Consider the following 111,941-nt stretch of genomic DNA (forward strand, 5'->3'; position numbering starts at 1 on the left):
CTTCCACTCGATCAAGGAGATCATGGCCAAGTCGCGCGAACTGGGCATGTGCACCTTCGACCAAGCCTTGTTCGAACTCTATAATAAGGGCTACATTGCCTATGAAGAGGCGCTGCGCAATGCCGACTCGACCAACGGCCTGCGCTTGCAGATCAAGCTGAATAGCAGCCGTCCACCACCAGACGCCGCTGCGCCAGCCGCGGCGGCGCCGAAGTCGTCGGGCGGCCTGAGCATGCAGCTGGATGAAGAAGAGGAAGAAGAAGGCGAATGATCGAGTTTGAAAAGAAGATGTGCTCGCGCGAGGAACTGGCCGCGCGGGTGGCTGCGCTGCCGAAACCGGTGGTGATGACCAATGGCGTGTTCGATATCCTGCACCGTGGCCACGTCACCTACCTGGCGCAGGCGCGTTCGCTGGGCGCCTCGCTGGTGGTGGCGGCCAATACCGACGCTTCCGTCAAGCGCCTGGGCAAGGGCGATGACAGGCCCTTGAACAATTGCGAGGACCGGATGGCGCTGCTGGCGGCGCTGGAATCGGTGAGCCTGGTCGTGCCATTCGACGAAGATACCGCGCTGGAAGCGGTGCTGCAGGCCAGGCCCGAGATCTACGCCAAGGGCGGCGATTACGATATGACCGCGATCCCGGAAGGGCAGGCGGTGCTGGCATACGGCGGCAAGGCGGTGGCCATCGATTTCGAGCACGACCGCTCGACCACCAAGCTGCTGGCCAAGGTGCGCATGTTTGGACAATAGGAGGCCGTCATGGCTTTTGGTGTGCTGCTGACCGACGAAGGCGTGGCCGAACTGGGCGCTACGCTGAAGGATTACCTGACTGACGGACCGTCCGGCAAGTTCTTGCCCTGCAAGGAGGCCAGTCCCGACCGCAGTTTCTTCCACCTCATCTCCGAGACGCGCAATGCCGAAGGGGCGATGGTGGAGGTCGAGCTGTACATCCCCAACCGCTACATCAAGCTGGTGATGTCGGGGCTGGAGCGCAAGCACATCGGCTTCCTCTGATAGTTGTAGTCGTTCAGACTTGACATGACGTGAATGTCCAGTGTGTTGGAGTTCGTTTGAGCCGATCGGCTGCCAACCCCGGACGCTCAGGCGCCCGCCGATTAACGCAAGCTTGTTGACCCTATGAAGATAAATTGACTATGGCTAGCAAAATGAGTGCAGAACAACGATTCAAAGACCTGGATCTCGAGCTTCCTCACGTCAGCGCGCCAGCGGGTAATTACGCAACTGCAGTTCAGTCTGGAAATTTCTTGTTCATTTCTGGCAAAGCTCCACTACCGGTCAACGGTCGCCCCGCGAAAGGACGACTCGGGCAAGAGTATTCAACCGCTGAAGGATATGCCCTTGCTCGCTCTGCGTGCATGGACCTTATAGCCGCCATAAGGGAAAAGCTAGGTTCCCTAGACCGAGTCGTCCAGGTGGTTGAACTTCATGGCTCCATCAATGCTGTTCCTGAGTTCGAGGATCACGCAAAGGTCTTGGACGGTGCCTCAGACCTTCTCGCAGAAATTTTTGGTCCAGCCGGGGTCCATGCTCGTTCAGTCATAGGTGTGAGCTCACTTCGCAATGGGGTCCCCCTAACAGTTAAGGCAACCGTGGAAGTTAAGTCTGAATAGATGACGTCTCGTCAGCGAGCGATGAGGCGGCCGAGATCGGCCAGCAGCGGCCCTTGATGACCGAAAGCATTTATAACCTCAAGTGAAACTGCCCACGATGGCTCGAAATATTTCGTTCATGTTTTGCCTTGCGTGTTTCGCGGCGAATAGCTTAGCGAACGGATCGAAAAGCATCGAGAAGCCAAAACACCCAGATACGAAACAGGAGTGCGTCGCAAAAGGTGGAAAATGGATCCTCTATCCCATGGGGCAGTTCTACTTTTGTGCCGTCAAAACGACCGATGAAGGAAAGGCATGCTCTGATGATAGCGAATGCGAAGGGGATTGCATTCCAGCGGCGCGAAAGGATAAGTCACCGGGCATCTGCTCACCGACTTTACCTATGCCAGGAGGGTGTCCGAAGCATATGATTAACGGTAAGATAGTCTCCGAGCCGTGCATTTGAGGCTGCCTTGAATTTTATGAGGCTTGCCTGGAGACCGTATCCGGCCAATTGCAGACGGTGGAGCTGTTTCGGCGGGGACTCTATAGGTGACCCAATGATTTTTAAGCAGTATGACGCAGTACGAGTTATAAAAATCAACGTTCCGTCGGTTCAAATCGACGACGCGTTCAATTTGCGCGCCCCGAGGGTTGGCGACGTCGCGTACATCGTAGAGGCTTACTCGAACCCTAAGGGATACGAACTTGAATGCAGCGACTCTGACGGCATTACGCAGTGGTTAAGGGCGTTCGGACCGGACAAAATCGAGTTGGAGTTGGTGACGTAGCGCTACGAGCACGGCCACAAGCCGCCTCTTTTTTAAACGGACAAATAGTCTACGCCGATAAAATGAGAATATTTTGCCCAGAATCGTGGCCGCAAATCGCAGGAATTGACTATTCTGCTGAGATCAGTCTGAATCAGATTTTGCCTAAAGCAGGTCAACAGGCGCACGCATTCTTCTTCTCAGAGGATTTGCCTGTCGGTGAGGTCACACATCTTCTTTGGCAACCGCCATATACGGCTATAAACGGTTGGAGCGAGGCGCCGTCGGAGATTGCAAAGAGCTTTGTTTTGACCATACGAGCCGGCCCCCCGTTAAAGCTCCATGCCCATCAATATCGATACGAATTTGACGTAATCGCTTGTGAGCCACTGCTTTCGAAGCTAAGAGCTACTCCTGGAAATTGGACGCTGGAGGAATGCTTAGACACGACAAAAATCCCACCGAAGGCTTCTTTGATCTGGGAAGAAGTTTCCTGGTGCGGCGTCGCAAGTGTCGATGGCATCAAATACGTCTGCGCGAACACGTCCACAGAAGCTCATATGGAGCTATTAATGGAAGAAATCGATGGTGAGATTCATGGCCTCTTTTCCATCCATTACGATCCCGGTGGCGAGTATTGTTACCTCGGTTGGCGTAAGCTTTCAATGAATGAAAGCAGCGCTGTTAAAGGGGCCATGAGACAAGCTGTCCAACTCAATGACTCGTGCACGGATTACCTCCGTGCTTAGGTAAATCGATCACCAGCGGCGGATTGGATATTAAGTGCGAAGGTCCGCAACGGGGCGGAAGCTGCCAGCCGCCTGGCGCGTTTAGTCATCAAGTTTGAGCTGCGACAGATTAGTGCTGCAGGATAGTGATCTTGCCGTCTGCCTCAAGGAAGGCATATTTCATTTTTTCGCGCGGGCAGTCGGCCTCGCGCAGCGACTGCTCCAGGTCGCTTTCTGCCACGTGGTTGCGGCGTAGCGCTTCCTTGAAGATTTTGCCGTCACGTCCCAGGAGCACGGCGGTGCCCTCCACCAAGTCGGCAGCCTTCCTGTTGCGGGCGGTGATGAAGGCGATTACCACGTTCAGCGCCACCAGGGTGACGACCACGATCAAGCCGCCGGCAACTGAATCGTCGCCGCCCGTCAGCCCGGGCGATACCGATTCACTGAGCAGCATCACCACCAGCAGGTCGAATGGCGTGAACTGGCCGATGGTGCGCTTGCCGCTCAGGCGCATCATCACCAACAACGCGCCGTAAATCGCAACGCCGCGCATGACGTATTCCCACCAGGGCAATTCGAGATCGAACATTGCGGCCTCCTTCCTGGCCGGTTATACGACGAATCGCCTGAGCCCGGCCACACGCTTCGATCCGGCAACGGCCAGTTGACGGGCTCAAGTCAATATCCCAGAATGTTCGATCTTGATTTACGGAAACATGTTTGATGAAGAATGCGATTGCCGTATTGAGCCTGTGCAGCAGCCTGTTGCCAGTGCTGGCGCGGGCGGACGAAGTGGAATACATCACCGGCAAGCTGGTGGCAGAGGCACCGCTGAAGTGCCTTGATGAGGCGCTCACCATTTCGAACAATCATTTTCGCAGCATCCTGCCCGACCTGATGCTGGATGGCGCGCGCGACCTGGCGAAAATGGGGCCGGAATGGGGGCCGGGCAATGAAAACTATCGCCAGGCTCGCGACCTGCTGGAAATAGCTTTCCAGGATGATGAGATGAGCAATGGGCCGTTGCTTGACGCCGGTTTGCCCCCTTTGCTGCATACCATGGTGAGTGGCTGGGCGCCGGCCCAGCGCACGGAATTCCAGTCCTTTTTGAAGCAGAAGGGCGGCCGCCTTTACTGGGATACGATGATGGACGGCGCAATGTGCGAGGCCTTGATCGAGTTGAGTTCGAAGCCTCCGCATCCACTGCCGCCAGGCGCGGATAAGAATCGCCTGTATGCGCTTGCAACAGGGATTGGCATCCGCAAGATGACAATGGAGCTGGAGTTCAACCTGCTGCCAAAGGACCAAGCCGCCCAAGTGGAGAAGGCGGGGGCGGAGTTGAGCAAATCCGTGCAGCAGGCATTCGGCACTGTGTCCCAGGCCTACGCTGCGCGCGCGCAACAAGTTTTCCGTGCCGTGGAGCCGGATCTGAAGAAAATCCTGGCGGCCTACAAGCCGTAGAGTTGGCGATTACTCAGGCGCCGCCGGCGTAGCCATGCTGGCGCCAGGCTTCAAATACCACCACCGCCACGGTGTTGGAGAGATTGAGGCTGCGGTTACCGGGCATCATCGGCAGGCGAATGCGCTGTTCGGTCGGGAAGGATTCGCGGAACTCGGGTACCAGGCCGCGGGTTTCGCTGCCGAACACGAACACATCTCCGGGCTGGAAGGCCAGTTCGGCGAACGGGCGCGAGCCGTGGGTGGTCATGGCGAACATGCGGCTCGTATTCGGCTGGATATCCGCCAGAAAGGCGGCCCAGTCCTTGTGCACTTTCATCTGCGCGTACTCGTGGTAATCGAGGCCGGCGCGGCGCATCTTGGCGTCGTCCAGCGGGAAGCCGAGAGGCTCGATCAGGTGCAACTGAGCGCCGGTGTTGGCGCACAGGCGGATCACGTTGCCCGTGTTGGGCGGGATTTCCGGGTTGACCAGCACTACATGAAACAAATCGTTCTCCTAATTCCTAATGAGTCTGCGGCGGCGTGCGGGCGAACACATAGTTCGTCACGCGCGCGGCGCCGTGGCGCTTTAGCGTTGCGGCAAGTTCCTGCAGCGTTTCGCCGCTGCTCATGACATCGTCCACCAGGCCGATATGCCGGCCTTCGACCAGCGCCCGCTCGGGAATCGCAAAGGCATGTGCGATATTGGCATGGCGCGCGCCGTGGGGCGTGCTGCTCTGGGCCAGCGTGTCGCGCACGCGTACTGCGAGTCTGGCATGGACGGCGATGCCAAGGGCCTTGCCTAGCGGGCGGGCGATTTCCAACGCCTGGTTGAAACCGCGCTCCGACAGGCGCTGCAGGCCAAGCGGCACGGGGCACAGCAGGGCAGGGTGCGGGTAAAGCCTGGCGTCGGCGCGCTGCACCGCGTCTGCCAGCAGGCCGGCAAACAGGCGCGCCAGCGCGAGCTGGCGGGCGAATTTTAACTGAAGCACGAGGCGGTCCACAGGAAGGGCGTAGTCGGCAGCGGCCACCGTGGCGTCGAAGGTGGGACGCTGGGCCTGGCAGCGGCCGCAGGGCATTGGCTCCAGGTCCTCGGGCGCTGGCGGCAGTGGATTGGCGCAGATCGGGCAGCGGGGAGCCGTGGCGGCGAAGAACTGCTGGCGGCAGCCGGGGCAGAGCAAAGCTGGTCCGCAGGCGCCGCACAGCACGCAATTACAGGGCAACAGGGCGGCCAGCAGGCCGTTGGCAAATGCACTGCCCATCGCAAATCTCCGCGAACGAGTAAACTGCCCGGATTATCCCATTAAAGAACCGTATTAAATATGCAAGCCCCAGCAAAACCGCCGAAATTGAGCGCTCCTATTGACCTGGATCGAGTCCGCGCCCTGTTTGCCGACCCGGCCCGCGTGGCGGAAGCCGATTTCCTGCGGCGCGAGATCGCCAACCGCATGCACGAGCGCCTGCAACTGGTCAAAATCAACCCGCTACGCGTGATCGATGCGGGTTGCGGCACCGGCCCGGATTTGCCGGCCTTGCAAAAAAGCTATCCCGCCGCCCAGATCCTGGGCGTCGACACGGCGCCCGCCATGATTGCTGCCGCGCGCGGCCAGGCCGGCAAAACCGGCCTGAGCCAGCTGATTGGCAAATTGCTACCAGCAAAATCGGGCATTGACTACCTGTGCGCCGATATGGCCGACCTGCCGCTGGCGCGGAACAACGCGGACCTGGTGTGGTCTAACCTTGCGCTGCACTGGCATCCGCAGCCGGACCGCGTGTTTGCGGAGTGGCATCGCGTGCTGAAGGTAGGCGGCCTGCTGATGTTCTCCTGCTTCGGCCCGGATACGCTGCAGGAACTGCGGACCGCCTTCGCCGAAGTCGACCTGGCGCCGCATACGCTGCCCTTCGTCGACATGCACGATTTCGGCGACCAGCTGGTGGAAGCAGGCTTTGCCGAGCCGGTCATGGATATGGAAAAGATCACGGTGACCTACGACAGCGCCGACAAGCTGCTGGCCGATGCCCGCGCGCTGGGCGGCAATCCGCTGCAGACGCGGCGCAAGGGGCTGCTCGGAAAACTGGCATACCAGCGCATGCTGCAAGGCCTGGAAAAGCAGCGCCGTGCGGACGGCAAGCTGGCGCTGACCTTTGAAGTGATCTACGGCCATGCCTTCCGCCCGGCCCCAAAGGTCACCAGCAGCGGCGAAGCGATCATCCGTTTTGACTTGCCAAGGAAGCCTAAAAAATAGGCAGGGAAGGCCGGGGTTACTTGCGTATACCACAGTGAAGGGTGTGCTGCCCTTGATGTAGGACATGTTCACTGAGTATAATCTTTAGCTAATTTTGCCAAGACTTCGCCCAGCCGAACGCAACAAGGCGGTCCAGGCCAGGCAAATATGGCAGCAAAGCTATCGATGATGTGTGGTCATCGGGAGTGTTTTTCAAGGTTCCAGCACAGTCCGGTCGCGAATTATTTTGCGCTGGCTTGGCTCGGAGCCTTTAGGTGTTTAGCGTGCGGCGGGTCCGCGGTTAGGCGGGCCTGGCGCACAAAAATCTTCTTTATTTTTGGGTGGTTGGGGAAAACATGAAACTTGCGAAGCGACTTCAATCGTTGATGCTCGGCTTGGCCGTTACCGCCGCAGCAATGCCGGCGTGGGCAGAGCCTGCGGCGACAGCGGCCGGCGACTACACGGCAAAGACCGGTGGCACCGGCGGTCCGATGGTCCATCAGTTGAACCTGCAGGCTCCTGCAACAAAGATCGCTGAAAACATCTACGACCTGCACACCATGATGATGGTCATCATTATGGTCATCTTCGTCGCCGTGTTCGGCGTGATGTTCTACTCGATCTTCAAGCACCGCAAGTCGGTCGGCCACAAAGCCGCCACCTTCCACGAATCCACCGCCGTTGAAATCGCCTGGACCGTCGTTCCTTTCCTGATCGTTATCGGCATGGCACTGCCAGCAACCAAGACCGTGGTTGCCATGAAAGACACCTCCAACGCCGACATCACCATCAAAGCCACCGGCATGCAGTGGAAATGGGGCTATGACTACCTGAAGGGCGAAGGCGAAGGCATCTCCTTCATCTCCAACCTGTCGACCCCGCGCGCACAAGTGGGCAACCCTGGCGAAGAATTCACCGGCAAGCGCAACGAAAACTACCTGATGGAAGTGGACAACGAGGTCGTGGTCCCGGTCGGCAAGAAGGTCCGCATCGTCACCACCGCCAACGACGTGATCCACGCCTGGATGATCCCGGCATTCGGCGTCAAGCAGGATGCGATTCCTGGCTTCGTGCGCGACACCTGGTTCAAGGCTGAATACACCGGCACCTTCCGCGGCAACTGCGCCGAGCTGTGCGGTAAAGAGCACGCCTTCATGCCGATCGTGGTCAAGGTCGTGACCGCCGAAGAGTACACCGCCTGGGTCAACGGCAAGAAGAAGGAAATGGCTGCCCTGGCAGACGATCCGAACAAGACCTGGACCATCGACGAACTGAAGACCAAGGGCGAAAAAGTCTACACCGCTAATTGCGCAGTCTGCCACCAGGCAAACGGCAAGGGCGTGCCGGGCGCCTTCGCGCCGCTGGACGGCTCCGAAGTGGTGAACGGCCCGAAAGCCGAACAGATCAATGTGCTGCTGCACGGTAAGAAATCGGGCAAGTACCCATCCGAAATGCCGGCATGGAAGCAACTGTCGGATACCGATATCGCGGCTGTCATCACCTACACCCGCAACAACTGGTCGAATAAGCCAGCGGAAAACATCGTTCAGCCAGCCGAAGTTGTGGCTGCTCGCGCCAAGTAATTAGGAGCATTACATGAGCACTATCGATCACGCACACGATCACGCCCACGGCGACCACGATCACGCACACGATCACCCACACGGCCTGAGCCGTTGGCTGTTCGCGACCAACCACAAGGACATCGGTACCCTGTACATGTGGTTCTCGTTCATCATGCTGCTGTCCGGCGGCGTGCTGGCGCTGATGATCCGTACCGAACTGTTCAAGCCTGGCCTGCAGTTCTTCCAGCCTGAATTCTTCAACCAGCTGACCACCATGCACGGCCTGGTGATGGTGTTCGGCGCCATCATGCCGGCCTTCGTCGGCTTCGCCAACTGGATGATCCCGCTGCAGATCGGCGCATCCGACATGGCGTTCGCCCGCATGAACAACTTCTCGTTCTGGCTGCTGCCTCCAGCGGCGATCCTGCTGGCCGGCTCGTTCTTCGTGCCTGGCGGCGCGACCGCTGCCGGCTGGACCCTGTACGCTCCGCTGTCGACCCAGATGGGCATCGGCATGGACATGGGTATCTTCGCCATGCACATCATGGGCGCGTCGTCGATTATGGGTTCCATCAACATCATCGTCACCATCCTGAACATGCGCGCTCCCGGCATGACCCTGATGAAGATGCCGATGTTCTGCTGGACCTGGCTGATCACCGCCTACCTGCTGATCGCCGTGATGCCGGTCCTGGCAGGCGCCATCACCATGACCCTGACCGACCGTCACTTCGGCACCTCCTTCTTCAACGCCGCCGGCGGCGGTGACCCGGTCATGTACCAGCACATCTTCTGGTTCTTCGGTCACCCAGAGGTGTACATCATGATCCTGCCGGCCTTCGGCATCGTGTCGCAGATCATCCCGGCCTTCGCCCGCAAGCAGCTGTTCGGCTACGCTTCGATGGTGTACGCCACCGCGTCCATCGCGATCCTGTCGTTCATCGTCTGGGCCCACCACATGTTCACCACCGGCATGCCGGTGACCTCGCAGCTGTTCTTCATGTACGCCACCATGCTGATCTCCGTGCCTACCGGCGTGAAGGTCTTCAACTGGATCGCGACCATGTGGAAAGGCTCGATGACCTTTGAAACCCCGATGTTGTTCTCGGTCGGCTTCATTTTCGTGTTCACCATGGGCGGCTTCACCGGCCTGATGCTGGCAGTGACCCCGGTCGACATCCAGCTACAGGATACCTACTACGTGGTGGCGCACTTCCACTACGTGCTGGTGGCAGGTTCCCTGTTCGCGCTGTTCGCAGGCTTCTACTACTGGGTACCGAAGTGGACCGGCCACATGTACAACGAGACGATGGGCAAGGCCCACTTCTGGCTGTCGCTGATCACCTTCAACGTGACCTTCTTCCCGATGCACTTCCTGGGCCTGGCCGGCATGCCGCGCCGCTACGCCGACTACCAGGCGCAGTTCACCGACTTCAACTCGATCGCTTCGATCGGTGCTTTCGGTTTCGGCCTGAGCCAGGTGTTCTTCCTGTTCTTCGTGGTGCTGCCGACCATCCGTGGCGGCAAGCAGGCGGAAGCCAAGCCATGGGATGGCGCTGAAGGCCTGGAGTGGACCGTGCCGTCGCCGGCACCGTTCCACACCTTCGAAGTACCGCCGACTGTCAAGTAATAGCTTTTCGGGGACGGGCCAGCCCGTCCCCTATAGGAAGTACCATGTCTGACCCGAAGAAGCCGAATAGCAACCTGCGCCTGGCCCTGATTCTGTTGTCGGTCGCTGTAGTGTTCTTTGTTTCCGTCATCGGCAAGCAATGGATGCTGGGGCACCACTGAAATGAGCGGCGGCGAGAACAAGAAGCTGCTCGGCAAGTTGCTGGTCATTGCCGTCATGATGTTCGGCTTTGGCTATGCGCTGATCCCGGTGTACAAGCACCTGTGCGAGGTGCTGGGACTGAACCTGATCGATGGCAAGCCGCAGGAAGTTGCCAGGAACAGCCAGGTCGACATGAGCCGTGAAATCACGGTGGAGCTGGTCAGCAATGTGCAGGGCACCTTGCGTTTCCGCGCCACCCAGAACAGCGTGACCGTGCACCCTGGCGAAATGACGACGGTGGTGTACGAGGTAGTCAACAGCGTGGACCGCACGGTGAAGGCGCAAGCCGTCCCGAGCTACACGCCGATGGAAGTGACGCCGCACTTCAAGAAGGTGGAATGCTTCTGCTTCAAGGAGCAGACGCTGAAATCGAAGGAGGCGCGGCAGATGCCAGTGGTGTTCTTCATCGATCCGGCGGTGCCGAAGAGCGTGAAGACCGTCACCCTGTCGTACACCTTTATCGAGGCGGGCGGCCTGGGCAACCAGACCGCAGCCAATTAAGGAAGGCAGATGGGATCGTTTTTGTATTCGATGAAAGCAGTGATCTGGTCGTTCTTCGGCCTGCGCCGCAAAAGCGATTTTGAGCAGGACCAGGAGAAGATCAAGCCGGTCCACGTCATCGTCGCCGGATTGCTGGGCGCGGCCCTGTTCATCGGCTTGCTGGTTTCGATCGTAAAACTCGTGGTTTCAAAGTAAATTATTGCAGGATTTTAGGGAGAACAAGATGAGCTCTAATAACGCCGCGGCACCGTACTACTTCGTGCCTGGTCCTTCCAAGTGGCCGATGCTGGCAGGTATTTCCCTGCTGGTGACCATGATTGGCGCATCCGCATGGGTCAACGACGCACCATGGGGCATGATCGTCAATAACATCGGCATCGTCATGACCCTGGCCGTGCTGTACTTCTGGTTCGGCGACGCCATCTCCGAGTCCGAGAAGGGCCTGTACTCCAAGCGCATCGACGTGTCCTACCGCTGGTCGATGGGCTGGTTCATCTTCTCCGAAGTGATGTTCTTCGGCGCCTTCTTCGGCGCGCTGTACTACGCACGCCAGATCACCATGCCTTGGCTGGCCGACCTGGACCACAAGCTGATCTGGCCTGACTTCTCGGCCAACTGGAATGGCGGCGTGGGTCCTGCCGGTACCGTGGACAACTACACCCCGATGGGCCCGTTCCCGATCCCGACCATCAACACCGCGCTGCTGCTGGCTTCGGGCATGACCCTGACCATCTCGCACCACGCGCTGCAGGCTGCCAACCGCTCCAAGGCGATCTTCTGGCTGGCTGCCACCGTGCTGCTGGGCGCAACCTTCATGGGCTTCCAGGCTTATGAATACATGCACGCTTACAGCGAACTGAACCTGAAACTGACCTCGGGCATCTACGGCTCGACCTTCTTCATGCTGACCGGCTTCCACGGCTTCCACGTGACCATGGGCGCGATCATGCTGTCCGTCGTGCTGTACCGCCTGATCCGCGGCGACATGAGCGCTGAACACCACTTCGCCTTTGAAGGCGCGGCCTGGTACTGGCACTTTGTTGACGTTGTCTGGCTGGGCCTGTACGTCGTCGTGTACTGGATGTAAGACGCGGTTATAATCTAACCGCAAAAAAGCCGCATCGGCCAGAATGCGCCTCAGGGCGCGCTCTGTGCAGATGCGGCTTTTTGCATTTAGCGGATGCCGGTCGGTTTAATATAGCCGAGCTTTGCCAGCACCAGGATGGTGATGAACAACGCGATCGAGAAACCGACGCGCAGCGCAAAAGCGCGCACCATTTTCGGGTTGGCCGATTTGCTGCGCATCATGCTGATGAAGGCTGAAGCCAGGCTGCCAATGATCAGCACGAAGGCGACGGCGACAAAGTATTTCATGGTAATAGAGCGGTTTCTGAGGAACCTTATTGTATGGCATTCCGCTTTCGGTTGATCCCTTTCCTGGCCACGGTGGTCCTGGTGGCGATCGGCGTTTCCGCCGGGCGCTGGCAGGATGGCCGCGCCGCCCAGAAGCTTGCGCTCGAAGCGCGCCTGGCGGCCGGCAATGCCGCCGCGCCTTTGGACCTGGGCGCCGCTCCGGTGGCTGCCGCCGACGTGGAATTCCGCCGCGTGCGGCTGCAAGGCGAGTGGGTGAGCGGCTGGCCGGTCTACCTCGACAACCGCCCGCACGCAGGGCGTCCCGGCTTCTACCTGTTGATGCCGTTGCGGCTGGCCGGCAGCGATATGCACGTGCTGGTGGCGCGCGGCTGGCTGCCGCGCGATATGGCCGACCGCAGCAAGCTGCCTTCGTATGCAACGCCGGCGGGCCCGGTGGTGGTCGAAGGCATCGCCCGGCTGGCGCCAGGGCATGTGATGCAACTGGGCGAAGTGCCCAAACTTGCGCCGGGAGCGATCGTGCAGAATGCCGATGCGGCGGCGCTGGCCGCAGCGACGGGCTGGAGATTCCAGCCGCTGGTGGTCGAGCAATCGTCGCCGGATGGCGCGACCGGCACCGCCGAAGCGCTGCAGCGCGACTGGCCCACACCGGCGATGGGCGCGGACAAGCATAAAGGTTACGCCTTCCAGTGGTACGCACTGGCGGCAATGGCAGGTCTTTTCTTTGTATTCACCGGATTGAGAAAAAGTGGAAAACGCTAAACAAGACGAGAACCAGCGCCGCCGTGGCCGCTGGAGCATGTTCGCGGTGCTGCTGGTGTGCGCGGCACCGATCCTTGCTTCCTATATCACCTACTACTTCATCAAGCCGGAAGGGCGCACCAACTACGGCGACCTGCTCGACCCGCGCCAGCACCCGATCCCCGCCATGGCCAGCACCACGGTCGATGGCAAGCCGCAGACGCTGGAAAACTTCAAGGGCAAGTGGCTGATGGTCAAGGTGGGCGGCTCTGCCTGCGACCAGAAATGCCAGGACATGCTGTTCATGATGCGCCAGCTGCGCACCATGCAGGGCAAGGAAGCCGACCGCATCGAGCGCGTGTGGCTGATCACCGATAGCGAGCCGCTGGAAACCTTCATGCTGCGCGTGAACGATGGCACCCGCTTCCTGCGTGCGCCGGCCGACGCGGTGGCCAAGTGGCTGCCGCTGGAAAAGGGCGGCAAGGTGGAAGAGCACATCTACCTGATCGACCCGATGGGCCACCTGATGATGCGCTTCCCGAAGAACGCCGATCCGGCCAAGGTGAAGAAGGACCTGGCCAAGGTACTCAAGGCTTCGGCCATCGGCTAAGGCGGGCGCAATGGACCACAATTCCTTTGCCCATATGGCGATTACGGCGCTGGTCGTCGCCTCGCTGCCGCTGTCCATCGTCTGGATTTCGAAGGACACCAATAAATACCGCAAGCTGGTCTGGATCGCGGTCTTCCTGACCTTCGACCTGATCGTGTTCGGCGCCTTTACGCGCCTGACCGACTCGGGCCTGGGCTGCCCGGACTGGCCGGGCTGCTATGGCGAAGCCAATCCTTTCATCGCGCATGAACAGATCCGTGCCGCCGAAGCGCTGATGCCGACCGGCCCGGTCACCATGATGAAGGCCTGGATCGAGATGATCCATCGCTACCTGGCCATGGGCATCGGCGTCCTGATCGTGGCCATGATGGGCGTAGCCTGGTGGCGCTCGACGGGCAGGGGCCGCACCGGCGCTGGCGCCGGCATGGCGCGCCGCATCCCGCCGGGCTTTCCGACCTTCCTGTTCTTCTTCATCCTGCTGCAAGGCGCGTTCGGCGCCTGGACCGTGACGCAGAAGCTGCAGCCGATCTTCGTCACCGGCCACCTGGTGCTGGGCATGTCGCTGCTGGCGCTGCTGGCCTGGTTCGGTGGCCGCGAAGACCAGCTGCATGCGCCGCTGCCGCGCGCAGCGGGCTCGCAGGCGGCGCGCCTGGGCCGCATCCGCCTGCTGGCTGCGCTATCCGGCGTGGTGCTGCTGGCGCAGCTGGCGCTCGGCGCCTGGGTCAGTTCCAACTACGCCACGCTGGCCTGCACCGAATTCCCGACTTGCGCCGGGGCCTGGGTGCCGCCGATGGACTTCGAGCACGGCTTCCACCTGTGGCGTGAGCTGGGCAAGACTGCCGCCGGCCACTACCTGCCATTCGAGGCGCTGACTGCGATCCACTGGGTGCATCGCAACTTCGCCGCCGTGGTGGTGCTGGTGCTCGGCGTGACCGCCTGGCAGGCATGGCGCGTCGAGGGCCTGGGCAAGCATGCGCACTGGATGGCGGCGGTGCTGCTGCTGCAGGCATTTACCGGGGTCGCGACCATCTACTTCAACTTCCCGCTGGCCATTGCCGTGATCCATAACGCCGGTGCGGCAGCCCTGGTGCTGTTGCTGACCATGATAAACTACAGGGCTAAGTACCTGGCTGCCCCCCGCCTACCAATAACAATGAAATCCTCGACCTCCCGCATGGGCCAGTACTGGGCCCTGACCAAGCCGCGCGTGACGCAGCTGGCGGTGTTTTGTGCCGTCATCGGCATGTTCCTGGCCTCCGACGGCATGCCTGACTGGCGCGTGGTGATTGCGGCGACTGCCGGCATCTGGCTGCTGTCCGGTGCTGCGTTCGCCGTCAACTGCCTGGCCGAGCGCGAAATCGATGCCCGCATGGCGCGCACCGCGCGCCGCCCGATGGCCATGGGCGATATCACCGTTCCCCAGACCGTGGTGTTTGCCGCCGTCATCGGCGGCGCCGGCATGTGGATCCTGCACCAGTTGGTCAACCCTCTGACCATGTGGCTGACCTTTGTCACCTTCGTCGGCTACGCCGTGATCTACACCATGATCCTGAAGCCGGCCACGCCGCAGAACATCGTGATCGGCGGACTGTCCGGCGCCATGCCTCCGGCCCTCGGCTGGGCTGCCATTGCCAACGACGTGCCAATGCAAGCCTGGCTGCTGGTGCTGATCATCTTCGTCTGGACCCCGCCGCACTTCTGGGCGCTGGCGATGTACCGCAAGGCCGACTACGAGCGTTCCGGCCTGCCGATGCTGCCGGTCACCCACGGCATGGGCTTCACCGCCTTCCACGTCTGGCTGTATTCGATCATCCTGGCTGCCACCACGCTGCTGCCATTCGCCGTGAAAATGAGCGGCCTGATTTACCTGTTCAGCGCAATTGCCCTGAACGCGGTATTCTTGTACTACGGCTGGCGCATCTACAAACACTACAGCGACATCGTGGCGCGCAAGGCATTCACCTGGTCCATCATCTATTTGTCATTGCTGTTCGCGGCACTGCTGGTCGACCACTACTTCAAGTTCTGAGTCCTATGAAAAAACTGTTTGCGGCGCTGTTCATGCTGCTGGCGCTGGCTGCCTGCGGCGAGAAGCAGCTCAAATTCGAAAATACCGACCTGACCGGCCTCGACTACGGCAAGGGCTTCTCGCTGAACGACCACACCGGCAAGCCGGTGACGCAGGACTCCTACAAGGGAAAGGTGGTGGTGCTGTTCTTCGGCTTTACCCATTGCCCGGACGTGTGCCCGACCACCATGGCTGAAATGTCGGCCGTGATGAAGGAGCTGGGCCCGGAGGCCGACAAGGTGCAGGTGCTGTTCGCCACCCTCGACCCTGAACGCGACACCAAGGAACTGCTGTCGCAATACGTACCGGGCTTCGACTCGCGCTTTGTGGGCCTGTACGGCACGCCGGAGCAGGTCGCCGCCACCGCCAAGGAGTTCAAGGTGTTCTACCAGAAGGTGTCTGGCAAGACGCCGGACAGCTACACCATCGACCACACGGCCGGCAGCTATGTGTTCGACAAGAACGGCAAGCTGCGCCTGTTCCTGCGCCATGGCGGCGGACCGGCGCCTATCGTGCACGACCTGAAGCTTCTCGCCGCCAACTGATTCCTGCTAAGCTAAGGGCATGGAACAACGATTTCAGCCCTATAGCCGCCTGGCAGCCATTGTCTTCCTCGTCATTGGCTGCCTTTGCGTCCTTCGCCCCTTCCTGGCCGGCATCCTGTTTGCCGCCGCCATTGCGATTTCTTCCTGGCCTCTTTACCAACGCCTGCTGGCCCGCCTGAAGGGCCGGCGCACGCTTGCGGCTGCAGTAATGACGGTGTCGCTGGTATTGATCATCGTCCTGCCGCTGTCGCTGGTGACATGGAATATCGCCGACAGCGTCACCCACTTCTACCGCGGTGCGCGCGATGCGCTCGATGCTGGCGGCTTCGAGCCGCCAGCGTGGCTGCGCCAGCTGCCCCTGGTGGGCGAGTCGGTCGATTCCTACCTGCGCCAGATCCTGAGCAGCAAGGAGGAGCTGCTGGCCGTGGCCAAGAAGTACGTGGAACCGGCCCGCAACATCCTGCTCAATAGCGGCATTGTGCTGGGCGCCGGCGTGGCGCAGGTCAGCCTGGCCGCCTTTGTCTCGTTCTTCCTGTACCGCGACGGCCATAACATCGTGGCCGCGCTGGAAGTGGGCATGGACAAGATCATGGGCGAACATGCGGTCGAAGTCGCGGAGACTGTCAGCCGTACCGTCACCGGCGTGATGTACGGCATGCTTGGCACCGCGCTGGCGCAGGCAGCCGTAGCGGCGGTGGGTTTCCTGATTGCGAGGGTGCCCGCGGTGGCCCTGCTGTCGGTAGCCACCTTCGTCTTCTCGCTGGTGCCGGTGGGCCCGCCGCTGATCTGGGGCGGTGCGGCGATCTGGCTGTTCTCGCAGGGAATGACTGGCTGGGGCATCTTCATGCTGATTTACGGCACGGTCGTCATCAGCGGCGTGGACAACGTGGTCAAGCCGATCCTGATCTCGCGCGGTTCCAGCCTGCCGTTCGCGCTGGTGCTGCTTGGCGTGATGGGGGGCGTGCTCGCCTTCGGCTTCGTCGGCCTGTTCATCGGCCCGACCCTGCTGGCCGTGGCGCTTGGCCTGCTCAGGAACTGGACCAAGATCAAGCCAGTCGTTTGAGCGCTAGCGCACCAGCATGGCCAGCGCCCGTTCGGGGCTGGTATGCCGTTCCATGATCGTCTTGACGGTGCCGTCTTCGCGCATGGCGCGCAGCGCCTGTTCGATCCTGCTGGCCGAGGTATCGGCAACCAGGCGGGAAATGACCAGCGAACCCTGTACGTTCTCGCGCGGCACCAGGTCCAGTACGCGGAACTGTCCGCGCAACTGCGGATCGCGATGCAAGGCGTCGACATTGCTGCTCAGCTGGAGGATGGCGTGCACGCGGCCATACTGGAAGAGCCGCAGCAGCGTGGTGTAGTCGGGCGTGTCATACACGCGGCCCTGCTTGCGCAGGCGGTCCAGCCAGGCATCATAGGTGGCGCCGTGCCGGAATCCCTTGATCACGGCGATCTTCAGATCCGGCTGCCCGGCGAACTGTTCGAGCGTGGCGGCATGCCGCGCCACCTCGTTGCGCAGCAGGAGCATATTGCGCGATTGCAGATAGGGCGTGAAGCGCGCAAAGCCTTCGCGTTCGGGCGTGGAAATGCCGGACATGGTCATGTCCAGCGTGCCGTCTTTCAGCATGGTCCAGATGCGGATGCGCGAATCGCGCGTCATGCGCAGTTCGCAACCGGTACGGCGCGCCAGTTCGTCGACGATATCCTTGTCGATGCCGGCCCACTGCTCGCCGATGCGGTAGTACAGGGCGCCGTGTTCGTACATGGCGACCGTGTAGGGACCACAGGATGCCGCTGCGGCGCTGCCGGCAAGGCAGGCCGCGACGGCCAGCAGCATACTGCGCACAAGCATATCAATCCTGTTCGTCGGAATCGGGCGGCAAGTTGCGCGGGATTACCTTTACCAACAGTATACGCGGGCCGTTCATCTTTTTCACGACCAGGTCGAAGGCATCGAATTCGACGCGCTGGCCCTGTTTCGGAATGTCGCCGAGCTTCAGCATGATCAGGCCACCGACCGATTCCACTTCATCCAGGCCCATTTCTTCGTTCTCGATGTCGACGCCGAGGATGCGCTCCAGGGAGAAGATGGGCAGGCTTGCCTTGCCGATCAGGGAGCCGTCCGGCTGCGACAGCCAGTCGTTTTCGTTGAGGCGGAACTCGTCGTGGATCTCTCCGACCATGGCGCCCAGCAGGTTATCCAGCGTGAGGAAGCCCACCGGGCGCTTGCCCTTTTCGCCGATCAGGGCGAAGTGCGGCGCGCCATCCTTGAAGCGGCGGAACAGTTCCAGCGCCGGGGTACGGGCCGAGATGGTCTCCACCGGACGCAGGAAGCCTGCCAGGTTTTTCAGTTCCTTGCGCGACTGCAGGGCGAAGAACAGGTCTTTCAGGTGCACCACGCCCAGCACCGCGTCGCCTTCTTCGTCGAAGTAAGGGTAGCGGCTGAAACGGTTGCGCACAACGGTGTCGAGGTTCTCGTCGATCGAACGGTCGGCGTGCAGCGCAATCACCTCATTGATCGGGCGCATCAGGTCGGCCACGCTCAGTTGCGAGAAGTCCAGCGAGTTGGCCAGGATGTTGCGTTCGTCCTTGTTGAAGGATTCGCCGGGCTGGCTGGTGCGCAGGATCAGCTTCAGTTCGTCGGTCGAGTAGTGCGACTCGTGGCCGCCGGCATTGCCAAGCCCGGCCAGGCGCAGCACCGCGTTGGCGCTCTGGTTGAGCAGCCAGATGGCCGGGTACATGGTCCAGTAGAAGGCGTACAGCGGAATGGCGCTCCACAGCGCGACCGCTTCGGGAATGCGGATCGCCAGCGATTTCGGCGCCAGCTCGCCCACCACGATGTGCAGGAAGGAGATGGTGACGAAGGCGAACACGAAGGAAATGCCGTGCACGATTTCCGGCGAGGTGATGCCGATGAAAGTGAGCAGGGGTTCCAGCAGGCGGGCAAAGGCTGGCTCGCCGATCCATCCCAGGCCGAGCGAGGCAAGGGTGATGCCCAATTGGCAGGCGGACAGGTAGGCATCGAGCTGGCCGTGGACCTTGGCAAGGATGCGGCCACGCAGGCCCTGGGTCTTTTCGATGGCACGCACGCGGGTGCGGCGCAGGGTGACGATGCTGAATTCAGCGGCGACGTAGAAGCCGTTCAGTGCTACGAGGAAGAGTGCGAAAATGACTAGTAAAAGGTTGTCCATATGCGCCCTAAGGCGGAGAGTCGAAAACCTCTATCTTATCCGACCCGGGGCATAGCTCGCGCAATTGTGATAATTTCTTGACGGAAAGCTAAGGCTGCGGAGCCAGGCCGCTGGCCTTGCAAATGGCCAGCAGGCGCATGGCCAGCTCGCTGTCGTTGGCGGCGCGCTCGCGCTGGATGGCCAGCAGGGCGCGCTGCGCTTGCAGTACCGGCTGCTCGTCGCTCATGCCGCGCCGCGCGCGCGTTGCCGCCAGTTCCAGCGCGGAGCGGGCGCTGGCTTCCCGGACGGCGAGAGCTTGCCGGCGCTGGCGCGCGGCGGCGTAGGCGGACAGGGCGTCATCCATTTCATGCCAGGCTTTCAGGACGGTTTTCTGGAAACTGATGGCGGCTTCCTGCTCTTCCAGCTTGCGCAGCTCGACGGTCGCGCGGCGCCGCCCATTCTCGAAGACCGGCAGTTGCAGGCTCGGTCCGAGCGACCATTGGCGGCTGCCCCAGTCGCCGAACTTGCCGGCATCGACTGATTCGAAGCCGAGTGAGAGGCCAAGCGTGATGCGCGGATAAAGGTCGGCGACTGCCACGCCGATCCTCGCCGTTGCCGCCTGCAGGCGGGCCTCTGCCGCCTGGATGTCCGGGCGATGCCGCATGACCTCTCCCGGCACGCCAAGTGCAAGGTCAGGGCCGTCTGGCGCCGGCGCGCCCTGCTGCGCTGCAAGTTGCTCCTGAAGCGCGCCGGGCGGCTTGGCAAGCAACATGGTCAGCCTGTTGGCGCCTGCCGCTTCCTGCTCGAGCAGGGCCGGCGCGTGGCTTTCCAGTTCGGCGAGCGCCAGGCGCTGTTGCTCGACTTCGAGATCGGTGGCGAGCCCGCCGCGCTGGCGGGCCGCTGCCAGCGCAGCCAGGTCGCGCGCTGCGGCCAGGTCGGCCTGGAGCAATTCCTGCTGGCGCTGGGCTGCGCGCAGCTCGTAGTAATTGCGGGCCACTTCCAGCTGCACCGCCAGTTGCACGTCGCGCAGGATCGAGCTGGCTTCCGCCATCCCGGCATCCGCCGCCTGCACGCTGCGCCGCACGCGCCCCCACAAGTCCAGCTCCCAGGCGGCATCGAAGCCGGCCTGGTACAGCGCGAAGGGATCGCTGAGTTTTTCGATCAGCACCTCGCGATTGGCAGGGGCGATCGCGTCGACCATGCGCGTACCTGCGCCGGATTCCGACTGGCGCTGCCGGGCGGCGCCGGCATGGGCGGTAAGCTGCGGCCCCTGGGCGCCGGCGGCGACGTTGCGTGCCATCCTGCTTTGGGCGAAGCGCAACGCGGCCGACTGCACGTCGAAGCTTGCGGCCAGTGCTTGCTGCTGCAGGCTGCGCAATACGGGATCGTCGAAGCGAGCAAACGATTGCGCCGTGCCGGCTGCCAGGCCTGTCTCGCGCAGGGCAGGAGCCCCGCCGTGCCAGTCTCCATAGGCAGCAGGCGCTTGCACGGCCGGTTCGTGGTAGTCCGGCCCAACCGTACAAGCAGCCAGCGCCAGGCAAAGCAGGGAGACGGTAATCTGTTTCATGATGGTTCCAGTTCAAGCAAGACGATGGCGGAACAGCCATGCCGCCAAGGGCAGCGTTATGAGGGCAATCAGCACGAGCGGCACCATATTCGGCCACAAGGTGCCGAGCCCGACGCCTTCGAGATAAATCCGCTGCACCATGTCGATGGCAAAGCGCAGGGGATTTGCCATCGTCGCGACTTGCAGCACTTGCGGCATGTTGCGTACCGGCGTGGTGAGGCCTGACAGCAGCATCATCGGCATCACCAGGACAAAGGTGTACAGCATGGCTTGCTGCATGTTCAGCGATACGGCCGATATCGACAGGCCGATGCCGACGCTGGCAACCGTAAACAGTGTCAATCCTGCGTAGATCGAAAGCAGCGATCCCGCCATCGGCACGCCGAACCAAAGCCGCGTGACCAGCAGGATCAGCGTCGACTGCACCAGCCCGATCGCGATCGGCGGCAGAGCCTTGCCGATCATGATGTCGATCGGTGTCAGCGGCGTCACCAGCAACTGGTCGAAGGTGCCTTGCTCGCGCTCGCGCGCCACGGAAAGGGCGGTCAGCAGGAGTGTTTGCAGCATGCTCAGGGCCGCAATCATGCCTGGCATCAGGTACCAGCGGGTCTCCAGGTTCGGATTGAACCAGGCGCGCGCTTCGATGCGCAATGCAGGCGGGGCGCCGCCGTGCCGCTCCCGCCACTGGCGATTGAAGTCAGCGACTACGGCGCCAACGTAGGCTGCGGCCGAACCGGCCGTATTGGAATTGCGGCCGTCCAGTACGATTTGCAGCGGCGCCGCATCGCCAGCATACAGGCGGCGTTCAAAGTCGACGGGGATGATGATGGCCAGCAGGGCCTTCTCGCTGTCGATGGCGTCGCGCAGCGCTTCCTGCGTTTCGACAGTCAGCGTGCGACGAAAGGTACCGCTGGCATCCAGCCTGGCCAGCAGCTCGGCAGAGGCGGCGCTGTGGCTGGCGTCATGCAGCGCATACGGCACGTACGTCAGGTCATAGGTCGCGGCGTAGCCGAACAGCAGGCTTTGCACGATGGCGGGCACCAGCAGGATGAAGCGGCTCTTGGGATCCTTGAGCACGGCCAGGAATTCCTTGCGGACGATGACGGCAATGCGGCGGAAGAATGCGATCATGGCTAGTCCAATTGCTTTCGGGTGACCGCACGGGCGATGCCCAGCAACAGCACGGCATAGGCGGCGAGGATGGCGCAGTTGCGCAGTATCAGCGGCCAGACATTCCCGGCCAGGAACAGGGTCTTTACCAGTTCCATGAAATAGGTCGCGGGCAGGATGCGGCCGACCACCTGCACCGCCAGCGGCACATTGCGCAGGTCGAACAGGAAGCCGGACAACATCAGCGAAGGCATGAAGCTGCTGACCAGGGCGAGCTGGCTGGCGAGGAACTGGTTCCTGGTCGCGGAAGATATCAGCAACCCCATGCCGACCGCGACGACCAGGTACAGCATGGAGGCGAAAATGATAATCAGCAGCGATCCCTGCATCGGCACCTTGAACAGGAAGCGTGCGGCGGCCAGGCACAGGAAAAGCCCCATCATCCCGACGCAAAAGTAGGGGATGACCTTGGCCAGCAGGATTTCGACTGGCCGCACCGGCGTGACGAACAGCGCTTCCAGCGTCCCGCGCTCCCATTCGCGTGCCATTACCAGGGCAGTGAGGAAGGCTCCCACCAGCGTCATGATCAGCACGATCAGGCCGGGCACCAGGTACCAGGTGCTGGTGTTGGCGCTGTTGTACCAGATGCGCTGCTCGATGCGTACCGCGCCGTTGGCTGGAAGGGCGTCGGGGCGGGCGGCGCTGCCCAGGCGTTCTTCGCGGCGGGCACTCCATTGCTGCAATGCTCCGCTTGCGTAGTTCAGAATGATGCTGGCGCGGTTGGCTTCCGCGCCGTGCACGATGATTTGCACGGCTGCGCTTCCTGCTGCCGCATCGCGCGTGAAGGTGGCGGGAATTCGAACGATGGCGTCCACGCGGCGGTCGCGCATCAAGGCCTCGGCATCATGCATCGACGTGACGGGCAGCGGCGCGAAAGATGGCGACAGGCTGAAGCCGGCCACAGCTTCCTGCGCGGTTGGCGAACTGTCTTCCATGACAATGGCGACCGGAGCATTTTTTACGTCCAGCGACAGGCCGTAGCCGAAAATGAGGATCAGCACGATTGGCAGGGCGATGCCGATTGCCAGGTTCGAAGCGTCGCGCAGGAGCTGGCGGAATTCCTTGCGCACCAATGCCGCGAGGCGGAAGCGTAATCCGCTGTTCATGGTGCGCCTCCGTTACGGTTCTTTTCGACGATCTTGATGAAGGCGTCTTCCATATTGCTTGCATCGCCCGCCTGCGTCCTGACCTCGCGGGGCGTGCCGATGGCAAGCACCTTGCCGGCATCCTGGATCACGATGCGGTCGCAGTACTCGGCTTCTTCCATGAAGTGGGTGGTCACCACGATGGTGACGCCTTGTTCGGAGAGCGTGGTGATCCGGCGCCAGAATTCGCGCCGCGCGAGCGGGTCGGCGCCGCTGGTAGGCTCGTCCAGGAACAGTACTTCAGGCTCGTGCAGCAGGCCGGTGGCCATGGCGAGACGCTGCTTGAAGCCGCCCGGCAGCTGGCCGCTGGGCATGTGTTCCTGTCCGCGCAGCTGGAATTCTTCCAGCACCTGGCTGGTGCGCTTTTCCAGGCGCTGGCCGTACAGGCCGTAGGCGCCGCCAAAGAAATCGAGGTTTTCCCGAACGGTCAGGTTGCCGTACAGGGCAAATTTTTGCGATACGTAGCCGACCTTGGCGCGTGCTTGCGCGCGGGCGTGGCGCAGGTTGACGCCTGCCACCTGCAGGAAGCCGGAGCTGGCAGGAAGCAGTCCGCACAACATGCGGAAGGTGGTGGTCTTGCCGGCGCCGTTAGGGCCCAGCAAACCAAAGATCTCGCCGCGCGCGACGCTGAAGCTGGTGCTCGCCACGGCGGTGAAGTCGCCAAACTTCCGCACCAGGTCGCGCACTTCGATCATCACATCCGCTTCGCCCGCCGGGCTGGCGGCTGGCGCGGGCTTGCTTGCTGCAGGGGGCGTGAGGGCGGGCGAGGCCGGCGAGTCGGGTGGTGGCGGGGCCGCGCGCAGCAGCATCATGAATCCATCTTCCAGCCGTGCGGGAACGGGGTTGACCGGCAAGCCGTCAAGCAGTTGCGCGACCGCGCCATCCGAAGCCTCAGCCCGCCGGATGAACCTCACCTGCCCACCCTCCGGCACGGCATCGACCACGACATCGCGCGCATCGAGCAAACGTGCCTGCAACGCCCGCGCCGAATCGCCAGTACGCGGCACGGCCGTAAAACTCAGGCCCTCGGCACGAGATCGCAGGTCAGCCGGCGCACCGGCCGCCAGCAATCGTCCCTCGTGCATGACAAACACCTGCTGGCAACGCTCCGCCTCGTCCATGTAGGAAGTGCTGACGATGACCGAAAGCCGTTCTTGCTCCACCAACTGCCGCACGATTTCCCACAGTTCGCGCCGCGACAAGGGATCGACGCCGACAGTCGGCTCATCGAGCAGCAGCAACTCCGGCAAGCGCACCAGCGTGCAAGCCAGGCCAAGTTTCTGCTTCATCCCACCGGACAGCTTGCCCGCCGGCCGCGAGGTGAAGCGCGCCAGGTCGGTCATGTGCAGCAGCCGCTCGAATCGCTCGCGCCGCACGTCAGCCGGCACGCCATGCAGGTCCGCATACAGGTCCATGTTCTCCTGCACGCTCAAGTCTTCGTACAAGCCGAAGCGCTGTGGCATGTAACTGATACGGTCCTGCACTGCCTGCGGATGCGCCGCAACATCGACGCCCAGTACTGACAGGCTGCCAGCGCTGGGCGCCAGCAGGCCCGCCACCATGCGCAGCAGGGTAGTCTTCCCGGCGCCATCCGGCCCGACCAGCGCAGTCAAGGCGCCAGGCGCCACCTCCAGCGTCACGTCGCGCACCGCCTCGACAGGCGCTGCTGCGCCTTTGACGTTGAAGTGGCGGGACAGGCTGCGTCCGCTGAGGACTGCCGAATCCATGATCAGTGCCCGGTTGCGATCCGCACGGTTGCCGGCATCCCCATGCGCAGCACATCGGCCTTGTCGTCGGCCAGCACGCGCACCTCATAGACCAGCGCCGTGCGCAGCTCCTCCGTCTGCACGCTCTTCGGAGTGAACTCGGCGACCGAGGAAATGTAGCCAACCTTGCCGGCCAGTGGCTTGCCTGGCTGGCTGTCGATGGAAATGCTGGCGGCTACGCCGGACCTGATACGGCCCAGGTCAACCTCGCGTACATAGGTTCGGACCCATTTGGGGTCGGCAATTGCCAGCGTATAGACAGGACGCTGCGGCGAAGCCATGTCGCCAGCCTCCATCAGTCGCGCGCGCACCACCGCGTCGACAGGCGCCTTCAATGATGCCTCGCCAAGCTGGTATTGCAACAGCGCGGCCGCCGCATTGGCGGCATCGAGTTGCGCCTGCGCTTGTGCGATATCTTCGCGGCGCGGGCCGTGCTGGGCCAGCTCCTGCCCCTGGCGTGCCTGTTCCAGCGCCGCTTGCGCCGATTTGGCGCGGGCGCGCGCTGTGTCGACGTCCTGCTGGCTGACGGCGCGGCCATTGCTGTCCCGTTGCACGGCCAATACGCGCTCGAGCTGCTGGCGCGCGAGATCGGTATCCGCCTGCGCGGCGCTGGTGCGGGCACGCGCCTGCGCCAGCTCTTCGGAGCGTGTGCCGGCCTTGAGGCGAGCCAGCGCCTGCTGCTGGGCCACCGCCTGGGCTTCGGCCTCCGCCAGGCGCAAACGCAGGCCGCGCGTATCGAGTTCCGCCAGGACCTGGCCCGGCCGCACCTTCTGGCCTTCTTCCGCCAGCACGCGTTCAATCCGTTCGCTGGAGGGAAAGGCGAGTGCCACCTGGCGCAGGTCGACATTCCCGTACAGGACCAGTTCCTTGTCATTTGGCGCAGGACGGCTCCAGTACCAGGCGCCTGCCGCGATGGCCGCTGCGGCGACAATGGTAAATCCAACAAGCTTTTTGTTCATGGCAGAACCTCCTGCGGAAAATTCTACATCAAATTCAAATTTGGATTTGAAATAGTTTTGGACGTAAAATGCGAGCCATGCAAAAAAAGACAGCCATCCGTGCCAGCCGCCAGGACGGCGACGCCACCCGCCAGGCCCTGTTGGACGTGGCGGGGCAGGTGTTCGCGGAACGCGGCTTTGCCGATGCCACCAGCAAGGAAATCTGCGCCCGCGCCGGCACCAATATCGCTGCCGTCAATTATCACTTCGGCAGCCGCGGCGCGCTATACGAAGCGGTACTGGTGGAAGCGCACCATCATTTGCTCAAGCTTGAGGATATGCAGGAAATCGCGTCGCGCGACATGGCGCCGCGCGACAAGCTGCGCCTGATCTTGCGCGGTATCGTGCTGCGCGCCACCGGACCGGAAGCACATTGGGGCGCCCGCGTCGTGATCCGCGAACTGATGTCGCCCACCGAGCACGCCCCGGCGCTGGTGCATCAGGCCATCGCGCCCAAGGCCATGGTCATGCTGGCGCTGGTGTGCGAAATCCTCGGCCTGCCGCCCGCCACCCCGGGCCTTCAGCGCGCGCTGTTCCTCCTGATGTCGCCCTGCCTGGCGCTGCTGGTGGCCCCGCGCGAAATGCGCACGAAATTGTTCCCCGCGTTGGGCGACGATGCCGAAGGCCTGGTCGACGACATGATGACCTACGCCAGCGCCGGCCTTGACGCTATCGCTGCGAAATACTCAGCATCGCCTCGACCACGGGGTGGCTGATGCGGCGTTCGCTGGAGATGGCGTAGAACTGTTCGCGCAGTTCGGAGGCCGGCCCCACGGGAACGGCGCCAAACTGCTCCAGCATGTCGCCCGCCAGCGCCGCCGGCGCAAAAAACAGGCCCATGCCGCTGCGGCCGAAGGTATTCAGCATGGCGCTATCCTCGAATTCCCCCACCACGTCGGGACGCACGTCCTGTTCCAGCAACCAGGCGTCGATACGGCCGCGCAGCGCGGTGTTCCGGGTCGGCAGCAGGATCGGGGCGCCGTTCAGGCTCTCCGGGAAGTCCCTGCCGTACTTGCGCGCCAGAGCGCGCACGCCGAACAACTGCATTTCGCTTTCACCGAGCAGGTGGCTGAATACCTTGAGCGATGCGCTGGCGCGTACCGGGCGGTCGGTCAGCACCACATCCAGCTTATGCAGCGCCAGTTCGGCCAGCAGGGCGTCAAATTCGCCCTCGGTGCAGACCAGGCGCACCGGCGTGTCCGGCGGCAGCGCCGCCTGCAGGTAGTGGGCCGCGATCAGTTTGGGCATGGAGTCGGAAATGCCGACCGTCAGCCGGATCTTGCCGGCATCCACTTCTTCCAGCGCCTCTTTCATCCGGTCGCCGAGCTGGAAAATCTGCTCGGCGTAGGTCAGCGCCACCCGGCCCGCTTCGGTCGGCACCAGGCGCCGGCCCTGCTGGGTCAGTAGTGACTTTCCGATCGATTGCTCCAGTGCGGCGATTTGCGTGCTGACCGTCTGGATGGCCAGGCCGAGCCGGTCGGCAGCCCGGGTCACGCTGCCTTCGGCGGCAACCATGCGGAAAAAGTAGAGGTGGCGGAAGTTCAGCCCAGTGGTCTTCATGCTTCTGTTTTTACGAAATAATACTTCGATTATCTTCTATTTTTTAAAAGTTGTCCCGGGCTTAGACTTGCCAGACTTATCAACGAGAAAGGGTCAACCGATGAAGCACTTTAGGATCTCATTCCTGGTCTCCTTCATCTGTCTTGCTGTGGCAGGGTGGTGGGGGTACCAACAAACCGGCGTCAGTGGCGCCCTGGCGGCCTTGTGGATCGCCTTTATCCTGAGCGTGATGGAAGTCTCGCTCTCCTTCGACAACGCGGTTGTCAATGCCTCCGTCCTGAAAAACTGGGACGAATTCTGGCAAAAGCTGTTCCTTGGCGTCGGCATCATCATCGCGGTATTCGGCATGCGCCTGGTATTCCCGCTGGTGATCGTGGCGGTGGCGGCAGACCTCAGCATTCCCGATGTATGGAACCTGGCGCTGAACGACCCGAAAGCCTTCTCGACCCATCTGACCAACCACCATGCCGAGGTGGCGGCTTTCGGCGGTATCTTCCTGCTGATGGTGTTCCTGAATTTCATCTTCGATCATGAAAAACAGATGCACTGGCTGGGCAATGTGGAACGCAAGCTCGGGGCGCTGGGCAAGGTGTCTTCGATCGCCACCATGATCTCGATGGGCGTTCTGCTGGGCAGCCTCGGCATCGTCGAGGAATCGCAGAAATTCATCGTGCTGGTGGCCGGCATGTGGGGCCTGCTGACCTACATTGGCGTGGATGCGCTGTCGTCCTGGATGGAGAAGAGCGAAGAAGGCGGCGTGAATGCCGGTGAACTGGTCAAGCGCGGCGGCGTGGGCGGCTTCCTGTACCTGGAAGTGCTGGATGCCTCGTTCTCCTTCGACGGCGTGATCGGCGCGTTTGCGATTACCAGCGACGTCGTGATCATCATGCTGGGCCTGGCCATTGGCGCGATGTTCGTACGCTCGATGACGGTCTACCTGGTGCACAAGGGGACGCTCGAAGAATATGTCTACCTGGAGCACGGCGCGCACTACGCGATCGGCATTCTGGCAGTGATCATGTTGGCGAGCATGAAGTTCCATATTCCGGAAGTGATTACCGGCCTGATCGGGGTGGCGTTCATCGTGGCATCGCTGTGGTCCTCGATCCGCCATAAGAAACTTGAAATGAAGGGAGCCTGAAACCATGACGATTTTTAAAGTGACCGGGGATATCGATCCCTTCCTGCAGGTGTCGATGAAGCAGGGCGAGCGCATCTTCTGCGAATCGAACGCGATGGTGATGATGGATTCCACGCTCGAGCTGAAAGGCAAGATGCGCGGTGGCCTGGGCGGCGCCCTGATGCGCTCCCTGGCGAACGGCGAGTCTTTCTTCCAGCAGAACATCGAAGCCACCGGCGGCGACGGCAACTGCCTGCTGTCGCCCAACCTGCCGGGCGCCATGCGCGTGCTGGACGTCGGCGAGCGCCAGTACCTGATCAGCGACGGTGCTTTTGTAGCGGCCAGCAGCGGCATCGACCTGCGGGTGCGTACCCAGAACGTGGGCAATGCGCTGTTCGGCCAGAGCGGCGGCTTCTTCGTCACCGAATCGACCGGTTCCGGCCAACTGGTGGTGTCGGGCTTCGGTGCGCTGCATGAAGTCGATGTGGAGCCGGGCAAGGAAGTCGTGATCGACAATGCCCACGTCGTGGCCTGGGACAGCGCCCTGCGCTACGAGATGGCCGTGGCGACGCGCTCCGGCGGCGGCTTGTTCGGCAACCTGGTCAACTCGGTGACCAGCGGCGAAGGCATGGTGCTGCGCTTCTCCGGCCGCGGCAAGGTGCTGATCTGCTCGCGCAACCGCGAAGCTTTCGTGGCCTGGATGATGTCGCACCAGTCCCGCTAATACGATTTATCTCCGTTAAACGCCCCCCATGGCGTTCTTCCTTGCGGTGGTCCTGGAAACAGGCCACCGCTTTTTTTATTGGAGGGCGAGCATGCCGGCGTTATACAGGGCATGCGCCAGCATGGGCGCCAGCAGCGATTTGCTGCGTTCCGCGGCAATTGCCGTGCACAGGCCCAGCACGAAGACCGGCGCCATGGCCAACGGCGGATGGATCACCGCGAACAGCGCCGCGCTGGCCGCCATTGCCTGCCAGGCTGGCAGCGAGCGGCGCAGGCCGCCGAAAACCTGGCCACGGAAGATGAATTCTTCAAAGACCGGTGCGGCCAGCACGGCAAGGGGTGCCATCCACACCAGGGCGACCGGTTGTGGCGCGCCTGGCATTGCGCCGGCATGGCGCAGGATGGCCAGCCACAGGAAGCCAGCGGCCAGCGCGGGCAGTGCCATCAACAACCCCCAGCCCACTGCGCTGGGCCATGCGGCGCGCCACGGTCCATGCCACAGGCGCGGCACGCCGCTGGTTCCGCTGCGCCAATACACCAGGTGCGCAAGCCCGTAGACCAGGGCGCCGGAAACGGCGAAGGACAGCGTCACCGTCGGCAGCGAAACCGGCTTGCCGGCAAGGTATAGCGCGCCTGCGACCAGCAGTTGCAGCAGGAAGAACAGGATGGCGGCAATGATGCCGTCCGATGCGGAAACCCGCGGCGGCGGCGAGGCGGCAGGGTCCAGCAGGTAAGGCAGCGAGTCGCGGGCCCGCTGCCACAGCGACAGTGCAAGGGACGCCAGCAGCACGATCGCCGCCAGGCGCACATGCCATTCGCGCGTATTCAGCGAGTAGGTGTATAGCGACGACAGGATCAGGTAGGCGTAGGCAAAGGTGGGGCGCACGCGGGCGTACATGTCCTGCGCCAGCGGATCGCAAGCCCAGACGCCCAGCGCCACGGCGATCGTCGCGAAAATGGGAATGCCGGCCATGACCAGGACGAGTTGCGAGAGCAGTTGTCCATCGGCCGGCACGCCGAACCATAGGCCCATCGCGAAAACGGCCAATGGGTAGATCAATGCCAGCACCGACCATAGCTGCGCTTTCTCGGCAAGCATGCTGCCAATGCTCTTTGGATAGGTGTAGAGCAGCCACAGGGCGTGGCCCTCGGTGTTGATGGTCTGGAAGGCCGACAGCATCAGCACGTAGGCGCCCAGGCCGAAGGCAACGGAAGACAGCAGGGCCGGGTCGCTGATGAACTGGTGCATGTTCTTCACCTGGCCGTTCAGCACCAGCTGGCTGCCGAAGATGATCAGGGGGATCAGCAGGCTTTGCACCAGGAAGTTGCGGTCGCGGCTTAGCAGGCGCAGCTCGCGCCGTTGCAGCGGCGTGCCGGGCGCCCAGCCGGCGAAAACCGTGCGCACGGCGCCCCTGCGGCCGGTTTCGCGCGAACTGGTGGCGACCACGCCGTCGGCAAGCAGGGTTTGCAGCATGCGCAGGCCAAGCCAAAGCACGAACGCGGTTTGCGCTGCCAGCAGGGCGCCGTAACCCATGCCATGCGCCGCATCGCGCGCATTCAGCGCCTGCAGCGCAAGAGCCGGCGGCGTCCACAAGGTCCAGGCTGGAAATTGAGCGGCCCAGCCGAGGGTCAGCGTGGCGGTCGGCATGGCAAGCGACATGGCAAGGTACATCAGCGGCATGCTGGCCACGGAGGCGATGGCCTGCAGGTTGCGCAGCTGGGACGGCGCCAGGCGCAGGCGCAGGCCGGTATCGGCCACCGTGCGCATCGTCGCGGCACAGGCCAGCAGGGGCACGGTGCATGCGGCCCCCAGCAATGGCGTGCTCCAGCGGTAGCCGGAATGCCAGGCCACCGCCATGCACATCGGCCATAACGCCAGGATGCCTGAAGGATTGGCCAGCGTGCGCTCGGCGATGCGCGCCAACAGCAAGGTGCGCCGTTCCAGCGGCAGCGTGACCAGCCACTCCAGGTCCCAGTCCGGCTGCGCCAGTTCCTTGCTTCCCAGTGGCAGCAGGAAGGCGATGCCGAACAGCAGGCTGGCCTGCATGGCTGCCGCCTGCATCAGTACCGGATGGAAGGGCGCCGACTGCAATTCCTTGCCCGCCTTGCGCATGGCGGCGCGCGGGGCGGCGTCCGATTCGGCGGCGGCGCACTGGCTGCCGGTCGGCAGCCTGCACTGCATGTTCAGCAGCGACGTGCTGGCGGTGTTGATGAAGGCGAACAGCATGAAAGCCGACAGCACGAAGGTGATCAGCCAGCGTGCATTCCTTTTACCGCGCGTGGCTGCGCGGCTGGGGCCGGGCCGGCCCTTGCGCAAGCGCAGGGCGTTGCCGATGTTCAGTAACCGCAACAGCCGCAGGCGTGCAAGCAGCCAGAATGCACGCGGCGCGCTGGGCAGGTCCATCATGCGGCCAGGCTGTCTTCGTCGGTGAATTTGAGGAACAGCTCCTCCAGGGTGCTGTTGGCGCTGCTGGCGCCGCGCAGTTCTTCCAGCGAACCGGTGGCCACCAGGGCGCCGCGGTTGATGATGCCGACCCGGTTGCACATGCGCTGCGCCATGTCGAGCAGGTGGGTGGAGACGAAGATGGTCTTGCCGGCGGCCGCACTGGCGATCAGGCGGTCCTGCACTTCGCGCGCGGCACGCGGATCAAGGCCGTTGATCGGTTCGTCCAGGATCAGGACTGCGGGGTCGTGCACCAGCGCGCAGGCCAGGCCCAGCTTCTTCTTCATGCCCATCGAGTAGTTGACGGCGAATTCCTCGCTCACGTCCTGCAGGCCGAATTCCTGCAGCAGCTGGACGGCGCGTTCGACGGCAGCCTTGCGCGGCATGCCGTGCATCTCCGCCACGAATTGCAGGATTTCCCGCCCGCGCAGGAAATCGTAGAAGATGGGGTTGTCGGGCAGGTAGCCAACGTGGCGTTTGACTTCGGCGGCGTCGGCCTGGCAATCGAGACCGTCGACCAGCACGCGGCCGGCGCTTGGCACCAGGATGCCCATCATCATGCGGATGGTGGTGGTCTTGCCCGCGCCATTCGGTCCAAGGAAGCCAAACACTTCGCCGCGCTGCACCGCCAGCGTCAGCGGCTGCACGGCGGGAAAGTCGCCGTAAAGCTTGGCCAGTCCCTGGAATTCGATCATGGCCGCAAGCTCATGCCGATACGTTCCGTGCGTGGCGCCCAGTTGCCCAGGATGTCGGCGGAAACCAGCACGCGTTCGGCGCGGCCGATCAGCAGCTTGCGCGGCACGAAGCCGATAAAGCGCGAATCGCGGCTGTTGTTGCGGTTATCGCCCAGCATCAGATAGCTGTCGGCCGGCACGGTGACCGGACCGAAATCGCGCTTGGCGTCGACTTGCGGCAGCACCTGGATGCTGTAGCTGGCGCTGGCATTGTGTTCCTGCAGCTGCAAAGCCTGCAGGTCGCCGACCTTGTCGATATGTTCGGTGGCATTGCCCAGCACTGCGTATTCAGAGGTCTTGCCATTGATGATCAGGTGCTCGCCGCGGATTTCGACGCGGTCGCCGGGCAGCGCTGCAATGCGCTTGATCAGGCGGGTGCGGTCCTCCGGCGAGAAGAAGGTGACCACGTCTCCGCGCTGCGGCTCGCCAAGGTGGCTGACGGAGATGTCGGTCAGCGGCACTTTCAGGTCGTAGGCGATGCGGTTGACGAAAACCACGTCGCCTTCCAGCAGGTTGGGATGCATGGAGGCGGACGGAATCGGATTCCAGTCGGCGATGGCGGTGCGGAATACACCCAGCGTCAGCAGGAAGACGATGAAGCCTTTGTTTTCACGAATGAGTTTTTTCACGTCCGGAGTCTCCGACAAGTTCAGGAAACTGCATCATCTTATCAAAATCTTAAACGCTGCTTAGACCGAAGGCTGCCAGCATCTGGCGCTGTCCCCTGGGCGGTACTTGCAGCGCGCGGCTGTCGAGATCCTGCTCGACCCAGCCGCGTTTCAGGGCCAGTTGCAGCAGGGCTGCGCCGAGCGCTCCGCCAAGATGTGGTTTGCGTTCGCTCCAGTCCAGGCAAGGGCAGGCAAAGCGGCGGCGCAATTTGCGCAGGGCAGCCAGGTCCAGGCCGAGTTGCGCGAATTGCTGCTCGCCTGCCGTGCTCAAGTCGTAGCCATCGCTTGCCTCCGCCAGCCAGCCCTGCGCGGCGAAATGGTCATGCAGCCTGACCGCTACCGTACCCGCCATGTGATCGTAGCAGGTGCGTGCATGGCGCAGGCGGTCGGGCGTATTGGGCTTGAATTCATTGCGTGGCAGGCCTGCAACGACCAGCAAGGCTTCCAGTGCGCTGGCCACTTCCGGGCTGGCGAGCTGGTAGTAGCGGTGTTTGCCTTGCGCGAGCTGCACAAGCAGTTGCTCGTCCTTCAAGCGTGCAAGGTGGGCGCTGGCGGTGGACGGGCTGACTTCCGCCACCACGGACAGTTCGGTGGCGGTGCGTGCATGTCCGTCCAGCAGGGAGCACAGCATGCGGGCGCGGGCCGGTTCGGCGATGGCGCCGGCGATGTTGGCAAGTTTGGAATCCATATTTCGGCCGTGGGCGAATTGTCGTTGTGCTTTTTTCAGCATACTGCAATTTCTTGAACGTTGCCGGAGGAATGAAATGCAGAACCTGGAATGGGATGCGGGGCGCGGCTTGTGGGTCGCGGCCGGCGCCGCGCTGGTGGAAGAGGTGCTCAGCCACACCATGCTGCGCGTGCGGCCGCTGGCCGAACCCGTGCCGGCCGCGATAGCCGGCGGCAGCGCCGGCGAGGTGTTCGGCGCACTGGTGCGCATGAACGATGGCGAACGCCACGCCGCGCCCAAACTGGCGCTGCAGCGTGCGCTGGCCCTGGCCGCGAGCGGTGAGCTGGCGCGGCAGCGCGCGCAGTCGGTGGCGCAACGCCTGCTGGCCGAGGGCCGCCCGATCGGCGCCTGGGCATTCGAAGCGCCTGTCAGCGCGGTCGCCAGCCTGCTTGGCTTCGCCGACGCCCAGTTGCCTGCCGTGGCGCGCTGGATGGGCGACTACGTGGCCTGCCTGTCGCCATTGAGTAGTGCGGAGCAGGTCGAACAGGCGCACGCGGCGAGCCTGCGCCTGCTGGCCGCCATGCGCGAGTTGCTGCAAGCGGCGCCGCAAGGATCGCTGGCCGCAACCGTCGCCAAGGAAGCCGCCGCTGCCGGCTGGCGGGATGACCACGCCATCATCGCCAACCTGGTTGGCCTGCTGTCGCAAACCTACGAAGCGACGGCAGGGCTGCTGGGCAACAGCATGGTTGCGCTCCAGCAGGGCGCGCCAGGCGACGATGCCGACGCGCTGCTGGCGCAAGTGATGCAAAGCGATCCGCCCATTGTCAACACGCGGCGTTTCGCCGCGGAGCGCTGCCAGGTCGGCGGCGTGACAGTCGAGGCGGGGCAGGCGATACTGGTCTTGCTCGGCGACGCAGGTCGCGGCTTTGGCCATGGCCGCCACGCCTGCCCCGGCCAGCAACTGGCGCAGCAAATCGCTGCCGGCTGTATCGAAGCGCTGCGCAGCAAGCCGCTGCCGCAGCTAAGCTGGACTTACCGCGCATCGCTCAACGCGCGCATACCGGAGTTCCACCAATGATTGCAGTGATTTTTGAAGTCACCCCGGCCGAAGGCCGCAAGGACGCTTACCTGGACATCGCAGCGCGGCTGAAGCCAACGCTGGAGCAGATCGACGGCTTCATCAGCGTCGAGCGCTTCCAAAGCCTGGCCAACCCGGGGAAGATGCTGTCGCTCTCTTTCTTCCGCGATGAGGAAGCGGTGCAGGAATGGCGCCGCGTGGAAGCGCATCGCGCTGCCCAGCAGGCGGGGCGCGAACGGCTGTTTGCCGATTACCGCCTGCGCATTGCCCACGTGGTGCGCGACTATGGCCTCAATGAGCGCGCGGAAGCGCCGGCCGACAGCCGCGAACGGCACGGTTGATCAGTGCCCGCGTTTCTGCACCAGCGCACTGCCGGCGCCGTGGCGCTTGCCTTCGCTGACTGCGGTCGCCGTGCCATCGGGATTGAAGACGATGGCGTTGGCGGCGCCGATCTCCTCGGCCGAGGCATCCCAGCGCTGGCCGAAACGCTCCAGCGCCCGGGCTTGCACGCTGCCGGCAAATCCCGGCTCGACGGACGTGGCCTGGCCGTTGCGCTCGGAGATGCGCGGCGCGTTCAGTGCGGCGGGCATGTCCATGCCCAGGTCGATATGGTTGAAGATGGTCTGCAGCACCGTGGTCACGATGGTGGCGCCGCCCGGGCTGCCGACGGTGAAGGCCGGCTTGCCGTTGCGGAAGGCGATGGTGGGCGACATGCTGCTGCGCGGGCGCTTGCCGGCCTCCGGCACGTTCGGATGCGGGCCGGTGAAATCGAAGTCCGTCATCTCGTTGTTCAGGATGAAGCCATAGCTCGGCACCGTGATGCCGCTGCCGCCCCATGATTCGATGGTGAAGGTGTAGGCGACGATATTGCCGTCCTTGTCCGACACGGCCAGGTGGGTGGTGTGCGCGCTTTCCGACAGCAGCCTGGCCTTGGCCGCAGCGGCCGGCCGCAGAGGCACGCTTGGGTCCTGCTGGAACAGGTAGGGATCGCCCGGCTGTGCGTGGTAGCGGGCCTGGGTAGGGTCGATCAGTTCACGGCGGCGTGCGGCATATTCCTTGCTGACCAGGCCCGCCACCGGCGCGTCCACATATTCGGGATCGGCCAGGTAGGCATTGCGGTCGGCGAAGGCCAGGCGCGCCGCTTCCATGTACAGGTGTTCGGCTTTTTCGCGCGGCATGGATTTCAGGTCGAAGCCTTCCAGGATATTGAGCGCTTCGGCAATCGTCACGCCGCCGCTGCTTGGCAAGGGCATGCCGACCAGCTCATAGCCGCGGTAAGTGCTGCGCACCGGCTGGCGCCAGCGCGCTTCGTAATTGGCCAGGTCGGCCAGCGACATGCGGCCCGCGCGCACCGCAACGCCGGCGGCGACCGGCGGACGGTTGACCGTGTCGACAATCGCCTGCGCCAGCTTGCCCGAATAGAAGGCTTTCACGCCGCCGGCGGACAGCAGGCGGTAGGTCTTGGCCAGGTCGGGATTGCGCAGCAGGGTGCCGGCCGGCAGTGCCTTGCCGTCCCGCATATAGCGCGCCGCGGTGTCCGGGAACAGCGCGAACTTCTTCTCATTTTCCGTGACCAGCGCCACGAAATTGTCGTTCAGCCGGAAGCCATCCTGGGCCACCTTGATGGCCGGGGCCAGCACCTGTTTGAACGACATGGTGCCGTAGCGGTCCAGCGCATCATGCCAGCCGCGCACCGTGCCCGGTACGCCAACGGCCATGCCGCTGGCGACCGCGGTCTGGAAATCCATCGCCTTGCCGTCCGGCGCGAAAGCGTTGGACTGGAACGCTGCCGGCGCAACCTCGCGATGGTCGAGCGTGATGACGCGGTTTTCCCTGGCCAGGTAAATCACCATGAAGCCGCCGCCGCCCACGCCACAGCTGAACGGATCGGTCACACCCAGCGTGGCCGCCGCCGCCACAGCCGCATCGACCGCGTTGCCGCCTTTGTCGAGGATCGCCAGCGCGGCCTGCGAGGCCGGCTCGCTGATGGTCGCCACGGCGCCGCCGGCGCCGCTGGCAACCGGGGTCTTGGCCCAGGCCGGGGCGCTGAACGCCAGCGCAAGGATGATGGTGGACGTCAGTCGTCGGGGCAGGGCATGTGGCGTCATGGGCAGCTATGTTGGCTGGGAAATATTTACCCGCAAGCTTACCCGATAATCCGGCGCCGGTGCCTTCAGCGACGGCGGTTCTGCCGGCTCCATCCCCAGCAGCGTGAAGGTCAGCCCATTAAGCGTCACGGTCTTGCTGGCCCCCGGCATGGCGTCCGCCAGCACGAAGCTGGAGCTGCCTTGCTGGTCGCTCAGCACGAAGCTGTAGCTGATGTATCCAGCCCAGACGCAGACTGCGCCTTTTTTACAGCGGCTGTCATTGACACGCTCGAGCTTGAGCGTGACTGCAGGGGCCAGCTTGACGATTTCCCCTTGTGCCAGGACGTAGCTGGCGCTGGTGCGTGGTGCCGGGCGGCTGGCTGCATCCTCGGCAGTGCTGCGGGTCGAGCCGCAGGCGGCGGCAATGGCGAGGACCAGGCCCGCCATGCCCAGACAGATCAGTCTAGCTTGCATGATGTTCTCCTCTGGCCTGGGAACAGCTTAGCAAATTACAAACTATCGTGTTGCACTGTTGAGTCCACTCAACAGTATGGTCGCGCCGAAAAAAAAGCGCCCCGGAGGGCGCCAGCTTTTATAGTTGGTTTTCACAACTTATTGTGTGCGGCGGCGGCGGACTATCCCCAAGCCCATCAGGCCGACGCCAAGCAGTGCCAAGGAAGCGGGTTCCGGAACCTCTTGCGGGGGAACGCCCGGGTCGGTCGGCGCATTGGCGCTGTTGGCCATGACTTTGAATTCGACATTGGTATTGTTGTCGTGCACGTTCAGCGAATTGAGCTTGAAGGTGTGGACGACGCCCGCCGTCAGGGAAACTTCGTCCCAGTAAGCGGAATAGCTGCTGGGCTTGGGGAGGGTCTTGGCCACCCCAACGTTGTCGAGGAAGAGGTCGAAGTCGAAATCCTGGACGCTGCCGCCATTTGGCGGCGTAATGCCAAAGTCGAAGGTGGTGTCGACGCTCACCGTCACGTACAGGACCTCCAGGTCTTTTACGTGAATCCAGTCGGCAAAGGTCCAAACCGATTCACCGTCAGGATTCCAGCCAGCACTGATTACCGAATCAACCGTCAATGCCAGTGGATTGCCGTAGGTTTGTCCGTCTTTGGTCGGGCCTGCAACGGCCAAGCTGGCTGTCAGGGCGCAAATTGCGGTCAATGCAAGCTTCTTGAACATGGGTAACTCCTCAGTGAGTGTGCTTGAGAGTTACTAAGCAATCGCTATGCCAGGAATTCAAACTCAGCCATATCAAGGGCTTAGCGATAGTTGCGATGTGGAATGTAAAAATTCCCGACATTAAGAAGCTTGCCCAAAAGTAAAAAAGCACCGACCCTTGCGGAATCGGTGCTTTTGCCGGAGGGTGCAGGCTTACATGTAGGCGGCCAGCGCACCCTTCATTTTCTTCAGCGCAGCCGCTTCGATCTGGCGGATGCGCTCGGCCGACACGCCGAACTCTTCCGCCAGCGTATGCAGCGTGGCGCCCGAACCATCGTCGTTGGCCAGCCAGCGTGCCTCGACGATGCGGCGCGAACGGGCGTCGAGCTTGGACAGGGCGGTTTCCAGGCCTTCGGACTGCAGGCGCACCACCTGTTCCGCTTCCAGCACCTTGGTCGGCTCCATATTGTCGGAGGACAGGTAGGCGATGGGCGAGAACTTGTCGTCTTCGTCGTCGGACGGCGCTTCCAGCGCGATGTCACGGCCGCTCAGGCGGGTTTCCATCTCGATCACGTCCTCGCGCCTCACGTCCAGGGTCTTGGCCAGTTCGTCGATTTGCGCCGGCGACATGGCGTCGAGCCCCTGCTTGTGGCTGCGCAGGTTGAAGAACAGCTTGCGCTGGGCCTTGGTGGTGGCCACTTTGACCAGGCGCCAGTTCTTCAAGATGTATTCGTGGATTTCAGCCTTGATCCAGTGCATGGCATAGGACACCAGGCGCACGCCCTGGTCGGGGTCGAAGCGCTTGACTGCCTTCATCAGGCCGATATTGCCTTCCTGGATCAGGTCGCCGTGCGGCAGGCCATAGCCCAGGTAGCCGCGCGCGATCGACACCACCAGGCGCAGGTGAGAAGTCACCAGCGTTTCCGCGGCCTTGATATCGTTCTTTTCCTTCAGGCTCTTGCCCAGCGCCACTTCTTCCTCATGGGTCAGCATGGGCAGGCGATTGACAGCCGAGATATAAGCGTCCAGGTTGCCCAGGCTCCCGCTGAAGCCAAGGGTCAGCGCGTTGCTGCCGGCAGGTACCAGTGCGTTTGTTGCGGTCATCTTGTCTATCCTCGCTTGAAGGGAATGCTTTTCAGAGTTACCAGCATGCACGACAGAACTTAAATGATTCTTAACCTCTATCATGCCGTTCTGAACATATATTAGCACTCTCCCTTGGTGAGTGCCAATTGCTGGGATTTTATGGCTCTGATAGCAAAAACACTATCGGCAAAGCGCTATTCCTTGCGTTGGATCAAAGTCAGGATAAGGCGGGCAGGGGCGCGGCTCCGTGCGGGTACGCACGATGAAGTTGAAAGTCGGGGTCAGGTCTGGCAATCCGCCACATTGTGGCGGATTGCCAGACCTGACCCCGACTTTCAACTTTCAATTTAGCCTGGAAAGATGACGCTGGACGCAGAGCAGGGCGCCGATCAGGCCGAGGCCGGCGGACAGGGCCAGCAGGCCGGCCGTGCCCAGGGGATCGAGCGGAGCCAGCTGGAATTCGGAGGCATACAGTCTTGCAAACTCTGCAATGGCCCGGTTGAGGGGCTGCAGGGCCAGCGCCACGCCGCCCAGGGCCACGCCGCCGGCACACAGGCCGAGCAGGGCGCCGGTGTAATAGAAGGGGCGGTGGATGAAACTGTCGCTGGCGCCGATCAGCTTGGACACCAGGATTTCTTCGCGCTGGGTCATCACTTGCAGGCGTATGGTATTGAACACTACCGCCACCACCACCGTGGCCAGCGTGGCGGCCAGCAGGAGCAGGGCCAGGCGCAGCACGCCCAGCAGGGCAGCCAGCCGTTTTACCCAGGCCGAATCGACTTGCACCGATTCCACGCCCGGCAGGGCGCGCATCTGGTCGGCGATGCTGTCGATCTTGCTGCCTTCGGCCGCGTCCTGGAAGGCGTTCAGCTTCACCACGTAGCTGTCCGGCAGCGGATTCTCGCCCAGGGTGGCGACCACGTCGGACAAGCCGCTCTTGGCATTGAGCTGTTCCAGCGCTTTTTCGCGCGAAGTGAAGATGATCTTGGCCGTCGGTGCAATGTTGCGCAGCGAGGAGGCCAGCCCGGTGGCCTGTTCGCGCGGCGTGTCGGCCTTGATGAAGACGCTGAGTTCAGGCTCGACCGCCATCTGCTCCGACATCGGCCGTACATTGTCGAGCAAGGTCACGCCCATGAAGGGCAGGGCCAGCGCAATCGCGACCACCAGGATATTGAACAGGAAAGAACCTGGCGCCCGGCGCACGTGCACCAGTGCAGAGCCGAGGGCGAACAGGTGGTGGCGCAGCCAGGTGCTCATGCGGCTTCCCTCATCAGTTCGCCACGTTCGAGATGGATCACGCGTGCCGCGGCGTCCAGGATCTGTTCATCGTGCGAGGAAATCAGGCAAGTCACGCCGACCGAGTGGAAGGCATGCAGCGCATCGATCACCCGGTTGGCGCTGGCGCGGTCCAGGTTGGCGGTCGGCTCGTCGGCCAGGATGATTTGCGGGCGGTTGACGATGGCGCGTGCGATCGACACGCGCTGCTGCTCGCCGCCGGACAGGGCCAGCGGCTGGCCGTCGGCGCGGTCCAGCAAGCCTACCTTGTCGAGGGCGGCCCGGGCACGCTGCTCGGCGGCGGCGCGCGGCGAGCCGGTCACCAGCAGCGGCATCATGACATTGGCCAGCACCGAACGGTCGTTCAGCAGGCGTTGCTCCTGGAAGATCAGGCCCAGGTTGCGGCGCAGGAAGGGAATGCCGGCGCGCTTCAGGGCGCCGATGTCCTGGCCGTTCACCAGCACCTTGCCCGAGGTCGGGCGCTCCATGGCGGCAATCATCTTCAGCAGGGTCGACTTGCCGGCGCCGGAAGGGCCGGCAAGGTAGACCAGCTCGCCCTTGGCAATGGTGAAGGAAATGTCGCGCAGCGCGACACCGTCGGGAGAATACTGTTTGCTGACGTGCTGGAATTCGATCATGTAGGCCGCTTATGCGAGCAGTGCTTCAACAAATTCAGCCGCATTGAACGGCTGCAGGTCTTCAATCTTTTCGCCGATGCCGATGAAGTACACCGGAACCGGGCGTACGCGGGCGATGGCGGCCAGGATGCCGCCTTTCGCAGTGCCGTCGAGCTTGGTAATGATCAAGCCCGACAATTGCAGCGCATCGTCGAAAGCCTTCACCTGGGCCAGGGCATTCTGGCCGGTATTGCCGTCGATGACCAGCAGGGTTTCGTGCGGCGCCCCTTCCATGCCTTTGCCGATCACTCGCTTGACCTTCTTCAGCTCTTCCATCAGGTGGAGCTGGGTCGGCAGGCGGCCGGCCGTGTCGATCATCACGACGTTGGTGCCGCGCGCCTTGCCGGACTGCACCGCGTCGAAGGACACGGCCGCCGGGTCGCCCGATTCCTGGGAAATCACGGTCACATTGTTGCGTTGGCCCCACACCATCAGCTGTTCGCGCGCTGCGGCACGGAAAGTGTCGCCGGCAGCCAACAGTACCGACTGGCCGTGGGCTTGCATATGCTTGGCCAGCTTGCCGATGGTGGTGGTCTTGCCGGCGCCGTTGACGCCGGAAATCATCATCACCAGCGGCTGGTGGCGGCCCAGTTCGAATGGCTTTTGCAGCGGCTGGAGCAGGCTGGTCATCAGCTGCTTGAGCGCCTCCTTGACCTGGGCGGCGTCCAGCAGCTTCTCTTCCTTGACTTTGCGCTTGAGCGCGTCAAGCAGGTATTGGGTGGCTTCGACGCCGGCATCGGACATCAGCAGCGCCGCTTCCAGCTCGTCATACAGGTCTTCGTCGATCTTGGCGCCGACGAACAGGATGGACAGGTTGGCGGAGGTCTTCGACAAGCCAGCCTTCAGGCGGCTCATCCAGCCTTGCCTGGGCTCCGGCTTGGCGGCAGTGTCGACTTCGAACGCCAGCGGCGCCGCAGTCTCGGCGCTGGCTGGCGCGGCAGGAGCAGGGGCCGCAGGCGTTGCGGCCGGCGCGGCGAGCGCGGCTTCCGGCGCGACCGGTTTCTTCTTGAAAAAACTGAACATGGACAGGTTGGCAGAGGGTCCTTCAATCGAACCGCGTATTCTACCAGAGGCTAGCTGAGGGCCTGCCGTTGGCGCTGCCGCCATTCCGCGACCGCCGGGCCGATATCGCCCAGTTCACATACCGTCACATGGCTTGGCGGGCGTTTGCGCAAGGCCGGGTTGGTGCCGCCGGCCCAGATCTCCGCCTGTTCCGGCAGGCGGGCCCGCAATTCGCGCAGGCTGTCGTTGACGTGGCGCGGGTTCATGGTGGCGGAAAAGGACAGGGCCACGATGTCGGCTTGCATGGCGCGCGCGCCTTCAACGATGTCCGGCAGCGGGGTCTGAACGCCTAGCGGAATGCAATGCGCTCCCTCGGCGGCGAACATGGCCTCGGCCATCAGCAAGCGCAGGCCGTGGCGCTCCTGGGGCAGGGTGGTCAGCAGGACGCGCGGGCGCGGCGCTCCGCTGCTGTGGTTGACTTGCGGCACCGAGAAGACGGCGCTGCGCAGCACGATCTGCACCGATTCTGCATATAAATGCTCTTCAAATACTGCAAACTGCCCGCAAGCCCAGGCTTCGCCCACCAAGGTGGACAGCGGCGCAACCAGGTTGACGACAAAATTCTTCAAGCCCATGACGAGCATCGCCTGCGTCAGTTTGCGGCGGAATGCTTCCATTTGATGGGTTTTGCAGAGCTCCAGGTAGGATTGCAGCTCGGGATGGGGCAAGCTGGTCTCATCGCGCAGGCTGGAGGCGCTTTTTTGTGCCAGGGCCTGCAATTCATCGGCCGAATAGCCGATGACCTTGCCCGGACGATAGCCAAGATCAATCAATCTCTTGATCAATCTCAATTTAATTACCTGTTCGCTTGGATAGACTCGCTCCCCGAACGTATCGCGTTCAGGGCGGGGGAAATCGTAACGGCGTTCCCAGACGCGCAAAGTTTCCTTTGCCAGACCGGTGTCCCGTTCCACGTCACTGATCGTGGATGGAATTGTTACAGAAACCGCACTCGTTTTCATTCGCCGACAGCGCCCCCAGATTGATACGCGACCTGCATTCTAACGCCGAAGTCTGGCACAAAGTTGCATGCGGTGCAGGCTAGTTTCACTATGAAACTGGGGTTCAAACCGCTTGTCCATGACACAACCATGATGCTCTCAGTTTAGCCTCGAAAAGCATCGGAATTGTGAAATATGTCCTGAACAAAAATGTTGAAGCTTGCATAAATTTTGTTCGGTTGCTGTGGCAAAAGGCGCCATCTTGCAATACGTATTACTACGTGAATAGCAGGAAATATTGAGATCATATAAAATGGCGGGCGATCAGCGCCGAAGAGCCCTGGTGATTGATAACAAAGAAAAGGAAGAAGCACATCATGAAGAAGACCCTGATTTCCCTCGCAATCCTCGCAGTATCGGGCAGCGCCTACGCCCAGTCGAACGTAACCATCTTCGGTATCATGGATGCCGGCATCGTGTCCGAACACGGTGGCAAGAACGGTAACGTGACCAAAGTGTCCTCCGGCGTCGCCAATGCATCGCGCATCGGCTTCAAAGGCACCGAAGACCTGGGTGGCGGCCTGTCCGCAGTGTTCCTGCTGGAAGGCGGCATCAAAGGCGACACCGGTGAATCCGACGTGTCCGGTTCCGTATTCCAGCGTCAGGCATACGTAGGCCTGGTGTCGAAATCGGCTGGTACCCTGACCCTGGGCCGCCAGTACACCCCTTGGTACAACGCCTTCGTACAAGTTGGCGATCCGTTCCAGGCTGGCCTGTCCGGTTCGGCCAAGAACATCTTCCCAGCAAACGGCATCAACGTACGTAACAGCAACTCGGTGTACTACAAGTCCCCAGACATGATGGGCATCACCGCTGAAGTGTTCTACGCTGCCGGCGAACAGAAGGAATCCTCGACCGGCCGTCAACTGGGCGCGTCGATCGGCTACAAGAACGGCGACTTCGAAGGCCGCCTGGCTTACAACAACCGCAACAACGACACCGTTGCCAACAACGTCGTGACCGGTCGTGACATTGGCCACAACACCCTGCTGGCCGTGAACTACGACTTCAAAGTTGTGAAAGCCTTCGCCATGTTCAACGCCAACAAGGGCCTGAACAGCGTTGCATACCCGAACGGCACTGCTTACACCGCAGCTGCAGTGGCTCCTTCGACCGACAGCCGCAACTACCTGCTGGGCGCGACCGTTCCTGTGTCGGCTGCCGGCTCCCTGGTGGCTTCCGTGGCCCGCGCGGATGACCGTGAAGTTGCCAACCGCGATGCTAACCAGTACGCAATCGGCTACCTGCACAAGCTGTCCCCACGCACCACCACCTACATGTCGTACGGCAAGATCAAGAACAAGAACGGCGCTTCCTTCACCGTTGGTAACAACGCTGAATCCGGCTCCGGTGACTCCGCTTACAACGTAGGCATCCGTCACACCTTCTAATCCAGCCTGTTCCTGGTCAAAAACGGCTGCCTCGCGCAGCCGTTTTTTTTTACAATGCTGACATGAAAACTTCCCATCGTATCGGCAGCGCACTGCTGCTCGCTTCAGTGACTGTCTTGCCGGCTGCGCTGGCGGCCAACAAGGCTGGCGGCCTGCCGCGCTACGGCATGGTGGTCTATTCCGACCTGTGCGTGCATGAAGGCAGCGGTGAATATGGCGGCCAGCGCATCACGCTGCAGCGCTTTGCCGAGGTCGATACTGTGATCTACGAGTACACGGCGGGGGGCTTGAGCTGGCCGCTGGTGGCGACCGACGTGAATGTCGACCCGCGCGGCAAGATGATGTACTTCACCGTGCAGGAAGGGGAAGAAGAACGCACTATCAGCGGCAAGTTCTCGCCCAATGGCGAAACCCTGACCCTCGATGGCGGCTATTGCGACGACCAGTCGCAGCCAATGGTGCTGTCAAAAGTGCGCGACTTCAGCCGCACTGCCAAGGCCTGCAAGGCCTGCCCCGCGCCAAAGCGTTAAGGGGAACTAAAACGGGTAGCTTTCTGTGTTGCGCTGCGCGTCCCACTTTGCAATGAATGTGCCGACGAACATGCCCACTATCGCTGCAACAATAAAGCTGGGCCAGGAGTCTGGGGCAATTATTGCCGATACGCCGGAGAAGAACACGCCAATACCGGTAGCGAATATAGTTCGCAGGACTAACGGGGGGGAGTGCGGGGTTTCAGGTAGGTATCGCGACTGAATGACTGGTTGCAGAAGTACTTTGCGGCCAGCGGTGAGTGCACTTTCCACGAGCTCCATTTGTGAATCCTGCTTGCGAAGCATGGCCGGATCGATTTCGAGCACCAAAACATCATTCTGTTGACCAATCTTGCTGGATGGGTCATTGCATGATTTGCTTATCATATCGTTCCTCTCGCGAAATATCCCATAACAAGCGTGAGTGCCGCCAGTATCCCTGCAAAAGATTTCAATGCCATTGTCGGCGTCCAGCCAGTTTTGCTCCCACGGAGATGCATCGCGGAGGTTAGTAACACACAGCAAAACACTGCTGTAGCGATGCAGCCTGCTGTCAAGGCAGGATGAATATCGCTTGTGCTCATCAACCGAACGATGGATTGAATGTCAATCACGATAGCCCCGTAAAGCCAACCCAGCGGGTCAAAAGCTTCGCGCCAAGCGAACGGATTAGTGCTTCCGGCGATCTTGAAACATAGGCCTACGAGCAGGTAGAGCCCGCCTGCTCCAAACAGGGCGGCGATTCCTTCAATTAGCAACCAGCGAATTGGTTCGTTCATCATACGCCTTCGCGTGCGTGGATGTAGCGAACGTACTGCCGAATGGCTCGAAGCGATAGGCGAAAAATCAAAGGGCTGGCCGCGCGATTGCGGGCCAGCCCTTTAGCCGGGTGCAGCGGGGATTATTTGCCGGCGGCGACGGCTTGCTTGCGGATGGTGTCGAGGGTGGCGCCTGGCGTGATCAGGTTGCCGTCGTAGCGCAACTCGATGATGGCCGGGAGGCTTTGCTCGCGGGTGAAGGCGAGGGCGCGTTGCAAGGCCGGGGCGAAGTCTTCGGTGGCCGCAACGGTTTCGCCATGGCCGCCGAAGGCGCGCGCCACTGCGGCGAAGTCCGGGTTGTGCAGCGTGGTGCCGGAGACGCGGCCAGGATACTCGCGCTCCTGGTGCATGCGGATGGTGCCGAACATCTGGTTGTTGAAGACGATGATGATCAAGCCCGCCTTGTACTGCACGGCGGTGGCCAGCTCCTGGCCGTTCATCAGGTATTCGCCGTCGCCTGCAAACGTCACCACGGTGCGGGATGGACCGATGATCTTTGCAGCCACGCCGGACGGCACGGAGTAACCCATGGCGCCGCTGGTGGGCGCGAGCTGGGTGCGCATCTGGCCATACGGCCAGTAGCGGTGCGCCCACGTGGCGTAGTTGCCGGCGCCATTGGTGATGATGGTGTCGGCAGGGCACTGGGCCTTCAGTTCCTGCACTACTTGCCACAGGTTCAGCGGGGCGTTGTTGTCCTTGAAGATCGAGGGCTGCTGCTGCCAGGCGTTATACTCGGCGCGCGCCTGTTCGACGCTGTCGCGCCATGCGCTCGCATCGACCGGCTCCATTGCCGCCAGCATGGCCGCAGCCTGCGGCATGCCGGAAGCGATCATCAACTCGCCCTGGTAGACGCTGCCCAGTTCTTCGGGACTGGCGTGGATGTGCACCAGGCGCTGTTGCGGCACCGGCGAGGCGATGATGGAGTAGCCGCTGGTGGTCATTTCACCGAGGCGCGGGCCGATGGCGATCAGCACGTCGGCTTCTTTCACGCGTGCAGCCAGCTTCGGATTGATGCCGATGCCGACGTCGCCGATGTAGTTCGGGTGGGTGTTGTCCAGCAGGTCCTGGAAACGGAAGGCGCAGCCGACCGGCAGGTGGTTCGCTTCGGCGAACTTGCGGATGTCGGCCGTGGCTTGTTCATTCCAGCCGCCGCCGCCCAGCAGCAGCATCGGGCGCTTGGCTTCGGACAGCATCTGGCGCAGTTGCGCCACCTGCGGTGCGGAAGGCGCGCCCTGGGTCGGCACGTAGGCGCGGGTGTCGGCCACGGTGGCTTTGGCGGTCAGCATGTCTTCCGGCAGGGCCAGCACCACGGGGCCTGGACGGCCGCTGGTGGCGACCTGGAAGGCGCGTGCAATGTATTCGGGGATGCGGTCGGCGCGGTCGATCTGGGCTACCCATTTCGCCATCTGGCCGAACATGCGGCGGTAATCGACTTCCTGGAAGGCTTCGCGGTCCATGAAATCGCTGCCGACCTGGCCGATGAACAGGATCATCGGGGTCGAATCCTGGAAGGCTGTATGCACGCCGATCGAGGCATTGGTGGCGCCCGGGCCGCGGGTCACGAAGCAGATGCCTGGCTTGCCGGTCATCTTGCCGTAGGCGTCGGCCATGAAGGCAGCGCCGCCTTCCTGGCGGTTGATGATGAAGCGGATGCCGGATTCGTGCAGGGCGTCCAGCACGTCCAGGTAGCTTTCGCCTGGCACGCCGAAGGCGGTATCGGTGCCGTGGACTTTCAGCGCATCGACCAGGATCTGGCCGCCGGAACGAGGAGTTTGCGTCATGGTACTTGCCTTCTTATACATGGATTTGGCATTCTATGCCTGTGCTAGGGAAATGGCTTTCGGTTTTGCGACACCAAATTATATGGACGGCGTCAGGGCCCAACACCCAACACGGCTGCGCCGTGTCAGGTATCGGGACCTGACCCCGGGTAAATAATGTTGGAGTCAGGGCCCAACACCCAACACGGCTGCGCCGTGTCAGGTATCGGGACCTGACCCCGGGTAAATAATGTTGGTGTCAGGGCCTAACACCCAACACGGCTTCGCCGTGTCAGGTATCAGGACCTGACCCCAATGATGTAAAATATCGCCCGAAGCAAGCCAGACAGCCGCTGGCCGAGGTAGCAATACCGAGGCGGGAGGAAGGTCCGGACTCCATAGAGCGGGGTGACGGTTAACGGCCGTCCGCTGAAAGCCAGCAATGGTATAAGGCGAGGAATAGGGCCACAGAGACGAGCGTATTAAGTTACGGTGAAACGCGGTAACCTCCACCTGGTGCAATTTCAAATAGGCACGCGATGATGTTGCTCGCGGAGCGTGCGGGTAGAAAGCTTGAGCGGCGGAGTAATCCGTCGCCTAGAGGAATGGCTGTCATAGCACCTTCGGGTGCCGTAACAAAATCCGGCCTATCGGCTTGCTTCAACTAATTCTTGAGAGATGACTCAATACATCCTCGCCCTGGACCAGGGCACAACCAGTTCGCGCGCCATCCTGTTCGACCACGAGGGCAAAATCGCAGGATGCGCGGCGCAGGAATTTCCCCAGCACTTCCCCCAGCCCGGCTGGGTTGAACACGACGCCAACGAGATCTGGAACAGCCAGATCACCGTGGCCCGCAAGGTCCTGCAGGACTTCGATATCAAAAAGGTGCGTGCCATCGGCATCACCAACCAGCGTGAAACCACCGTGGTGTGGGACCGCAAGACCGGCGAGCCGATTGCGCCGGCCATCGTGTGGCAGGACCGCCGCACTGCCGATTACTGCGAAGAGTTGCGCGCCGCGGGCAAGGCGAAGATGATCTGCGACGCGACCGGCCTTGAGCTGGACGCCTACTTCTCCGCCACCAAGGTCAAATGGATCCTGGACCACGTGCCGGGCGCGCGCGAACGCGCGCGCAAGGGCGCGCTGTGCTTCGGCACCATCGACTCCTGGCTGGCCTGGAAGCTGTGCGGCGTGCACGTCACCGACGTATCGAATGCCTCGCGCACCATGCTGTTCAACATCCACTTGATGCGCTGGGACTCGGACCTGCTGCACCTGTTCGACATCCCCGAAGAAATGCTGCCGCAGGTGGTCTCCTCCAGCGAGGAAGTGGGCGCCACGCGCGACGCGCTGTTCGGCCATGCGATTCCGGTGGCTGGCATCGCTGGCGACCAGCAGGCCGCCACGTTCGGCCAGGCCTGCCACAAGCCGGGCATGGTGAAGAATACCTACGGCACCGGATGCTTCATGCTGATGCACGCAGGCAGCCATCCGCGCACCTCGCACAACCGCCTGCTGTCTACTGTGGGCTGGCGCGTCGACGGCGCCACCGACTACATGCTGGAAGGCTCGGTGTTCATGGGCGGCGCCACCGTGCAATGGCTGCGCGATGGGCTGGGCATCATCCAGCAATCGAGCGACGTGGAGGCGCTGGCCAACAGCGTGCCAGACAGCGGCGGCGTGTTCCTGGTGCCGGCCTTCGTCGGCCTTGGCGCGCCGCACTGGGACCCTTATGCGCGCGGCACCATCGTCGGCCTGACGCGAGGCAGCAACAAGGCCCATATCGCGCGCGCCGCCGTGGAATCGATCGCCTACCAGAGCGCCGAGCTGCTGGCCGCCATGCAGAAGGATGCTTCCATGCCAGTGACGGAAGTGCGCGCCGACGGCGGCGCCGCCCGCAATGACATGCTGATGCAGTTCCAGTCCGACTTGCTGGGCGTGCCCGTGCTGCGCCCGAAAGTCACCGAAACGACAGCGTTGGGCGCGGCCTACCTGGCCGGCCTGGCTGTCGGCTTCTGGGAGTCGCAGGAAGAAATCGCCACGCAATGGGCCTGCGAGCGCCGCTTCACGCCAAACATGGGGGATGACCAGCGGGCCGAGTTGCTGGCAAAATGGAATCGCGCCACAGAGCGCGCCAAAGCATGGGAGACACCTTTATGATGGACCGTCCTTGGAACGTGGAGCTGGACGCGATCGAGAAACTGTTCGACGCGATGACTGAAGTAGCCTTCTTCGTGAAGGATCGCGATGGCCGCTATGTGGCCGTCAACAACACGCTGGCGCGCCGCTGCGGGCTGCGCAACAAGTCCGACATCCTCGGCAAGACGGTGATGGACGTGCATCCGCGCCCGCTCGCCGCCGCCTATGAGGCGCAGGACCGGCAGGTGATCGACATGGGCGCCACCATCGAAAAGCACCTGGAGCTGCACCTGTACCCGAACCGCCGCCGCGGCTGGTGCCTGACCCATAAAGCCCCGCTGCGCAACGAGCAGGGCGATATCGTCGGCCTGGTCGGCACCTCGCACGACCTCGGCCTGGTCGATGAACAGCACCCGGTGTACCGCCAGGTGGCGCGCATTGCGCAGCGCATCCGCGAGAACTTCCACATGCAGCTGAACCTGGCCGACCTGGCGCGCGAGGAAGGCCTGTCGCTGGCGCGCGTGGAGCGCCTGTTCCAGAAGGTCTTCCATTACAGCCCGCGCCAGCTGCTGCTGCAATCGCGGCTGGAAGGCGCGCTGGCGCTGATTGAAGCCTACCCTGGCCGCAGCATCGCCGAGATCGCGCGCGAATGCGGCTATACCGACCACAGCGCCTTCAGTCGCCAGTTCAAGGCGATGACGGGTTATACGCCAAGCCAGTTCCGAACCGGCTCCGGCGCGCGTCCGCCTGTGGCTTTTTCGCCCATCGCCTGTGCAGTTCACGTTGCCTGACGCAGCGAAATCACCATAACGGCGCGCACGATTGAAGCCGCGCCGCCTCTCCTCGATAGCATGGGCGCTCCCATTACTATAAAGAAGAGGTGGAGATCATGATGTTGAAAGCAATCGGCGCAGCAGTCCTGCTGCTCGCCGCGCAAGCCCACGCGGACAGCGGCGACAAGCTGCACCAGCCGCCCGCACCGCACCAGCGGCAAACCCTGCCGCCGACGGTGGAGCAAAGCAAATACGACCTGGCGCCGACGCGCAAGCCGCGCAACGACCTGATGCCGCGCAACCTGAAGACCAGCATGACGCTCATGTCCGCAACGCCGCAGTGCAAGGACATGAACACCCTGGCCAGCTACAGCGGCGCCGCGCTGGCCGAATACGTGGCCACGCTGCCAGACTACGAGTGCACCTATCCCTTGTTCTCCGCCGCGCCGGCGCTGGCCGCCAGCATCTATTCCAGCGCCAACGTGAGCGCCGTCGCCAGCCGCCTGGCCAGCGAAGCGGCCAGCTACAACGGCACCAACATGAAGCTGGTGAACCTGGTGCTTTACCTGCGCGCCGGCTATTACCAGGCCAGCGGCGGCACCATTCCTGCGCTGACCGAATCGGTGCGTGCCCCGCTGCGCATGGCCATCCACGGCCTGGTGCAGGGCAACGGCCTGTACGCCAACAACTCCGTGGCGCCGACCACCGCTGGCGAAACATGGAAGCTGGTCACCAATATGCACGACGAAGTGCAGTTCCTGCCGGACGCGAAAGCGACCGTCGCGCGCTTCACCAATACCTCAGCCAGGCCGACTGCGGCAGAAGCGCTGAAGCAGGACAGCGCCGGCGGCGGCATGACCGGCGCGCTGACCGTGCTGTTCCGCGGCCATACATCGCCGGATGTCGGCACCACGCTGTCGAACGACATCTCCTACGCCAACACGCTGTACGCCTTCATCACCAACAACAAATCGGCGCTGCTGAACTCCAATGCCGGCTACCAGTTGACCGATGCCTCGAACGAGACTTTCCGCTTCATGCAGTACGCCGGCCTGAAGCCGCAAGTGAAACCGATGGTACAGAACACGCTGAACACCAGCACCATGCTGGGCGCCGACAGCGGCATGTGGCTGGCGGCGGCGCAAGCGGTCAAGTACTACGACAACAGCAATTGCGCGCAGTACGGCGTGTGCAACTACGAAGCCCAGCTGGCCAATGCCGTGCTGAAGACCAGCTACAACTGCAGCCCGACCCTGCGCCTGCGCGCACAGGACGTGACCCAGGCGCAGGTGCAGGAAATCTGCTCCGCACTGGCGACGGAAGAGGGTTATGCCCACACCATGCTGCAGACCAACCGCACCCCGGTGGCACACGACAACAACACCGCGCTGGAACTGGTGGTGTTCGATGACTACGCCAACTACAGCAAATACGCCGGCGTGATCTACGGTATCGACACCAACAACGGCGGCATGTACCTGGAAGGCGATCCTTCCGTGCTCGGCAACCAGGCGCGCTTCATTGCCCACGAGGCGTCGTGGCTGCGCCCGACCTTCAAGGTGTGGAACCTGGAGCACGAGTTCGTTCATTACATCGACGGCCGCTTCGACATGTACGGCGACTTCGGCCAAGGCACGTCCGTGCCGACCGTGTGGTGGATCGAAGGCATCGCGGAATACCTGTCGCTGAAGAATAACAACCAGCCCGCCATCGACATGGCGCGCAGCCGCAAATACCGCCTGAGCGACATCTTCGGCAATACCTACTCGATGTCCGACTACCAGGACCGCGCCTACCGCTGGGGCTATATGGCGGCGCGCTTCATGGTCGAGCGTCACCGTTCCGACGTGGACCAGGTGCTGGCCAAGTTCCGTGTCGGCGACTACGCGCGCTACAACGACTTCATGCGCGACATCGGCACCCGCTACGACAGCGAGTTCACCGCCTGGGCCGACGCGGCCACCACGGCCGGCGAACCACCGCTGCCTGACAGCGTATCCAACCTGCCGACCTGCAGCGGCCAGGCTTCGCCAACTTACCTTGGCAAGAACTGCGCCATCCGCAACCTGTCTTCCAGTTCGCGCACCTACCTGCACCTGATCGTGCCGGCCGGGGCGAAAAACCTGAAGATCATGAGCGCGGGCGGCAGTGGCAATATGGACATGTACGTGGCCCTGAACCGCTACCCGAGCACCACGTCCTATGATGTCGCCTCGACCAACTCGGGCAATGCGGAAAATATCAGCATCCCAAGCCCGGTCGCCAACCAGTGGTATTACATCACGCTGGAAGCGAAGCAGCCGTTCAGCGGCGTCACGGTAGGCGTCACTTACGAGTGAGAAGTATCGCAAGCCGTATAATGTAGGCAAGCGGCGACCACGCCATTTGTCTATACAAGTTGCCGCCCAGTCCACGCTGGGCGGCATTGTTCTTTTGAGGGTAGAAATCGCGCGCAAAGCGCGGCAGGCAGTCATTCCCCCGGTTATCGGGTCTACGGCACTTGTTGTTAAATTGATAAAGTGTCGTTGTCTTCAGGCAACCAATCGCTGATTTGCAAATTTATTTTTAGTCATTTTTACAGCGTTTGGCCAGCCCTGCACGTGAAGTAGCACTTTCAGTATCTTTCATAAGTCCCTAATTTCTCAATGGTTTTTACTTCGGCTATTTCTCAAGGAATGCCGCTAAGTCCTTAATTTCATTGGACAAATCGCTGTTTTCGCTTGGGAAAATCGCTTGACCGCCTTGTGAGCATCCTCTAAAGTGGGCGATAGTGTGAAAAAGTGTAGTTTTGTGGGATTTTTTAGATAAGGTTAAGTCGTGTTCCAAGGCGCGTCCGCGATCACATTAGATGCGAAAGGCAGGATGTCCATCCCGGCCAAGCATCGTGACGCACTGATGATCCAGTGTGAAGGACGCCTCACGCTTACCAAACACCCGGACGGTTGCCTGTTGATGTACCCGCGCCACGTCTGGGAAGCCAAGCGCGACCAGATCGCCTCGTGGCCGATGTCGGGCCGCGGCTGGCAGCGCATCCTGCTGGGCAATGCCGCCGACGTCGAGATGGATTCGGCCGGCCGCATCCTCGTTGCCCCTGAACTGCGCGACGCTGTCGGCCTTGGCCGCGAAGTCGTGCTGTCCGGCATGCTGACCCACTTCGAGATCTGGGATCCGGTCAAGCGCGCCGAAAACGAGCAAGCCACCATCGAGGTGGGCATGCCCGATACCCTGTCCGATTTCTCCTTCTGAGGCCTGGTTCAATATGACGACGACCTCGGTGCCAGAATTCCAGCATCGTACGGTGCTGTTAGATGAAGCGGTGGATGCGCTCGACCTGGAGGGCGCGCGCGCCAACGGCATCTATATAGATGGCACCTTCGGCCGCGGCGGCCATAGCCGCCTGATCCTGTCCCGACTGGGACCGGAAGCCCGCCTGATCGCCTTCGACAAAGACCTGCAAGCTATCGCCAACGCCGAAACCATCGGCGACAAGCGTTTCACCATCGTGCATGACAGCTTCGCCACCATGGCGGATGCGCTGGCCGAACGCGGCATTCCCGCCGTCGACGGCATTTTGCTGGACCTCGGCATCTCGTCACCACAAGTGGACGATGCTGCGCGCGGCTTCAGCTTCCGCAACGATGGCCCGCTCGACATGCGCATGGATACCACGCGCGGTATCTCCGCTGCCGAGTGGCTGGCCACGGAATCAGAAAAAACACTGGAAAAGGTGATAAGGGATTATGGGGAAGAACGGTTTGCTTTTCAGATTGCAAAGGCGATTGTTGCTCGCCGGGCAGTCGAGCCAATTTCAAGCACACGACAGCTTGCCGGTATCGTGGCAGGCGCGGTCAAGACTCGCGAGAAGGGCAAAGATCCGGCCACCCGCACCTTTCAGGCTATCCGGATTTTCGTCAATAAAGAGCTTGAGGACCTCGAATCGGCCCTGAGCCAGGCCTTCGACGCCCTGAAGCCGGGCGGCATCCTGGCCATCATCAGCTTCCATTCGCTGGAAGACCGCATGGTCAAGCAGTTCCTCGCCTCCAAGGCCAAGGTGGAGCAGCCGGACCGGCGCCTGCCGATCAAGGCGGCCGACCTGCCGCAGCCGGAGCTGAAACTGCTGGCCCGTATCAAGCCCTCCGACAAAGAGGTGGATGAAAACCCGCGCGCCCGTTCGGCCGTGATGCGGGTTGCCATGCGCCTGCCTTCCACCGGGGGCGTACCTTGAGCAACAAGGTCAATATCGTGTTGACGGCATTGCTGGTCGCATGCGGCCTTTCGGCCGTTAACGCGCAATACCAGGCGCGCCACCTGTTCGTGGACAAGGAGCGCGCCGAAGCGCAGGCGCGCCAGCTCGATACCGAGTGGGCCCAGCTCCAGCTCGACCAGTCGACGCTGGGCAAGCACGCCCGTATCGAGGAAATCGCACGCCGCGAACTGAACATGACCCAGCTCACGCCGAACCGCACCCAATACCTGACGGAGGGCGAAAAATGATGCGCTCCAGCGGTGGAACCGGATCGGCACGCGTGGCACGCTCGCAGGGCGTGGCCTTCTCGAAGAGCCCTGTATTGGCGGTGCGCCTGCCAAGCTGGCGCTCGCGCGTCGTGCTGTTCGGGATGTTCATCGCCTTCGGCGCGCTGGCAGCGCGGGCGGTCTGGCTGCAGGGTACTTCCAGCCAGCAGCAGTTCCTGCAGAAGGAAGGCGCCAACCGCTACCAGCGCACGCAGGAATTGCCGGCCGTGCGCGGCAAGATCACCGACCGCAACGGCCAGGTGCTGGCTTCGTCCATTCCCGTGCGCGCCATCTGGGCCGCGCCGGAAGAACTGCTGGCCGCGCCAAAAGAAAAAATCCGCGCCCTGGCCGGCCTGCTGGAAATGAGCGAAGCCGAACTGCGCAAGAAGCTCGATTCCGACCGCAACCTGGTCTACCTGAAGCGCCAGGTCGAGGTGGAAACCGCCGACAAGATCAAGGCGCTCGACCTGGACGGCATGGATATCCGCCCTGAATACAAGCGCTTCTACCCGCAAGGCGAGGTGATGACCCACCTGGTCGGCTTCACCAACGTCGACGACAAGGGGCAGGAATCGATGGAGCTGGCGCAGCAGGCCAACCTGGTCGGCAAGCCCGGCTCGCGCCGCGTCATCAAGGATGGCCGCGGCCACATCGTGGAAGATATCGGCGGCAAGGTCGAGCCGCATAACGGCAAGGACGTGGTGCTGTCGGTGGACAGCAAGATCCAGTACATCGCCTACACCCAGTTGAAGGCGGCCGTGGAGCACTTCGGCGCCAAGGCTGGCGGCGCCGTGGTGCTGGACGTGCATACCGGCGAAGTGCTGGCGCTGGCCAACTTCCCGAGTTACGACCCGAACGACCGCCGCAAACTCACAGGCGCGCAGCTGCGCAACCGAGTGATGACCGACACCTTCGAGCCGGGTTCCACGCTGAAGCCGATCACGGTGGCGCTTGCCCTGGACAGTGGGCGCGTCAAGCCGGGCACCTTCATCGATACCGGCGGCGGCAAGCTGACCATCGCCGACCGAACGATTTCCGATACCAAGGCGCACGGCGTGATCAATGTGGGGCAGATCATCGAAATGTCCTCGAATATCGGCACGTCGAAGATCGCGCTGAGCATGCCGGCCCAGGATATGTGGGAGATGTTCACCAAGGTCGGCTTCGGCCAGCAGCCCAAGTGGGGATTCCCCGGGGCTGTGGCGGGAAGGGTGCGGCCCTATAAATCCTGGCGGCCGATTGAGCAGGCGACCATGAGTTACGGTAACGGTATCTCGGTGTCGCTGATACAGCTGGCGCGGTCTTACATGATGTTTGCACGGAATGGTGACACCATTCCTTTGTCGTTTGAGAAGGTCGATAAAGAGCCGCTGGGCCAGCAGATCATCAAGCCCCAGACTGCCGCGCAGATGCGCGAGATGCTGGAGTCCGTGGTGTCGGGCAAGGACGGTACTGCCAAGAAGGCGCAGATTCCGGGCTACCGCGTGGGTGGCAAGACCGGCACCGCCTACAAGGTGGAGAACGGCCGCTATGCGATGCCGCGCAAGTACATCGGTTCCTTCGTCGGCATGGTGCCGATGTCGGCGCCGCGCTTCATCATTGCAGTCATGATCGACGAACCGACCCAGAACGGCCACTTTGGCGGCTCGGTCGCAGCACCAACTTTCGCGGCTGTCGCAATCAACGCATTGCGCGCCTCCAATGTGCCTCCTGACTCCAACGTCACCGAAATCGTGGTGCCGGCGGATACCGGACCGGAGGCCATGTAAATGACGACGATGAACCATCAAGAAATTATCAGCTGGATGCGCGAAGCTGCACCAGACGCACAACTGGCATCCGACTCGCGCCGCATCAAGCCCGGCGACGTGTTCTTTGCCTATCCGGGCGACGCCAAGGATGGCCGCACTTTCATTTCCGCAGCCATCGCCAACGGCGCCGCTGCCGTGGTGTACGACGACACCGATTACGCCTGGGATGCCGCGCCGGATTTACCACATGAGGTGCCGCACCTCGCTGTGCCGGGCCTGAAAAAACAGGCCGGCCCGATCGCGCACGCCTGGTACGGCCAGCCCGATGCGAGCATGTTCACTGTGGCCGTTACCGGCACCAATGGCAAGACCTCCTGCGCGGTGTGGACCGGACAGGCGCTGGCGAAGGTCGGCGAAACGACCGCCGTGATCGGCACGCTGGGCGTCGGCATGTTCCGCGCCCGCGGCGAAGTGGAATTCGACGAAACCGGCTACACCACGCCGGATGCGGTACTTCTGGCACGCAAGCTGAAGGACGTGCACGCCGACGGCGCCAATGCGCTCGCCATCGAAGCTTCATCCATCGGCCTGCACCAGGGCCGCACCGAAGGCATGCACTTCGACGTCGCGATCTTCACCAACCTGACGCGCGACCACCTGGACTACCACGGCGACGAAGCCAACTACGAAGCAGCCAAGACGATTTTGTTCGACTGGCCCGGCCTGAAGCACGCCGTGGTGAACCTGGACGACCCGATGGGCCATCGCCTGGTCGCGCACATCAAGGCGTCCAAGGCGGCACGCAAGCCGGCCATCATTGGCTACACGCTGAAAGACATCAAGGCCCAGCCGAACGTGCCGGGTATTTCGATGCTGCGAGCCAGCTCGCTGCGCAGCCGCAACCTGGGTACCGAATTCAACCTCGATTCCACCTTCGGCCACGCCCATGTGCGCACCCAGCTGGTTGGGCCGTTCAACGTGAGCAATGCACTGGCCGTGCTGGCCGCGCTGCTGGCGAAAGGCATTGCCTTCCGTACCGCCATTGACGGCATCGAATCGCTGCAGCCGGCCCCGGGCCGCATGCAGCAGATTGGCGGCCAGGAGGCGCCGATGGTCGTGATCGACTACGCCCATACGCCGGATGCGCTGGAAAAAACGCTGGAAGCCCTGCGCTCCGTGGCGTCCGACCGTGGCGGCCACCTGTGGTGCGTGTTCGGTTGCGGCGGCGACCGCGATCCTGGAAAGCGCCCGCAAATGGGCAGGATTTCGCAGATGGCCGAGCATGTACTCGTCACCAGCGACAACCCGCGCAGTGAAGATCCGGCCGACATCATTCGCCAGATCGTGGCGGGCATGGACGCCAACCATCCGAATTCCGAGTTCATGGCAGTGGAAGATCGCGCCGCGGCAATCCTGTCCGCTGTGCGCAACGCCGGCAAGGCGGATGTGATCCTGCTGGCAGGGAAGGGCCATGAGCCCTACCAGGAAATCAAGGGCCGCAAGATGCCGTTCTCGGATGCCGAGCACGCGCAGCTTGCCTTGTCTGCACGCCTGACCATGATGAGGCCGCACTGATGCGCAGCACGCTCGCCCACATCCTGCCGGCATTGACCGGCGCGCACCTGCACCATGGCGTCCTGTCCAGCGAGGCTGCACTGGCGCTCGACTTCGACGGCGTGTCGACCGACACCCGCACGGTCGGCGCTGGCCAGTTGTTTGTTGCGCTGCGCGGCGAGGTATTCGACGCTCACGACTTCCTGCAGCAGGTGGTCGACAAGGGCGTGGTCGCCGTCGTCGTGGAAAAGCTGCCGGAGGGGTGGACCCTGCCTGCCATCGTGGTGCCGGACACCCTGGTGGCGCTGGGCCAGATCGCCAACTACTGGCGCAGACAGTTTGCGCTGCCACTGGTATGCGTGACCGGTTCGAACGGCAAGACCACCGTCAAGGAGATGATCGCCTCGATCCTGGCCGCCGCCCATGGCGAAGAGGGCCGGCTGGCGACGCGCGGCAACCTGAATAACGAAATCGGCGTGCCGTTGACGCTGTTCCGCCTCAATGCTTCGCACCGTTCCGCCGTGGTGGAACTGGGCATGAACCATCCGGGCGAGATTGGCCGCCTCAGCGCGATTGCCGCACCGACGATCGGCATGGTGAACAACGCCCAGCGCGAGCACCAGGAATTCATGCACACGGTCGAAGCGGTGGCGCGCGAGAATGGCAGCGTGCTGGCGGCATTGCCGGGCGACGGCGTGGCCGTGTTCCCGCATGGCGACGAGTTCACACCGGTCTGGCATGAGTTGTCCGCCGGCCGCCGCGTGCTGACCTTCGGCCTCGACGCCGCTGCCAACGTGAGCTGCACCTTCACCGCCAACGACTTCGGCGCCGAGCTGGAAGTGACGCTGCGCCCTGCGGCAACCGAGCAGCCTGCCGGCCATGGCGCCGCCGCATCCTTCGCTGCGCCGGATGCCGTGCCGCGCCACTTCAGCGTGTCGCTGCAGGCCGCTGGCGAGCACAACGTGCGCAACGCGCTGGCCGCGATTGCCTGCACCTATGCCGCCGGCATCGACACTTCCACCATTCGCACTGGGCTGGAAGCTTTCGCACCAGTGAACGGACGCCTGCAGAAAAAGCAGGCCGCCAACGGTGCATTGCTGATCGACGACACGTATAACGCCAACCCGGACTCCGTGCGCGCCGCCATCGACGTGCTGGCCAAGGCAAAAGCGCCACGCGTGCTGGTGCTCGGCGATATGGGGGAAGTCGGCACGCAGGGCAAGGAATTCCACGAAGAGGTGGCAGCCTATGCCGCCAGCAAAGGCATCGAGAACGTGCTGGCGACAGGCGAACTGGCGGCGCATATGGCGCCGCACGCAAAGCACTATAAAGAATTCGACGCGCTGCTGCAGGCCGTAAGTGCTGCAGTAACGCCGGATACAACCGTATTGATCAAGGGCTCCCGCTTCATGAAGATGGAACGGGTCGTGCAGCATTTGATTGGATCGCAACACGCTACAAAGGAAACACACTAATCATGCTGCTCTGGCTTGCACAAATCCTGCAGGACGATATCGGGGCTTTCCGCCTCTTTAACTACATTACTTTCCGTGCCGTGATGGCTACCATCACGGCCCTGCTGATCGGCCTGATCGCCGGTCCCGCCGTGATTCGCAAACTGACCGTCATGAAATACGGCCAGGCGGTGCGCACGGACGGTCCGCAGACCCACCTGAAGAAGCACGGCACCCCGACCATGGGCGGTGTGCTGCTGCTGATCGCCGTCGGCATCGCCACCGTGCTGTGGTGCGACTGGTCGAACCGCCTGATCTGGCCGGTGATGGTCGTGACCATGGGCTTCGGCGCCGTGGGCTGGGTCGACGACTACCGCAAGGTGGTGCGCCAGGACCCGGAAGGCATGCGTTCGGCTGAAAAATACTTCTGGCAGTCGCTGGTCGGCATCGCCGCCGCGCTGTACCTGGCGTTTTCCGTGTCGGCGCCGACACCGGCCAAGGTATTCGAGCTGTTCTTCCAGTGGGTGCAGTCGGGCTTTTCGATGGACCTGCCGCCGAAGGCCGACCTGATCGTGCCCTTCGTGAAAACCATCAGCTATCCGCTGGGCGTGTGGGGCTTCATCGCGCTGACCTATTGCGTGATCGTCGGCACCTCGAACGCGGTGAACTTCACCGACGGCCTGGATGGCCTGGCCATCATGCCGACCGTGATGGTCGGTTCGGCCCTGGGCCTGTTCGCCTACCTGACCGGTTCCGCGACGTACTCGAAATACCTGTTCATCCCGCACATCCCTGGGGCGGGTGAGCTGATCATCTTCTGCGGTGCGATGGCGGGTGCCGGCCTGGCCTTCCTCTGGTACAACGCGCACCCTGCACAAGTGTTCATGGGCGACGTCGGCGCACTGGCGCTGGGCGGTGCGCTCGGCACGATCGCCGTGATCGTGCGCCAGGAAATCGTCCTGTTCATCATGGGCGGCATCTTCGTTGCGGAGACGGTCTCGGTGATCATCCAGGTGGGCTGGTTCAAGTACACCAAGAAGCGCTACGGCACTGGCCGCCGCGTGTTCCTGATGGCGCCTTTGCACCACCATTTTGAACAGAAGGGTTGGAAAGAGACCCAGGTCGTCGTGCGCTTCTGGATTATCACGATGATGCTGGTCCTGGTTGGCCTGTCTACTCTGAAGCTGCGCTGATGATCTATAACGGCAAAATTGCACTGGTTCTGGGGCTCGGCGAATCGGGCCTGGCGATGGCGCACTGGCTGGCGCGCTGCGGCGCGCTGCTGCGCGTTGCCGACACGCGCCCGGTGCCGGACCGCCTGCCGCTGCTGCGTGAGCAGCTGCCGGGCACGCAGTTCATTTCCGGACCTTTCAATGCGGCCCTGCTCGATGGCGTGGACTTCGTCTGCGCCAGCCCGGGCCTGGGTCCGAACAAGGAACTGGCCGAGATCATCCCGGCCGCGGCGGAGAAGGGCATTCCCGTCTGGGGCGAGATCGAACTGTTCGCCCAGGCGCTGAAATGGCTGAAGGAAGACCGCGCCTATGCGCCGAAAGTCATTGCCATCACCGGCACCAACGGCAAGACCACCGTCACCAGCCTGACCGGCCAGCTGTGCGAACGCGCCGGCCTGTCGGTGCGCGTGGCCGGCAATATCAGCCCGGCCGCACTGGACGTGCTGCGCGAAGTGATGGAGAACGATACCCTGCCACAAGCCTGGGTGCTCGAGCTTTCCAGCTTCCAGCTGCACACGACTTACAGCCTGAACGCCGATGCCGCGACCGTATTGAATGTGACCCAGGACCACCTGGACTGGCACGGCAGCATGCAGGCCTATGCCGACGACAAGAAGCGCATCTTCGGCGAAGACACCGTGCGCGTGCTGAATCGCGACGACAAGTGGACCATGGCGATGGCCAACCCGACCGGCGAAAACGTCACTTTCGGCACCGATGCGCCGGAACTGGCGCACAGCTTCGGCCTGGTCAACGAGCGCGGCGTGTTCTGGCTGGCGACTGCCGAGCCGGCCGACGACGCCGAACCGCCGAAGCGCCGCAAGAAAAATGATCCGCCGCCTCCGCCTGTGGAGTGCTACGCCAAGAAGCTGATGCCGGCCGATGCCCTTCAGATCCGCGGCACGCACAACGCGTCCAACGCGCTGGCCGCGCTGGCCCTGTGCCGCGCCATCGGCCTGCCGTTTGCGCCGCTGCTGCATGGCCTGCGCGAGTACAAAGGCCAGCCGCACCGCGTCGAGCTGGTGGCCTCGATCAATGGTGTTGACTACTACGACGATTCGAAGGGCACCAACGTGGGCGCTACCGTTGCCGCGCTGGTTGGCCTGGGCCAGTCCTTCGGCGGCGAGCAAAAGCTCATCGTGATCGCCGGCGGCGACGGCAAGGGCCAGGAATTCGACCCGCTGGCCGGACCGGTGCGCCGCTTCGTGCGCGCCGTGGTCCTGATCGGCCGCGATGCGCCGGCCATCCGTTCAGCGCTGGAGCCAACCGGCGTGAAGATGGAGGATTTCGCGACGCTGGAAGAGGCGACCAAGCGCGCGGCCGCGCTGGCCCACGCCGGCGATGCCGTGCTGCTGTCGCCGGCCTGCGCCAGCCTGGACATGTTCAAGAACTACGCGCACCGTGCGCAGGTGTTCATCGACACCGTGCGCGAGATCGCACTTGATGCGGGGCAGGAGATCTGATGGCAATCCAGCTTCCATTCCGCTTCGGTGGCGCCGAGTCCCCAGCTCCGCTGGATGGACGCGCACGCCATTCGAAGATGATGGATTACGACCAGCCGCTAGTCTGGTCGGTGCTGCTGCTCATGCTGTTCGGGATGGTAATGGTGTATTCGGCTTCGATTGCGCTGCCGGATTCGCCCAAGTTCGCCGCCTATAAGAATCACTACTTCGTGCAGCGCCAGGCGATATTCATTGCCATTGCCATCGTGGCCGCCGCCGTGTCCTTCCGCGTGCGCGTGGAAGACTGGCAGAAGGCGGCGCCTTATCTGTTCATCGCAACGCTGGTGGCGCTGGTGCTGGTATTGATTCCCGGCCTCGGCGTGAACGTGAACGGTGGCCGCCGCTGGCTGTCGCTCAAGGTGTTCCAGTTCCAGCCGTCCGAACTGATGAAGCTTTTCATCGTGCTGTATGCGGGGGACTACACCGTGCGCAAGCAGGAATTCATGCACCGCCTGTCCAAGGGCTTTGCGCCGATGGCGCTGGCGGTGGCTTTCGTCGGCCTGTTGCTGCTGCTGGAACCAGATCTTGGCGCCTTTGGCGTGATCGTTTGCATCGCCATGGGCATCCTGTTCCTGGGCGGCGTCAATGCGGTCTGGTTCGGCGGCATTGCCGGCATGCTGGTGACGATTTTCGTCGCCATCATCTGGCTGTCGCCATTCCGCCGCGCGCGTTTGTTCGCCTACCTGAATCCCTGGGAAGAGGAGAACGCGCTGAACAAGTCCTACCAGCTGACCCACTCGCTGATTGCCTTCGGCCGCGGCGAGATCGGCGGCGTGGGCCTGGGCGCCAGCGTGGAAAAACTGCACTACCTGCCGGAAGCGCATACCGACTTCCTGCTGGCGGTGATCGGCGAGGAGCTGGGCATGATCGGGGTGCTGGTCACCATCGGCATGTTCTACTGGATCGTCAAGCGCGCTTTCGACATCGGCCGCCAGGCCATCGCCATGGACCAGACCTTCGCCGGACTGGCCGCCAAAGGCATTGGCATCTGGATCGGCGTACAGACATTTATCAATATGGGCGTGAACCTCGGCTTGCTGCCAACCAAAGGCCTGACCTTGCCGCTCATGAGCTATGGCGGCACCGGCATCATCATCAACTGCGTGGGCCTGGCGATTTTGCTGCGCATCGACTTCGAGAACCGCCAGATGATGCGGGGAGGGCGGGTATGAGCAAGCGCCTGATGATCATGGCAGCCGGTACCGGCGGCCACATTTTCCCCGGCCTGGCGATCGCCCAGGCCATGCGCGCCCGTGGCTGGGAAGTCACCTGGCTCGGTACGTCGCATGGCATGGAAACGGAGCTGGTGCCGAAGCACGGCGTGGAAATGGACGTGGTCCACTTCAGCGGCATGCGCGGCAAGGGCCTGGCGCACAGCATCGGTGGCGCGTTCAAGATGATTGGCGCGTTCGTGGATTGCTTCCGCTTCATCGGCAAGCGCAAACCGGACGTGGTGCTGGGCATGGGCGGCTATGTCTGCGTGCCGGGCGGCGTCATGGCGAAACTGCGCGGCGTGCCCCTGGCGCTGGTGAATGCCGATGCCGGCCTGCTGCTGTCGAACAAGACATTGGCGCCGATGGCGAAAAGGGTTTTCTTCGGCTTCACGGCCGACTTCGGCGCGGTTGCCGGCAAGGCAGTCGTCACCGGCAACCCGGTGCGCAAGGAAATCCTGGCCCTGCCGGCGCCGGAGCAGCGCTTCGCGGGCCGCGATGGCGTGCTGCGCATCCTGGTGGTGGGCGGCAGCCTGGGGGCCAAGGCGCTCAACGATGCGCTGCCGGCGGCATTGGCGCTGATCGCGCCGGAACAGCGTCCGCTGGTGACCCACCAGTCGGGCAAGAAGAATATCGAAGCCCTGCGCGCAGCTTACGCGCAGGCGCATGTGGAAGCAAACGTGGTCGATTTCATCGACGACATGGCGGGCGCCTACGCGCAGGCGGACATCGTGATCTGCCGCGCCGGCGCGATCACCGTGTCGGAACTGACTGCCGCCGGGGTAGCCAGCGTGCTGGTTCCCCTGGTGGTCTCGACGACCAGCCACCAGCGCGACAACGCGCAATGGATGGCCAAGCAGGGCGCGTCGATCCACATGCCGCAGACGGAATTGAATTCGGAAAGCCTGGCAGCACTGTTGCAGACCTTGAACCGGAGCACTTGCCAGAAGATGGCGTCCGCAGCGCTTGCAGTGGGCAAGCGCGATGCGAATGACGCCATCGCACAAGAATTGGAAGCACTAGCATGAAACATAAAGTAAAGAACATTCACTTCGTCGGCATCGGCGGCAGCGGCATGAGCGGCATCGCCGAAGTGCTGGTAACGCTGGGCTATAACGTCTCCGGCTCGGACCTCGGTTCGAACGCCGTGACCCAGCGCCTGGTCGACATGGGCGCCACCGTGCACCAGGGCCATGACGCCAGCTATATCGGCAACGCCGACGCGGTCGTCACCTCGACAGCCGTGAAAGAAGACAACCCTGAAGTAATCGCCGCGCGCGCCCGCAAGATCCCTATCGTGCCGCGCGCCGTCATGCTTGGTGAACTGATGCGCCTGAAGCGCGGCATCGCCATTGCCGGCACCCACGGCAAGACCACCACCACCAGCCTGGTGGCGTCGGTGCTGGCCGAAGGCGGCCTGGACCCGACCTTCGTGATCGGCGGCCGCCTGACCGCAGCCGGCGCCAACGCCAAGCTGGGCTCCGGCGAATACCTGGTGGCCGAAGCGGATGAATCGGACGCCTCGTTCCTGAACCTGACCCCAATGATCGAAGTCATCACCAACATCGACGCCGATCACATGGAAACCTACGAGCACGATTTCGAAAAGCTGAAGCAGGCTTTCGTGCACTTCACGCATCGCCTGCCTTTCTACGGCCGCGCCATGCTGTGCATCGACGACCCGCATGTACGCGCCATCATCCCGCAGGTGACCAAGCCGGTGACGACCTACGGCTTTGCGGAAGATGCTGAAGTGCGTGCCGTCAATGCGCGCGCCGTCGGCACCCAGATGCACTTCACCGTGCTGCAGGAAGGCTTCCCGGACCTGGACATCGTGCTGAACCAGCCCGGCATGCATAACGTGCAGAACGCCTGTTCCGCAGTCGCCATCGCGCGTGAAATCGGCGTGCCGGATACGGCAACGCAAGCCGGCCTGGCAGGCTTTGCCGGCGTCGGCCGCCGCTTCACCAAATACGGCGAAGTCGCGATCCCGTCGGGCGGCAGCTTCACCCTGGTGGACGATTTCGGCCACCACCCGATTGAAATGGAAGTCACCACCGCCGCTGCGCGCGCCGCCTATCCGGGCCGCCGCCTGCTGCTGGCTTTCCAGCCGCACCGCTACAGCCGCACGCGCGACCTGTTCGAGGACTTCGCGAAAGTCCTGAGCACCGTCGACGTGCTGGTCCTGTCCGATGTTTATGCAGCGGGCGAGGCGCCGATCGTGGCAGCCGACGGCCGTGCCCTGGCGCACGCGATCCGCGCGCGCGGCAAAACTGAACCGGTATTCGTCGAAAACATCGCCGACATGCCGGAAACAATCATGAACGTGGTGCGCGACGGCGACGTCGTGCTCACGATGGGCGCAGGCTCGATCAGCGGCGTCCCTGCAAAACTGACGAACTGGAAGGCTTGACGCGATGACGAAACTGACTGCACAAGAAGCGCAAGCATTCGGCAAGGTGGGCGTGCTGATGGGCGGCCTGTCGGCCGAGCGCGACGTGTCCATCATGTCCGGCACCGGCGTGCTGGCGGCCCTGCAATCGCAGGGCGTAGACGCCCACGCCTTCGACCCGGGCCAACGCTCGCTGGCTGAACTGGCCGCCGAAAAATTCGACCGCGTGTTCATCGCGTTGCATGGCCGCTACGGCGAAGACGGCAGCATCCAGGGCGCCCTGGAACTGCTGGGCATCCCGTACACCGGCTCCGGCGTGATGGCCAGCTCGGTGGGCATGGACAAGATCACCACCAAGATCCTGTGGCTGCGCGAAAACCTGCCGACCCCGGAATACGCGGTGCTGGGCGCCGATTCCGACCTGGACGCGGAAGCCGCGCGCCTCGGCCTGCCATTGATCATGAAACCGCCGCATGAAGGTTCGACCATCGGCATCACCAAGGTGAGCGACAAGGCCGGCCTGAAAGCCGCCTATGACGCCGCCGCTGCGCTGGATGACTGCGTGCTGGCCGAAGAATTTGTGGAAGGCCGCGAGTTCACCGTTGCCGTGCTGGGCACCGGCAAGGATGCGCGTGCGCTGCCGATCGTGGAAATCGTGGCGCCGCAAGGCAACTACGACTACCAGAACAAGTACTTCACCGACGACACCAAGTATTTTTGCCCGCCGCAACTGGACCAGGCGATGCAGGACGAGATGCAGCGCCTGGCCGTAGCGGCCTATCGCGCCGTCGGCTGCGAGGGCTGGGGCCGGGTCGACGTGCTGCTGCGCGCCAAGGACCATAAGCCTTTCCTGCTGGAAGTGAACACCTCGCCAGGCATGACCAGCCATTCGCTGGTGCCGATGGCCGCCTGCGCGACCGGCGTAAGTTACGAAGAGTTGTGCGTGGAAATCCTGCGCACCGCGCGACTGAAGCTGAAGAAGTAAGGACGGAAAAGACCTATGTGGCACGACGTCAAAGCCTTGAATGCATCCGCCAGCGGCCTGTTCGCGCTGTCGGTGCTGGCTTGCGCCGTCGCCGGCGTGTGGTGGGTGGCGAATCGTCCTGTATTCGATTTGCGCGCTATCCGCGTTGAAACCATGGACAAGTCCGAGTTCAAGCACGTGAATCACCTGACGCTGCGCAACGGCACTCAGGGCCGCCTGGCCGGCAATTTTTTCACCGCCGACCTGGAGCAGGTACGCAAGGTGTTCGAGTCGGTGCCGTGGGTGCGCCGCGCCAGCGTGCGGCGCGAGTGGCCGAACCAGCTGATCGTGTCGCTGGAAGAGCATGAAGCGCTTGGCACCTGGGGCGAAGATGGACGGCTGCTGTCGGTAAAGGGCGATGTGTTCACCGCCAACCTGGCCGAAGCGGAAGAGGATCACGAGCTGCCGGAGTTTTCCGGTCCGGATGGCAGCGAAAAGGAAGTGCTGGCGCGTTACGGCGAGTTGAAGACATGGTTTGCGCCGGCCAGCCTGGTGCCGAAGAGCGTCGCCCTGTCGGGACGCTATGCGTGGACGGTGAAGTTGGACAACGGCGCCAGTGTGGCGCTGGGACGCGAGGCAACGCATGACACCCTGCATCAACGGGTGATGCGCCTGGTCGGAATCTGGCCGCAGATTTCCAGCCGCGTGCCGAATATTGAAACGATTGATATGCGCTACCAGAACGGCCTGGCTTTGAGCGCAGCGGGACTGAAGATCCCGTCAGATACGAAGAAACGTTGAAAGCAGGGCATAGAGATGACTAAAGACGCTAAAAACCTGATCGTCGGCCTCGACATCGGCACCTCCAAAGTGGTGGCCGTGGTGGCCGAGGTGATGGGCGATGGACGCCACGAAGTGATTGGCCTGGGCCAGCACGAGTCCAGCGGCCTGAAAAAGGGCGTGGTGGTGAACATCGAGGCGACCGTCGAATCGATCCAGCGCGCGCTGGAAGAGGCGGAACTGATGGCCGACTGCAAGATCCGCAACGTGTACGCGGGCATTGCGGGCAGCCATATCCGCAGCTTCAACTCCAGCGGCATGGTGGCGATCAAGGACAAGGAAGTCACGGCCACCGACGTGGCGCGCGTGATCGAGACCGCCAAGGCAGTCAACATCCCGACCGACCAGCAGTTGCTGCACACGGTGCCGCAGGAATTCATCGTCGACTCGCAGGACGACGTGCGCGAGCCGATCGGCATGAGCGGCATCCGCCTGGAAGTGAAGGTGCACATCGTCACCGGCGCGGTGAGCGCGGTGCAGAACATCGTCAAGTGCGTGCGCCGCTGCGGCCTGGAAGTATCGGACCTGATCCTGCAGCCGATGGCCTCGGCCGACGCCGTGCTGACCACCGACGAGAAGGAACTGGGCGTGGTGCTGATCGACATCGGCGGCGGCACCACCGACGTGGCGGTCTTCAGCGACGGCGCGATCCGCCATACGGCCGTGATCCCGATCGCCGGCGACCAGATCACCAACGACATCGCGATGGCGCTGCGCACCCCGACCGGCGAAGCGGAAGAAATCAAGATCCGCTACGGCGTAGCCAAGCAGGTGCTGGCCGATCCGGGCGAGCACCTTGAAGTGCCGGGCCTGGGCGACCGTGGTCCGCGCAACCTGTCGCGCCAGGCGCTGGCGGCGGTGATCGAGCCGCGCGTGGAAGAACTGTTTGCGATGGTGCACCAGGTGGTACGCGAGTCCGGCTACGAGGGCGTGCTCTCGTCGGGCATCGTGCTGACCGGCGGCACCTCGATCATGCCGGGCATGGTGGAGATGGCGGAAGACATCTTCCTCAAGCCTGCGCGCCTGGGCACCCCGGACTACCGCGGCCAGCTGGCCGACGTGGTGCGCAGCCCGCGCTATGCAACCGTGTTGGGCCTGTTGTTGGAAGCTAAGAAGCAGTATCTGCGCGGCCACATCGTGACGCGCCAGGATGGATCAGTGAAGGCAGTTTGGCAGCGCATGAAGGAATGGTTCCTGGGTAACTTTTAAGACAATTTTTGAATAATAAACCCCTGCAGTTTTCAATCTCCAGTTCTCCTACCCATATGAGGCCTGGCGCTTGAAAACCGCATTCTAGATAGGAGTAAATCATGGAGTTTGATATGGTTGATAACGCAACACTGGGAACGGTCATCAAGGTCGTCGGCGTTGGCGGTGCAGGCGGCAATGCCGTCCAGCACATGATCAACAAGGGCATGAGCGGTGTGGAATTCATCGCTGCCAATACCGACGCACAAGCGCTGGCCGCCTCCAAGGCAAGCAACATTATCCAGATCGGCGCGAGCGGCCTGGGCGCGGGCATGAAGCCTGAGATCGGCCGTGCGCTGGCAGAAGAATCCCGCACCCGCATCGAAGATGCGCTGCGCGGCGCGCACATGGTGTTCATCGCTGCCGGCATGGGCGGCGGAACCGGCACCGGCGCGGCGCCGATCGTGGCGGAAATCGCCAAGCAGCAGGGCGCACTGACCGTGGCGGTGGTCTCCAAGCCGTTCTCGCACGAAGGCCAGAAATGCCTGGACATCGCCGAAGCGGGCCTGGAAGCGCTGTCGCAGAACGTCGACTCGCTGATCGTGATCTGCAACGAGAAGCTGGAAGAAATCTACGAAGACGAGTCGCTGATCGAGTGGCTGCAGCACGCTGACGACGTCCTGAACAACGCCGTAGCCGGTATCGCCGAAATCATCAACGTGCCTGGCCACATCAACGTCGACTTCAACGACGTGAAGACCATCATGGGCGAGCAGGGCAAGGCGATGATGGGTACCGCCACCGCTTCCGGCGTGGACCGTGCACGCGTGGCGGCCGAACAGGCGGTTGCCTCCCCGCTGCTGGACGGCGTCGACCTGGCGGGCGCACGCGGCGTGCTGGTCAACGTCACCGCATCGCGCGGCCTGAAAGGCAAGGAAATCAAGGAAGTCATGGCTGCCGTGCGCGCCTTCGCCGCACCGGATGCGTCGATCGCACAAGGCATCGCCTACGACGACGCGATGGGCGACGATATCCGCGTGACCGTGGTGGCGACCGGCCTGGGCAAAGCCAAGAAGCACGTGCAACTGGTACCGCAGCAGCAACTGCGCACCGGCACCCACGGCGGCAACCCGCTGAACGTCAACGCAGGCCTGGGCGGCGGTGCAGCAACTGCAGCAGTGGGCGGTTTCGGCAACGCAGGCTTCTCCGGCGTGTCCGCCGACGTGCAGAAACAGCCAGCCGTATGGCGCCGTGAATCGGCCACCGAGCAGGTGAACGCACTGGCCAAGTCGGGCATGGAAACCTACGACATTCCTGCCTTCCTGCGCAAGCAGGCTGACTAAATAGGGTCAGCCGCGCCGCCGGATCACGCGTCCGGCGGCGCGGAGTTATACTAGGCATTCAGGGCTACCCGCGCACTGCGCGGTTTTTTATTTTCAGAACCGGTAAACCGGTGTCTGACCCGCAGGGTCAGACACTGACCTGCGGCAGGCGCCTACCGGTTTTCAACAACAGGAGAAAAAGAATGACCATCAAGATCGGCGACAAACTGCCGGAAGGCCAACTGTCCGAATTCATCGAAACCGAGACCGAAGGCTGCTCCCTCGGCCCGAACACCTTCAATGTGCAGGACATCGCCAAGGGCAAGAAGATCGCGATCTTCGGCCTGCCAGGCGCCTACACCCCAACCTGCTCCGCACAGCACGTACCGGGCTACGTCAAGCACGCTGCCGAACTGAAAGCCAAGGGCGTGGATGAAATCTGGTGCATCTCCGTGAACGACGCCTTCGTGATGGGCGCATGGGGCCGCGACCAGAAAGCCACCGGCACCGTCCGTATGATGGCTGACGGCAACGCTGCTTACTCCAAGGCTCTGGGCCTGGACGCAGACTTCTCCAAGTTCGGCATGGGCACCCGCTCCCAGCGTTACTCGATGCTGGTGGAAGACGGCGTGGTCAAGCAACTGAACGTCGAGCAAGGCGGCAAGTTCGAAGTGTCGAATGCCGAAACCATGCTGGGCCAGCTGTAACCCCTGGATTACTCCGCTAGAGACGGCGCTTCGGCGCCGTTTTTCGTTTCGTCTTTCGTTTTTGCGCGCGACTTGCGCTTCTTGGGCGCCAGCATGACGCCGGTGCAGGACGGGGCGCCGCAGTAGCAGGCGAACTCCTTCTTCACCTTGGCGGTGTGGCGGGCTTCGTAGATCAGCCCGTAGTTGTAGTTCAGTTCTTCGCCTTCGGCGATGTCGCGCAGGGAGCAGATGTAGACGCGGTCGTCTTCGTCTTCTTCCGCCTCGCAATTAGGTTCGCAGGAATGGTTGATGTAGCGCGCCTCGTTGCCGCCCGAACCGCCGTCGATCAGCATGCCGTTGTTCAGGCTGAAGAAGAAGGTATGGCCGATCGGACCGCCTTTCTCCTCGGTACGGCGGCAGCACTCTTCCCAGTCGACGATCTCGCCGGTGTATTCGATGATGCGGGTGCCGGCAGGGATCATCCGGCGCGCAAATACGCCGCGCCCATGCACGGGCGACTCATGGACCACGTAGAGTGGCTCGACATCTTCGATCACTTCGACAAGTTGGGCTTCTGTGTTCATCATGCCATCATAACCCGCCACGAAATCATTCGTGATTTCTTTCGGAAAGCGGGAACAATTCCAGCGCGGATTTGTCTCATCGTTTTTGCATTTTGGGACGCTGACATGAATCGCAATGAACTTCACGACCTGACGCGGATGCGCATCAGCGAAGGTAAAAGCCTGCTGGACGCGGAATTTTATGCAGGCAGCTACTATTTGTCGGGATACGCGATCGAATGTGGGCTGAAGGCCGCCATCGCGAAACAGCAGGAGCGCCACGAATTTCCAGACAAGCGATTGGCAAACGAATGCAATACCCACAATTTGCGGACGCTCGTGAGATTAGCCGGCTTGCAGCTCGAGCTCGAGGAAGAAATTCGTTCCAGTGCAGCGTTCGCTGAAAATTGGTCCGTAGTTCGCAAATGGAGTGAGATCGCGCGCTACGAAGTCAACGTGCCTGCGCAAATGGCGCGATGCATGTACGTCGCATGCGCTGGCCATCTGAAAGGAGTACTACCATGGATACAGAAGCACTGGTAGAGGGACAAATGACGCAAGAAATGATCGCTGGCGGACGCAAGTTCCTTCAGCAACTGGACCAGGAAGGGCTAAAGCCGGTTTCCATGTACTGGGAATATGATGAAGAGTGCCGTGAATGGCTGCTCCAGGTCATCATCAAACAAATGGATATAGAGGACAACTTCAAGGTTCTTCGGAGGGTGTTCAAGGCACTGGATGCCTTGCCCGAAGTGAAGGAGCTGTTGAGGCCTGACTACTTTGACGTGAGGGGGGCAATGGATCCCGGTTATAAGTTGTCACGGCAGCGAATGCCTTATGGCCGAGGCGCGAGCGATCGCGAGTGGGCAAACCGGGACTTCTACTGTTACCGGCTAAGCTGACACAGCCTCAGCAGCAAACCCTTTCTTTCAGTACAATGGACGACCCGGCAACGCTTTTGGGCCTTCCATCGTGACTCCGCAACAAAAAGAAAACCTGCAAGCCATTTACGCCATGGTGGCCGCGGTCGCCATGTTCTCCCTCATGGACGCTTCCATGAAAGTGCTGGCCGCGCGCTATCCGGCAGTACAGGTGACCGCGTTGCGATGCATGCTTTCGATGCCACTGGTGTGCGCATTCATGGCCTATCGCGGCAAGTTCAGCGGCATCTTCAAGGTGCGCTGGCCGCTGCACCTGCTGCGCGGCGCGGTCGGCATTGCCATGCTGTCGCTGTTTGCCTACGCGTTGAAGTCGCTGCCGCTGGCCGACACCTACGCCATCTTCTTTATCGCACCGGCGCTGGTGACCGTGCTGGCGGTATTCATCCTGAAAGAGAAAGTCAGCCTGGGGCAGTGGGTGGCGATCTTTGTCGGCCTGGGCGGCGTGCTGGTGGTGCTGCGTCCGGACGGCACCAACTTCGCGTCGATCGCCGGCCTGGCGGTGCTGGCCTCGGCCGTCTGCTACGGCATTTCCGCGATTGCCGGCCGTGTGCTGGCCAAGACCGACGCGCCCGAGCATGTGATGTTCTGGGTGCTGACCCTGATGGGCATCGGCGTGGCGCCGCTGGCCATCAATGCGTGGGTGAGCATCGACTGGTCGTTGTGGCCTGCCATGACTGCACTGGCGGTAAGCGGTTTCTTCGGCCAACTCGCGCTGACGCGCGCCTTCAGCATGGGCAAGGCTTCCATCGTGGCGCCGTTCGAGTACACGGCGCTAGCCTGGGGCGTGGGCATCGACTGGCTGCTGTGGCATACGCTGCCGGACACCTACACCCTGGTGGGCGCAGCCATCATCATCGGCTCCGGCATCTACCTGGTGCGCCGCGAGACCGAACATGCCGAGGCTGAGCATCCGTAAGCGGGGAAGGGCGCAGGGCGCTATAATCCTTGCATGCTGAAACAACGAACCATCAAAGAAATCGTCCGCACCACAGGTGTCGGCCTGCACTCCGGTACCAAGGTCGAGCTGACCTTGCGCCCTGCCGAGCCGGATGCCGGCATCGTGTTCCGCCGTGTGGACCTGGACCCGCAGGTTGTCTTCCCGACAAGGGCTGACATCGTGGGTGATACCCGCATGGCAACTGTGCTGATGAAGGATGGCGGCCGCGTTTCAACCGTCGAGCACCTGATGTCGGCCTGCGCAGGCCTGGGCATCGACAACCTGTACGTCGACGTGACGGCAGAAGAAATCCCGATCATGGATGGTTCGGCATCGTCCTTCGTCTACCTGTTGCAGCAGGGTGGCGTGCAGGAGCAGGAAGCGCCGAAGAAGTTCATCAAGGTGAAAAAGCCGATCGAGATCCGCGAAGGCAAGGGCGCTGCTGAAAAGTGGGCGCGCCTAGTGCCGCACGACGGCTTCAAGCTGGACTTCTTCATCGAATTCAACCACCCGGCGGTGGACGGTACCGCGCAGCGCGCGACTGTCGACTTTGGCGACGTGTCTTATATTCAAGCCATTGCCCGCGCCCGCACCTTCGGCTTCATGCAGGACGTGGAAATGCTGCGCGGGATCGGCCTGGCGCGCGGCGGCTCGCTGGAAAACGCCATCGTGATGGATGAATACCGCATCCTGAACCAGGATGGCCTGCGCTACGACGACGAATTCGTGCGCCACAAGATCCTCGACGCGATCGGCGACCTGTACATGGTTGGCCACCCGATCATCGCCAGCTACGAAGCCCACAAATCTGGCCACGCGCTGAACAACCAGCTGCTGCGCGCCATGCTGGCCGACCCGGATTCCTACGAACTGGTCACCTTCGACTCCGTCGACACCGCCCCGCCGTCCTACGCCAAGCAGATGTCGCGCGAGTGGGCCTACCTTTAATTTAGTTCTCCTGCTCTGCTTGCCAGACCGGCCTTCCGTTAGCAATACTGACAGTATTGCAACGGGAGGACGCCATGATGCAGATCACCCTTGAGGTTAGCGACGAAGTCGATCGCATTATTTCCGATATCGCCGATCGAAATGGCCTGCCACGCGGCTTAGCAATAGGCAGGGCCCTTGCGCTTCTCGCCATCGCGGATGAAGAGCAAACAAAGGGCAATTCACTCGCTATTGTTGATGCGGAGTTCAATCCGCTACACCGCTTGGTCGGAATCTTTTGATGCAATCGGGCCGAATGAACGGTCAGCAGCATGCCGACATAGATGTCGCCCAGCACTTGCCATGGTCTGCGACGGTTGCTGACATCAGCCCTGGGGCGCGACTAACGTTTGCAAAACAAGTCCTTGGTTGTTTGGCGATCATTTGTATTGGGATCATGGTCGCGTATGGGCTAGATCCAGATAATTCCGCACTCCAGGCCATGTTTGAGCTAGTGAAAATCGGCGCTCTGCCGATTGTGACCTTGATGGTTTCGTTCTACTTTCCGATCAGGAAATAGCAGGTCAGCCGCGGCGGCGGGCAACCAGGCGCCGCATCGCTTCGATCAGCGGCTCGTTGGCGGCGGTCGGCTCCAGTTTCTGGCTTAGCTCGTCGAAGGAATTGACGGCCGTTTCGGGCAGCCTCAGGCCTTCCCCGCTCGGCCCCACGTGGGCGATCCCTTTCGGCATCTGCACCCGGAAGCGGATATTGTTTATCTGCCATCCATTTGCGTTCAGCGCTTCCTGCAGCTTTGGCACTTGCTGCTTGAGCTTGGCTGCCACGGCCGTGTTCGGCACGGCCAAAGTCAGCTCACCACCGTCAAAAGCAAAGATTTCACAGGTTTTAAAGGCTGATGGCAGCACTTCACGGCAGTCTTGTTGTAATTTAGCCATGCGCTGCACGGCCGGCAGCAAAGCGGCCAGCCGTGCGTTGCCGAGCAGGAAATTGGTCGCTTCCTGCGGGGCGTGCTTGCGGTTGGTGAAGGAAAATGCCATACCGCCATTTTACAGTGGCGGCCCCAGCCGGTGAATTTTTCATCGCTAGCCTATTGTTATATAGGTCAAGATCCCAACCTTGCTACGAACGCATGATAAAATCACGCACTTTTGCCATTGGCGGACCCGAGGAAGAATTTAAGAAATGTCCTTACTGACCCAGATTTTCGGCAGCCGCAACCAGCGTCTGCTTAAGCAATACCAAAAAACGGTAAAGGCGATCAACGCCCTGGAGCCGGAGTTTGAAAAGCTGTCGGATGCCGAGCTGCAAGCGAAAACGCCTGCCCTCAAGGAACGCGTTGCCAATGGCGAATCGCTGGACAACCTGCTGCCGGAAGCCTTTGCCGTCTGCCGCGAAGCTTCCAAGCGCGTGTTCAAGATGCGCCACTTCGACGTCCAACTGATCGGCGGCATGGTATTGCATTACGGCAAGATCGCCGAAATGGGCACCGGTGAAGGCAAAACCCTGACCGCGACCCTGCCAGCCTACCTGAATGCACTGTCCGGCAAGGGCGTGCACATCGTGACCGTCAACGATTACCTGGCACAGCGCGACGCCGAGACCATGGGCAAGCTGTACCGCTGGCTGGGCCTGTCCTGCGGCGTGAACTTGTCGCAGATGCCGCACGCCGACAAGCAGGAAGCCTACGCGTCCGACATCACCTACGGCACCAACAACGAATTCGGTTTCGACTACCTGCGCGACAACATGGTGTTCGAAGCCAGCGAGCGTGTGCAGCGCACCCTGAATTTCGGCATCGTCGACGAAGTGGACTCGATCCTGATCGACGAAGCGCGTACCCCGCTGATCATCTCCGGCCAGGCCGAAAACCACACTGACCTGTACCACAAGATCAACCTGGTGCCGCCGCAACTGACCCTGCAAGTCGGCGAAGAAACCGCGGACGGCAAAGGCAAGATCGAAATCCCTGGCGACTACACCAAGGATGAAAAAGCGCACCAGGTGCTGCTGACCGAAGCCGGCCACGAAAAGGCCGAAGCGATCCTGACCAAGATGGGCCTGCTGCCGGAAGGCGCTTCCCTGTACGACTCCGCCAACATCACCCTGGTGCACCACCTGTACGCTGCCTTGCGCGCGCACGTGCTGTACTTCAAGGACCAGCACTACGTGGTGCAGAACAATGAAGTGGTGATCGTCGACGAATTCACCGGCCGCCTGATGACTGGCCGCCGCTGGTCCGACGGCCTGCACCAGGCAGTCGAAGCCAAGGAAGGCGTCAAGATCCAGAACGAGAACCAGACCCTGGCCTCGATCACCTTCCAGAACTACTTCCGCATGTACGGCAAGCTGGCCGGCATGACCGGTACCGCCGACACCGAAGCCTACGAATTCCAGGAAATCTACGGCCTGGAAACCGTGGTGATCCCGCCGAACCGTCCGTCGCAGCGCAAGGACCGCCAGGACCAGGTGTACAAGTCCAACGCCGAAAAGTACAACGCGATGATGCTTGACATCCGCGACTGCTACGAGCGCGGCCAGCCAGTGCTGGTAGGTACCACCTCGATCGAGAACTCCGAACTGCTGTCCAGCATCCTGGACAAGGCCAAGCTGCCGCACAACGTGCTGAACGCAAAACAGCACGCCCGCGAAGCTGAAATCATCGCCCAGGCGGGTGCGCCGAAAGCCATCACCATCGCCACCAATATGGCCGGCCGTGGTACCGACATCGTCTTGGGCGGCAGTATCGAAAAGATGATCCAGATCATCGAAGCCGACCCGGAGCTGAGCGATGCAGATAAAGCCGCCAAGGCGCAGCACCTGCGTTCCGGCTGGCAGTCGCTGCACAACCAGGTGGTGGCGGCAGGCGGCCTGCACATCGTCGGTACCGAACGCCACGAATCACGCCGCGTCGACAACCAGCTGCGTGGCCGTTCCGGCCGCCAGGGCGACCCGGGCTCTTCGCGCTTCTACCTGTCGCTGGACGACCCGCTCCTGCGCATCTTCGCCGGCGACCGCGTGCGCGCGATCATGGACCGCCTGAAGATGCCGGAAGGCGAACCGATCGAAGCGGGCATCGTGTCCCGTTCCATCGAATCCGCGCAGCGCAAGGTTGAAGCCCGCAACTTCGACATTCGTAAGCAGCTGCTGGAATACGACGACGTCGCCAACGACCAGCGCAAGGTGATCTACTCGCAGCGCAACGAACTGCTGGAAGCGACCGACATTTCCGAAACCATCATGAACCTGCGCCATGGCGTGTTCACCGACGTGGTGCGCACCTATGTGCCGGAAGAATCGGTGGAAGAGCAGTGGGACATCCCTGCGCTGCAGAAGACGCTGGCGCAAGAGTGGATGCTCGAGGTCCCGCTGGTCGAAATGATGGAGAAGGAAAGCAGCATCACCGACGACGACATCGTCGAACGTGTGATTGCCGCAGCCGATGCCGCATATCAGGCCAAGGTCGATATCGTGTCGAAGGAAGCCTTCGGCGGCTTCGAGCGCAATGTCATGCTGCAGTCGGTGGACACCCACTGGCGCGAGCACCTGGCAGCGCTGGATCACCTGCGCCAGGGCATCCACCTGCGCGGCTACGCGCAGAAGAATCCCAAGCAGGAATACAAGCGCGAAGCGTTCGAACTGTTCGGCACCATGCTGGACATGATCAAGAACGACGTGATTCGCATGGTGATGATGGTACGCATCCAGTCGCGCGAAGAAGTCGAGGCAGCGGAAGCGGCCATGAACCAGTCGCACGTCGAGAACGTCCACTACCAGCACGCCGACTTCAACCCGAACGCGGCGCCGGAAGAACTGCTGGCGCCGACCGCCATGCCGGCCGGCGAGCTGGACGCGGCGATCAGCCAGGGTTTCAAGGTCGGCCGCAACGACCCATGCCCATGCGGCAGCGGCAAGAAGTTCAAGGCTTGCCACGGCAAGCTGGCTTAAGCCTGAAAGCCCCCAACTAACGGCCCGGCCGCGCAAGCGCCCGGGCCGTTTTGTTTTGTGACGCCAATCAGCAACTACGTCACTTGACGTATGGGCCATCGCGTTCAGCCTCTTTACCCTGTTCACAAGCAGCAACACTTTCAAACTTGTGACAAGAGGACTGGCATGCAAACGATGATCAAGCTCTCCGTATTACTCAGCGCAGCCGTGGCGTCGTTGGCGCACGCGGGCGCCACCATTCCCATCGGCGAAGACAAGTCCATCAGCGTAGGCTTTGGAGCGCGTGGCAGCTTTACCAGCGAGAAGGACGGAGCGCCGGACGGGAGCTCGCGCTCGAACGACTTCAACCTGGACAGCGCGCGCCTGTTCTTCGGCGCCTCCCTGAACAAGAACATCAAGGGCATGCTGAACACAGAATGGGATGGCGACCAGATCCGGGTGCTGGATGCTGTCGCGCAGTTTGCCTTTTCGCCGGAGTTGAATATCTGGGCCGGCCGCCTTTTGTCGCCGAGCGACCGTGCGAATATGGCCGGTCCCTATTATTCGCTCGGTGGCGGCTACTGGGCGGGCGTGGCTTCGCGCTACGGCTACAACGGCGGCATCTTCCGTGGCCGCGATGACGGCGTGGTGGCCTGGGGTAATGCGGCCGAGGGCAAGCTCGGATACTCTTTCGGCGCGTTCGAGGGCCACACCTTCGGCATCGGCAGCCTGACGCAGAAGGAGGCCAAGGCGGCAGGCATCAAGGCCGACGACAGCCTGATGTATGCGGGCCGCGTGCAGTACGACTTCTGGGATGCCGAGCCAGGCTACTACGGCACCGGCAACTACCTCGGAACCAAGGATATCCTGGCCATCGGCCTGGCAGGCCGCTACCAGAAGGATGGTGTGCTGACCATCGCCAAGACCGGCGACTACAAGGCCTGGAACCTGGACTTCCTGCTGGAGAAACGCATCGGCGCCGGCGCGGTGTCGGTGGAAGCAGCCTACTACAACTACCGCAACGGCGACGTCATCCTGGCGGAACAGGGCAAGGCGTGGTCGACCGGCCTCGCTTACGTATTCAACCTGGCGCCAGGCCAAGGCAAGCTGCAGCCTTTCGTCCAATTCCAGAAGTTCAAGCCTGATAACAACATCGACGTCAAGCAGTCGGACATCGGCCTCAATTACATCATCGATGGCTACAACGCGCAGTTGAGCGCCAAGTATTCGAAGACAGAGACCGTTGCCGCCGCCGACCAGTCGAAGTTCGTCGTCGCGCTGCAAGTCCAATACTAAGCACCATCCTTCCACTATCAGAAGAGGTAACCATCATGCAAACTCGCCGTCATTTCATCGCCTCCCTGACCCGCATCGCGGCGGCTGCCGCCATGTTGGGTGGCAGCTTCGCGGCGTACGCTGCCGATACCATCAAGGTCGGCATCCTGCACTCGCTGTCCGGCACCATGGCGATTTCCGAAACGTCGCTGAAGGACGTGGCCTTGATGGCCATCGACGAAATCAACGCCAAGGGCGGGGTGCTGGGCAAGAAGCTGGAGCCGGTGGTGGTCGATCCGGCGTCGAACTGGCCGTTGTTCGCCGAAAAGGCGCGCCAGCTGGTAGCGAAAGACAAGGTGGCCGCCGTGTTCGGCTGCTGGACTTCGGTATCGCGCAAGTCCGTGCTGCCAGTATTCAAGGAGTTGAACGGCCTGCTGTTCTACCCCGTGCAATATGAAGGGGAAGAACTCGAGAAGAATGTGTTCTATACCGGCGCGGCGCCGAACCAGCAGGCGATTCCCGCGGTCGAATACCTGATGAGCAAGGAGGGCGGCGGGGCCAAGCGCTTCGTACTGCTCGGCACGGACTATGTGTACCCGCGCACCACCAACAAGATCCTGCGCGCATTCCTGAAGAGCAAAGGCGTCAAGGACAGCGACATCGAGGAAACCTACACCCCGTTCGGCCATTCGGATTACCAGACCATCGTCGCCAATATCAAGAAGTTTTCGGCCGGCGGCAAGACCGCGGTGATCTCGACCATCAATGGCGATTCCAACGTGCCCTTCTACAAGGAGTTGGGCAATGCCGGCCTGAAGTCAACGCAGGTACCGGTCGTCGCCTTCTCGGTGGGTGAAGAGGAACTGCGCGGCGTGGATGCCAAGCCGCTGGTCGGCCACCTCGCCGCCTGGAACTATTTCGAGTCCGTCAAAAATCCGGTGAACGATGCCTTCATCAAGAAATGGAAGGCTTATGCCGTTGCGAAGAAGCTGCCGAACGCGGCGACCGCGGTGACCAACGACCCGATGGAGGCAACCTATGTCGGCATCCATATGTGGGCGCAGGCCGTGGCGAAGGCGAAGTCCACCGATACCGACAAGGTGATCGCGGCAATGGGCGGCCAGTCCTTCAGCGCGCCATCCGGATTCACGCTGACCATGGACCCGAGCAACCATCACTTGCACAAGCCGGTGATGATCGGCGAAATCAAGGCTGACGGCCAGTTCAGCGTGGTGTGGAAGACCAGGGAACCGATCCGCGCCCAGCCCTGGAGCCCGTTCATTCCGGGGAACGAAGGCAAGCAAAAGCTGTAAGCCGTGATGCCGGCGGCTGCTGCGCGCAGTCCGCCGGACTTGATTACTGGAGACTTCCCCATGATGTATTCCGCTGTGCGCCGGCTGCTGGCTGGCATTGCGCTTTACCTGCTTGCCGGGGCCGCGCCGGCGGCCATTGCGCCAGCCATGCTGCAGCCGCTGGCTGGCGACGATCCCGACGCGCGGGTGGCGGCAGTCGCTGCCATCGGCGCGCTCGGCACGCCGGAAGCGGCGGACGTACTGCGTGCTTTGAAGGACGATGCCTTGTACCTTTTGCCCGACGGGCGGGTGGCCAGCCTTGCGCCGTCGGCGCCAGCGCCAGAAGGTGCGTCGGTCATTGTCGTCAATAACCGCCTGCGCGCCGCCATCGAGACGGCCCTGTCGGGCATGGATCTGCTGGCACCCGGGACGGCACAGCGCCTGGCGGCCGCGCGTGCCTTGCTGGGCCAGGAATTGGACCCGGCCCAGGTGGCGCTGGTGCAGCGCGCCCTGCAGGGTGAGCAGGACGGGCAAACGCGATCGGCGCTGCAACTGTTGCTGGCCCTGGCCAGCTTGCAGGCGCCGCAGGCTGGCGAACGTGCCGCAGCCGCGCGCCAGTTGGGTGAACTGGGCGGCAGCGCGCAGCGCGCGCCGCTGCAGGCCAGGCTGGAGCAGCCATCCGCCGAATCTGATGCCGCCGTTCGCCTGGCGCTAACGGACGCCGTGAAGGCGATCGACGCCAGGCAAGCGCGCACTGAGCTGGTCGGCAACCTGTTTTATGGCATGTCGCTGGCCAGCGTACTGCTGCTGGCGGCATTGGGGCTGGCCATTACCTTCGGCCTGATGGGCATCATTAATATGGCGCACGGCGAATTGCTGATGATCGGCGCCTATACGACTTACCTGGTGCAATCGCTGTTCCGCCACTACTTGCCGCAGGCGGTCGAGCTGTACCTGCTGGCGGCGCTGCCTGCTGCATTCGCCGTGGCGGCGCTGGTGGGCATGGCGCTGGAACGCACGGTGATCCGCTGGCTGTACGGACGCCCGCTGGAGACCTTGCTGGCGACCTGGGGCATCAGCCTTGTGCTGATGCAGGCCGTGCGCACCCTGTTCGGCGCGCAGAACGTGGAAGTGGCCAATCCGGCCTGGATGTCGGGCGGCATGACGGTACTCGGATCGCTCGTGCTGCCTTACAACCGCATCGCGATCATCGTGTTTGCCGTGCTGGTGACGGCCGGCGTCTGGCTGCTGCTGAATGGCACCCGCCTGGGCCTGTTCGTACGTGCCGTCATGCAGAACCGGCGCATGGCGGGCTGCGTTGGCGTGCCGACAGGCCGCATCGACATGCTGACTTTCGGGCTGGGCTCCGGCATTGCGGGGCTGGGGGGCGTAGCCTTGTCGCAGCTGGGAAATGTGGGGCCGGACCTCGGACAGTCCTACATCATCGATTCGTTCATGGTGGTGGTGCTGGGCGGCGTCGGCCAACTGGCCGGCACCGTGATTGCCGCCCTGGGGCTTGGTGAAGCCAACAAATTACTGGAGCCGGTGGCGGGCGCCGTCCTGGCCAAGATCGCCATCCTCGCCTTCATCATCATCTTCATCCAGCGCCGGCCGCAAGGGCTGTTCGCTGTCAAAGGCAGGAGCGTTGAATGAACAAGCTGTTTTCCCGCCGCGCCTGGTGCGCTCTCGCGTGCCTGGTGGTGCTGGCAGCCTTGCTGCCGGCATGCAACCTCGCCTTCGCGCCTGGACATGCGCTGCATGTGCCGGATTACCTGGTCGGGCTGGCCGGCAAATTCATGTGCTATGCCATGGCGGCGCTGGCGCTCGACCTGGTGTGGGGCTACACCGGCATCCTGTCGCTGGGCCATGGCCTGTTCTTTGCCTTGGGCGGCTATGCGCATGGCATGTACCTGATGCGCGCCATCGGCCGCGACGGCGTGTACCAGAGCGCTCTGCCCGACTTCATGGTCTTCCTCGACTGGAAGGAGCTCCCCTGGTACTGGGCCATGACGGACAGTTTCTGGTACTGCCTGGCGCTGGTGGTCCTTGTGCCGGGCGCGCTGGCCTTCGTGTTCGGCTACTTCGCTTTCCGTTCGCGCATCAAGGGCGTGTATTTTTCCATCATTACGCAAGCCCTGACGTATGCCTTCATGCTGCTGTTCTTCCGCAACGATACCGGCTTCGGCGGCAACAACGGTTTCACCGATTTCAAGCGCATCCTCGGCTACAGCATCACGGCGCCGGCCACCAAGGCAGTGCTGTACCTGGCGACACTGGGGTGCCTGGTGGGCGCCCTGCTGCTTTGCCGCTGGATCGTGGCCTCGCGCCTTGGCCGTGTGCTGCAGGCCGTACGCGATTCGGAAGCGCGCCTGATGTTCATCGGCTATAACCCGCTGTGGTTCAAGCTGTTTGTCTGGACCCTGTCGGCAGTCCTGTGCGCGATTGCCGGCGCGCTGTACGTACCGCAAGTGGGCATCATCAATCCGTCGGAAATGTCGCCGGCCAACTCGATCGAAATGGTGGTCTGGGTGGCGGTCGGAGGGCGCGGCACTTTGCTGGGCGCGATCCTCGGCGCTTTCACCGTGAATGGCCTGAAAAGCTGGTTTACCGCTGCCTTCCCGGACCTGTGGCTGTTTGCCCTCGGGCTGTTGTTCATCCTGGTGACGCTGCTGATGCAGAAAGGCCTGCTGGGACTGCGCCTGCCGCGGCGCCCCCGACGCGCTGCACCGGCGCCTAGGCAGGAACTGGAGGAGGTGGCATGAAGGTCGCGCAAGACAATCGGCTGGACACCAGCCATGGCGCCATTCTCTACCTGGAGGACGTGACGGTCGAATTCGACGGTTTTCGCGCCCTGAACAAGCTCAGTCTCGATATCTCCGTGGGCGAATTGCGCTGCATTATCGGCCCCAATGGCGCCGGCAAGACCACGATGATGGATGTCATCACCGGCAAGACGCGCCCCAGCTCCGGCAGCGCATGGTTCGGCCAGCGCCTCGATTTGTCGGCGCTGACGGAATACCAGATCGCGCAAGCCGGCATCGGCCGCAAATTCCAGCGGCCTACGGTCTTCGATTCGCACACGGTATTCGAGAACCTGGAGCTGGCCATGAAGATGGACAAGCGCGTGCGGCCCACGCTGTTCGCGCGCCTGGGCGGCGAACAGCGCGACAAGATCGACGCCATCCTGCGCCAGGTCCGCCTGGAAGGGCAGGCGCAGCGCCAGGCCGGGCTGCTCTCGCACGGCCAGAAGCAATGGCTGGAAATCGGCATGCTGCTGATCCAGGATCCCCAATTGATCCTGCTCGACGAGCCGGTGGCCGGCATGTCCGACGCCGAAACGGCGCGCACCGCGGAATTGCTGGATGAATTGCGCGGCAAGCATTCCATCGTAGTGGTGGAGCACGATATGGGCTTCGTGGCCGAAATCGCCCAGGGCGGCAAGGTGACGGTGCTGCACGAAGGCGCGGTGCTGGCGCAGGGGCGCATGGACGAAGTGCAGGCCGATGAACGGGTGATCGAAGTCTACCTGGGACGCTAGGACGATGATGCTGCAAGCCGAAAACCTGAACCAGTATTACGGCTCTTCCCATACCTTGCGCGGCGTCTCGCTGCAGGTGGCGCGCGGGGAGTGCCTGGCGCTGCTGGGCCGGAATGGCGTGGGCAAGACCACGCTGCTGAAATGCCTGATGGGCGTGCTGCCGGTGGCTGGCGGCACCGTGCAACTCGCCGGGCGCGACATCACGCGCCTGCCGCCCCATGCGCGCGCGGCGGCCGGCATTGCCTATGTACCGCAAGGCCGGGAAATCTTTGCACGCCTGACGGTGGAGGAGAACCTGCGCATGGGAATGGCCAGGCTGCCGCGGCGCGAGGCTGCGAACATCAGCGGTGAAGTCTTCGAGCTGTTTCCCGTGCTGAAGGAAATGCTGCAGCGGCGGGGCGGAGACCTGTCCGGCGGCCAGCAACAGCAGCTGGCCATTGCCCGCGCCATGCTGCAACGGCCGCAGGTGCTGATCCTGGATGAACCGACCGAAGGCATCCAGCCGTCCATCATCAAGGATATCGAACGCGTGATCCGGCTGCTGCGCCAGCGCGGCGACATCGCCATCCTCCTTTGCGAACAGTACTTCGATTTCGCCCACGCACTGGCCGACCATTTCGTCGTGCTGTCGCGCGGCGAAGTGGTGGCGGCCGGCAGCCAGGCGCAGATGGCGAGCGACGACGTTACCCGCCACCTGTCGGTCTAGAGGACACCGCCAGCGCGGCCGCGGCAGTGCGCGTCTCCACGCCCAGTTTCGCAAACACATGCTCCAGGTGCTTGTTGACGGTACGGGGACTGGTGCCGAGGATGTCGCCGATGTCGCGGTTGGTCTTTCCCTTGCTGACCCAGTGCAGCACTTCGGCTTCGCGCTGGGTCAGGCGGTGCCTGGCCATCAGCGACTGCACCAAGGCGTCGTCCGCCTCCTCCCGCAGCACCACGCTCCACTGGACCGCTTCGTCCGCCTCGCCAAGCGTGAAGATCAGGCGCCGCGTGCCTTGGGCGATGACCAGTGCGGCCGCTTCCTCGCCGGCGGAGCGTGCCCGCACGGCGCGTTGCAGCCAGGGCGATACCTGCGGCGGCAGCGTTGATTTCGCCTGGGCCGGGAAGTAGATGTCCAGCCATTGCCGCGCCAGCGGGGTTTGCCAGATGATGCGTTCTTCCGGATCGACCGCCAGCACGGCGTGGCCGAAGGCGTCGAGGGCGCTGCGGGCCTGGCTCACCAGGCGTGCATTCTGCGTGTGGGCGCGGATGCGCGCCAGCATCTCGTTCTGTCGCACCGGCTTGGTGACATAGTCGCTGCCGCCGGCCTGGAATGCCGCCACCACATGTTCGCTCTCCGTCAGCCCCGTCATGAAGATCACCGGGATGGCGCGGGTCTGCAGGTCCGCTTTCAGGCGGCGGCAGACTTCGAAGCCGTCCATGCCGGGCATGACCGCATCCAGCAGCACGACGTCGGGCACCAAGGCATTGGCCTGTTCCAGTGCGGTGGCGCCATTGTTGGCGACTACGACGGAATACCCCGATTCATCCAGCGCGTCGTGCAGCACGGCCAGGTTTTCGGGCATATCGTCAACTACCAGCACCAGTTGGCCTGGTGGGCGCTCAATCGTTTGTGGCATGGGATGCTCCCTGTTCGAGCAAGCGCGCCATCGCTTCCAGTTCGAAGCGCTGCGCGTGGTCTCGCATGATGTCGACAAAATGCCGGTACGGTTCGCCGAGCGCGGCGATGACGTCCAGCTGCTGCTTGATGCCGCGCATGTAGCCGGCCTTGACCTGGGCGCGCAAGGGAGCAAGCTGGGCGGGCGAGGGCAACTGCGGTCGGCCGGACGGCGAGGCGCTGGCGGCTGCCGTTTCCGGCGCCAGCCAGTCCAGCTGCAAGCGGCGCCCGATCCAGTCCAGCAGTTCGGCCAGTTGCACCGGCTTGGTGAAAAAATCGTCGGCGCCAATGCCGGCCGGGTTGGGCAAGCCCTTGTCGTAGGCATTGGCCGAGACGATGCCGATCGGCACCGTACAAGCGTGTTCGGTGCGCAGCAGGTGGCTGGCCTCCCAACCGTCCATGCCAGGCATGGCCAGGTCCATCAGGATCAGGTCGGGAGCGAAGCCGGCGTAACTTTGCAGGCACTCCTGGCCAGAGGCGGCCTGACCGACGATGAAGCCGAGCGGCGTCAATATGTCCGCCAGCAGCTCGCGGTCATTGCGGTCATTGTCGACCACCAGGATGCGGCGGCGAGCTCCGGCGTACCCGTTGCGCTGGAGCGGGGCGGTATCGGGCTCCGGCGCCTCGGCGTGCAAGCGTGGCAGCAGCAGGCGCACGCTGAAGACACTGCCTGTGTCCGGCGCGCTGCGTACTGTCAGTTCGCCGCCCATCAGCTCCGTCAGCAGTTTACTGATCGGCAGGCCGAGACCGGTGCCGCCGCAGTTGGCGGCATCGCCGGCGCTGCCGCGCGCGAAGGGCTCGAAGATGCGTTCCAGCTCGTGCTCCAGGATGCCGGGGCCGCTGTCCTCCACTTCGAAATGCGCCATGTCGCGCTGGTAGCGCAGTCGGAAGACAATACTGCCCTGGCTGGTGAACTTGACCGCATTGCCGAGGATGTTGATCAGGATCTGGCCGAGCCGCTTGCGGTCCGCGCGCACCACCGCCGGCAGGCTGCCCTGCACCTCGTAACGGAAGGCCAGCCCCTTGCTGGCGGCCTGCTGTTCGAACATCTGCACCAGCTGCGCGACGAAGGTGGCGAAATCCAGCGGTCGCAGGTCGACGCTCAGGCGGCCGCCTTCGATGCGGGCGATGTCGAGCGTGCCTTCGATCAGTGACAGCAGGTGCTCGCCGCTGCCGCGGATGACACGGATGGCCTGCTGCCGGTGCGGCGGCATGGCCGGGTCGTTCTGCAGCAGTTGCGCATAGCCGAGGATGCTGTTGAGGGGAGTGCGGATCTCATGGCTGATGCCGGCGATGTAGCGGCTCTTGGCCTGGTTGGCCTGGTCGGCCAGCTTCCGCGCCTGCTGCGCTTCTTCCTGCGCCACGCGGCGCCCTTCGCGGTTCAGTACCAGCCACCAGGCGACGATGGCGCTGACCAGCAGCAGCGCGCCGAAGATCTTGAGGAAGGCCAGGCGCAGTGGCGCCAGCAACTGCGCCTGCCCGGCTTGCACCAGGGCCGCTGCCTCATGCAGGTAGAGCAGTCCTAACAGGCCAGCCAGGAAGAGCAGGGTCAGGGTCATGAGGAGCAGGTAGTAGCCCAGCCCGCTGACCAGGTAAGGCCAGGCCGACCTGGGCAGCAGCCAACGCATCGCTGCCTGCCATTGCACGGCAAGGCGCGCGTGCGGCTTGCATGCATCATCGCAGCGCGCGTCGAGGCAGCAGCAGAGCGAGCAGATCGGCCCCTGGTAGGCTGGGCAATGCGCCATGTCTTCCGCTTCGTAGTCCTTCTCGCAAATGCTGCAGGTATTGCTGTGCGCCGCAGCCGCCTGGCGCGCAAGGTAATAGCGGCCGCCGGTGAGGTAGGCAATGGCCGGCGCGGCGGCGAAGGCCGTGGCGAGCGCGATGAAGGCTGAAAAGGCGCGGGCCGTGGCGCCGAACAGGCCGGTGAAGGCGGCCACTGACAGCAGGGAGGCCAGCAGCATGGCGCCGACGCCGACCGGATTGATATCGTACAGGTAGGCGCGGCGGAATTCGATGCCGGCCGGGCTCAGCCCGAGCGGCTTGTTGATGACCAGGTCGGCCACCACGGCGGCGATCCAGGCGATGGCGATATTGGAGAACAGGCCGAGCACCTGGTCCAGCGCCTGGAACACGTTCAGTTCCATCAGCAGCACGGCAATCAAGGCATTGAAGCAGGCCCACACCACGCGCCCGGGATGGCTGTGGGTCAGGCGCGCGAAGAAATTCGACCAGGCCAGCGAACCGGCATAGGCATTCGTCATATTGATCTTGATCTGCGACACCACCACGAACACCACCGTGGCCAGCAAGGCCAGGACCGGGCCTGCGCCGACCAGGCTGAACCCGGCCAGGTACATGTGGGTCGGGTTGACCGCCTGCGCCAGGCTGGCGCCGCCTTGCAGCGCGAGCAGTGCGAGCAGGGCGCCGGCCAGCATTTTCAGGGCGCCGACCACGGTCCAGCCAGGTCCCGCGGCCAGCACGCCAAGGTGCCAGCGCAAACGCTGCTTTCCGGGCGGCGGCATGAAGCGCAGGAAGTCGACCTGTTCGCCGATCTGCGGGATCAGGGCCACGCCAACGGCGGTGGCGGCGCCAAAGGCCAGGGTGTTGAAATGGGCATTGGCCGGATCGCTGCCGGAGAACTGGAGCAATTGGCCGGGAAGGTCTGGGCGCTTGCAAGCGATGGCGACGAAGGGCAGCGCCATCAGCAGCAGCCAGAGTGGCTGGCTCACCATCTGGATGCGGCTGATCAGGGTCACGCCATGCGTTACCAAGGGGACCACCGCCAGGGCGCTGGCCAGGTAGCCGAGCCACAGGGGCAGGCCGAAATACAGTTCCAGCGCGTAGGCCATGATGGCCGCTTCCAGCGCAAACAGGATGAAGGTAAAGGAAGCGTAGATGAACGATGAAATGGTGGAGCCGATGTAGCCAAAGCCGGCGCCGCGGGTCAGCAAGTCCATGTCCACCCCGTGGCGCGCCGCGTAATAGCTGATCGGCAGGCCGGTCAGGAAGATGATCAGGCTGACAGCCAGGATGGCCCAGAAGGCGTTGATAAAGCCGTAGTGCACGGCCAGCGTGCCGCCGATCGCTTCCAGCACCAGGAAGGCGATCGCACCAAAGGCGGTATTGGCGACGCGAAAAATGGACCATTTGCGAAACGCGCGTGGCGTGAAGCGCAGCGCGTAGTCTTCGATGGTTTCATTGGCAACCCAGGTGTTGTAGTCGCGCCGGATCTTGACGATGCGCTGAACCGTTTTGGTGCGTGGGCTTTCCAGGTTTGGTGCAGGCGTGTTCATGGGTTTGCGGGATTCGTGCTGGCTACTGCATTAATGCAATTACTATGCCCATCTGAACCCCTGTTTCAACTGGTATGCGTCTTGCTTATTGAGGAGCATGGCCGATACCCTTCCCGACAATTTGATTGGACTTTGTTTGCTGGTGCTCAGCCTTGGCTTGAGGCACGGCTTCGACGCTGACCACCTGGCGACGATCGACGGGCTGGCCCGCTGGAACATGGCGGCACGGCCACGCCTGGCGCGCCAGTGTGGCGCCTGGTTTTCCCTGGGCCACGGCGCGGTCGTCATGGCCATCGCGGTGGCGCTCAGCACACTGGCGGGGCACTGGCAGCCGCCGGCCTGGCTTGAGCTGTGCGGCGCCTGGGTCTCGATCGCCTGCCTGATCGGCCTGGGACTGTTGAATGTGCAGGCGCTGCTTGGCGCGCCTCGCGGGCAGATGGTCGCGCCGGCGGGCTTGAAAGGCCGCTTCCTGGGACGGCTGGCCGCCGCATCGGGACCGGGCGGGGTGGCACTGGTGGGCGCCTTGTTCGCCTTGTCGTTCGACACCATCAGCCAGGCCAGCCTGTTTGCCGTGGCAGCCACCGAGTTCGGCGGCTGGCGGGATGCATTGTTGCTGGGCGTGCTGTTTACGCTGGGGATGCTGGTGGCCGATGGCGTGCATGGGGTCTGGATTGCGCGCCTGCTGCGCCGTAGCGGCGAGACGGCAGTGCTGGCCTCGCGCATCATGGGCTGGGTGGTGGCCGGCCTGAGTTTCCTGGTGGCGGGTTTCGGCGTGCTGAAGCTGTCATCGCCGGCCATCGGCACATGGAGCGATGGCAAGCAGCTGGCCCTCGGTGCGGCACTGGTGGCATTGCTGGCCGGCAGCTTCCTGATGGCCGTGGCCATGGCGCGGCTGCGCGCGGCTGCGCGTACCGACGCCTCCCTCGGATAGTGGTGGCCGTCATGCGCATGGACCTTCCCGCTGCCGCCCTTTCTCCCGCGTCGTGGCGCGCCAGCCTGGCGCTGGGCTATGCGCGCGCTGGCGCTGCAACGCGGCTGGTGCAGCGCGCTCACAGCGGTCCCTTGCGCGTGCAAAAAGCCCTCTATCCGGAAGGGGAAGCCGTCTGCCACAACATCTTGCTGCATCCACCGGCTGGCATTGCGGGCGGTGACGAGCTATCCATCGACATCACGGCCAGCGCCGGATCGCATGCCCTGCTGACCACGCCGGGCGCCGCCAAGTGGTACCGCGCCAATGGCAAGCCGGCGAGGCAGCGGGTCAGGATCGTGGCTGGGCCGGATGCGCGCGTGGAATGGCTGCCGCAGGAAACCATCTTCTTCGATGCCACGGATGCGCATCTGGCGCACGAGGTCGACCTTGCCGCCGGCGCGCGCTACCTTGGCTGCGACGTCCTGTGCTTTGGCCGCAGCGCCAGCGGCGAGCGCTATGCGCGCGGCACGGTGCACCAGCACCTCGAGGTGCGCCAGGCCGGACGCCTGCTGTGGTGGGACCAGGGCGTGCTGCACGGCGGCAGCAGCGCCATGCAAAGTCCGCATGTACTGGGTGGCGCGACGGTCTGCGCCACCTTGCTGGCAGCGGGACGTGCCGCCGACGCTGCGCTCCTTGCGCAGTTGCGCGCGCTGGATCCGGCGCTGGGCGCGAGCGCGCTCAAATCCGTGCTGGTGTTGCGCTACCTGGGCCACGATGCCGAACAGGCGCGCAAGCTGATGGCGCTGGCCTGGCAAACCATGCGCCCGTACTGGATGGAGCGCCCTGCAACCGAACTCCGGATATGGAATACCTGATATGGATCTCTCTCCACGCGAAAAAGACAAACTGCTGCTGTTCACCGCCGCGCTGCTGGCCGAACGCCGCCGCGCGCGCGGCCTCAAGCTCAATTACCCGGAAGCCGTGGCCCTGATCAGCGCGGCCATCCTGGAGGGAGCGCGCGACGGCAAGACCGTGGCCCAGCTGATGGCCGAGGGCGCCCAGGTGCTGGCGCGCGACGAGGTGATGGAGGGCGTGCCCGAAATGATCTCCGACATCCAGGTCGAAGCAACCTTTCCCGACGGGACCAAGCTGGTCACCGTCCACCACCCCATCGTCTGAGGACGGCATGATACCTGGCGAATACCTGCTTGAAGAAGGCGACATCACCCTCAACGCCGGCCGCGCCGGCTGCACCTTGGTGGTGGCCAATAGCGGCGACCGGCCGGTGCAGGTCGGGTCGCATTTCCATTTTTTCGAGGTCAACGCGGCCCTGCAGTTCGACCGCACGCAGGCACGCGGCATGCGGCTCGATATCGCCGCCGGCACCGCCGTGCGCTTCGAGCCCGGCCAGCGCCGCACGGTGCAGCTGGTCGCGCTGGCCGGCACGCGCCACGTGTACGGCTTCAACGCCCTGGTGATGGGCGCATTGGACGGGGAGGGATAATGGCCCGGATTTCGCGCCGCGCCTATGCGGAAATGTTCGGGCCGACCACGGGCGACCGCCTCCGCCTGGCCGACACCGAACTGTTTATCGAGATCGAACATGACTACGCCATTCCCGGCGAAGAAGTGAAGTTCGGGGGCGGCAAGGTGATCCGCGACGGCATGGGACAATCCCAGTTGCCGCACCGGGACGTGATGGACACGGTGATTACCAATGCCGTGATCCTCGACCACTGGGGCATCGTGAAAGCCGATATCGGCCTGAAAGACGGCCAGATCGCCGCCATCGGCAAGGCCGGCAACCCGGACATCCAGCCGGGCGTCACCATGGCCATCGGCGGCGCCACCGAGATCATTGCGGGCGAAGGCATGATCGTCACCGCCGGCGGGGTCGACACGCACATCCATTTCATCTGCCCGCAACAAATCGAAGAAGCGCTGGCGTCGGGGGTGACCACCATGATCGGCGGCGGCACCGGGCCAGCCGTCGGCACGGCAGCCACCACCTGCACGCCCGGCCCGTGGCACATCCACGCCATGCTGGCGGCGGCAGACGCCTTCCCCATGAACCTGGGCTTCCTGGGCAAGGGCAATGTAAGCCTGCCGCGCCCGCTGGAAGAGCAGGTCGAGGCGGGCGCCATTGGTTTGAAGCTGCATGAGGACTGGGGCAGCACACCGGCGGCGATCGACAATTGCCTGTCGGTGGCCGACCGCATGGACGTGCAGGTCGCCATCCATACCGACACGCTGAACGAGGGCGGCTTCCTGGAAGCGACGCTGGCGGCGTTCAAGGACCGTACCATCCACACCTTCCATACCGAAGGAGCGGGGGGTGGCCATGCGCCGGACATTATCGCGGCGGTTGGCCAGTCGAATGTGCTGCCCTCGTCCACCAACCCGACCCGCCCATTCACCGTCAACACGCTGGACGAGCACCTGGACATGCTGATGGTGTGCCACCACCTGGACGCCGCCATCGCGGAAGACGTGGCATTTGCGGAATCGCGCATCCGCCGCGAAACCATTGCGGCCGAAGACATCCTGCACGACCTGGGGGCGATCTCGATGATGTCGTCCGACTCGCAGGCCATGGGGCGGGTGGGAGAAGTCATCATGCGCACCTGGCAGACGGCGCACAAGATGAAAGTGCAGCGCGGCCCGCTGCCCGGCGACGACAGACGCAACGACAACACGCGCGTCAAGCGCTACGTGGCCAAGTACACCATCAATCCTGCCATCGCCCATGGCATTTCGCATGTAGTTGGCTCGCTTGAAGTGGGCAAGCTGGCCGACCTGGTGCTGTGGCGGCCGGCCTTCTTCGGCGTCAAGCCGTCCCTGGTGCTGAAAGGCGGCATGATCGCCTGTGCCCAGATGGGCGATCCCAACGCCTCGATTCCCACGCCGCAGCCCGTATACATGCGCCCGATGTTCGGCGCCTTTGGCGGCGGCTTGAAAAAGTCGCTGACTTTCGTGTCGCAGGCGGCGTTCGAGGCGGGCGTGGCGCAACGCCTCGGACTTGCCAAGCGCGTGGTGCCGGTGCGCGCCACCCGCCAGCTGCGCAAAGCCGATATGGTCCACAACGGCGCGACCCCGCACATGGAGGTCGACCCCGAAACCTATGAAGTGCGCGCCGACGGCCAGTTGCTCGTGTGCGAAGCCGCGCCGGTGCTGCCGATGGCGCAGCGCTATTTCCTGTTCTGAGAAAGCGAAGACCATGCAGACCCTGCACACCAAACTGGCCGCCGCCGACCGCGTCGACGGTGAGCTGGTACTGACTTACGACCAGCGCGAGAAGTGCCGTCAGCGCGCGCGCCTGGTGTCGGGCGAAGAGATCGCCCTGTTCACTGCGCGCGGCACGGTGCTGCGCGAGGGCGACCTGCTGACCGGTGAAACCGGCTTCGTGGCGCGCGTGCACGCGGCTGCGGAGCCGGTGTACACCGTGCGCGCCGCCGATGCCCACGGTCTGCTGCGCTGCGCCTTCCACCTTGGCAACCGCCATAGCCAGGTGGAGGTGGGCGACGGCTTCCTGCGCATCCGCGTCGATCCCGTGCTGCGCGATATGCTGGCCGGGCTGGGTGCGATTGTCACGGAAGACCTGGCGGCCTTCGAGCCGGAGGCCGGCGCCTATTCCGGCGGGCATGGGCACGGCCACCCGCTGGCCCCGGTGCCGTTGCGGCAGAAGATCCATCGTCCTGCGGACGCATGAGGATGGAAGCGAAGGCGCTGCTGCATCTGCTGCAATTCGCCAGCCCGGCGCTGCCGGTTGGCGCCTACAGCTATTCGCAAGGCCTGGAGGCGGCGCTGGAGGATGGCAGCGTGCACGATGCGGCCACGGCGCGCGCCTGGATGAGCAGCATGCTGCACGAAGTGCTGGCGCGCTGGGACGCGCCACTGTTCTGGCGTCTGCTGCGCGCCCACGCGGCAGGCGATGCGGCGGCTGCAGCGTGCTGGGCCGAGCGCTGCCTGGCCTCGCGCGACACGGCGGAACTGCGCGCGGAGTCGGTGCAGATGGGCTTTTCGCTGGCGCGCCTGCTGGCCGAACTGGAGCTGGCGCCGGCCGCCGAAGGCGAGGAAGCCTATCTCGCCGCGCTGGCCCGGGCCGTGCATGCGCTGAGCGTGCCGCACGAGGCGGCGCTGCTGGCCATGCTGTTCGGCTGGGCCGAGAACCAGGTGCTGGTGTGCGTCAAATCCATCCCGCTCGGGCAGGTGGCTGGCCAGCGGCTGCTGCTGTCGCTGCGACCCGAGATCGAAGAAGCGGCCCGTATTGCGCAAGCGCTGGACGATGCGGACATATCCAACTGGGCGCCCGGGCTTTCCCTGCTGTCGATGCGGCACGAAGTGCAGCACGGCAGGCTTTACCGTTCATAAAGGAATTACCATGGCATCCAATCCCCTGCGCGTCGGCATCGGCGGCCCGGTCGGCTCCGGCAAGACCGCCCTGTGCGAAATGCTGTGCAAAGCGATGCGCGACAATTACGACATGGCTGTGATCACCAATGACATCTACACCCGCGAAGACATGGAGATCCTGCTGCGCGCACAGGCGCTGCCGCCGGAGCGCTTGATGGGCGTGGAAACGGGCGGCTGCCCGCACACCGCGATCCGCGAGGACGCTTCGATCAACCTGGAAGCGATTGCACGCTTGCAGGCGGATTTCCCGTCGCTCGACTTGATCCTGGTCGAATCCGGGGGCGACAATCTTGCCGCGACCTTCAGTCCGGAGCTGTCGGACCTGACCTTGTATGTCATCGATGTGGCGGGCGGCGAAAAGATTCCGCGCAAGGGCGGGCCCGGCATCACGCGCTCCGACCTGCTGATCATCAACAAGACGGACCTGGCGCCGCACGTAGGCGCAGACCTGGACATCATGGCGCGTGACGCCGCACGGCAGCGGGGCGAACGCCCTTTCGTGTTCACCAATTTGCGCAGCGGGCAGGGCGTGCAGGAAGTGGTTGGCTTCATTCGCGAACAGGGTTTGCTGGGCATGCCGCGCTAGTCCCTTTGCGGTGAGCTGGCCGGCAGCGAGATGCGAACCGTGGCTCCCTCGCCGGGGGCCGACTCGATCCCGATGCGCCCGCCCATCACGCCGGTGACGATGTTGTAGACGATGTTCATGCCAAGGCCGGTGCCGCCACTGCCCATTTTGGTAGTGAAGAATGGATCGAAGACTTTGCGCTGGACTTCTTCCGACATGCCGGCGCCATCGTCGCGAAACACGATTTCGACCTGCCCGTCTTCGACAGTACGGGCGGATAGTCGGAGGTGGCCGCTGGTGCGGCCTTCAAAGGCGTGCATCAGGGCGTTGTTGATCAAGTTGTTGAAGACCTGGTACACGCTGCCCGGATAAGAATCGAGTTCCAGTTCCGGGGGCACGTCGACTTCCATCTGGATTGCACTGCGGCGCAGGCGCGGCATGTAGGTCGCGGCGGTGTCGAGCGCGACTGCCTGCAGGCGGAAGCGGCGGCGCTGGTCGTTGGTCTGGTCCACGGCAATCTGCTTGAAGGAAGCGATCAGGGACGCTGCTTTCTCGAGCGAACTGGAAATCAGGCCGCATGCAAGCTGTACCTCTTCCAGGTGATGATTCAACGTAGAGCGCCGCACCGAGCCGTCAGCCACCGACAGTTTGAATTCCTTCACGCGGTCGTCCAGCGCGGTGGAGGCCAGCAGGCTGTTGCCGATCGGCGTATTCAATTCATGCGCGATGCCCGCCACAAGCGAGCCGAGGGAGGCCATCTTTTCAGCTGCGATCAGGTCGTGCTGGGTGCGCTGCAAGGTCTCCAGCGCATGCGACAGGTCGCGATTTGCCTGCTCCAGCGCGGCTGAGCGTTCGCGCACCCGCGACTCCAGTGCATCGTTCAATTCGCGCAATTGCTGCTTGGCCTTCATCTCCTGCGTCAGGTCCAGCAAAGCCCAGATGATGGCGTGCTTGCCGTCCAGGAGCAGCGAGGACGACCAGATCGCCACCTGTCCCGGCCCGCCGTCAGGCAGCATCACATCGGCCAGCTCGCCGCGCACCACGCCATGCAGGCGGTACTCGTTCCAGATGCGCTGGCGCTCGTTGGGCGAGGCCCAGAACGTCACTTCATCCGAACGCCTGCCAATCAGTTCGTGCAGCGGCGTGCCGAAGGTGCGAGCCAGGGCCTGGTTGGCGGCGATGATGCGGCCTTCCTGGTCCGATACCGACAGCGGCAGCGGGGTCATGTCGAACAGGGTGCGGAAGCGTTCTTCGGATTCGCGCAGGCGACGCTGCGATTCTTCGAGCTGGGCGATGCGTTCGCGCAGCGCGGCGCTCATGAGGTTGAGCGAATGCGTTACCACTTCCAGTTCGTCGCCGCCGCTCTCGGGCAACTGGCTGAACTGGCCTTCTGCCAGATGTTCCGAGTGGCGCGCCAGGGCAGCGAGGCGTTTGCCGACGCCGCGCGTCATGGCGAAGAACAACAGCAGGGCCAGTGCGAAACCGAGCAGGGCGATCAGGCCGCCCTGGCGCAGCACGTCGTCGCGCGCTGTTACAAGGTCGACGGTGGAAAGGCCGAAGTGCAGCATGCCCACCTGGTTATCCTTCAACAGCAGCGGCGCTTGCGCGTGCAGCAGGTTGCCGTCGACAGAGGTGCGCACGCCGCCGCCCAACTGGGCCTGGCGCAGCGCTTCCGGCATGAAGTCTGGCCGCTCGCCCGCTTCCAGCACCGTTTCGCCGGAAGCATCAAGGATCACGATATAGCGCAGGAAGCTGTCGCGCGGGTCGGACAGCATTTCCGACCAGTAGCTGCGCAATTCGCCCAGGTGGCCGCTGCTGGCATAGGGCGTCAGCGTGAGGTTGAGGTTGATGGCATATTCGTGGGCAACGCGGTCGGCATTGCGGCTGACGGCGTTGGTCATCAGGCGCAAGCTGTTGCCGATCAACAGGGCCACCACCACGGCCTGGACGAAAGCGCTCAGCAGCAGGAATTTCGCGCGCAGCGAAAGCTTCAAGTTATGCCCCCCAGCTTTGTTGATTTTTGATTATCGGGACATTGTATCCCTTCATTAGTGAAAGTTGCCGAAATTTAAAAAAAACGCCGCCCGGCTGTTGCGGGGCGGCGTTGGCGCGTAGCAGGCGCAGTAACGGTGCTTCGGCTTATGGCAGGGTCAGGATGACCTTGACGCTGTCGTCGACAGCCGATTTGTCGATGTAGCCGATGGCTTTCGGATCGTCCGCCACGGCTTTTTTCACCTCGGCGTTGGACTTGAATTCCTTCGGTGGCGTGGCCTTGCCGGTAAATACCAGCTTGGACCAGATGGCTTTCACCTGGGCAGGGTCCTTTTCGGCGACTTTCTGGTAGAAGTCGGTGCGGATCTTGGAGCCTTCAGCCTGGTCCACCGGGGTGAACATGGCCGATTTGCCGAGGAAGAACTGGGACGCCTGTTCCGAGAACATGCGCGAGGCCGGATTGTCCTTGTTGACGATCACGACGATTTCGGCCGAAGCAGGCAGGGCTGCGGCAGCCAGTGCCGAGGCGAGGAGGGCGCAGAGGATTTTTTTCATGGCCGTAGCTCCTTAGAACACGAAGTCGATGCCGGCGGCATAGACGTTTACGCTGTTGCTGTAAGTTGGCACGCCGGAAGGCAGGATCAGGGAGCCGCCTTTGACTTGTGGCTTGACGTGGTCGATCTGCACTTTCAGGGCCAGCGACTTGGCGAAGTCCCAACGCATGCCGACCAGGTCGGATTTCTGTTCAGGCGACACCAGCAGGCCGCGCACGGCGCCGAAGGTTGCAGCCAGCGGATGGGCGGCAGGCACGGTCGGCACGGTTACGGACGAACCGTGGCCCTTGTAGTAAGCATGGGCGTAGTAAGGCAGCACTTTGCCGAAGCGGTAGCCGGCCATGATGTAGCCCGAGTTGGTCTCAGGGATGTAGACCGGCTCGTGGGCGCGGCGCTGGGCGTACTCGGCTTGCAGCACGATGTTCTTCCAGTCCATCGTCAGGCCGATTTCGGTGAAGCTCATCTTCTTGCCGCCACGCAGGGTCAGGTCGTCGGCGAGCTGGACCGCGGCCGGCACCTTGGTCGCGGCCAGGCCGTCGGTCAGGGCGTTGATCGGGGCCAGGTTGTTGACTTCGATCTTGGCGCGGGCGTGCGCCAGGCGGGCGGTGAACGGGCCGTATTCGGCGGTCACTGCAGCGCCGAACACCGGCGACTGGTGTTTGGCGACCGAACCGCCGCCGGTCGGGATGTACAGCTTGCCGCGGCTCACGCCGCCGAAGCCTTGCACGGTGACGTTGGTGTCGCCGAAGGCATGCTGCCAGTTGACGTCAGCACCGTCCATGTTTTCGATCGGAGCCTGGCCGTACATTTCGATCGGCGGGCGCATCATGGTGTTGGCGTAGCCGACGTTCTGGTAGTCCGAGATCAGGAAGGCAGGCAGCACCACGCGGCCCAGGCGCACGTTGGTCTCGTCGTTCAGCTTGTACTTCAGGAAGCCCCAGGTCAGGTCGGTGGTGAACTGCTGGCTGGTATTCTTGCGGGTCAGTACCTGCACGGTGCCCGACAGGCTCTCGTTGAAGGTGTAGGTGGCTTGCAGGCCCAGGTTGCTGTCCAGGCCGATGCGCGGGGAGTCGCCGGTGCCTGCAGCCTGGTTGTAGCGTGCGAATTTTGCGTCATCGGAGTTGGTCTTGGCCACGCCCAGGGTGCCAAAGCCACTGATGCTCAGGTTGCCGTCGCCCAGGGTACCGGCCTGAGCCATCATGCTGGTAGCAGCCAGCATGGCGGCGGCGAGAAGCTGTTTCTTCATGAAGTGATCCGATCGAATGTTATTTTATTGATAGTGCAGCGCACCAAAGTCGTGCCATTTTGTTTATGGCAGTTTCCTAGAATAAACTAAAATTGCACCAAATTGAATTGGAACCTGCACAAATAGAGAGCAGCTTCTAGAAACTGTGGGGTTTTTGAGTTCTTTGATTGGCGTTATTGCACTGCGCACTGAAATGCGCGTGCGTTTAAAATAACAGCTTCGTTCCCTATCAAGATTGAGAAGAAAACATGGCCGTCAATTCCCCTATCCCAGTTGCCGCTGACCTGAAGCCGGTTGCCGGTATCGAGCTTGGCTATGCCGAAGCTGGCATCAAGAAGCCGGGCCGCAAGGACGTGCTGGTCCTGAAGCTGGCCGATGGCGCCACCGTGTCCGGCGTATTCACGCTGAACCGCTTCTGCGCCGCGCCTGTGCAGATTTCCAAGGAAAACCTGGCGGCCGTGAAAGCCGGCGGCAAGCCGATCCGCGCCCTGATGATCAATACCGGCAATGCCAACGCCGGCACCGGCGAATCGGGCCTGGCCAACGCGCGCACCACCTGCGCGGCGCTGGCCAAGGAACTGGGCTGCGATGCGCAGCAGATCCTGCCGTTTTCCACCGGCGTGATCCTGGAGCCGCTGCCAGTCGAAAAAATCGTGGCAGGCCTGCCGAAAGCCATCCAGAACCTCAAGCTGGACAACTGGTTCAACGCCGCCGAAGCGATCATGACCACCGACACCCAGCCCAAGGCCGGTTCGCGCACGGTCGATGTCGCCGGCCACAAGGTCACCATGACCGGCATTTCCAAAGGCGCGGGCATGATCAAGCCGAACATGGCCACCATGCTGGGCTACCTGGCCTTCGACGCCAAGGTATCGCAGCCGGTGCTGGACGTGCTGGTCAAGGAAGCGGCCGACAAGTCCTTCAACTGCATCACCATCGACGGCGACACCTCGACCAATGACTCCTTCATGCTGGTTGCCACCGGCGCCGGCACCCTGGTGGTGGACTCCGTCGATTCGCCTGAATACAAGGCGCTGGCCGCTGCCGTCACCGAACTGTCGGTATTCCTGGCGCAAGCGATCGTGCGCGACGGCGAAGGCGCCACCAAGTTCATGACCATCACCGTGGAAGACGGCAAGGACACCGCCGAATGCCGCAAGATCGCCTACTCGATCGGCCACTCGCCGCTGGTGAAGACAGCCTTCTTCGCGTCCGACCCTAACCTGGGCCGCATCCTGGCCGCCATCGGCTACGCCGGCGTGGACGACCTGGATGTCAGCAAGATCAACCTCTACCTGGATGACGTATGGGTGGCCAAGGACGGCGGCCGCAACCCGGACTACAAGGAAGAAGACGGCCAGCGCGTGATGAAGCAAAGCGAGATCACCGTGCGTGTGAAGCTGGCGCGCGGCACCGCCGCTTCCACGGTCTATACCTGCGACCTGTCACACGACTACGTGTCGATCAACGCCGACTACCGTTCCTGAGCGGATGTCGCACCAACTCGACCAATTCCTCAAGCGCGCCGAGGCATTGCTGGCGCGCGTGGAAGCCATCATGCCGCCTGCCGCCGCAGCGCCGGACTGGCTGGCCTCCACCGCCTTCCGCTGGCGCAAGCGGGGCCACACCGGCTTTCTCCAGCCTGTGCCGCGCCCTGCGAAAATCGCCTTTGACGACTTGCAGCACATTGGCCGCCAGAAGGCGCAGATCGAACAGAACACGCGCCAGTTCGTGGAGGGCAAGCCCGCCAACAACGTATTGCTGACCGGCGCGCGCGGCACCGGCAAGTCTTCGCTGATCAAGGCGTGCCTGGCGGCGTTCGCGCCGCAAGGCCTGCGCCTGATCGAAGTCGACAAGGCCGACCTGCACGACCTGCCCGACATCATGGACCTGGTAGCAGGCCGCCCGGAGCGCTTCGTGGTGTTCTGCGACGACCTGTCGTTCGAGGAAGGGGAGAGCGGTTACAAGGCGCTGAAGGTGGCGCTGGATGGCTCGGTGTCGGCCGTGATCGACAACGTGCTGATTTACGCCACCTCCAACCGGCGCCACCTGATGCCCGAGCGTATGTCCGACAATGCCACCTACACGCATGACGATGATGGCGACCTGCATCCGGGCGAAACGGTGGAAGAAAAGATTTCGCTGTCCGAGCGCTTCGGCCTCTGGCTGTCCTTCTACCCGTTCAAGCAGGACGACTACCTGGGCATCGTGGCGCACTGGCTGGCCGCCTTCGGCTGCAGCGTGCCGCAGATCGCCGACGCCCGCGCCGAGGCCCTGCAATGGGCGTTGCAGCGCGGTTCGCGCTCCGGCCGCGTGGCCTGGCAGTTTGCACGCGATTACGCAGGGAGATTGAAATGACTGCGCGCCCGATCGATGTCGCAGTCGGCATCCTGATGCAGCCCAATGGCGACGTCCTGCTTGGACAGCGCCCTGAAGGCAAGCCCTACGCCGGCTACTGGGAATTCCCGGGCGGGAAGGTCGACCCGGGCGAGACCATCCTGGAAGCGCTCAAGCGCGAATTTGTTGAGGAGCTGGGCATCCATATCCAGAGTGCGGAAGAATGGTGCGGCGTCGAGCACGTCTACCCGCACGCCCACGTGCGGCTGCATTTCTTCATCAGCCGCGAATGGAGCGGCGAGCCGCAAAGCCTGGAAGGCCAGGCCTTCGCCTGGCAGGGAACGGTAGGCGTCGAACCGCTGCTGCCCGCCACGATTCCATTGCTGGAGTGGTTAGACAAAGTACGGTATTAAAAGTCGGGGTCAGGTCTGGCAATCCGCCATTTTGGCGGATTGCCAGACCTGACCCCGACTTTCATTTTGATTCTTCGTCGAGCGGATCGGTGGGGGCGGCGCCGGGGATGGTGTATTTTTCCTCGGCCCAGGCGCCAAGGTCGATCATCTTGCAGCGCTCGCTGCAGAAGGGGCGGTATTTATTGGCTTCCGTCCACTCTACCTTGGCATGGCAGGTGGGGCATTCAACGACAGTAGGCATGGTGCTTAGAAATTACAGAGGGTGAGCTCGAATGGTACATCTTCTTCCAGCGGCTTGGGTTTCAGGTCGCCGCCCTGGGAAGTAAAGCGCACCCACAGCATGTATTTGTTGGCCGAGATCTCGGGAATCGCGCCCAGCGCTTCGTCGACCGACAGGCGCAGCATCTGGTAGACCTTGCCTTGCAGCATCTGCTGGTAACTGCCGGCACTGGCGATCATTTTCACCGGGGCGCCGGAGTCGCGCAGCAGGCGCAGCACCAGGGCCAGCGCGTCGAACAGCGGCGCCAGCGGGTTGAACCAGGTGACGATGTCGTTGAAGCGCTTCTCGGCCGGCTGCTTTTGCCAGGCGTAATAGGAAGGCAGGTCGAATTCGCAGGCGCCGCCCGGGATGATGGTGCGGCCGCGGATGCTCATCAGCCATTCATTGTCGCGCACGTTCTGGCCGGTCTTGCCTTGCGAGGCGACCAGGGCGCTTGAAACACTGTCGAGTTCGGTGAGGATGGCGTCCAGCATTTCGGCCTGGACGTTCGGGTTGGAGCGGTAGCCCAGCAAGCTCTGGCGCTGGCGCTCGAGTTCTTGCAGCAGATCGGATTTCAGGTCGGCGCGCCCGGCCACTTCGAGCATGTCGAAGATGGTGGCCAAAGCGACGTGGTGCTGCATCGGGTGTTCCTGATGCACGAAGAACTTGAACTTCTCGTATAGATCCTCCAGGCGCAGCAAGGTGCGGATGCGCTCATTGAAAGGATATTCGTAAACGATCAAAGCATCCCTCGTGTCGAAGACCTATTAATAATCTCGTGATTCTGAACTATGCGAAGCAAAATTACAAATATTGCTGATAAAAACCATGCAAACGGTCTACTTGAGGGGTTAAAGCTTCGATCCTGCCGCCATTGTCTATGACATCGTCGGCCGCTGCCAGCCGTACCGCGCGCGGTACCTGGGTGGCCATGATGGCCCGCACCTGGTCTTCGGCCAGGCCATTGCGCGCCATCACGCGCGCCACCTGGACTTCTTCCGGGCAGTCGATCACCAGCACGCGGTCGACGCGCTGCTTCCAGGCGCCGGATTCGACCAGCAGGGGAATGGCCAGAATCACGTAGTCGCCGCTGGCATCGGCAGCCGCGGCCAGGGTGGCGTCGCGGATCATGGGGTGGAGGATGGCTTCCAGCCGGCGCTTGGCTGGCGGTTCGCGGAACACGAGCTCGCGCATTTTTGCGCGGTCCATGGCGCCGCGGCTGTCGGCCATGTGGGAGCCGAATTCGGCCAGGATGTCGGGCATGGCGGCGCCATTGGGCCCGGTCAGGGTGTGGGCAATCTGGTCGGTGTCGACGATGCTGGCGCCGCGGTCGGCAAACATATTGGCAACCAGGCTTTTTCCGCTGCCTATGCCGCCTGTCAGGCCGACCACGAAGCGCGCCGTCATGTCAGGGCGGGGCCGTACAGGATGGGGGTGATCTGCTGGCCGAAGAACAATGCCGCCAGGCCGGCGCCGGCCAGGTAGGGGCCGAACGGGATCTTGTGGTCGAAGCCCATGCGCGAGGCGATGATGATGCCGATGCCGACCAGTGCGCCGACCACCGAGGACAGCAGGATAATCGCCGGCAGCATCTGCCAGCCCATCCAGGCACCCAGCGCGGCCAGCAGCTTGAAGTCGCCGTAGCCCATGCCTTCCTTGCCGCGCACCAGCTTGAACAGCCAGTACACGGACCACAGCGCCATATAACCGGCGGCTGCGCCCAGCACGGCATCCTGCAGGGGCACGAACATGCCCTTCACATTGACCAGCAGGCCAAGCCACAGCAGCGGATAGGTCAGGTCGTCCGGCAGCAGCTGGGTGTCGAAGTCGATGAAGGTCATCGCGATCAGCAGCCAGCCGAAGACCAGGGTGGCCATGCCGGTCCAGCCGAAGCCGAAGTGCCACACCAGGCCGGCCGACAGCAGGGCGCTCAGGGCCTCGATCGCTGGATAGCGCGCCGAAATCGGCGCCTTGCAGGAGCTGCATTGACCGCGCAGCACCAGCCAGCTGATGATCGGGATGTTTTCCAGCGCCGTGATCTGGTGGCCGCAATGCGGGCAGGCCGAACGCGGCACCACCAGGTTGTAGCGTTCCGGATGCGGCTCCGGTTCATTGCGCTCGCTGGCGCAGAACTTGTCGGCCTCGCGCTGCATCATGACCGGCACGCGGTGGATCACCACGTTCAGGAAACTGCCGACCAGCAGGCCAAGGATGCCGGCCACCAGGGCGGCGGCCAGCGTTGCTGGCGGCGAGAACAGCATGAATACGTCTTGCATGCTGCTTACACCACCGAGCCGAGTTTGAAGATTGGCATGTACATCGCAACCACCAGGCCGCCGATCACCACGCCCAGGACCACCATGATCATCGGCTCCATCAGGCTCGACAGCTGGGCGACCGCCTCGTCCACTTCATCTTCGTAGAAGTCGGCCACCTTGCCCAGCATCGCATCGAGCGCACCGGATTCTTCACCGATGGCCACCATCTGGGTCACCATGGTCGGGAACACGTCGGCATTTTGCATGGCCACGGTCAGGCTGGTACCGGTGCTGACTTCGGTCTGGATCTTCTTGGTCGCTTCCAGGTAGACGTTGTTGCCGGCAGCGCCGCCCACCGAATCCAGCGATTCCACCAGCGGCACGCCGGCGGCGAACATGGTCGACAAGGTGCGGGTCCAGCGGGCTACAGTTGCCTTGCGGATCACTTCGCCGAACACGGGAACCTTCAGCAGCAGGCGGTCCATCGTGGCCTGCATCTTTGCCGAACGGCGCCAGCTCTGGAAGAAGAAATACAGCCCGGCAAACAGGCTGCCGAAGATGATGTACCAGTACTTGACGAAGTAATCCGAGATCGTCATCACGAACAGGGTCGGCGCCGGCAGGTCGGCGCCGAAGCTGCTGAACACTTCCTTGAAGGCCGGCACCACCCAGATCATGATCACGGAGGTCACGATGAAGGCCACTGCCAGCACGGCGATCGGATAGGTCAGGGCCGACTTGATCTTGGCCTTGATGGCCAGCGTCTTTTCCTTGTAGATGGCCAGGCGGGTCAGCAGGTCTTCCAGGATACCTGCCTGTTCGCCGGCTGCCACCAGGTTGCAGAACAGCGGATCGAAGTACAGTGGGTACTTGCGGAACGCCATGTTCAAGCTGGTACCGGTCTCGATGTCGGCACGCAGATCCAGCACCAGTTTCGATACCGAAGGATTGGAGTGTCCCTTGCCGACGATGTCGAAGGCCTGCAGCAGCGGCACGCCGGCCTTCATCATGGTCGCAAGCTGGCGCGTAAACAGGGTCAGGTCCTTTTCGGTGACCTTCTTGCCTGTCCGGTAGACCTTTTTCTTGATCTTGGTGGCCATGATGCCCTGGCGGCGCAGGGTCACGTTGACCACGGCTTCGCCACCGGCGCGCATTTCTCCGCGCACGGTCTTGCCGGTCTTGTCCTTGCCTTCCCAGGTGAATATCTGTTCTTTCGCGGTGCCCGCAGTAGCCATATCCTATTTCCTATTCGTTGGTGCAGCCCAGCACTTCTTCCAGGCTGGTCAGTCCGTTCTTGACCTTGACCAGGCCCGATTGACGCAGGGACTTGACGCCTTCTGATTCCGATTGCGCCGCGATCTGCATCGCGTTGCCGTGTGCCAGGATCAATGCTTCGATCGCGGGCGTGATCGGCATGATCTGGTAGATACCGACCCGGCCTTTATAGCCCGAGCCGTTGCAGCGCTCACAGCCCACCGGGCCGTAAGGTTTCCAGCTGCCATCCAGGTCCTCATCCTTGAAGCCCGCTTTCAGCAGCAGCTCCGGAGCGATGTCGATCGGCTTCTTGCAGGTGCACAGGCGGCGCGCCAGGCGCTGCGCCGTGATCAGGATGACCGAGGAGGCAATATTGAAGGGCGCGACGCCCATGTTCATCAAGCGCGTCAGGGTCGACGGCGCGTCATTGGTGTGCAGGGTGGAGAACACCATGTGGCCGGTCTGCGCAGCCTTGATCGCGATGTCGGCCGTTTCCAGGTCACGGATCTCGCCGACCATGATGATGTCGGGATCCTGGCGCAGGAAAGCTTTCAGCGCCACCGGGAAGGTCAGGCCGGCCCGGTCGTTGACGTTGACCTGGTTGACGCCGGGCAGGTTGATCTCGGCCGGGTCTTCGGCGGTCGAGATATTGATGCCGGGCTTGTTCAGGATGTTCAGGCAGGTGTACAGCGACACCGTCTTGCCCGAGCCGGTCGGGCCGGTCACCAGCACCATGCCGTAAGGGCGGTGCACGGCGTCCAGCAGGATCTCCTTCTGGTCCGGGTCGTAGCCGAGCGAATCGATGCCCATCTGGGCCTGGGTCGCATCCAGGATACGCATCACGGTCTTTTCGCCGAACAGGGTCGGCAAGGTCGACACGCGCAGGTCGATGGTCTTGGTGGACGACACGATCAGGCGCATGCGGCCATCCTGCGGCACGCGCTTTTCCGAGATGTCGAGCTTGGACAGCACCTTGATGCGGGACACCAGCTTGTCCTTGATCGAGGTCGGCGGCTGGGCGTGTTCGATCAGGTTGCCATCGACCCGGAAACGGATGCGGTAAAACTTCTCATAAGGCTCGAAGTGCAAGTCGGACGCGCCCATATTGACCGCATCCATCAGCATCTTGTTCAGGAAACGCACGATCGGCGCGTCTTCCACCTCGGCGTCGGCACCAGCGCCCTGCGCCTGGGACGCGCTTTCCTCTTCGGCGAACTCGATTTCGGCGTCGTCGCCCGTCATCTCGAGGACGGTCTGGGTCGAGCTCTTGGTCAGGGTTTCCAGCAGCTTGAGCAGCACGTCGTGCTGCACAATGACCGGTTCCACGGTCGATTCGGCCTGGAACTTGATCTGGTCCAGGGCCTGGATATTGGTCGGGTCGGACAGCGCCACCGACATCTTGTTGCCGCGCTTGGCCAGCGGAATCACGCGCTGGGTTGCCATCAGGCGGGTATCGATGGCCTTGGGCGGCAGGATTTCGGGGTTGATGGCGCTCAGGTCGAGCAGCGGGTAGGCAAACGTTTCGGCACAGAAGGCGGCCAAGTCGCGCGCGTTGATGGTACCGCCAGCCAGCAGTACATCAATAAACGTTGACTTTTCGGCAATAGCCTTCTTGTTCAGCGCGTCCGCTTGCGGCGGGGTAAGACGCCCCGCTTGCATCAGGGCCCGGGCCAGTCCCGACATAGGGGAACCAGACGCCGAGGTGGGTTGGACTGCTGCCATAGGAGCGCACTATCAGAATATTAATAAAGAGTGAGTCTCCGGATGATGCCTGTAGGCATCATTTTTGTAAAGGTCCGCACGGTTCACTCTGCCTGGCGGAACTCCGGACGTCGCAATTTCACTACTTTAATGGCCTGGTCTTGTGCTTGCACCACTTCCACGATGCAATCGACCACTTTGATGGAAATGGGGGCATCGGGAATGTCTTGCAATACTTCTAACAGCATGCCGTTCAACGTCTTGGGCCCATCAAGCGGAAAGTTTAAACCCAGACGCTTGTTAATGTCACGTAATGCCGTGCTGCCCTCCAGCAGGCATTCGCCGTGCTCGTCCCAGCCGAAGCTGTCGGCCCGCGCTGCGCTTGGGGTGGAGGTGGTGAATTCGCCGATCATTTCCTCGATGATGTCGTCCAGCGTGACCAGGCCCTGCACCTCGCCGTACTCGTCGACCACGATGGCCAGGCGCTCCTTGTTCTCCTGGAAGTTCTGCAGGGCGGCGAAGGCCGGCGTGTCCTGCGGGACGAAGAAGGGTTCGGATAGCAGCTTGCGGAAATGTTCGACCGTCAGTTCGTCCTGCTCGTTCAGCAGGGCGATGGCCTTGCGCACGTGCAGGATGCCGACGATCCGGTTGATCTCGCCGTCATAGACCGGCAGCTTGTTGTGGAAACAGGTGGTGAGCTGGGACTTGATGTCGTCCACCGGCATGGCCAGGTCCAGCGCCTCGATGTGGGCGCGCGGGGTCATGATGTCCTCCACTGAGATGGTGTCGAGGTCGAACAGGTTGAGCAGGATGCTCTTGTGCTTTTTCGGGATGAAGCTGCCGTTTTCCAGCAGCACCGAACGCAACTCGTCCGGTGACAGATTGCCTTCCTGGATCTGGCCAGTGGGCTTGATGCGGAACAGGCGCAGCCAGGTATTGACGAACAGGTGCACGAACCACAGCAATGGCTTGGAGACCGACAGCAGCGGGCGCAGCACCAGCGAAGCAGGCAGCACGATCTGGTCGGCATAGCGGGCGCCGACGATCTTGGGCGAGATTTCGGCCAGCACGATCAGGATGAACACCACGATCACGGTCGACAGCAGGATCACGTGCTGCTCCAGCCCGAACTGGGTAATGGCGATGGCCGTGGCGAGGGCAATGGCCATGGCGTTGATCAGGGTGTTGGCGACCAGGACCAGCGACAGCAATTGTTCGGTGCGTTCGAGCAGCCACAGGGTAGCGATGGCGCGGCGGCTGCCGCGTTTGGCCTGGTGGCGCAGGCGGAAGCGATTGGCCGCCATCAGGGCAGTTTCGGCCATGGCAAAGAAGGCCGAGGCGAGGATCAGGAAGGCGAGGACGGCAAATTGCGCCCACAAGGGAACGGTATCCAAGGGTCGTAATGACGAGTCAGTAAGGGGACGATTCTAACATGGCGCTGGCCCCGGCCGCGTCGTCGCCGCGGCCAGCACGCCTGGGCGAAGCCCCCTATAATGCTGGCCATGCGTGACGTGGATGCAATTCTGGCGCCGATGCGCCTGGCCCTGGTTCCGCCGCCGCAGCTGGCGGGGGTGGTGCGCTATTTTCATGTCGAAAGAAACAGCCCGGGCGCGGTGCTGGTGCCGGCCTCTCCCTGCCCCATGATTACCTTCTTCGTCCGCGGCGGCTCGCGCTTCAGCGGCGTGGACGGGCGCGAGCGGCTGCAGACCGCCCCCTTCATCACCGGGCCGATGTCTGCGCATACGCCGGCGGTCTGGGAGCCCGGCACCACCTTCATCAGCGCGGTGATCGACGTGGGCCAGCTGGGCCGCCTGCTGGACGTGCCTCCCGGCGAACTGCGCGACGCCGTGGTGCTGCTGGCCGATGCCGCGCCCGACTGGAGCGGCACTTGCGCGCTGGAGGAGGGGCTGCGCGCCGGCGGCGACAGCGCCGGCTGGGTTGCCCTGATGGCTGATTGGCTGACGCGGCGGCTGGCAGTGCGCGAAGCCGGCTTCAGGCGCGGCGCGCAACCATTCACCTTGCCGCCGCTGCTGATGGCCCTGCCTGCCGACGAAATCGCCACCCGTGTCGGCATCAGCGTGCGCCAGCTGGAGCGTCGCGTGATGGCCAGCTACGGCCAGAGCCTGCGCGATGGCAAGCGCATGCTGCGCTATATCCGTGCCTTGTCGAGCATGATCGCCGCGCCGCCGCGGCACGGCGGCCTGACCCGGCTCGCCGTCGACTGCGGTTATCATGACCAGGCCCATATGGTGCGTGATTTCATCCAGTACACCGGCATGGCGCCCAAGGCGCTGCTGGAAGCGGCTGCCGACGCCAGCGGGACCATGCGCCTGATGCGTTATGACGAGGCTTCGCGCGCCATCGTCACGCGCGGGGACTGACAGCCGCGGCGCATGTCGCCTCCGTACAATATTTTTCCCTCCTTCCCCGGTATCGTGGCGACGCTACGAAAGGGGAATGAAATGGAACTGGAAGCTACTCTGGAGCGCGACGGTTACGTGCTCACTTCGCTGGACGCGCTGATGGAAACGGTCCGCACCAACAGCCTGTGGTACCTGAGCTTCGGCCTGGCCTGCTGTGCGGTGGAAATGATGGAAGCCGCGTCAGCGCGCTACGACATGGACCGTTTCGGCATGTGCCCGCGGCCTTCGCCGCGCCAGGCCGACCTGATGATCGTCGCTGGCACCCTGACCAACAAGATGGCGCGCGCCATGCGCAAGGTATACGATCAGATGGCCGAACCGCGCTATGTGGTGTCGATGGGTTCCTGCGCCAATGGCGGCGGCTATTACCACTATTCGTATTCCGTGGTGCGCGGCTGCGACCGTATCGTGCCGGTCGACGTCTACGTGCCCGGCTGCCCGCCGACGCCGGAAGCCTTGCTGTACGGCCTGGTGCAGCTGCAGCGGAAAGCGCGGCGCGGCGAGCGCGCCGTCATGCTGCGCGGATAGTGGACTAGCTGCCGCGGTAGGTCGAATAGGCCCACGGCGACACCACCAGCGGAACGTGGTAGTTCTGGTCCGCATGGGCGATGCCGAAGGCGATCGTCACCTGGTCGATGAAGCGCGGCGCAGGCAAGTCCACGCCGAGCGCCGCGAAATAGTCTCCCGCGCCGAACACCAGCTCATACCGGCCAGGCTGCATGGTGTCGCCCTCCAGCAGCGGCGCGCCGCAGCGGCCATCGGCATTGGTCACATCCTCCTTCAATAGCGTGCGGGCGCTGCCGGCCAGCGCATACAGCGCCACATGCACGCCGGCGGCGGGACGTCCGTTGGCGGTATCGAGGACGTGAGTGCTCAGTTTTCCCATTTTGCATTCCTTATTTTGCTTATCCGGCAGATCATATACCGGTGCCATAACGCCAATATATTATTGCGCATATACCTTTAATCCCGGACCTGTCATGAGCAATTACCCGCGCGACCTCGTCGGCTACGGCCGCAATCCACCCCATCCACAATGGCCAGGCCAGGCCCGCGTGGCCCTGCAATTCGTGCTGAACTACGAAGAGGGCGGCGAGAATAGCGTTCTGCACGGCGACCCCGCCTCGGAGACCTTCCTGTCTGAGATCATCGGCGCGGCCGCTTTCCCGAACCGCCATATGAGCATGGAATCGATCTATGAGTACGGTTCGCGCGCCGGCCTGTGGCGGCTCCTGCGCATGTTTGAGGAGCGCAAGCTGCCGCTGACCATCTTCGGCGTGTCGATGGCGCTGCAGCGCCACCCTGAAGCGGTGGCCGCCTTCCAGGAGCTGGGCCATGAGATTGCCTGCCACGGCCTGCGCTGGATCACTTACCAGAACATGGACGAGGAGACCGAGCGCGCCCATATGAAGGAAGCGGTGCAGATCATCAAGGAGCTGACCGGCAGCGCCCCGCTGGGCTGGTACACAGGCCGCGATTCGCCGAATACGCGCCGGCTGGTGGTCGAGCATGGCGGCTTCCGCTATGACGCCGACTATTACGGCGACGACCTGCCGTTCTGGCAGGAAGTGGCGCACACCGGTGCCGACGGCAAGCCGGCCGTGACGCCGCAACTGATCGTGCCGTACACCCTGGATACCAACGATATGCGCTTTGCCGCCATGCAAGGCTTTAACAGCGGCACGCAATTCTTCGATTACCTCAAGGACGCATTCGACGTACTCTATAAGGAAGGGGACCCGGATGGCCTGAACCAGCCGAAAATGCTGTCGATCGGCCTGCATTGCCGCCTGGTGGGCCGTCCGGCGCGCGCTGCCGCCCTGGCGCGCTTCCTCGACTACGTGCAAAGCCATGACAAGGTGTGGATCACGCGCCGCATCGACATTGCCGAGCACTGGCACAAGCACCATCCTTATATGCGAAACGCCTGATATTCAAAATCAGGGATTTCATATATGGATGGGGTGCGGTAATGTTATCTTGCAAGCTAGGAGACCTGCGAGGACAAGATGTCAGAACCGATCCGCTTTTACTACCGCGGCGCCGTGCATGAAGTACGAGAC

Annotated in this window: 113 protein-coding genes, 1 other RNA gene and 1 pseudogene (2 of these 115 running past the window's edge); 73 read left to right on the forward strand and 42 right to left on the reverse strand. The window is 62.8% G+C overall.

Translation table 11 applies throughout. From position 1 onward, the window contains the following. From ACN9M3_RS07130 to ACN9M3_RS07150, 5 genes are all read left to right on the forward strand, one after another. On the forward strand, positions 1–271 hold the final stretch of the coding sequence (locus ACN9M3_RS07130; RefSeq protein WP_426169165.1) for a PilT/PilU family type 4a pilus ATPase. It extends 926 nt beyond the left edge of the window; the window shows 271 of its 1,197 coding nt (coding positions 927–1,197); its start codon lies beyond the left edge, outside the window; the stop codon is at positions 269–271. Beyond that, the gene (locus ACN9M3_RS07135) at positions 268–750 is read left to right on the forward strand and encodes an adenylyltransferase/cytidyltransferase family protein (RefSeq protein WP_426169168.1); all 483 of its coding nucleotides are present in this window, start codon (positions 268–270) and stop codon (positions 748–750) included. Before ACN9M3_RS07130 ends, ACN9M3_RS07135 begins: the two co-directional genes overlap by 4 nt. 9 nt (positions 751–759) lie before the next feature. Beyond that, positions 760–1,014 (forward strand): hypothetical protein, encoded by a 255-nt coding sequence (locus ACN9M3_RS07140; RefSeq protein ID WP_426169170.1) that lies wholly within the window; start codon positions 760–762, stop codon positions 1,012–1,014. A 152-nt stretch (positions 1,015–1,166) separates the two neighbouring features. Further along, entirely contained in the window at positions 1,167–1,631 is a 465-nt protein-coding gene (locus tag ACN9M3_RS07145; RefSeq protein WP_426169173.1) for a RidA family protein, read from the forward strand. 718 nt (positions 1,632–2,349) lie between these two features. Next, entirely contained in the window at positions 2,350–3,129 is a 780-nt protein-coding gene (locus ACN9M3_RS07150; protein ID WP_426321464.1) for a hypothetical protein, read from the forward strand. Positions 3,130–3,238: 109 nt separating this feature from the next. Here the strand turns inward: ACN9M3_RS07150 and ACN9M3_RS07155 are convergent, their stop codons facing one another. Continuing rightward, entirely contained in the window at positions 3,239–3,697 is a 459-nt protein-coding gene (locus tag ACN9M3_RS07155) for a DUF421 domain-containing protein (protein WP_426169186.1), read from the reverse strand. A 134-nt stretch (positions 3,698–3,831) separates the two neighbouring features. On the opposite strand from ACN9M3_RS07155, the gene ACN9M3_RS07160 reads away from it, so the two are divergent. Next, positions 3,832–4,569, forward strand: a complete 738-nt coding sequence (locus ACN9M3_RS07160) for a hypothetical protein (RefSeq protein ID WP_426321466.1) — start codon at positions 3,832–3,834, stop codon at positions 4,567–4,569. A gap of 13 nt (positions 4,570–4,582) precedes the next feature. On the opposite strand, the gene trmL is transcribed toward ACN9M3_RS07160, so the two are convergent. After that, positions 4,583–5,053, reverse strand: a complete 471-nt coding sequence (gene trmL / locus ACN9M3_RS07165; protein ID WP_426321467.1) for a tRNA (uridine(34)/cytosine(34)/5-carboxymethylaminomethyluridine(34)-2'-O)-methyltransferase TrmL — start codon at positions 5,051–5,053, stop codon at positions 4,583–4,585. 16 nt (positions 5,054–5,069) lie between these two features. Beyond that, positions 5,070–5,807 carry a phosphoribosyltransferase family protein gene (locus ACN9M3_RS07170; RefSeq protein WP_426321468.1) on the reverse strand — a complete coding sequence of 246 codons (738 nt, stop codon included), beginning with the start codon at positions 5,805–5,807 and terminating at the stop codon, positions 5,070–5,072. Positions 5,808–5,867: 60 nt separating this feature from the next. On the opposite strand from ACN9M3_RS07170, the gene ACN9M3_RS07175 reads away from it, so the two are divergent. From ACN9M3_RS07175 to ACN9M3_RS07205, 7 genes are all read left to right on the forward strand, one after another. Next, positions 5,868–6,791 (forward strand): methyltransferase domain-containing protein, encoded by a 924-nt coding sequence (locus ACN9M3_RS07175; RefSeq protein ID WP_426321470.1) that lies wholly within the window; start codon positions 5,868–5,870, stop codon positions 6,789–6,791. Between the two features lie 335 nt (positions 6,792–7,126). Continuing rightward, the gene (coxB, locus tag ACN9M3_RS07180) at positions 7,127–8,353 is read left to right on the forward strand and encodes a cytochrome c oxidase subunit II (RefSeq protein WP_426321472.1); all 1,227 of its coding nucleotides are present in this window, start codon (positions 7,127–7,129) and stop codon (positions 8,351–8,353) included. A gap of 13 nt (positions 8,354–8,366) precedes the next feature. Further along, entirely contained in the window at positions 8,367–9,965 is a 1,599-nt protein-coding gene (gene ctaD, locus ACN9M3_RS07185) for a cytochrome c oxidase subunit I (RefSeq protein ID WP_426169200.1), read from the forward strand. A 44-nt stretch (positions 9,966–10,009) separates the two neighbouring features. Then, positions 10,010–10,126: a cytochrome oxidase small assembly protein gene (locus ACN9M3_RS07190; protein ID WP_229209989.1), complete on the forward strand. Its 117-nt coding sequence runs from the start codon at positions 10,010–10,012 to the stop codon at positions 10,124–10,126. Between the two features lies 1 nt (position 10,127). Beyond that, on the forward strand, positions 10,128–10,667 hold the full coding sequence (locus ACN9M3_RS07195; RefSeq protein ID WP_426321474.1) for a cytochrome c oxidase assembly protein: 540 nt from the start codon (positions 10,128–10,130) through the stop codon (positions 10,665–10,667). 9 nt (positions 10,668–10,676) lie between these two features. Then, positions 10,677–10,862 (forward strand): DUF2970 domain-containing protein, encoded by a 186-nt coding sequence (locus ACN9M3_RS07200; RefSeq protein WP_426321476.1) that lies wholly within the window; start codon positions 10,677–10,679, stop codon positions 10,860–10,862. Between the two features lie 28 nt (positions 10,863–10,890). Continuing rightward, on the forward strand, positions 10,891–11,754 hold the full coding sequence (locus tag ACN9M3_RS07205) for a cytochrome c oxidase subunit 3 (protein WP_426169209.1): 864 nt from the start codon (positions 10,891–10,893) through the stop codon (positions 11,752–11,754). Between the two features lie 86 nt (positions 11,755–11,840). Here the strand turns inward: ACN9M3_RS07205 and ACN9M3_RS07210 are convergent, their stop codons facing one another. Further along, a complete protein-coding gene (locus ACN9M3_RS07210; RefSeq protein ID WP_155455435.1) occupies positions 11,841–12,041 on the reverse strand; it encodes a DUF2909 domain-containing protein in 201 nt (66 codons plus the stop codon). 33 nt (positions 12,042–12,074) lie between these two features. Between ACN9M3_RS07210 and ACN9M3_RS07215 the strand changes: the two genes are divergently transcribed. The 6 genes and pseudogenes from ACN9M3_RS07215 (at position 12,075) to ACN9M3_RS07240 (ending at position 17,065) form a co-directional block, all read left to right on the forward strand. Beyond that, entirely contained in the window at positions 12,075–12,800 is a 726-nt protein-coding gene (locus ACN9M3_RS07215) for an SURF1 family protein (protein ID WP_426321478.1), read from the forward strand. 37 nt (positions 12,801–12,837) lie between these two features. After that, entirely contained in the window at positions 12,838–13,389 is a 552-nt protein-coding gene (locus tag ACN9M3_RS07220) for an SCO family protein (protein WP_426172137.1), read from the forward strand. Between the two features lie 34 nt (positions 13,390–13,423). Continuing rightward, positions 13,424–14,476: pseudogene (locus ACN9M3_RS07225) on the forward strand (COX15/CtaA family protein); the annotation flags it as partial. 66 nt (positions 14,477–14,542) lie between these two features. Next, on the forward strand, positions 14,543–15,418 hold the full coding sequence (gene cyoE, locus ACN9M3_RS07230) for a heme o synthase (protein WP_426323702.1): 876 nt from the start codon (positions 14,543–14,545) through the stop codon (positions 15,416–15,418). A 5-nt stretch (positions 15,419–15,423) separates the two neighbouring features. Further along, positions 15,424–16,002: an SCO family protein gene (locus tag ACN9M3_RS07235; protein WP_426321480.1), complete on the forward strand. Its 579-nt coding sequence runs from the start codon at positions 15,424–15,426 to the stop codon at positions 16,000–16,002. A gap of 19 nt (positions 16,003–16,021) precedes the next feature. Further along, positions 16,022–17,065 (forward strand): AI-2E family transporter, encoded by a 1,044-nt coding sequence (locus tag ACN9M3_RS07240; protein WP_426321482.1) that lies wholly within the window; start codon positions 16,022–16,024, stop codon positions 17,063–17,065. Positions 17,066–17,068: 3 nt separating this feature from the next. Here ACN9M3_RS07240 and ACN9M3_RS07245 read toward each other — a convergent pair whose 3' ends face one another. The 7 genes from ACN9M3_RS07245 to ACN9M3_RS07275 form a co-directional block, all read right to left on the reverse strand. After that, positions 17,069–17,854 carry a substrate-binding periplasmic protein gene (locus ACN9M3_RS07245; protein WP_426321484.1) on the reverse strand — a complete coding sequence of 262 codons (786 nt, stop codon included), beginning with the start codon at positions 17,852–17,854 and terminating at the stop codon, positions 17,069–17,071. Position 17,855: 1 nt separating this feature from the next. Then, complete coding sequence (locus tag ACN9M3_RS07250) at positions 17,856–19,193, reverse strand: hemolysin family protein (protein ID WP_426321486.1); 1,338 nt, start codon at positions 19,191–19,193, stop codon at positions 17,856–17,858. 88 nt (positions 19,194–19,281) lie between these two features. Further along, entirely contained in the window at positions 19,282–20,739 is a 1,458-nt protein-coding gene (locus ACN9M3_RS07255) for an efflux transporter outer membrane subunit (protein WP_426321488.1), read from the reverse strand. A gap of 12 nt (positions 20,740–20,751) precedes the next feature. After that, positions 20,752–21,870: an ABC transporter permease gene (locus ACN9M3_RS07260; protein WP_426321490.1), complete on the reverse strand. Its 1,119-nt coding sequence runs from the start codon at positions 21,868–21,870 to the stop codon at positions 20,752–20,754. A 2-nt stretch (positions 21,871–21,872) separates the two neighbouring features. Then, complete coding sequence (locus tag ACN9M3_RS07265) at positions 21,873–23,015, reverse strand: ABC transporter permease (protein ID WP_426321492.1); 1,143 nt, start codon at positions 23,013–23,015, stop codon at positions 21,873–21,875. Next, a complete protein-coding gene (locus ACN9M3_RS07270; protein WP_426321494.1) occupies positions 23,012–24,781 on the reverse strand; it encodes an ATP-binding cassette domain-containing protein in 1,770 nt (589 codons plus the stop codon). The genes ACN9M3_RS07265 and ACN9M3_RS07270 overlap by 4 nt, the downstream gene beginning before the upstream one ends. A 2-nt stretch (positions 24,782–24,783) precedes the next feature. Beyond that, positions 24,784–25,779, reverse strand: a complete 996-nt coding sequence (locus ACN9M3_RS07275) for an HlyD family efflux transporter periplasmic adaptor subunit (RefSeq protein ID WP_426321496.1) — start codon at positions 25,777–25,779, stop codon at positions 24,784–24,786. A 77-nt stretch (positions 25,780–25,856) separates the two neighbouring features. On the opposite strand from ACN9M3_RS07275, the gene ACN9M3_RS07280 reads away from it, so the two are divergent. After that, positions 25,857–26,534: a CerR family C-terminal domain-containing protein gene (locus ACN9M3_RS07280; protein ID WP_426321498.1), complete on the forward strand. Its 678-nt coding sequence runs from the start codon at positions 25,857–25,859 to the stop codon at positions 26,532–26,534. On the opposite strand, the gene nhaR is transcribed toward ACN9M3_RS07280, so the two are convergent. Continuing rightward, complete coding sequence (gene nhaR / locus ACN9M3_RS07285; protein ID WP_426321500.1) at positions 26,488–27,378, reverse strand: transcriptional activator NhaR; 891 nt, start codon at positions 27,376–27,378, stop codon at positions 26,488–26,490. The two genes, ACN9M3_RS07280 and nhaR, sit on opposite strands and share 47 nt — an antisense overlap. Before the next feature lie 100 nt (positions 27,379–27,478). Between nhaR and ACN9M3_RS07290 the strand changes: the two genes are divergently transcribed. Together ACN9M3_RS07290 and ACN9M3_RS07295 are read left to right on the forward strand one after the other, a co-directional pair. Further along, entirely contained in the window at positions 27,479–28,519 is a 1,041-nt protein-coding gene (locus ACN9M3_RS07290; RefSeq protein WP_426169248.1) for a DUF475 domain-containing protein, read from the forward strand. Between the two features lie 4 nt (positions 28,520–28,523). Then, positions 28,524–29,222, forward strand: coding sequence for a TIGR00266 family protein (locus ACN9M3_RS07295; RefSeq protein ID WP_426169250.1), 699 nt, complete (start codon positions 28,524–28,526; stop codon positions 29,220–29,222). A 75-nt stretch (positions 29,223–29,297) separates the two neighbouring features. On the opposite strand, the gene ACN9M3_RS07300 is transcribed toward ACN9M3_RS07295, so the two are convergent. The 4 genes from ACN9M3_RS07300 to ACN9M3_RS07315 are packed head-to-tail and all read right to left on the reverse strand — an operon-like array spanning position 29,298 to position 33,754. After that, on the reverse strand, positions 29,298–31,628 hold the full coding sequence (locus tag ACN9M3_RS07300) for a CPBP family intramembrane glutamic endopeptidase (protein ID WP_426321503.1): 2,331 nt from the start codon (positions 31,626–31,628) through the stop codon (positions 29,298–29,300). Next, a complete protein-coding gene (locus ACN9M3_RS07305) occupies positions 31,625–32,359 on the reverse strand; it encodes an ABC transporter ATP-binding protein (protein WP_426169256.1) in 735 nt (244 codons plus the stop codon). Before ACN9M3_RS07305 ends, ACN9M3_RS07300 begins: the two co-directional genes overlap by 4 nt. Then, on the reverse strand, positions 32,356–33,027 hold the full coding sequence (gene lepB / locus ACN9M3_RS07310) for a signal peptidase I (protein WP_426169258.1): 672 nt from the start codon (positions 33,025–33,027) through the stop codon (positions 32,356–32,358). Before lepB ends, ACN9M3_RS07305 begins: the two co-directional genes overlap by 4 nt. A gap of 49 nt (positions 33,028–33,076) precedes the next feature. Beyond that, the gene (locus tag ACN9M3_RS07315; RefSeq protein WP_426169261.1) at positions 33,077–33,754 is read right to left on the reverse strand and encodes an ArsR/SmtB family transcription factor; all 678 of its coding nucleotides are present in this window, start codon (positions 33,752–33,754) and stop codon (positions 33,077–33,079) included. Positions 33,755–33,830: 76 nt separating this feature from the next. On the opposite strand from ACN9M3_RS07315, the gene ACN9M3_RS07320 reads away from it, so the two are divergent. Together ACN9M3_RS07320 and ACN9M3_RS07325 are read left to right on the forward strand one after the other, a co-directional pair. Then, positions 33,831–34,811 carry a cytochrome P450 gene (locus ACN9M3_RS07320; RefSeq protein ID WP_426169263.1) on the forward strand — a complete coding sequence of 327 codons (981 nt, stop codon included), beginning with the start codon at positions 33,831–33,833 and terminating at the stop codon, positions 34,809–34,811. Then, positions 34,808–35,152, forward strand: coding sequence for an antibiotic biosynthesis monooxygenase family protein (locus ACN9M3_RS07325; RefSeq protein WP_426169265.1), 345 nt, complete (start codon positions 34,808–34,810; stop codon positions 35,150–35,152). Before ACN9M3_RS07320 ends, ACN9M3_RS07325 begins: the two co-directional genes overlap by 4 nt. Here the strand turns inward: ACN9M3_RS07325 and ggt are convergent, their stop codons facing one another. From ggt to ACN9M3_RS07365, 8 genes are all read right to left on the reverse strand, one after another. Further along, positions 35,153–36,919, reverse strand: coding sequence for a gamma-glutamyltransferase (gene ggt / locus ACN9M3_RS07330; RefSeq protein ID WP_426321506.1), 1,767 nt, complete (start codon positions 36,917–36,919; stop codon positions 35,153–35,155). A gap of 6 nt (positions 36,920–36,925) precedes the next feature. Continuing rightward, on the reverse strand, positions 36,926–37,372 hold the full coding sequence (locus ACN9M3_RS07335; RefSeq protein ID WP_426169269.1) for a hypothetical protein: 447 nt from the start codon (positions 37,370–37,372) through the stop codon (positions 36,926–36,928). A 138-nt stretch (positions 37,373–37,510) separates the two neighbouring features. Next, complete coding sequence (locus ACN9M3_RS07340; RefSeq protein WP_426169271.1) at positions 37,511–38,086, reverse strand: PEP-CTERM sorting domain-containing protein; 576 nt, start codon at positions 38,084–38,086, stop codon at positions 37,511–37,513. Positions 38,087–38,278: 192 nt separating this feature from the next. After that, entirely contained in the window at positions 38,279–39,169 is an 891-nt protein-coding gene (rpoH, locus tag ACN9M3_RS07345; protein ID WP_426321509.1) for an RNA polymerase sigma factor RpoH, read from the reverse strand. 324 nt (positions 39,170–39,493) lie between these two features. Further along, positions 39,494–40,408, reverse strand: a complete 915-nt coding sequence (gene ftsX, locus ACN9M3_RS07350; RefSeq protein ID WP_426169275.1) for a permease-like cell division protein FtsX — start codon at positions 40,406–40,408, stop codon at positions 39,494–39,496. Further along, complete coding sequence (locus tag ACN9M3_RS07355) at positions 40,405–41,064, reverse strand: cell division ATP-binding protein FtsE (protein WP_426169278.1); 660 nt, start codon at positions 41,062–41,064, stop codon at positions 40,405–40,407. Before ACN9M3_RS07355 ends, ftsX begins: the two co-directional genes overlap by 4 nt. A gap of 9 nt (positions 41,065–41,073) precedes the next feature. Continuing rightward, complete coding sequence (ftsY, locus tag ACN9M3_RS07360) at positions 41,074–42,126, reverse strand: signal recognition particle-docking protein FtsY (protein ID WP_426321512.1); 1,053 nt, start codon at positions 42,124–42,126, stop codon at positions 41,074–41,076. A gap of 50 nt (positions 42,127–42,176) precedes the next feature. Continuing rightward, positions 42,177–43,127, reverse strand: coding sequence for a MerR family transcriptional regulator (locus ACN9M3_RS07365; RefSeq protein WP_426321514.1), 951 nt, complete (start codon positions 43,125–43,127; stop codon positions 42,177–42,179). A gap of 356 nt (positions 43,128–43,483) precedes the next feature. On the opposite strand from ACN9M3_RS07365, the gene ACN9M3_RS07370 reads away from it, so the two are divergent. Both ACN9M3_RS07370 and ACN9M3_RS07375 read left to right on the forward strand, forming a co-directional pair. Next, positions 43,484–44,557, forward strand: coding sequence for a porin (locus ACN9M3_RS07370; RefSeq protein ID WP_426169284.1), 1,074 nt, complete (start codon positions 43,484–43,486; stop codon positions 44,555–44,557). 62 nt (positions 44,558–44,619) lie between these two features. Then, entirely contained in the window at positions 44,620–45,087 is a 468-nt protein-coding gene (locus ACN9M3_RS07375) for a hypothetical protein (protein ID WP_426169287.1), read from the forward strand. Positions 45,088–45,093: 6 nt separating this feature from the next. Here ACN9M3_RS07375 and ACN9M3_RS07380 read toward each other — a convergent pair whose 3' ends face one another. From ACN9M3_RS07380 to ACN9M3_RS07390, 3 genes are all read right to left on the reverse strand, one after another. After that, positions 45,094–45,474 carry a hypothetical protein gene (locus tag ACN9M3_RS07380; RefSeq protein WP_426169289.1) on the reverse strand — a complete coding sequence of 127 codons (381 nt, stop codon included), beginning with the start codon at positions 45,472–45,474 and terminating at the stop codon, positions 45,094–45,096. Then, positions 45,471–45,869 (reverse strand): hypothetical protein, encoded by a 399-nt coding sequence (locus ACN9M3_RS07385; RefSeq protein ID WP_426169292.1) that lies wholly within the window; start codon positions 45,867–45,869, stop codon positions 45,471–45,473. The genes ACN9M3_RS07380 and ACN9M3_RS07385 overlap by 4 nt, the downstream gene beginning before the upstream one ends. A 119-nt stretch (positions 45,870–45,988) precedes the next feature. Next, a complete protein-coding gene (locus ACN9M3_RS07390) occupies positions 45,989–47,686 on the reverse strand; it encodes a thiamine pyrophosphate-binding protein (protein ID WP_426169294.1) in 1,698 nt (565 codons plus the stop codon). Positions 47,687–47,999: 313 nt separating this feature from the next. Between ACN9M3_RS07390 and rnpB the strand changes: the two genes are divergently transcribed. The 20 genes from rnpB to ACN9M3_RS07490 all read left to right on the forward strand — a co-directional run bounded on the left by rnpB (position 48,000) and on the right by ACN9M3_RS07490 (position 71,209). Continuing rightward, positions 48,000–48,331, forward strand: an RNA gene (gene rnpB / locus ACN9M3_RS07395) — RNase P RNA component class A. A 12-nt stretch (positions 48,332–48,343) separates the two neighbouring features. Further along, positions 48,344–49,828 (forward strand): glycerol kinase GlpK, encoded by a 1,485-nt coding sequence (glpK, locus tag ACN9M3_RS07400; protein WP_426321518.1) that lies wholly within the window; start codon positions 48,344–48,346, stop codon positions 49,826–49,828. Beyond that, positions 49,825–50,598 (forward strand): PAS domain-containing protein, encoded by a 774-nt coding sequence (locus ACN9M3_RS07405; RefSeq protein ID WP_426169299.1) that lies wholly within the window; start codon positions 49,825–49,827, stop codon positions 50,596–50,598. The genes glpK and ACN9M3_RS07405 overlap by 4 nt, the downstream gene beginning before the upstream one ends. Positions 50,599–50,696: 98 nt before the next feature. Next, the gene (locus tag ACN9M3_RS07410; RefSeq protein ID WP_426321520.1) at positions 50,697–52,919 is read left to right on the forward strand and encodes a collagenase; all 2,223 of its coding nucleotides are present in this window, start codon (positions 50,697–50,699) and stop codon (positions 52,917–52,919) included. Between the two features lie 478 nt (positions 52,920–53,397). After that, positions 53,398–53,826, forward strand: coding sequence for a division/cell wall cluster transcriptional repressor MraZ (mraZ, locus tag ACN9M3_RS07415; RefSeq protein WP_426321522.1), 429 nt, complete (start codon positions 53,398–53,400; stop codon positions 53,824–53,826). A gap of 13 nt (positions 53,827–53,839) precedes the next feature. Continuing rightward, positions 53,840–54,805 carry a 16S rRNA (cytosine(1402)-N(4))-methyltransferase RsmH gene (gene rsmH, locus ACN9M3_RS07420; RefSeq protein WP_426169305.1) on the forward strand — a complete coding sequence of 322 codons (966 nt, stop codon included), beginning with the start codon at positions 53,840–53,842 and terminating at the stop codon, positions 54,803–54,805. Beyond that, positions 54,802–55,074, forward strand: coding sequence for a cell division protein FtsL (gene ftsL / locus ACN9M3_RS07425; RefSeq protein ID WP_130315381.1), 273 nt, complete (start codon positions 54,802–54,804; stop codon positions 55,072–55,074). The genes rsmH and ftsL overlap by 4 nt, the downstream gene beginning before the upstream one ends. Then, positions 55,074–56,861 carry a peptidoglycan D,D-transpeptidase FtsI family protein gene (locus ACN9M3_RS07430; protein ID WP_426172138.1) on the forward strand — a complete coding sequence of 596 codons (1,788 nt, stop codon included), beginning with the start codon at positions 55,074–55,076 and terminating at the stop codon, positions 56,859–56,861. The genes ftsL and ACN9M3_RS07430 overlap by 1 nt, the downstream gene beginning before the upstream one ends. Further along, positions 56,862–58,418, forward strand: a complete 1,557-nt coding sequence (locus ACN9M3_RS07435; RefSeq protein WP_426169307.1) for a UDP-N-acetylmuramoyl-L-alanyl-D-glutamate--2,6-diaminopimelate ligase — start codon at positions 56,862–56,864, stop codon at positions 58,416–58,418. Next, the gene (locus ACN9M3_RS07440; protein ID WP_426321525.1) at positions 58,418–59,872 is read left to right on the forward strand and encodes a UDP-N-acetylmuramoyl-tripeptide--D-alanyl-D-alanine ligase; all 1,455 of its coding nucleotides are present in this window, start codon (positions 58,418–58,420) and stop codon (positions 59,870–59,872) included. The genes ACN9M3_RS07435 and ACN9M3_RS07440 overlap by 1 nt, the downstream gene beginning before the upstream one ends. 2 nt (positions 59,873–59,874) lie before the next feature. Beyond that, complete coding sequence (gene mraY / locus ACN9M3_RS07445; RefSeq protein WP_426169312.1) at positions 59,875–61,044, forward strand: phospho-N-acetylmuramoyl-pentapeptide-transferase; 1,170 nt, start codon at positions 59,875–59,877, stop codon at positions 61,042–61,044. Then, entirely contained in the window at positions 61,044–62,546 is a 1,503-nt protein-coding gene (murD, locus tag ACN9M3_RS07450; protein ID WP_426321527.1) for a UDP-N-acetylmuramoyl-L-alanine--D-glutamate ligase, read from the forward strand. The genes mraY and murD overlap by 1 nt, the downstream gene beginning before the upstream one ends. Beyond that, positions 62,546–63,757, forward strand: a complete 1,212-nt coding sequence (gene ftsW, locus ACN9M3_RS07455; protein ID WP_426321529.1) for a putative lipid II flippase FtsW — start codon at positions 62,546–62,548, stop codon at positions 63,755–63,757. Before murD ends, ftsW begins: the two co-directional genes overlap by 1 nt. Further along, the gene (gene murG, locus ACN9M3_RS07460) at positions 63,754–64,824 is read left to right on the forward strand and encodes an undecaprenyldiphospho-muramoylpentapeptide beta-N-acetylglucosaminyltransferase (RefSeq protein WP_426321531.1); all 1,071 of its coding nucleotides are present in this window, start codon (positions 63,754–63,756) and stop codon (positions 64,822–64,824) included. Before ftsW ends, murG begins: the two co-directional genes overlap by 4 nt. Further along, on the forward strand, positions 64,821–66,209 hold the full coding sequence (murC, locus tag ACN9M3_RS07465; RefSeq protein WP_426169320.1) for a UDP-N-acetylmuramate--L-alanine ligase: 1,389 nt from the start codon (positions 64,821–64,823) through the stop codon (positions 66,207–66,209). The genes murG and murC overlap by 4 nt, the downstream gene beginning before the upstream one ends. A gap of 4 nt (positions 66,210–66,213) precedes the next feature. Continuing rightward, positions 66,214–67,173, forward strand: coding sequence for a D-alanine--D-alanine ligase (locus ACN9M3_RS07470; protein WP_426321533.1), 960 nt, complete (start codon positions 66,214–66,216; stop codon positions 67,171–67,173). 15 nt (positions 67,174–67,188) lie between these two features. Then, positions 67,189–67,953, forward strand: coding sequence for a cell division protein FtsQ/DivIB (locus ACN9M3_RS07475; protein WP_426169324.1), 765 nt, complete (start codon positions 67,189–67,191; stop codon positions 67,951–67,953). 15 nt (positions 67,954–67,968) lie between these two features. Then, positions 67,969–69,201 (forward strand): cell division protein FtsA, encoded by a 1,233-nt coding sequence (gene ftsA / locus ACN9M3_RS07480; protein ID WP_055932698.1) that lies wholly within the window; start codon positions 67,969–67,971, stop codon positions 69,199–69,201. Between the two features lie 101 nt (positions 69,202–69,302). Next, positions 69,303–70,523: a cell division protein FtsZ gene (gene ftsZ / locus ACN9M3_RS07485; RefSeq protein WP_426169327.1), complete on the forward strand. Its 1,221-nt coding sequence runs from the start codon at positions 69,303–69,305 to the stop codon at positions 70,521–70,523. A gap of 182 nt (positions 70,524–70,705) precedes the next feature. Then, positions 70,706–71,209 carry a peroxiredoxin gene (locus ACN9M3_RS07490; protein ID WP_426169330.1) on the forward strand — a complete coding sequence of 168 codons (504 nt, stop codon included), beginning with the start codon at positions 70,706–70,708 and terminating at the stop codon, positions 71,207–71,209. A gap of 8 nt (positions 71,210–71,217) precedes the next feature. Here the strand turns inward: ACN9M3_RS07490 and ACN9M3_RS07495 are convergent, their stop codons facing one another. Then, positions 71,218–71,772, reverse strand: a complete 555-nt coding sequence (locus ACN9M3_RS07495; protein WP_426172139.1) for an SET domain-containing protein — start codon at positions 71,770–71,772, stop codon at positions 71,218–71,220. Positions 71,773–71,877: 105 nt separating this feature from the next. Here ACN9M3_RS07495 and ACN9M3_RS07500 point away from each other — a divergent pair, with 105 nt between their 5' ends. From ACN9M3_RS07500 to ACN9M3_RS07520, 5 genes are all read left to right on the forward strand, one after another. Next, entirely contained in the window at positions 71,878–72,294 is a 417-nt protein-coding gene (locus ACN9M3_RS07500) for a hypothetical protein (protein ID WP_426169333.1), read from the forward strand. Continuing rightward, positions 72,273–72,653 carry a hypothetical protein gene (locus ACN9M3_RS07505; protein WP_426169335.1) on the forward strand — a complete coding sequence of 127 codons (381 nt, stop codon included), beginning with the start codon at positions 72,273–72,275 and terminating at the stop codon, positions 72,651–72,653. Before ACN9M3_RS07500 ends, ACN9M3_RS07505 begins: the two co-directional genes overlap by 22 nt. 112 nt (positions 72,654–72,765) lie before the next feature. After that, positions 72,766–73,608 carry a DMT family transporter gene (locus tag ACN9M3_RS07510; RefSeq protein ID WP_426323705.1) on the forward strand — a complete coding sequence of 281 codons (843 nt, stop codon included), beginning with the start codon at positions 72,766–72,768 and terminating at the stop codon, positions 73,606–73,608. Positions 73,609–73,641: 33 nt separating this feature from the next. Then, complete coding sequence (lpxC, locus tag ACN9M3_RS07515; RefSeq protein ID WP_426321537.1) at positions 73,642–74,577, forward strand: UDP-3-O-acyl-N-acetylglucosamine deacetylase; 936 nt, start codon at positions 73,642–73,644, stop codon at positions 74,575–74,577. A gap of 74 nt (positions 74,578–74,651) precedes the next feature. Further along, complete coding sequence (locus tag ACN9M3_RS07520; protein ID WP_426321539.1) at positions 74,652–74,858, forward strand: hypothetical protein; 207 nt, start codon at positions 74,652–74,654, stop codon at positions 74,856–74,858. A 282-nt stretch (positions 74,859–75,140) separates the two neighbouring features. On the opposite strand, the gene ACN9M3_RS07525 is transcribed toward ACN9M3_RS07520, so the two are convergent. Further along, positions 75,141–75,611 (reverse strand): DciA family protein, encoded by a 471-nt coding sequence (locus tag ACN9M3_RS07525; RefSeq protein WP_426169344.1) that lies wholly within the window; start codon positions 75,609–75,611, stop codon positions 75,141–75,143. Between the two features lie 145 nt (positions 75,612–75,756). Between ACN9M3_RS07525 and secA the strand changes: the two genes are divergently transcribed. The 7 genes from secA (at position 75,757) to urtE (ending at position 85,309) form a co-directional block, all read left to right on the forward strand. Beyond that, on the forward strand, positions 75,757–78,519 hold the full coding sequence (gene secA / locus ACN9M3_RS07530; RefSeq protein WP_426169347.1) for a preprotein translocase subunit SecA: 2,763 nt from the start codon (positions 75,757–75,759) through the stop codon (positions 78,517–78,519). A gap of 165 nt (positions 78,520–78,684) precedes the next feature. Then, positions 78,685–79,794: a porin gene (locus ACN9M3_RS07535; protein WP_426321541.1), complete on the forward strand. Its 1,110-nt coding sequence runs from the start codon at positions 78,685–78,687 to the stop codon at positions 79,792–79,794. 92 nt (positions 79,795–79,886) lie between these two features. Further along, entirely contained in the window at positions 79,887–81,086 is a 1,200-nt protein-coding gene (gene urtA, locus ACN9M3_RS07540; RefSeq protein ID WP_426172143.1) for an urea ABC transporter substrate-binding protein, read from the forward strand. 63 nt (positions 81,087–81,149) lie between these two features. Further along, on the forward strand, positions 81,150–82,718 hold the full coding sequence (gene urtB, locus ACN9M3_RS07545) for an urea ABC transporter permease subunit UrtB (protein ID WP_426172145.1): 1,569 nt from the start codon (positions 81,150–81,152) through the stop codon (positions 82,716–82,718). Continuing rightward, positions 82,715–83,827: an urea ABC transporter permease subunit UrtC gene (urtC, locus tag ACN9M3_RS07550; RefSeq protein WP_426169352.1), complete on the forward strand. Its 1,113-nt coding sequence runs from the start codon at positions 82,715–82,717 to the stop codon at positions 83,825–83,827. The genes urtB and urtC overlap by 4 nt, the downstream gene beginning before the upstream one ends. Then, positions 83,824–84,603, forward strand: coding sequence for an urea ABC transporter ATP-binding protein UrtD (gene urtD, locus ACN9M3_RS07555; protein ID WP_426169354.1), 780 nt, complete (start codon positions 83,824–83,826; stop codon positions 84,601–84,603). The genes urtC and urtD overlap by 4 nt, the downstream gene beginning before the upstream one ends. Before the next feature lie 7 nt (positions 84,604–84,610). After that, on the forward strand, positions 84,611–85,309 hold the full coding sequence (gene urtE / locus ACN9M3_RS07560) for an urea ABC transporter ATP-binding subunit UrtE (protein WP_426323708.1): 699 nt from the start codon (positions 84,611–84,613) through the stop codon (positions 85,307–85,309). Here the strand turns inward: urtE and ACN9M3_RS07565 are convergent. Next, a complete protein-coding gene (locus tag ACN9M3_RS07565) occupies positions 85,287–86,222 on the reverse strand; it encodes a response regulator (protein WP_426169356.1) in 936 nt (311 codons plus the stop codon). The two genes, urtE and ACN9M3_RS07565, sit on opposite strands and share 23 nt — an antisense overlap. Next, positions 86,206–89,553, reverse strand: a complete 3,348-nt coding sequence (locus ACN9M3_RS07570) for a hybrid sensor histidine kinase/response regulator (protein WP_426321544.1) — start codon at positions 89,551–89,553, stop codon at positions 86,206–86,208. Before ACN9M3_RS07570 ends, ACN9M3_RS07565 begins: the two co-directional genes overlap by 17 nt. 97 nt (positions 89,554–89,650) lie before the next feature. On the opposite strand from ACN9M3_RS07570, the gene ACN9M3_RS07575 reads away from it, so the two are divergent. From ACN9M3_RS07575 to ureG, 8 genes are read left to right on the forward strand one after another with little or no spacing between them, the layout of a single operon-like run. Next, entirely contained in the window at positions 89,651–90,484 is an 834-nt protein-coding gene (locus ACN9M3_RS07575) for a nickel transporter (RefSeq protein ID WP_426321546.1), read from the forward strand. Positions 90,485–90,495: 11 nt separating this feature from the next. Then, on the forward strand, positions 90,496–91,338 hold the full coding sequence (locus ACN9M3_RS07580; protein WP_426169363.1) for an urease accessory protein UreD: 843 nt from the start codon (positions 90,496–90,498) through the stop codon (positions 91,336–91,338). Between the two features lies 1 nt (position 91,339). Next, positions 91,340–91,642: an urease subunit gamma gene (locus ACN9M3_RS07585; RefSeq protein ID WP_426169365.1), complete on the forward strand. Its 303-nt coding sequence runs from the start codon at positions 91,340–91,342 to the stop codon at positions 91,640–91,642. A 7-nt stretch (positions 91,643–91,649) separates the two neighbouring features. Then, a complete protein-coding gene (locus ACN9M3_RS07590) occupies positions 91,650–91,967 on the forward strand; it encodes an urease subunit beta (RefSeq protein ID WP_426169368.1) in 318 nt (105 codons plus the stop codon). Beyond that, positions 91,967–93,667, forward strand: a complete 1,701-nt coding sequence (gene ureC / locus ACN9M3_RS07595; RefSeq protein ID WP_426321549.1) for an urease subunit alpha — start codon at positions 91,967–91,969, stop codon at positions 93,665–93,667. The genes ACN9M3_RS07590 and ureC overlap by 1 nt, the downstream gene beginning before the upstream one ends. A 13-nt stretch (positions 93,668–93,680) precedes the next feature. Continuing rightward, the gene (gene ureE / locus ACN9M3_RS07600; protein WP_426169373.1) at positions 93,681–94,172 is read left to right on the forward strand and encodes an urease accessory protein UreE; all 492 of its coding nucleotides are present in this window, start codon (positions 93,681–93,683) and stop codon (positions 94,170–94,172) included. Positions 94,173–94,174: 2 nt separating this feature from the next. Continuing rightward, positions 94,175–94,834 (forward strand): urease accessory protein UreF, encoded by a 660-nt coding sequence (locus tag ACN9M3_RS07605; RefSeq protein ID WP_426323710.1) that lies wholly within the window; start codon positions 94,175–94,177, stop codon positions 94,832–94,834. A gap of 10 nt (positions 94,835–94,844) precedes the next feature. Then, on the forward strand, positions 94,845–95,462 hold the full coding sequence (gene ureG / locus ACN9M3_RS07610) for an urease accessory protein UreG (protein ID WP_426169375.1): 618 nt from the start codon (positions 94,845–94,847) through the stop codon (positions 95,460–95,462). Here ureG and ACN9M3_RS07615 read toward each other — a convergent pair. The 3 genes from ACN9M3_RS07615 to ACN9M3_RS07625 all read right to left on the reverse strand — a co-directional run bounded on the left by ACN9M3_RS07615 (position 95,459) and on the right by ACN9M3_RS07625 (position 99,233). Next, positions 95,459–97,435, reverse strand: coding sequence for an ATP-binding protein (locus ACN9M3_RS07615; RefSeq protein WP_426321552.1), 1,977 nt, complete (start codon positions 97,433–97,435; stop codon positions 95,459–95,461). The two genes, ureG and ACN9M3_RS07615, sit on opposite strands and share 4 nt — an antisense overlap. 145 nt (positions 97,436–97,580) lie before the next feature. Then, complete coding sequence (locus tag ACN9M3_RS07620; RefSeq protein WP_426169381.1) at positions 97,581–97,988, reverse strand: hypothetical protein; 408 nt, start codon at positions 97,986–97,988, stop codon at positions 97,581–97,583. Between the two features lie 12 nt (positions 97,989–98,000). Next, entirely contained in the window at positions 98,001–99,233 is a 1,233-nt protein-coding gene (locus ACN9M3_RS07625) for a porin (protein WP_426321554.1), read from the reverse strand. A gap of 248 nt (positions 99,234–99,481) precedes the next feature. Here ACN9M3_RS07625 and argJ point away from each other — a divergent pair, with 248 nt between their 5' ends. From argJ to mutT, 3 genes are read left to right on the forward strand one after another with little or no spacing between them, the layout of a single operon-like run. Then, the gene (gene argJ, locus ACN9M3_RS07630) at positions 99,482–100,720 is read left to right on the forward strand and encodes a bifunctional glutamate N-acetyltransferase/amino-acid acetyltransferase ArgJ (protein WP_426169385.1); all 1,239 of its coding nucleotides are present in this window, start codon (positions 99,482–99,484) and stop codon (positions 100,718–100,720) included. 4 nt (positions 100,721–100,724) lie between these two features. Then, the gene (locus tag ACN9M3_RS07635) at positions 100,725–101,591 is read left to right on the forward strand and encodes an ATP-binding protein (RefSeq protein ID WP_426321556.1); all 867 of its coding nucleotides are present in this window, start codon (positions 100,725–100,727) and stop codon (positions 101,589–101,591) included. Beyond that, positions 101,588–101,983: an 8-oxo-dGTP diphosphatase MutT gene (mutT, locus tag ACN9M3_RS07640; protein WP_426169391.1), complete on the forward strand. Its 396-nt coding sequence runs from the start codon at positions 101,588–101,590 to the stop codon at positions 101,981–101,983. The genes ACN9M3_RS07635 and mutT overlap by 4 nt, the downstream gene beginning before the upstream one ends. A 61-nt stretch (positions 101,984–102,044) precedes the next feature. On the opposite strand, the gene yacG is transcribed toward mutT, so the two are convergent. From yacG to ACN9M3_RS07675, 7 genes are all read right to left on the reverse strand, one after another. After that, entirely contained in the window at positions 102,045–102,224 is a 180-nt protein-coding gene (yacG, locus tag ACN9M3_RS07645) for a DNA gyrase inhibitor YacG (RefSeq protein ID WP_426169393.1), read from the reverse strand. A 5-nt stretch (positions 102,225–102,229) separates the two neighbouring features. Further along, positions 102,230–102,985 carry a cell division protein ZapD gene (gene zapD, locus ACN9M3_RS07650; RefSeq protein WP_426321559.1) on the reverse strand — a complete coding sequence of 252 codons (756 nt, stop codon included), beginning with the start codon at positions 102,983–102,985 and terminating at the stop codon, positions 102,230–102,232. A gap of 61 nt (positions 102,986–103,046) precedes the next feature. Beyond that, positions 103,047–103,649, reverse strand: coding sequence for a dephospho-CoA kinase (gene coaE / locus ACN9M3_RS07655; RefSeq protein ID WP_426321561.1), 603 nt, complete (start codon positions 103,647–103,649; stop codon positions 103,047–103,049). Continuing rightward, positions 103,646–104,518, reverse strand: a complete 873-nt coding sequence (locus ACN9M3_RS07660) for a prepilin peptidase (protein ID WP_426169402.1) — start codon at positions 104,516–104,518, stop codon at positions 103,646–103,648. Before ACN9M3_RS07660 ends, coaE begins: the two co-directional genes overlap by 4 nt. A gap of 5 nt (positions 104,519–104,523) precedes the next feature. Continuing rightward, complete coding sequence (locus ACN9M3_RS07665) at positions 104,524–105,735, reverse strand: type II secretion system F family protein (RefSeq protein WP_426321563.1); 1,212 nt, start codon at positions 105,733–105,735, stop codon at positions 104,524–104,526. Positions 105,736–105,745: 10 nt separating this feature from the next. Then, complete coding sequence (gene pilB, locus ACN9M3_RS07670; RefSeq protein WP_426169406.1) at positions 105,746–107,437, reverse strand: type IV-A pilus assembly ATPase PilB; 1,692 nt, start codon at positions 107,435–107,437, stop codon at positions 105,746–105,748. A gap of 122 nt (positions 107,438–107,559) precedes the next feature. After that, positions 107,560–108,849: an HlyC/CorC family transporter gene (locus ACN9M3_RS07675; RefSeq protein WP_426169409.1), complete on the reverse strand. Its 1,290-nt coding sequence runs from the start codon at positions 108,847–108,849 to the stop codon at positions 107,560–107,562. A 99-nt stretch (positions 108,850–108,948) separates the two neighbouring features. Here ACN9M3_RS07675 and ACN9M3_RS07680 point away from each other — a divergent pair, with 99 nt between their 5' ends. After that, a complete protein-coding gene (locus ACN9M3_RS07680) occupies positions 108,949–109,836 on the forward strand; it encodes a helix-turn-helix domain-containing protein (RefSeq protein WP_426169411.1) in 888 nt (295 codons plus the stop codon). Between the two features lie 81 nt (positions 109,837–109,917). Then, entirely contained in the window at positions 109,918–110,406 is a 489-nt protein-coding gene (locus ACN9M3_RS07685; protein WP_426169413.1) for a NuoB/complex I 20 kDa subunit family protein, read from the forward strand. Positions 110,407–110,410: 4 nt separating this feature from the next. Here the strand turns inward: ACN9M3_RS07685 and uraH are convergent, their stop codons facing one another. After that, entirely contained in the window at positions 110,411–110,764 is a 354-nt protein-coding gene (gene uraH / locus ACN9M3_RS07690) for a hydroxyisourate hydrolase (RefSeq protein ID WP_426169416.1), read from the reverse strand. A gap of 94 nt (positions 110,765–110,858) precedes the next feature. Between uraH and puuE the strand changes: the two genes are divergently transcribed. Together puuE and xdhA are read left to right on the forward strand one after the other, a co-directional pair. Beyond that, positions 110,859–111,809 carry an allantoinase PuuE gene (gene puuE / locus ACN9M3_RS07695; RefSeq protein WP_426169419.1) on the forward strand — a complete coding sequence of 317 codons (951 nt, stop codon included), beginning with the start codon at positions 110,859–110,861 and terminating at the stop codon, positions 111,807–111,809. A 78-nt stretch (positions 111,810–111,887) separates the two neighbouring features. Next, on the forward strand, positions 111,888–111,941 hold the beginning of the coding sequence (gene xdhA / locus ACN9M3_RS07700) for a xanthine dehydrogenase small subunit (RefSeq protein WP_426321567.1). It continues 1,413 nt past the right edge of the window; 54 of the gene's 1,467 nt are visible here — the first part of the coding sequence; it begins with the start codon at positions 111,888–111,890; the stop codon falls past the right edge of the window.

Origin of the sequence: Pseudoduganella sp. R-43 (genome assembly GCF_049913255.1) — a bacterium.
GTDB lineage: Bacteria > Pseudomonadota > Gammaproteobacteria > Burkholderiales > Burkholderiaceae_D > Rugamonas.

Bases quoted from the DNA above. Each gene is read 5' to 3' on its own strand.
- ACN9M3_RS07135 (WP_426169168.1), top strand. From the start codon at position 268: ATGATCGAGTTTGAAAAGAAGATGTGCTCGCGCGAGGAACTGGCCGCG.
- ACN9M3_RS07140 (WP_426169170.1), top strand. From the start codon at position 760: ATGGCTTTTGGTGTGCTGCTGACCGACGAAGGCGTGGCCGAACTGGGC.
- ACN9M3_RS07145 (WP_426169173.1), top strand. From the start codon at position 1,167: ATGAGTGCAGAACAACGATTCAAAGACCTGGATCTCGAGCTTCCTCAC.
- ACN9M3_RS07155 (WP_426169186.1), bottom strand. From the start codon at position 3,697: ATGTTCGATCTCGAATTGCCCTGGTGGGAATACGTCATGCGCGGCGTT.
- ACN9M3_RS07160 (WP_426321466.1), top strand. From the start codon at position 3,832: ATGAAGAATGCGATTGCCGTATTGAGCCTGTGCAGCAGCCTGTTGCCA.
- ACN9M3_RS07170 (WP_426321468.1), bottom strand. From the start codon at position 5,807: ATGGGCAGTGCATTTGCCAACGGCCTGCTGGCCGCCCTGTTGCCCTGT.
- ACN9M3_RS07175 (WP_426321470.1), top strand. From the start codon at position 5,868: ATGCAAGCCCCAGCAAAACCGCCGAAATTGAGCGCTCCTATTGACCTG.
- coxB (WP_426321472.1), top strand. From the start codon at position 7,127: ATGAAACTTGCGAAGCGACTTCAATCGTTGATGCTCGGCTTGGCCGTT.
- ctaD (WP_426169200.1), top strand. From the start codon at position 8,367: ATGAGCACTATCGATCACGCACACGATCACGCCCACGGCGACCACGAT.
- ACN9M3_RS07190 (WP_229209989.1), top strand. From the start codon at position 10,010: ATGTCTGACCCGAAGAAGCCGAATAGCAACCTGCGCCTGGCCCTGATT.
- ACN9M3_RS07195 (WP_426321474.1), top strand. From the start codon at position 10,128: ATGAGCGGCGGCGAGAACAAGAAGCTGCTCGGCAAGTTGCTGGTCATT.
- ACN9M3_RS07200 (WP_426321476.1), top strand. From the start codon at position 10,677: ATGGGATCGTTTTTGTATTCGATGAAAGCAGTGATCTGGTCGTTCTTC.
- ACN9M3_RS07205 (WP_426169209.1), top strand. From the start codon at position 10,891: ATGAGCTCTAATAACGCCGCGGCACCGTACTACTTCGTGCCTGGTCCT.
- ACN9M3_RS07210 (WP_155455435.1), bottom strand. From the start codon at position 12,041: ATGAAATACTTTGTCGCCGTCGCCTTCGTGCTGATCATTGGCAGCCTG.
- ACN9M3_RS07215 (WP_426321478.1), top strand. From the start codon at position 12,075: ATGGCATTCCGCTTTCGGTTGATCCCTTTCCTGGCCACGGTGGTCCTG.
- ACN9M3_RS07220 (WP_426172137.1), top strand. From the start codon at position 12,838: ATGTTCGCGGTGCTGCTGGTGTGCGCGGCACCGATCCTTGCTTCCTAT.
- cyoE (WP_426323702.1), top strand. From the start codon at position 14,543: ATGAAATCCTCGACCTCCCGCATGGGCCAGTACTGGGCCCTGACCAAG.
- ACN9M3_RS07235 (WP_426321480.1), top strand. From the start codon at position 15,424: ATGAAAAAACTGTTTGCGGCGCTGTTCATGCTGCTGGCGCTGGCTGCC.
- ACN9M3_RS07240 (WP_426321482.1), top strand. From the start codon at position 16,022: ATGGAACAACGATTTCAGCCCTATAGCCGCCTGGCAGCCATTGTCTTC.
- ACN9M3_RS07245 (WP_426321484.1), bottom strand. From the start codon at position 17,854: ATGCTTGTGCGCAGTATGCTGCTGGCCGTCGCGGCCTGCCTTGCCGGC.
- ACN9M3_RS07250 (WP_426321486.1), bottom strand. From the start codon at position 19,193: ATGGACAACCTTTTACTAGTCATTTTCGCACTCTTCCTCGTAGCACTG.
- ACN9M3_RS07255 (WP_426321488.1), bottom strand. From the start codon at position 20,739: ATGAAACAGATTACCGTCTCCCTGCTTTGCCTGGCGCTGGCTGCTTGT.
- ACN9M3_RS07260 (WP_426321490.1), bottom strand. From the start codon at position 21,870: ATGATCGCATTCTTCCGCCGCATTGCCGTCATCGTCCGCAAGGAATTC.
- ACN9M3_RS07265 (WP_426321492.1), bottom strand. From the start codon at position 23,015: ATGAACAGCGGATTACGCTTCCGCCTCGCGGCATTGGTGCGCAAGGAA.
- ACN9M3_RS07270 (WP_426321494.1), bottom strand. From the start codon at position 24,781: ATGGATTCGGCAGTCCTCAGCGGACGCAGCCTGTCCCGCCACTTCAAC.
- ACN9M3_RS07275 (WP_426321496.1), bottom strand. From the start codon at position 25,779: ATGAACAAAAAGCTTGTTGGATTTACCATTGTCGCCGCAGCGGCCATC.
- ACN9M3_RS07280 (WP_426321498.1), top strand. From the start codon at position 25,857: ATGCAAAAAAAGACAGCCATCCGTGCCAGCCGCCAGGACGGCGACGCC.
- nhaR (WP_426321500.1), bottom strand. From the start codon at position 27,378: ATGAAGACCACTGGGCTGAACTTCCGCCACCTCTACTTTTTCCGCATG.
- ACN9M3_RS07290 (WP_426169248.1), top strand. From the start codon at position 27,479: ATGAAGCACTTTAGGATCTCATTCCTGGTCTCCTTCATCTGTCTTGCT.
- ACN9M3_RS07295 (WP_426169250.1), top strand. From the start codon at position 28,524: ATGACGATTTTTAAAGTGACCGGGGATATCGATCCCTTCCTGCAGGTG.
- ACN9M3_RS07300 (WP_426321503.1), bottom strand. From the start codon at position 31,628: ATGATGGACCTGCCCAGCGCGCCGCGTGCATTCTGGCTGCTTGCACGC.
- ACN9M3_RS07305 (WP_426169256.1), bottom strand. From the start codon at position 32,359: ATGATCGAATTCCAGGGACTGGCCAAGCTTTACGGCGACTTTCCCGCC.
- ACN9M3_RS07315 (WP_426169261.1), bottom strand. From the start codon at position 33,754: ATGGATTCCAAACTTGCCAACATCGCCGGCGCCATCGCCGAACCGGCC.
- ACN9M3_RS07320 (WP_426169263.1), top strand. From the start codon at position 33,831: ATGCAGAACCTGGAATGGGATGCGGGGCGCGGCTTGTGGGTCGCGGCC.
- ACN9M3_RS07325 (WP_426169265.1), top strand. From the start codon at position 34,808: ATGATTGCAGTGATTTTTGAAGTCACCCCGGCCGAAGGCCGCAAGGAC.
- ggt (WP_426321506.1), bottom strand. From the start codon at position 36,919: ATGACGCCACATGCCCTGCCCCGACGACTGACGTCCACCATCATCCTT.
- ACN9M3_RS07335 (WP_426169269.1), bottom strand. From the start codon at position 37,372: ATGCAAGCTAGACTGATCTGTCTGGGCATGGCGGGCCTGGTCCTCGCC.
- ACN9M3_RS07340 (WP_426169271.1), bottom strand. From the start codon at position 38,086: ATGTTCAAGAAGCTTGCATTGACCGCAATTTGCGCCCTGACAGCCAGC.
- rpoH (WP_426321509.1), bottom strand. From the start codon at position 39,169: ATGACCGCAACAAACGCACTGGTACCTGCCGGCAGCAACGCGCTGACC.
- ftsX (WP_426169275.1), bottom strand. From the start codon at position 40,408: ATGAGCACCTGGCTGCGCCACCACCTGTTCGCCCTCGGCTCTGCACTG.
- ACN9M3_RS07355 (WP_426169278.1), bottom strand. From the start codon at position 41,064: ATGATCGAATTCCAGCACGTCAGCAAACAGTATTCTCCCGACGGTGTC.
- ftsY (WP_426321512.1), bottom strand. From the start codon at position 42,126: ATGTTCAGTTTTTTCAAGAAGAAACCGGTCGCGCCGGAAGCCGCGCTC.
- ACN9M3_RS07365 (WP_426321514.1), bottom strand. From the start codon at position 43,127: ATGAAAACGAGTGCGGTTTCTGTAACAATTCCATCCACGATCAGTGAC.
- ACN9M3_RS07370 (WP_426169284.1), top strand. From the start codon at position 43,484: ATGAAGAAGACCCTGATTTCCCTCGCAATCCTCGCAGTATCGGGCAGC.
- ACN9M3_RS07375 (WP_426169287.1), top strand. From the start codon at position 44,620: ATGAAAACTTCCCATCGTATCGGCAGCGCACTGCTGCTCGCTTCAGTG.
- ACN9M3_RS07380 (WP_426169289.1), bottom strand. From the start codon at position 45,474: ATGATAAGCAAATCATGCAATGACCCATCCAGCAAGATTGGTCAACAG.
- ACN9M3_RS07385 (WP_426169292.1), bottom strand. From the start codon at position 45,869: ATGATGAACGAACCAATTCGCTGGTTGCTAATTGAAGGAATCGCCGCC.
- ACN9M3_RS07390 (WP_426169294.1), bottom strand. From the start codon at position 47,686: ATGACGCAAACTCCTCGTTCCGGCGGCCAGATCCTGGTCGATGCGCTG.
- glpK (WP_426321518.1), top strand. From the start codon at position 48,344: ATGACTCAATACATCCTCGCCCTGGACCAGGGCACAACCAGTTCGCGC.
- ACN9M3_RS07405 (WP_426169299.1), top strand. From the start codon at position 49,825: ATGATGGACCGTCCTTGGAACGTGGAGCTGGACGCGATCGAGAAACTG.
- ACN9M3_RS07410 (WP_426321520.1), top strand. From the start codon at position 50,697: ATGATGTTGAAAGCAATCGGCGCAGCAGTCCTGCTGCTCGCCGCGCAA.
- rsmH (WP_426169305.1), top strand. From the start codon at position 53,840: ATGACGACGACCTCGGTGCCAGAATTCCAGCATCGTACGGTGCTGTTA.
- ACN9M3_RS07430 (WP_426172138.1), top strand. From the start codon at position 55,074: ATGCGCTCCAGCGGTGGAACCGGATCGGCACGCGTGGCACGCTCGCAG.
- ACN9M3_RS07435 (WP_426169307.1), top strand. From the start codon at position 56,862: ATGACGACGATGAACCATCAAGAAATTATCAGCTGGATGCGCGAAGCT.
- ACN9M3_RS07440 (WP_426321525.1), top strand. From the start codon at position 58,418: ATGCGCAGCACGCTCGCCCACATCCTGCCGGCATTGACCGGCGCGCAC.
- mraY (WP_426169312.1), top strand. From the start codon at position 59,875: ATGCTGCTCTGGCTTGCACAAATCCTGCAGGACGATATCGGGGCTTTC.
- murD (WP_426321527.1), top strand. From the start codon at position 61,044: ATGATCTATAACGGCAAAATTGCACTGGTTCTGGGGCTCGGCGAATCG.
- ftsW (WP_426321529.1), top strand. From the start codon at position 62,546: ATGGCAATCCAGCTTCCATTCCGCTTCGGTGGCGCCGAGTCCCCAGCT.
- murG (WP_426321531.1), top strand. From the start codon at position 63,754: ATGAGCAAGCGCCTGATGATCATGGCAGCCGGTACCGGCGGCCACATT.
- murC (WP_426169320.1), top strand. From the start codon at position 64,821: ATGAAACATAAAGTAAAGAACATTCACTTCGTCGGCATCGGCGGCAGC.
- ACN9M3_RS07470 (WP_426321533.1), top strand. From the start codon at position 66,214: ATGACGAAACTGACTGCACAAGAAGCGCAAGCATTCGGCAAGGTGGGC.
- ACN9M3_RS07475 (WP_426169324.1), top strand. From the start codon at position 67,189: ATGTGGCACGACGTCAAAGCCTTGAATGCATCCGCCAGCGGCCTGTTC.
- ftsA (WP_055932698.1), top strand. From the start codon at position 67,969: ATGACTAAAGACGCTAAAAACCTGATCGTCGGCCTCGACATCGGCACC.
- ftsZ (WP_426169327.1), top strand. From the start codon at position 69,303: ATGGAGTTTGATATGGTTGATAACGCAACACTGGGAACGGTCATCAAG.
- ACN9M3_RS07490 (WP_426169330.1), top strand. From the start codon at position 70,706: ATGACCATCAAGATCGGCGACAAACTGCCGGAAGGCCAACTGTCCGAA.
- ACN9M3_RS07495 (WP_426172139.1), bottom strand. From the start codon at position 71,772: ATGAACACAGAAGCCCAACTTGTCGAAGTGATCGAAGATGTCGAGCCA.
- ACN9M3_RS07500 (WP_426169333.1), top strand. From the start codon at position 71,878: ATGAATCGCAATGAACTTCACGACCTGACGCGGATGCGCATCAGCGAA.
- ACN9M3_RS07505 (WP_426169335.1), top strand. From the start codon at position 72,273: ATGGATACAGAAGCACTGGTAGAGGGACAAATGACGCAAGAAATGATC.
- ACN9M3_RS07510 (WP_426323705.1), top strand. From the start codon at position 72,766: ATGGTGGCCGCGGTCGCCATGTTCTCCCTCATGGACGCTTCCATGAAA.
- lpxC (WP_426321537.1), top strand. From the start codon at position 73,642: ATGCTGAAACAACGAACCATCAAAGAAATCGTCCGCACCACAGGTGTC.
- ACN9M3_RS07520 (WP_426321539.1), top strand. From the start codon at position 74,652: ATGATGCAGATCACCCTTGAGGTTAGCGACGAAGTCGATCGCATTATT.
- ACN9M3_RS07525 (WP_426169344.1), bottom strand. From the start codon at position 75,611: ATGGCATTTTCCTTCACCAACCGCAAGCACGCCCCGCAGGAAGCGACC.
- secA (WP_426169347.1), top strand. From the start codon at position 75,757: ATGTCCTTACTGACCCAGATTTTCGGCAGCCGCAACCAGCGTCTGCTT.
- ACN9M3_RS07535 (WP_426321541.1), top strand. From the start codon at position 78,685: ATGCAAACGATGATCAAGCTCTCCGTATTACTCAGCGCAGCCGTGGCG.
- urtA (WP_426172143.1), top strand. From the start codon at position 79,887: ATGTTGGGTGGCAGCTTCGCGGCGTACGCTGCCGATACCATCAAGGTC.
- urtB (WP_426172145.1), top strand. From the start codon at position 81,150: ATGTATTCCGCTGTGCGCCGGCTGCTGGCTGGCATTGCGCTTTACCTG.
- urtC (WP_426169352.1), top strand. From the start codon at position 82,715: ATGAACAAGCTGTTTTCCCGCCGCGCCTGGTGCGCTCTCGCGTGCCTG.
- urtD (WP_426169354.1), top strand. From the start codon at position 83,824: ATGAAGGTCGCGCAAGACAATCGGCTGGACACCAGCCATGGCGCCATT.
- urtE (WP_426323708.1), top strand. From the start codon at position 84,611: ATGCTGCAAGCCGAAAACCTGAACCAGTATTACGGCTCTTCCCATACC.
- ACN9M3_RS07565 (WP_426169356.1), bottom strand. From the start codon at position 86,222: ATGCCACAAACGATTGAGCGCCCACCAGGCCAACTGGTGCTGGTAGTT.
- ACN9M3_RS07570 (WP_426321544.1), bottom strand. From the start codon at position 89,553: ATGAACACGCCTGCACCAAACCTGGAAAGCCCACGCACCAAAACGGTT.
- ACN9M3_RS07575 (WP_426321546.1), top strand. From the start codon at position 89,651: ATGGCCGATACCCTTCCCGACAATTTGATTGGACTTTGTTTGCTGGTG.
- ACN9M3_RS07580 (WP_426169363.1), top strand. From the start codon at position 90,496: ATGCGCATGGACCTTCCCGCTGCCGCCCTTTCTCCCGCGTCGTGGCGC.
- ACN9M3_RS07585 (WP_426169365.1), top strand. From the start codon at position 91,340: ATGGATCTCTCTCCACGCGAAAAAGACAAACTGCTGCTGTTCACCGCC.
- ACN9M3_RS07590 (WP_426169368.1), top strand. From the start codon at position 91,650: ATGATACCTGGCGAATACCTGCTTGAAGAAGGCGACATCACCCTCAAC.
- ureC (WP_426321549.1), top strand. From the start codon at position 91,967: ATGGCCCGGATTTCGCGCCGCGCCTATGCGGAAATGTTCGGGCCGACC.
- ureE (WP_426169373.1), top strand. From the start codon at position 93,681: ATGCAGACCCTGCACACCAAACTGGCCGCCGCCGACCGCGTCGACGGT.
- ACN9M3_RS07605 (WP_426323710.1), top strand. From the start codon at position 94,175: ATGGAAGCGAAGGCGCTGCTGCATCTGCTGCAATTCGCCAGCCCGGCG.
- ureG (WP_426169375.1), top strand. From the start codon at position 94,845: ATGGCATCCAATCCCCTGCGCGTCGGCATCGGCGGCCCGGTCGGCTCC.
- ACN9M3_RS07620 (WP_426169381.1), bottom strand. From the start codon at position 97,988: ATGAAAAAAATCCTCTGCGCCCTCCTCGCCTCGGCACTGGCTGCCGCA.
- ACN9M3_RS07625 (WP_426321554.1), bottom strand. From the start codon at position 99,233: ATGAAGAAACAGCTTCTCGCCGCCGCCATGCTGGCTGCTACCAGCATG.
- argJ (WP_426169385.1), top strand. From the start codon at position 99,482: ATGGCCGTCAATTCCCCTATCCCAGTTGCCGCTGACCTGAAGCCGGTT.
- ACN9M3_RS07635 (WP_426321556.1), top strand. From the start codon at position 100,725: ATGTCGCACCAACTCGACCAATTCCTCAAGCGCGCCGAGGCATTGCTG.
- mutT (WP_426169391.1), top strand. From the start codon at position 101,588: ATGACTGCGCGCCCGATCGATGTCGCAGTCGGCATCCTGATGCAGCCC.
- yacG (WP_426169393.1), bottom strand. From the start codon at position 102,224: ATGCCTACTGTCGTTGAATGCCCCACCTGCCATGCCAAGGTAGAGTGG.
- coaE (WP_426321561.1), bottom strand. From the start codon at position 103,649: ATGACGGCGCGCTTCGTGGTCGGCCTGACAGGCGGCATAGGCAGCGGA.
- ACN9M3_RS07660 (WP_426169402.1), bottom strand. From the start codon at position 104,518: ATGCAAGACGTATTCATGCTGTTCTCGCCGCCAGCAACGCTGGCCGCC.
- ACN9M3_RS07665 (WP_426321563.1), bottom strand. From the start codon at position 105,735: ATGGCTACTGCGGGCACCGCGAAAGAACAGATATTCACCTGGGAAGGC.
- pilB (WP_426169406.1), bottom strand. From the start codon at position 107,437: ATGTCGGGACTGGCCCGGGCCCTGATGCAAGCGGGGCGTCTTACCCCG.
- ACN9M3_RS07680 (WP_426169411.1), top strand. From the start codon at position 108,949: ATGCTGGCCATGCGTGACGTGGATGCAATTCTGGCGCCGATGCGCCTG.
- ACN9M3_RS07685 (WP_426169413.1), top strand. From the start codon at position 109,918: ATGGAACTGGAAGCTACTCTGGAGCGCGACGGTTACGTGCTCACTTCG.
- uraH (WP_426169416.1), bottom strand. From the start codon at position 110,764: ATGGGAAAACTGAGCACTCACGTCCTCGATACCGCCAACGGACGTCCC.
- puuE (WP_426169419.1), top strand. From the start codon at position 110,859: ATGAGCAATTACCCGCGCGACCTCGTCGGCTACGGCCGCAATCCACCC.